Annotated in this window: 103 protein-coding genes and 1 tRNA gene (1 of these 104 running past the window's edge); 45 read left to right on the top strand and 59 right to left on the bottom strand. The window is 46.4% G+C overall.

All coding sequences use genetic code 11. The features are described from left to right. The 9 genes from D9Y29_RS23530 to asnS form a co-directional block, all read right to left on the bottom strand. Positions 1-1,240, bottom strand: the 5' portion of a protein-coding gene (locus D9Y29_RS23530) for a PspC domain-containing protein (RefSeq protein WP_127132686.1). The gene continues 893 nt to the left of window position 1, outside the view; only the first 1,240 of its 2,133 coding nucleotides appear in the window; the start codon lies at positions 1,238-1,240; its stop codon lies off the left edge, out of view. Between the two features lie 26 nt (positions 1,241-1,266). After that, positions 1,267-1,656 carry a PadR family transcriptional regulator gene (locus D9Y29_RS23525; protein ID WP_127132685.1) on the bottom strand — a complete coding sequence of 130 codons (390 nt, stop codon included), beginning with the start codon at positions 1,654-1,656 and terminating at the stop codon, positions 1,267-1,269. 44 nt (positions 1,657-1,700) lie between these two features. Further along, the gene (locus D9Y29_RS23520; protein WP_127132684.1) at positions 1,701-1,919 is read right to left on the bottom strand and encodes a hypothetical protein; all 219 of its coding nucleotides are present in this window, start codon (positions 1,917-1,919) and stop codon (positions 1,701-1,703) included. 299 nt (positions 1,920-2,218) lie between these two features. Then, positions 2,219-3,634 (bottom strand): COG3014 family protein, encoded by a 1,416-nt coding sequence (locus D9Y29_RS23515; RefSeq protein ID WP_241238024.1) that lies wholly within the window; start codon positions 3,632-3,634, stop codon positions 2,219-2,221. 23 nt (positions 3,635-3,657) lie between these two features. After that, positions 3,658-4,248 carry a penicillin-binding protein activator LpoB gene (locus D9Y29_RS23510; RefSeq protein ID WP_127132683.1) on the bottom strand — a complete coding sequence of 197 codons (591 nt, stop codon included), beginning with the start codon at positions 4,246-4,248 and terminating at the stop codon, positions 3,658-3,660. A 60-nt stretch (positions 4,249-4,308) separates the two neighbouring features. Next, positions 4,309-4,725: a hypothetical protein gene (locus tag D9Y29_RS23505; protein WP_127132682.1), complete on the bottom strand. Its 417-nt coding sequence runs from the start codon at positions 4,723-4,725 to the stop codon at positions 4,309-4,311. 150 nt (positions 4,726-4,875) lie between these two features. Next, a complete protein-coding gene (locus D9Y29_RS23500; protein WP_127132681.1) occupies positions 4,876-5,820 on the bottom strand; it encodes an isopenicillin N synthase family dioxygenase in 945 nt (314 codons plus the stop codon). A 522-nt stretch (positions 5,821-6,342) separates the two neighbouring features. Continuing rightward, positions 6,343-6,888, bottom strand: coding sequence for an ExbD/TolR family protein (locus tag D9Y29_RS23495; protein WP_127132680.1), 546 nt, complete (start codon positions 6,886-6,888; stop codon positions 6,343-6,345). 259 nt (positions 6,889-7,147) lie between these two features. Next, positions 7,148-8,584 carry an asparagine--tRNA ligase gene (asnS, locus tag D9Y29_RS23490; RefSeq protein ID WP_127132679.1) on the bottom strand — a complete coding sequence of 479 codons (1,437 nt, stop codon included), beginning with the start codon at positions 8,582-8,584 and terminating at the stop codon, positions 7,148-7,150. A gap of 208 nt (positions 8,585-8,792) precedes the next feature. On the opposite strand from asnS, the gene feoB reads away from it, so the two are divergent. Next, positions 8,793-10,925 (top strand): ferrous iron transport protein B, encoded by a 2,133-nt coding sequence (gene feoB / locus D9Y29_RS23485; RefSeq protein WP_127132678.1) that lies wholly within the window; start codon positions 8,793-8,795, stop codon positions 10,923-10,925. Between the two features lie 195 nt (positions 10,926-11,120). Here feoB and D9Y29_RS23480 read toward each other — a convergent pair whose 3' ends face one another. Continuing rightward, a complete protein-coding gene (locus tag D9Y29_RS23480; protein WP_127132677.1) occupies positions 11,121-12,269 on the bottom strand; it encodes a hypothetical protein in 1,149 nt (382 codons plus the stop codon). 157 nt (positions 12,270-12,426) lie between these two features. Here D9Y29_RS23480 and D9Y29_RS23475 point away from each other — a divergent pair, with 157 nt between their 5' ends. Further along, positions 12,427-12,966 (top strand): hypothetical protein, encoded by a 540-nt coding sequence (locus D9Y29_RS23475; RefSeq protein ID WP_127132676.1) that lies wholly within the window; start codon positions 12,427-12,429, stop codon positions 12,964-12,966. Here the strand turns inward: D9Y29_RS23475 and D9Y29_RS23470 are convergent. The 6 genes from D9Y29_RS23470 to D9Y29_RS23445 all read right to left on the bottom strand — a co-directional run bounded on the left by D9Y29_RS23470 (position 12,963) and on the right by D9Y29_RS23445 (position 17,829). After that, positions 12,963-14,126 (bottom strand): methionine aminotransferase, encoded by a 1,164-nt coding sequence (locus D9Y29_RS23470; protein ID WP_127132675.1) that lies wholly within the window; start codon positions 14,124-14,126, stop codon positions 12,963-12,965. The two genes, D9Y29_RS23475 and D9Y29_RS23470, sit on opposite strands and share 4 nt — an antisense overlap. A 157-nt stretch (positions 14,127-14,283) precedes the next feature. Then, the gene (locus D9Y29_RS23465; protein WP_127132674.1) at positions 14,284-14,637 is read right to left on the bottom strand and encodes an MmcQ/YjbR family DNA-binding protein; all 354 of its coding nucleotides are present in this window, start codon (positions 14,635-14,637) and stop codon (positions 14,284-14,286) included. Positions 14,638-14,646: 9 nt separating this feature from the next. Next, positions 14,647-15,033 carry a RidA family protein gene (locus D9Y29_RS23460; protein WP_206513859.1) on the bottom strand — a complete coding sequence of 129 codons (387 nt, stop codon included), beginning with the start codon at positions 15,031-15,033 and terminating at the stop codon, positions 14,647-14,649. A gap of 2 nt (positions 15,034-15,035) precedes the next feature. Next, a complete protein-coding gene (locus D9Y29_RS23455) occupies positions 15,036-15,752 on the bottom strand; it encodes a 3'-5' exonuclease (RefSeq protein ID WP_127132672.1) in 717 nt (238 codons plus the stop codon). Between the two features lies 1 nt (position 15,753). Further along, positions 15,754-16,836, bottom strand: coding sequence for a mannose-1-phosphate guanylyltransferase (locus D9Y29_RS23450; RefSeq protein WP_127132671.1), 1,083 nt, complete (start codon positions 16,834-16,836; stop codon positions 15,754-15,756). Positions 16,837-16,854: 18 nt separating this feature from the next. Beyond that, the gene (locus D9Y29_RS23445) at positions 16,855-17,829 is read right to left on the bottom strand and encodes a KpsF/GutQ family sugar-phosphate isomerase (RefSeq protein ID WP_206513858.1); all 975 of its coding nucleotides are present in this window, start codon (positions 17,827-17,829) and stop codon (positions 16,855-16,857) included. Between the two features lie 371 nt (positions 17,830-18,200). Here D9Y29_RS23445 and recQ point away from each other — a divergent pair, with 371 nt between their 5' ends. Then, positions 18,201-20,498 carry a DNA helicase RecQ gene (recQ, locus tag D9Y29_RS23440; protein WP_127132670.1) on the top strand — a complete coding sequence of 766 codons (2,298 nt, stop codon included), beginning with the start codon at positions 18,201-18,203 and terminating at the stop codon, positions 20,496-20,498. 163 nt (positions 20,499-20,661) lie between these two features. Continuing rightward, positions 20,662-20,734 (top strand) — tRNA-Phe (locus D9Y29_RS23435). Positions 20,735-20,803: 69 nt separating this feature from the next. Here the strand turns inward: D9Y29_RS23435 and D9Y29_RS23430 are convergent. Continuing rightward, positions 20,804-22,090 (bottom strand): hypothetical protein, encoded by a 1,287-nt coding sequence (locus D9Y29_RS23430; protein WP_127132669.1) that lies wholly within the window; start codon positions 22,088-22,090, stop codon positions 20,804-20,806. 264 nt (positions 22,091-22,354) lie between these two features. Here D9Y29_RS23430 and D9Y29_RS23425 point away from each other — a divergent pair, with 264 nt between their 5' ends. The 4 genes from D9Y29_RS23425 to D9Y29_RS23410 are packed head-to-tail and all read left to right on the top strand — an operon-like array spanning position 22,355 to position 25,558. Continuing rightward, positions 22,355-22,849 (top strand): GNAT family N-acetyltransferase, encoded by a 495-nt coding sequence (locus D9Y29_RS23425; RefSeq protein WP_127132668.1) that lies wholly within the window; start codon positions 22,355-22,357, stop codon positions 22,847-22,849. After that, positions 22,834-23,361, top strand: a complete 528-nt coding sequence (locus D9Y29_RS23420; protein ID WP_127132667.1) for an SAM-dependent methyltransferase — start codon at positions 22,834-22,836, stop codon at positions 23,359-23,361. The genes D9Y29_RS23425 and D9Y29_RS23420 overlap by 16 nt, the downstream gene beginning before the upstream one ends. A gap of 44 nt (positions 23,362-23,405) precedes the next feature. Then, positions 23,406-24,623 (top strand): NAD(P)/FAD-dependent oxidoreductase, encoded by a 1,218-nt coding sequence (locus tag D9Y29_RS23415; protein ID WP_127132666.1) that lies wholly within the window; start codon positions 23,406-23,408, stop codon positions 24,621-24,623. 35 nt (positions 24,624-24,658) lie between these two features. Next, a complete protein-coding gene (locus tag D9Y29_RS23410; RefSeq protein ID WP_127132665.1) occupies positions 24,659-25,558 on the top strand; it encodes a CHC2 zinc finger domain-containing protein in 900 nt (299 codons plus the stop codon). A 1-nt stretch (position 25,559) separates the two neighbouring features. On the opposite strand, the gene D9Y29_RS23405 is transcribed toward D9Y29_RS23410, so the two are convergent. From D9Y29_RS23405 to D9Y29_RS23390, 4 genes are all read right to left on the bottom strand, one after another. Next, on the bottom strand, positions 25,560-26,096 hold the full coding sequence (locus tag D9Y29_RS23405; RefSeq protein WP_127132664.1) for an NUDIX hydrolase: 537 nt from the start codon (positions 26,094-26,096) through the stop codon (positions 25,560-25,562). A 16-nt stretch (positions 26,097-26,112) separates the two neighbouring features. Then, positions 26,113-26,799 (bottom strand): hypothetical protein, encoded by a 687-nt coding sequence (locus D9Y29_RS23400; RefSeq protein WP_127132663.1) that lies wholly within the window; start codon positions 26,797-26,799, stop codon positions 26,113-26,115. Between the two features lie 86 nt (positions 26,800-26,885). After that, on the bottom strand, positions 26,886-27,155 hold the full coding sequence (locus tag D9Y29_RS23395) for a hypothetical protein (RefSeq protein WP_127132662.1): 270 nt from the start codon (positions 27,153-27,155) through the stop codon (positions 26,886-26,888). A gap of 155 nt (positions 27,156-27,310) precedes the next feature. Beyond that, on the bottom strand, positions 27,311-27,841 hold the full coding sequence (locus D9Y29_RS23390; protein WP_127132661.1) for a GNAT family N-acetyltransferase: 531 nt from the start codon (positions 27,839-27,841) through the stop codon (positions 27,311-27,313). Between the two features lie 122 nt (positions 27,842-27,963). Between D9Y29_RS23390 and D9Y29_RS23385 the strand changes: the two genes are divergently transcribed. Continuing rightward, entirely contained in the window at positions 27,964-29,634 is a 1,671-nt protein-coding gene (locus D9Y29_RS23385) for a M28 family metallopeptidase (protein ID WP_127132660.1), read from the top strand. 205 nt (positions 29,635-29,839) lie between these two features. On the opposite strand, the gene D9Y29_RS23380 is transcribed toward D9Y29_RS23385, so the two are convergent. The 4 genes from D9Y29_RS23380 to D9Y29_RS23365 all read right to left on the bottom strand — a co-directional run bounded on the left by D9Y29_RS23380 (position 29,840) and on the right by D9Y29_RS23365 (position 33,680). Continuing rightward, positions 29,840-30,457, bottom strand: coding sequence for a hypothetical protein (locus tag D9Y29_RS23380; protein WP_127132659.1), 618 nt, complete (start codon positions 30,455-30,457; stop codon positions 29,840-29,842). A 284-nt stretch (positions 30,458-30,741) separates the two neighbouring features. Then, positions 30,742-31,239 (bottom strand): regulatory protein RecX, encoded by a 498-nt coding sequence (locus D9Y29_RS23375; RefSeq protein WP_127132658.1) that lies wholly within the window; start codon positions 31,237-31,239, stop codon positions 30,742-30,744. A 3-nt stretch (positions 31,240-31,242) separates the two neighbouring features. After that, positions 31,243-32,346 (bottom strand): trypsin-like peptidase domain-containing protein, encoded by a 1,104-nt coding sequence (locus D9Y29_RS23370; RefSeq protein WP_127132657.1) that lies wholly within the window; start codon positions 32,344-32,346, stop codon positions 31,243-31,245. A gap of 20 nt (positions 32,347-32,366) precedes the next feature. After that, positions 32,367-33,680, bottom strand: a complete 1,314-nt coding sequence (locus tag D9Y29_RS23365; protein WP_127132656.1) for a type III secretion system chaperone family protein — start codon at positions 33,678-33,680, stop codon at positions 32,367-32,369. A 245-nt stretch (positions 33,681-33,925) separates the two neighbouring features. Here D9Y29_RS23365 and dnaN point away from each other — a divergent pair, with 245 nt between their 5' ends. The 3 genes from dnaN (at position 33,926) to kdsB (ending at position 36,900) form a co-directional block, all read left to right on the top strand. Continuing rightward, on the top strand, positions 33,926-35,041 hold the full coding sequence (gene dnaN / locus D9Y29_RS23360; protein WP_127132655.1) for a DNA polymerase III subunit beta: 1,116 nt from the start codon (positions 33,926-33,928) through the stop codon (positions 35,039-35,041). A 226-nt stretch (positions 35,042-35,267) separates the two neighbouring features. Next, complete coding sequence (locus D9Y29_RS23355; RefSeq protein ID WP_127132654.1) at positions 35,268-36,086, top strand: sterol desaturase family protein; 819 nt, start codon at positions 35,268-35,270, stop codon at positions 36,084-36,086. A gap of 94 nt (positions 36,087-36,180) precedes the next feature. Next, the gene (gene kdsB / locus D9Y29_RS23350; RefSeq protein ID WP_241238023.1) at positions 36,181-36,900 is read left to right on the top strand and encodes a 3-deoxy-manno-octulosonate cytidylyltransferase; all 720 of its coding nucleotides are present in this window, start codon (positions 36,181-36,183) and stop codon (positions 36,898-36,900) included. 40 nt (positions 36,901-36,940) lie between these two features. Here the strand turns inward: kdsB and D9Y29_RS23345 are convergent, their stop codons facing one another. After that, entirely contained in the window at positions 36,941-38,395 is a 1,455-nt protein-coding gene (locus D9Y29_RS23345) for a rhomboid family intramembrane serine protease (protein ID WP_127132653.1), read from the bottom strand. Between the two features lie 97 nt (positions 38,396-38,492). On the opposite strand from D9Y29_RS23345, the gene D9Y29_RS23340 reads away from it, so the two are divergent. From D9Y29_RS23340 to corA, 3 genes are all read left to right on the top strand, one after another. Continuing rightward, a complete protein-coding gene (locus D9Y29_RS23340) occupies positions 38,493-39,404 on the top strand; it encodes an ROK family protein (protein WP_127132652.1) in 912 nt (303 codons plus the stop codon). A 722-nt stretch (positions 39,405-40,126) separates the two neighbouring features. Continuing rightward, positions 40,127-41,221: an iron-containing alcohol dehydrogenase family protein gene (locus D9Y29_RS23335; RefSeq protein WP_127132651.1), complete on the top strand. Its 1,095-nt coding sequence runs from the start codon at positions 40,127-40,129 to the stop codon at positions 41,219-41,221. A gap of 5 nt (positions 41,222-41,226) precedes the next feature. After that, a complete protein-coding gene (gene corA / locus D9Y29_RS23330; protein ID WP_127132650.1) occupies positions 41,227-42,324 on the top strand; it encodes a magnesium/cobalt transporter CorA in 1,098 nt (365 codons plus the stop codon). A gap of 9 nt (positions 42,325-42,333) precedes the next feature. Here corA and cydB read toward each other — a convergent pair whose 3' ends face one another. The 4 genes from cydB to D9Y29_RS23310 all read right to left on the bottom strand — a co-directional run bounded on the left by cydB (position 42,334) and on the right by D9Y29_RS23310 (position 47,586). Continuing rightward, entirely contained in the window at positions 42,334-43,368 is a 1,035-nt protein-coding gene (cydB, locus tag D9Y29_RS23325) for a cytochrome d ubiquinol oxidase subunit II (protein WP_127132649.1), read from the bottom strand. Between the two features lie 18 nt (positions 43,369-43,386). Next, positions 43,387-44,772, bottom strand: a complete 1,386-nt coding sequence (locus D9Y29_RS23320) for a cytochrome ubiquinol oxidase subunit I (RefSeq protein ID WP_127132648.1) — start codon at positions 44,770-44,772, stop codon at positions 43,387-43,389. A 59-nt stretch (positions 44,773-44,831) separates the two neighbouring features. Then, the gene (locus D9Y29_RS23315; protein ID WP_127132647.1) at positions 44,832-45,338 is read right to left on the bottom strand and encodes a DUF2480 family protein; all 507 of its coding nucleotides are present in this window, start codon (positions 45,336-45,338) and stop codon (positions 44,832-44,834) included. 106 nt (positions 45,339-45,444) lie between these two features. Beyond that, positions 45,445-47,586, bottom strand: a complete 2,142-nt coding sequence (locus D9Y29_RS23310) for a peptidylprolyl isomerase (RefSeq protein ID WP_127132646.1) — start codon at positions 47,584-47,586, stop codon at positions 45,445-45,447. 576 nt (positions 47,587-48,162) lie between these two features. Here D9Y29_RS23310 and nadA point away from each other — a divergent pair. Both nadA and D9Y29_RS23300 read left to right on the top strand, forming a co-directional pair. Then, entirely contained in the window at positions 48,163-49,173 is a 1,011-nt protein-coding gene (gene nadA / locus D9Y29_RS23305; protein ID WP_127132645.1) for a quinolinate synthase NadA, read from the top strand. Between the two features lie 265 nt (positions 49,174-49,438). Further along, on the top strand, positions 49,439-49,915 hold the full coding sequence (locus D9Y29_RS23300; RefSeq protein WP_127132644.1) for a GAF domain-containing protein: 477 nt from the start codon (positions 49,439-49,441) through the stop codon (positions 49,913-49,915). Between the two features lie 3 nt (positions 49,916-49,918). Here the strand turns inward: D9Y29_RS23300 and mnmG are convergent, their stop codons facing one another. Next, positions 49,919-51,781 (bottom strand): tRNA uridine-5-carboxymethylaminomethyl(34) synthesis enzyme MnmG, encoded by a 1,863-nt coding sequence (mnmG, locus tag D9Y29_RS23295; RefSeq protein WP_206513857.1) that lies wholly within the window; start codon positions 51,779-51,781, stop codon positions 49,919-49,921. A 1,059-nt stretch (positions 51,782-52,840) separates the two neighbouring features. Next, positions 52,841-53,209 (bottom strand): rRNA maturation RNase YbeY, encoded by a 369-nt coding sequence (gene ybeY / locus D9Y29_RS23290; RefSeq protein WP_241238022.1) that lies wholly within the window; start codon positions 53,207-53,209, stop codon positions 52,841-52,843. A gap of 227 nt (positions 53,210-53,436) precedes the next feature. Between ybeY and D9Y29_RS23285 the strand changes: the two genes are divergently transcribed. The 3 genes from D9Y29_RS23285 to D9Y29_RS23275 all read left to right on the top strand — a co-directional run bounded on the left by D9Y29_RS23285 (position 53,437) and on the right by D9Y29_RS23275 (position 55,681). Next, positions 53,437-53,664, top strand: a complete 228-nt coding sequence (locus D9Y29_RS23285; protein WP_127132643.1) for a FeoA family protein — start codon at positions 53,437-53,439, stop codon at positions 53,662-53,664. A gap of 15 nt (positions 53,665-53,679) precedes the next feature. Next, a complete protein-coding gene (nadD, locus tag D9Y29_RS23280; RefSeq protein WP_127132642.1) occupies positions 53,680-54,255 on the top strand; it encodes a nicotinate (nicotinamide) nucleotide adenylyltransferase in 576 nt (191 codons plus the stop codon). Between the two features lie 151 nt (positions 54,256-54,406). Further along, positions 54,407-55,681 (top strand): chromate transporter, encoded by a 1,275-nt coding sequence (locus D9Y29_RS23275; protein ID WP_127132641.1) that lies wholly within the window; start codon positions 54,407-54,409, stop codon positions 55,679-55,681. 67 nt (positions 55,682-55,748) lie between these two features. On the opposite strand, the gene D9Y29_RS23270 is transcribed toward D9Y29_RS23275, so the two are convergent. After that, positions 55,749-56,381 carry a response regulator gene (locus tag D9Y29_RS23270; RefSeq protein WP_127132640.1) on the bottom strand — a complete coding sequence of 211 codons (633 nt, stop codon included), beginning with the start codon at positions 56,379-56,381 and terminating at the stop codon, positions 55,749-55,751. A gap of 56 nt (positions 56,382-56,437) precedes the next feature. Then, on the bottom strand, positions 56,438-59,509 hold the full coding sequence (locus D9Y29_RS23265; protein WP_164735523.1) for a ligand-binding sensor domain-containing protein: 3,072 nt from the start codon (positions 59,507-59,509) through the stop codon (positions 56,438-56,440). A gap of 625 nt (positions 59,510-60,134) precedes the next feature. Between D9Y29_RS23265 and D9Y29_RS23260 the strand changes: the two genes are divergently transcribed. Both D9Y29_RS23260 and D9Y29_RS23255 read left to right on the top strand, forming a co-directional pair. Beyond that, positions 60,135-62,744 carry an MGH1-like glycoside hydrolase domain-containing protein gene (locus tag D9Y29_RS23260; protein ID WP_127132638.1) on the top strand — a complete coding sequence of 870 codons (2,610 nt, stop codon included), beginning with the start codon at positions 60,135-60,137 and terminating at the stop codon, positions 62,742-62,744. A gap of 22 nt (positions 62,745-62,766) precedes the next feature. Continuing rightward, positions 62,767-63,564, top strand: coding sequence for an amidohydrolase (locus D9Y29_RS23255; RefSeq protein WP_127132637.1), 798 nt, complete (start codon positions 62,767-62,769; stop codon positions 63,562-63,564). A gap of 132 nt (positions 63,565-63,696) precedes the next feature. On the opposite strand, the gene D9Y29_RS23250 is transcribed toward D9Y29_RS23255, so the two are convergent. The 3 genes from D9Y29_RS23250 to D9Y29_RS23240 are packed head-to-tail and all read right to left on the bottom strand — an operon-like array spanning position 63,697 to position 67,107. After that, entirely contained in the window at positions 63,697-65,265 is a 1,569-nt protein-coding gene (locus tag D9Y29_RS23250) for a S41 family peptidase (protein ID WP_127132636.1), read from the bottom strand. Between the two features lie 12 nt (positions 65,266-65,277). Next, a complete protein-coding gene (gene thiL / locus D9Y29_RS23245; protein WP_127132635.1) occupies positions 65,278-66,318 on the bottom strand; it encodes a thiamine-phosphate kinase in 1,041 nt (346 codons plus the stop codon). Between the two features lie 12 nt (positions 66,319-66,330). Continuing rightward, positions 66,331-67,107 carry an inositol monophosphatase family protein gene (locus D9Y29_RS23240; RefSeq protein WP_127132634.1) on the bottom strand — a complete coding sequence of 259 codons (777 nt, stop codon included), beginning with the start codon at positions 67,105-67,107 and terminating at the stop codon, positions 66,331-66,333. A gap of 49 nt (positions 67,108-67,156) precedes the next feature. Between D9Y29_RS23240 and D9Y29_RS23235 the strand changes: the two genes are divergently transcribed. Genes D9Y29_RS23235 through mtgA form a run of 5 tightly spaced genes read left to right on the top strand, consistent with a single transcriptional unit; the run spans position 67,157 to position 71,940 of the window. Beyond that, the gene (locus D9Y29_RS23235; protein ID WP_127132633.1) at positions 67,157-68,311 is read left to right on the top strand and encodes a glycosyltransferase family 2 protein; all 1,155 of its coding nucleotides are present in this window, start codon (positions 67,157-67,159) and stop codon (positions 68,309-68,311) included. A 42-nt stretch (positions 68,312-68,353) separates the two neighbouring features. Further along, positions 68,354-69,868, top strand: a complete 1,515-nt coding sequence (locus D9Y29_RS23230) for a GH3 family acyl-acid amido synthetase (protein ID WP_127132632.1) — start codon at positions 68,354-68,356, stop codon at positions 69,866-69,868. A gap of 47 nt (positions 69,869-69,915) precedes the next feature. Continuing rightward, entirely contained in the window at positions 69,916-70,569 is a 654-nt protein-coding gene (locus tag D9Y29_RS23225; protein ID WP_127132631.1) for a LysE family translocator, read from the top strand. 38 nt (positions 70,570-70,607) lie between these two features. Then, entirely contained in the window at positions 70,608-71,192 is a 585-nt protein-coding gene (locus D9Y29_RS23220) for a hypothetical protein (RefSeq protein WP_127132630.1), read from the top strand. A 43-nt stretch (positions 71,193-71,235) separates the two neighbouring features. Beyond that, on the top strand, positions 71,236-71,940 hold the full coding sequence (gene mtgA / locus D9Y29_RS23215) for a monofunctional biosynthetic peptidoglycan transglycosylase (RefSeq protein WP_127132629.1): 705 nt from the start codon (positions 71,236-71,238) through the stop codon (positions 71,938-71,940). A 7-nt stretch (positions 71,941-71,947) separates the two neighbouring features. Here mtgA and D9Y29_RS23210 read toward each other — a convergent pair whose 3' ends face one another. Genes D9Y29_RS23210 through D9Y29_RS27095 form a run of 3 tightly spaced genes read right to left on the bottom strand, consistent with a single transcriptional unit; the run spans position 71,948 to position 74,336 of the window. Further along, positions 71,948-73,630, bottom strand: coding sequence for an ArnT family glycosyltransferase (locus tag D9Y29_RS23210; RefSeq protein ID WP_127132628.1), 1,683 nt, complete (start codon positions 73,628-73,630; stop codon positions 71,948-71,950). A gap of 33 nt (positions 73,631-73,663) precedes the next feature. Beyond that, positions 73,664-74,203 (bottom strand): AAA family ATPase, encoded by a 540-nt coding sequence (locus tag D9Y29_RS23205; protein WP_127132627.1) that lies wholly within the window; start codon positions 74,201-74,203, stop codon positions 73,664-73,666. 1 nt (position 74,204) lies between these two features. Beyond that, a complete protein-coding gene (locus tag D9Y29_RS27095; protein WP_127132706.1) occupies positions 74,205-74,336 on the bottom strand; it encodes a nicotinamide mononucleotide transporter in 132 nt (43 codons plus the stop codon). A gap of 144 nt (positions 74,337-74,480) precedes the next feature. Between D9Y29_RS27095 and D9Y29_RS23195 the strand changes: the two genes are divergently transcribed. Further along, positions 74,481-75,284 (top strand): SDR family NAD(P)-dependent oxidoreductase, encoded by an 804-nt coding sequence (locus tag D9Y29_RS23195; RefSeq protein WP_127132626.1) that lies wholly within the window; start codon positions 74,481-74,483, stop codon positions 75,282-75,284. A 17-nt stretch (positions 75,285-75,301) separates the two neighbouring features. Here D9Y29_RS23195 and D9Y29_RS23190 read toward each other — a convergent pair whose 3' ends face one another. From D9Y29_RS23190 to D9Y29_RS23180, 3 genes are all read right to left on the bottom strand, one after another. Continuing rightward, positions 75,302-75,829 (bottom strand): SRPBCC family protein, encoded by a 528-nt coding sequence (locus D9Y29_RS23190; RefSeq protein ID WP_127132625.1) that lies wholly within the window; start codon positions 75,827-75,829, stop codon positions 75,302-75,304. Between the two features lie 122 nt (positions 75,830-75,951). Continuing rightward, the gene (locus D9Y29_RS23185; RefSeq protein ID WP_127132624.1) at positions 75,952-76,551 is read right to left on the bottom strand and encodes a NifU family protein; all 600 of its coding nucleotides are present in this window, start codon (positions 76,549-76,551) and stop codon (positions 75,952-75,954) included. 89 nt (positions 76,552-76,640) lie between these two features. Continuing rightward, on the bottom strand, positions 76,641-77,042 hold the full coding sequence (locus D9Y29_RS23180; protein ID WP_127132623.1) for a MerC domain-containing protein: 402 nt from the start codon (positions 77,040-77,042) through the stop codon (positions 76,641-76,643). A 137-nt stretch (positions 77,043-77,179) separates the two neighbouring features. On the opposite strand from D9Y29_RS23180, the gene D9Y29_RS23175 reads away from it, so the two are divergent. Both D9Y29_RS23175 and D9Y29_RS23170 read left to right on the top strand, forming a co-directional pair. Further along, positions 77,180-77,836, top strand: coding sequence for an SCO family protein (locus tag D9Y29_RS23175; RefSeq protein ID WP_127132622.1), 657 nt, complete (start codon positions 77,180-77,182; stop codon positions 77,834-77,836). A 31-nt stretch (positions 77,837-77,867) separates the two neighbouring features. After that, positions 77,868-78,302 carry a Fur family transcriptional regulator gene (locus tag D9Y29_RS23170; RefSeq protein WP_164735522.1) on the top strand — a complete coding sequence of 145 codons (435 nt, stop codon included), beginning with the start codon at positions 77,868-77,870 and terminating at the stop codon, positions 78,300-78,302. A 256-nt stretch (positions 78,303-78,558) separates the two neighbouring features. On the opposite strand, the gene D9Y29_RS23165 is transcribed toward D9Y29_RS23170, so the two are convergent. Both D9Y29_RS23165 and D9Y29_RS23160 read right to left on the bottom strand, forming a co-directional pair. Then, positions 78,559-80,280, bottom strand: coding sequence for a M3 family oligoendopeptidase (locus D9Y29_RS23165; RefSeq protein ID WP_127132621.1), 1,722 nt, complete (start codon positions 80,278-80,280; stop codon positions 78,559-78,561). Positions 80,281-80,360: 80 nt separating this feature from the next. Then, a complete protein-coding gene (locus D9Y29_RS23160) occupies positions 80,361-81,041 on the bottom strand; it encodes a DUF5606 family protein (protein WP_127132620.1) in 681 nt (226 codons plus the stop codon). 141 nt (positions 81,042-81,182) lie between these two features. Here D9Y29_RS23160 and D9Y29_RS23155 point away from each other — a divergent pair, with 141 nt between their 5' ends. Continuing rightward, on the top strand, positions 81,183-81,581 hold the full coding sequence (locus D9Y29_RS23155) for a hypothetical protein (RefSeq protein ID WP_127132619.1): 399 nt from the start codon (positions 81,183-81,185) through the stop codon (positions 81,579-81,581). A gap of 122 nt (positions 81,582-81,703) precedes the next feature. Here D9Y29_RS23155 and D9Y29_RS23150 read toward each other — a convergent pair whose 3' ends face one another. Further along, a complete protein-coding gene (locus D9Y29_RS23150) occupies positions 81,704-82,459 on the bottom strand; it encodes a LytR/AlgR family response regulator transcription factor (RefSeq protein ID WP_127132618.1) in 756 nt (251 codons plus the stop codon). A 1-nt stretch (position 82,460) separates the two neighbouring features. Beyond that, positions 82,461-83,504, bottom strand: coding sequence for a sensor histidine kinase (locus tag D9Y29_RS23145; protein ID WP_241238021.1), 1,044 nt, complete (start codon positions 83,502-83,504; stop codon positions 82,461-82,463). 128 nt (positions 83,505-83,632) lie between these two features. Between D9Y29_RS23145 and D9Y29_RS23140 the strand changes: the two genes are divergently transcribed. Beyond that, on the top strand, positions 83,633-84,064 hold the full coding sequence (locus tag D9Y29_RS23140; protein WP_127132617.1) for a DUF1761 domain-containing protein: 432 nt from the start codon (positions 83,633-83,635) through the stop codon (positions 84,062-84,064). A gap of 70 nt (positions 84,065-84,134) precedes the next feature. On the opposite strand, the gene D9Y29_RS23135 is transcribed toward D9Y29_RS23140, so the two are convergent. Together D9Y29_RS23135 and D9Y29_RS23130 are read right to left on the bottom strand one after the other, a co-directional pair. Further along, complete coding sequence (locus D9Y29_RS23135; RefSeq protein WP_127132616.1) at positions 84,135-84,791, bottom strand: DUF1579 domain-containing protein; 657 nt, start codon at positions 84,789-84,791, stop codon at positions 84,135-84,137. 101 nt (positions 84,792-84,892) lie between these two features. Beyond that, positions 84,893-85,555 (bottom strand): DsbA family protein, encoded by a 663-nt coding sequence (locus D9Y29_RS23130; protein ID WP_127132615.1) that lies wholly within the window; start codon positions 85,553-85,555, stop codon positions 84,893-84,895. A 549-nt stretch (positions 85,556-86,104) separates the two neighbouring features. Here D9Y29_RS23130 and D9Y29_RS23125 point away from each other — a divergent pair. From D9Y29_RS23125 to D9Y29_RS23115, 3 genes are read left to right on the top strand one after another with little or no spacing between them, the layout of a single operon-like run. Next, positions 86,105-87,757, top strand: coding sequence for a hypothetical protein (locus D9Y29_RS23125; RefSeq protein WP_127132614.1), 1,653 nt, complete (start codon positions 86,105-86,107; stop codon positions 87,755-87,757). Between the two features lie 21 nt (positions 87,758-87,778). After that, positions 87,779-89,011 (top strand): hypothetical protein, encoded by a 1,233-nt coding sequence (locus tag D9Y29_RS23120; protein WP_127132613.1) that lies wholly within the window; start codon positions 87,779-87,781, stop codon positions 89,009-89,011. After that, positions 89,011-90,606, top strand: a complete 1,596-nt coding sequence (locus D9Y29_RS23115) for a T9SS type A sorting domain-containing protein (RefSeq protein WP_241238026.1) — start codon at positions 89,011-89,013, stop codon at positions 90,604-90,606. Before D9Y29_RS23120 ends, D9Y29_RS23115 begins: the two co-directional genes overlap by 1 nt. Positions 90,607-90,695: 89 nt before the next feature. Here D9Y29_RS23115 and D9Y29_RS23110 read toward each other — a convergent pair whose 3' ends face one another. The 5 genes from D9Y29_RS23110 to D9Y29_RS23090 form a co-directional block, all read right to left on the bottom strand. After that, the gene (locus D9Y29_RS23110) at positions 90,696-90,887 is read right to left on the bottom strand and encodes a YtxH domain-containing protein (RefSeq protein WP_127132611.1); all 192 of its coding nucleotides are present in this window, start codon (positions 90,885-90,887) and stop codon (positions 90,696-90,698) included. Positions 90,888-91,142: 255 nt separating this feature from the next. Then, the gene (locus D9Y29_RS23105) at positions 91,143-93,620 is read right to left on the bottom strand and encodes an RHS repeat domain-containing protein (RefSeq protein ID WP_127132610.1); all 2,478 of its coding nucleotides are present in this window, start codon (positions 93,618-93,620) and stop codon (positions 91,143-91,145) included. Positions 93,621-93,831: 211 nt separating this feature from the next. Then, positions 93,832-96,675, bottom strand: coding sequence for a DNA polymerase I (gene polA / locus D9Y29_RS23100; RefSeq protein WP_127132609.1), 2,844 nt, complete (start codon positions 96,673-96,675; stop codon positions 93,832-93,834). Positions 96,676-96,901: 226 nt separating this feature from the next. Next, complete coding sequence (uvrB, locus tag D9Y29_RS23095; protein WP_127132608.1) at positions 96,902-98,947, bottom strand: excinuclease ABC subunit UvrB; 2,046 nt, start codon at positions 98,945-98,947, stop codon at positions 96,902-96,904. Between the two features lie 73 nt (positions 98,948-99,020). Next, positions 99,021-99,476 carry a methylglyoxal synthase gene (locus tag D9Y29_RS23090; protein ID WP_127132607.1) on the bottom strand — a complete coding sequence of 152 codons (456 nt, stop codon included), beginning with the start codon at positions 99,474-99,476 and terminating at the stop codon, positions 99,021-99,023. Positions 99,477-99,617: 141 nt separating this feature from the next. Here D9Y29_RS23090 and D9Y29_RS23085 point away from each other — a divergent pair, with 141 nt between their 5' ends. Together D9Y29_RS23085 and D9Y29_RS23080 are read left to right on the top strand one after the other, a co-directional pair. Beyond that, positions 99,618-100,253, top strand: a complete 636-nt coding sequence (locus tag D9Y29_RS23085; protein WP_127132606.1) for a T9SS type A sorting domain-containing protein — start codon at positions 99,618-99,620, stop codon at positions 100,251-100,253. A gap of 372 nt (positions 100,254-100,625) precedes the next feature. Then, on the top strand, positions 100,626-101,108 hold the full coding sequence (locus tag D9Y29_RS23080) for a hypothetical protein (protein WP_127132605.1): 483 nt from the start codon (positions 100,626-100,628) through the stop codon (positions 101,106-101,108). Positions 101,109-101,223: 115 nt separating this feature from the next. On the opposite strand, the gene recA is transcribed toward D9Y29_RS23080, so the two are convergent. Continuing rightward, positions 101,224-102,264, bottom strand: a complete 1,041-nt coding sequence (gene recA, locus D9Y29_RS23075; protein WP_127132604.1) for a recombinase RecA — start codon at positions 102,262-102,264, stop codon at positions 101,224-101,226. A gap of 453 nt (positions 102,265-102,717) precedes the next feature. Between recA and D9Y29_RS23070 the strand changes: the two genes are divergently transcribed. Then, complete coding sequence (locus D9Y29_RS23070; RefSeq protein ID WP_127132603.1) at positions 102,718-103,584, top strand: OmpA/MotB family protein; 867 nt, start codon at positions 102,718-102,720, stop codon at positions 103,582-103,584. Positions 103,585-103,697: 113 nt separating this feature from the next. On the opposite strand, the gene D9Y29_RS23065 is transcribed toward D9Y29_RS23070, so the two are convergent. Then, positions 103,698-104,378: an alpha/beta fold hydrolase gene (locus D9Y29_RS23065; protein WP_127132602.1), complete on the bottom strand. Its 681-nt coding sequence runs from the start codon at positions 104,376-104,378 to the stop codon at positions 103,698-103,700. Positions 104,379-104,401: 23 nt separating this feature from the next. Continuing rightward, positions 104,402-105,994 (bottom strand): Na+/H+ antiporter, encoded by a 1,593-nt coding sequence (locus D9Y29_RS23060; RefSeq protein ID WP_127132601.1) that lies wholly within the window; start codon positions 105,992-105,994, stop codon positions 104,402-104,404. 194 nt (positions 105,995-106,188) lie between these two features. Between D9Y29_RS23060 and D9Y29_RS23055 the strand changes: the two genes are divergently transcribed. Together D9Y29_RS23055 and D9Y29_RS23050 are read left to right on the top strand one after the other, a co-directional pair. Continuing rightward, complete coding sequence (locus tag D9Y29_RS23055) at positions 106,189-106,410, top strand: hypothetical protein (RefSeq protein WP_127132600.1); 222 nt, start codon at positions 106,189-106,191, stop codon at positions 106,408-106,410. Between the two features lie 122 nt (positions 106,411-106,532). Next, entirely contained in the window at positions 106,533-106,997 is a 465-nt protein-coding gene (locus D9Y29_RS23050) for an META domain-containing protein (protein ID WP_127132599.1), read from the top strand. Positions 106,998-107,001: 4 nt separating this feature from the next. Here D9Y29_RS23050 and D9Y29_RS26965 read toward each other — a convergent pair whose 3' ends face one another. Beyond that, positions 107,002-109,263: a helix-turn-helix domain-containing protein gene (locus D9Y29_RS26965; RefSeq protein WP_127132598.1), complete on the bottom strand. Its 2,262-nt coding sequence runs from the start codon at positions 109,261-109,263 to the stop codon at positions 107,002-107,004. Positions 109,264-109,603: 340 nt separating this feature from the next. Here D9Y29_RS26965 and D9Y29_RS23040 point away from each other — a divergent pair, with 340 nt between their 5' ends. Both D9Y29_RS23040 and D9Y29_RS23035 read left to right on the top strand, forming a co-directional pair. Next, on the top strand, positions 109,604-111,970 hold the full coding sequence (locus D9Y29_RS23040; RefSeq protein WP_127132597.1) for an ATP-dependent helicase: 2,367 nt from the start codon (positions 109,604-109,606) through the stop codon (positions 111,968-111,970). A gap of 194 nt (positions 111,971-112,164) precedes the next feature. Next, a complete protein-coding gene (locus tag D9Y29_RS23035; protein WP_127132596.1) occupies positions 112,165-112,755 on the top strand; it encodes a transposase in 591 nt (196 codons plus the stop codon). Here the strand turns inward: D9Y29_RS23035 and D9Y29_RS23030 are convergent, their stop codons facing one another. Continuing rightward, the gene (locus D9Y29_RS23030) at positions 112,756-113,115 is read right to left on the bottom strand and encodes an arsenate reductase family protein (RefSeq protein ID WP_127132595.1); all 360 of its coding nucleotides are present in this window, start codon (positions 113,113-113,115) and stop codon (positions 112,756-112,758) included. Between the two features lie 98 nt (positions 113,116-113,213). On the opposite strand from D9Y29_RS23030, the gene D9Y29_RS23025 reads away from it, so the two are divergent. Genes D9Y29_RS23025 through D9Y29_RS23015 form a run of 3 tightly spaced genes read left to right on the top strand, consistent with a single transcriptional unit; the run spans position 113,214 to position 115,297 of the window. Then, on the top strand, positions 113,214-113,729 hold the full coding sequence (locus tag D9Y29_RS23025) for an RNA polymerase sigma factor (protein ID WP_277601141.1): 516 nt from the start codon (positions 113,214-113,216) through the stop codon (positions 113,727-113,729). Further along, entirely contained in the window at positions 113,716-114,372 is a 657-nt protein-coding gene (locus tag D9Y29_RS23020; protein ID WP_127132593.1) for a hypothetical protein, read from the top strand. Before D9Y29_RS23025 ends, D9Y29_RS23020 begins: the two co-directional genes overlap by 14 nt. 52 nt (positions 114,373-114,424) lie before the next feature. Next, complete coding sequence (locus tag D9Y29_RS23015) at positions 114,425-115,297, top strand: sugar phosphate isomerase/epimerase family protein (protein WP_127132592.1); 873 nt, start codon at positions 114,425-114,427, stop codon at positions 115,295-115,297. Positions 115,298-115,343: the final 46 nt, after the last annotated feature.

Genomic DNA, 115,343 nt, shown 5'->3' with positions numbered 1-115,343 from the left:
CAACAATAGGAATACCGAGGAAAAGGATGAGCGACAACCAGGCCAGCACTTCCTGTTTGAATCCTTCCAGGATGAATGCTTTCAATGGGAAAATATTGAAGCCTCCGAAGAGCACCCACATCATTGCAACGAAGAGGGCAACAGCAATACCACCGGCAATCAGCATGAAGAGCGCTTTGAAGATCACGCCGATGGCATGTCCCAGGCCGGAGCCCTGTACTCTTGAACTTGCTTCTCCTGTATATGTTTTGAATTGTTCTCCAGCCTCTTTTCCGAACTCCTGTGCTTTGCTTCCGAATTGCTGGGCGGATTGTTTTACTTCCTGCCCCCATTTTTCAGCTTTCTGTTGAAAGCCTTTCAGATCTTCTTTTACTGTATCGGCAATGGAATTGATATCTACTCTTTCTCCACGCATTTCCAGTTTCTCGGATGCTGTAACGGCCACCGGTACTGCTATCCAGAGGATCACATAAGTGATGAAGAGGGTCCAGCCGAGAGAGCCTGTGATAAATTTAGGTCCCCAGAAGCCCCAATCGTTCCAGAAGAAATCAAAAGGACCGGATACCAGCGCCAGGATCAGCGGGAGAGCGAATATCAGTCGGGGGATCCAGGTGTCGATATGGAAATAGGCTGCCAGGCCACCTGCTACACCGGCAATCACTTTATCATCACTGCTTCTGTATAAGCGTTTGGTGATATTGGTCTGCACTGACTTTCCGGGGACCACGATCCAGAGGATGATGTACACCCAGAACAATGGCGCCATCAGAATCACGAAAATGATGCGGAGGATCACGGGATCGATGCCGAGATAATTGGCAAGACCAGAGCAAACACCACCGAGAATCTTATCATCCGTATTGCGATAGAGACGGCCGCGGCCGGTGGCATACTGTTGTGATCCGGCACTCTGAGTGGATTGTTGCTGTGATTGCTTAGACTCTTCGCCAGTTGTTTCCTGGCCGGGGCTACCGCCCTCGTCTTCAAAATCTTCGGGCCGGCCAATGCTGGCGATCACATTATTCACGTCCTGATCGGTAATGCAAACAACACCTTTCTTCAGTCTTTCGGAGAACAGCTCAGCGATGCGGCTTTCGATATCATTGATAATTTCATCACGTCCTTCCTCCCGGGCGAAGTAGCTGCGCAAACTATCTATGTATTGCTTCAGCAGATCGAAGGCGGTTTCCTCGATGGGGATCACCCTGCCCTGGAAATTTATATTGATGACCTTTTTCATTGTTCAGCTATTTGACGGTTGAAGTGTTAGTTGGAATTGTTGGGATCAGGTTCAATGGCATTAGCTCCTGCGGATGAAGTAAGAGAATCCTTTTTGCTGGCCAGTGTGTTGACGGCATTGGCCAGCTCATTCCAGGTGGCTTGCAGCTCCATATAAAACTCATCGCCTTTTGGAGTGAGGGAAAAATATTTGCGCGGAGGCCCCGAATTGCTTTCCACCCAGCGGTAAGTGAGCATGTCTGCGTTTTTCAAACGGGTTAGCAAGGGGTAGAGCGTTCCCTCAAGGATCTGCAGGTTGGCGCCCCGCATCTCGTCTACAATATCACTCGGGTAAGCTTCACCCCGCCTGATAATGGAGAGAATGCAGAACTCCAAAATCCCTTTGCGCATCTGGCTCTGTGTATTCTCGATATTCATACTTGATCTTTTTTGCCCCGAAGGGCTGGCTATACTTGAATGCTTTATCTGTAAAGAGCAAAAGTAACGGGAGTAATCTCATCTTCCCAGCCAGAAATTCTTTCTACGGCTGAAACTGTTTTGATGTCTTTTTCTGCTGGTTCGTTTTCTTCGATAACTTCTTCGGTTGCGGCGGCAGGGCCGGAGATTGTTTGTTGATCATCCATGCCGGCGGTCAGCAGAGAAGTCAATAATAAAACAACCAGTGCAACTTTTACTAACATATGCTTTGGAATGGTCAATATTTGGTGAGATCGATCATTCACAACACAAACATACGTCTAATTTTAGTACTATGCAACACATAGTACCTTCTTTTTACAGGTAATTTTCATAGGAGAGTAATAAGTTTTGCCTGAAATGCAGTCTGGTACTGAATTTACATTTTACAGAAGGGTCGGGATAATTTTGTTCGAAATCAATGGATGGTCTGAAAATGGGGCTGAGCGGTAACAGCGGAGGCCTGGGAAATGCAGAAAAAGGCTGATTGATCCCGGAATCGAATTTCAAATCATAGCCAGTTCTATCTCAGCGTAACAATATTCTGAACTTTTTGCCCGCCAGTGCCCTCCACCACTAAATTGATATTTTGGCTGGCGGCGCCATTAGCGGTAAACTGCAGTTGATTTGTTCCCTTTTGAAGTGGGATCCTTGAATAATAGATAGTATGGGGGAGACTTTGCCAGTTACGTGTATCGGCTTTTTCTGTTGCGAAACTGAAAGCCTGGATCGCCAGGGCGATGGCTTCCTTCGTGTCTTTATTCTTATCATCGCTCTTGGGACGTGCTGCCAATTCCGCCAGTTTCTTCACAACAAGCCGCGCAAGTGCAGTGCTCATTTCTTTTAAAAATCTTTCGCGAAGCGTTGTAAAAGCGAGGGTATTGATATTTTGTGCCTGCTCCAGTGAATATTTTTGATTGTTGAGTGTAACGGTAGCGCTCCTGTAATACATGGGTTGTTCAACATATCGCGGGAAGGCAACACGAAAAGAGCGAAGATCAGCGAGACGAAGGTCTGCGCTATTGATATTGTAAGCGCTGAAGTTAAAAGGAATATTGAAGGAGCCGGAGGGATCTACGAATGCGAAGTTGCCGAGGCCATCTTTGGTGAGTGCGAAGAAAAAGTTCTGTTCCTCTTTTACCGGCGCCAATCCATTTTCCCAGAAGAGCACCAGTTCACCGCCGGGTGGATCAGGGTATTTCTGATAGCTGGTGTTCATCAGCCTTTCATAACGTCCCAGTTCATCCGAAAATCCCATTTTGTCGGCAGCGCGGAGCAGGTCCTGCTTCAGTTGCTGCGGAATTGGCACTCCGTAATAGCTGTTGTTGTTCTTCAGATAGAGGTCAACAGAGTTTCGATAAGCGATGAAGGCATTGTTCCAGTCCTCATTCTGCTGGTAGACGATTCCCTGCATCATGAGGGAGAAGGCATCATCATTGTATTTGTTATCGCTTTTGGTTTTGTCCTGCAGCTCGTAGTTGGATAGGCTGATCCTTCTGGCTTCCACCAGGGCTTCGCCGGGCTTGCCGAGGTAGAGATAGTTGAGTGCTTTGTAATAATGCAACATGAATTTTTCGAAAGCCTCTCCCTTATAGGTCTGCATCATGGGATTGAGCAGTGTTCCCAAAGCCACGTCGGACGCGGATGTGCGTACATCTTCCATGAAGATATCGGCTTCGTTGAAATACCTGTTGCTGGAGTCGTACTGTTTCAAGAGGTGCGCCATCTTACCTTTCTCGAACAGGTAGAGCAGCCGGTTGCGATTTGCCCGCAGGATCTTTGTTTTCTCCAGGGTAGCTTCAGCAGCTGTATAATTGTTGTTGCGCATAGCCGCATAGTAATCGGCGATGCGTTGATTGTAAGTAACGCAGGAAAATAAAAAGAGCATCAGCGGAATCAAAGCCAATGCTCTCCTGTTATTATAAGGTAATTGCTGCATGAACAGGCTCCGGATTTTCTACTTTAGTTCTTCACGTGTTTGGCAATCTTCTTATCACCAATCCAAACTACTTCATTGGTCTCGATATTAGTGAGCTCGAGATTCACCTGGTAGTAAACCACTTTGTTCCTTTTCTGAGAGTCAACGATGGAGTTGATGGAGCCCTGGAGGATATAGTCTGCGCCCTGTTCCATTCCGAATTTCTTCATGGAAGAGGTGGATGCGTTTGTTTGCTGGTCTGCTTTTTCAGCGCGGAGCTCTTCTCTTTTCTTTCCACCCTGCACCAGTCTGACACGACCGGATTGAATGAATGACTGCTCTACATCTTTCACAAAAGTTTCCGCTTCGATATGTTCGTGGCTTTTGTTGGTAACGAACCCTACGATCACAACGGGTTTTTGCCCTTTATGCGCTTCCAGGTGATCGGCAACCCATTTGTTGTTGAGAATGGTTTGTGTCATTTCTTCAGCAACGAGCCTGGAATCTGTATTGTTCCAGCGGCCGCTGAGGTCAACCTGCTCATTGGGGTCGATGCGGGTTACTTTGTGGGCACAGGATACAGTAATAACACTTACAGCAGCGAAAGCTGTAAAAGCCAACAGAACTTTCTTCATATTGATATTATTTATACAAAAGGATTTGTGATGAGTACTACGTTTGTGCGGTGCTGAAAGTTACCACCACCAGGATGCAAGGCCAACGGCTGTTGCGAGCGGGAGTGTATTCCAGAAATAATTATTCCAGTTACTGCGGTAACCATGACGGTAATAACCGGGGTAGTAATTATTGTAATTGTAATAGCCTCCGTAGCCGTAGTAAAAGTCGTTATTCCAGCGGGCCCTCTCCATTCTCAGTTCCCTGCGGAAGGCTTTACGTGCTTCCCTGGCTTCGCGTTTATCTGCCAGGAAGTCGATTGCCTTATAGGTTTCCTGCGGAGTAGTGCCATGCCATGTATTGATGGAATCGGCCATGCGCATATAGCGCTGCTGGCTCTCCATGTATCTTGGATTCTGGTCAGGAGCGAGATGCTGCGCTTCAGCCGTTAAAGCCAGCGCTACAAAGGCGAAAAGTGGGAGTAATACTTTTTTCATAGCCTTTCTTTTTAGTTAATTGAACAATACAAAGCTAGTTCGAAATCCGTTAACCGGCAGTTAAATCAGCCCAGCTGTTTGAGTTTCAACCAAATGGGTATTTTATTTCTAACCTATTCATTACTAAGACAACAAGATACCGGTTTACCCCTATTTTTTCAATCCTATTTCACGAAGTCTTTCATCCAGGTACTCTCCGGCCGTTGCGTCCGGGTATGCCTTGGGGTGAGAGGCATCCACACAACTATCGAGCGCCGCCAGGCTCATTTCACTTTTTGGATGCAGGAAAAATGGAATGGAAAAACGGGATGTATGCCATTTGTCGCGCGGCGGATTCACCACACGATGGGTGGTTGATTTTAGTTTGTTATTGGTGAGCCTTTGAAGCATATCGCCCACATTTACTACAATCTGTTCTGGCAAACTGGTAACACCCACCCATTCATTTTGCTTGGTGAGGATCTGTAACCCGTCTGCGGAGGCGCCTACCAGTAAGGTGATCAAATTGATGTCTTCATGCTGCTCCGCCCTGATAGCAGATTTCGGCTCCTGCGTGATGGGCGGGTAATGAATGGCGCGAAGGATCGAATTACCATTATGGATATGCGTATCGAAATAATTTTCATCCAGGCCCAGGTATATAGCGATGGCCCGCAGCAATGCCTTGCCGGATTTTTCAAAAGCCCTGTAAGCCTTCTCGAACGTGGCATTGAACTCAGACACCTCATTTACTTTTACATTATCAGGATACTCTGACTTCACAGGATCATTGTCTTCAACGATCTGTCCATATTGAAAAAATTCTTTCAGATCAGGCGCCTCGCTTCCCTTTGCATGTTCTTTGCCAAAAGAAGTATAGCCGCGCTGACCCGCCAATCCGGGTACCTCATATTTCTTTTTTGCATCCAACGGCAATGAAAAGAATTGCTGCACATATTTATAAAGATCAGAAATCAGGTTGTCAGGGATACCGTGGTTCTTCACCGCTACAAAGCCAACATCTTCGTATGCTTTACCTAACTGGTTCACGAAGGATCTTTTTAATTCAGGATCGCCGGAGGTGAAGTCGGCGAGATTTACTACCGGTATTGCCATAAAATAATATTATGTGGGTGGATGATGCACTTGAGAAATCAGGTGCGGGAGAACAAGTTACGAAAAAATAAGATGTTTTTGGGCGGCCGCCGGGGGATATGAAAACGAGGGCTGAAGAAACAAACCAGCGCGGGAGGATTTTTGATGAGCTGTTTGTTGGTTGGGTTGAGCTGTTGAGTTGAGCCGGGCTTTTTCGCTTATGTTTCTTAGGCCCTGTTTTCATATCCCTCCGGCGGCCAATCCAGAAAAAGTGCAGCAGATTTAATTGTATGCTTGTTGGGCGCACGATTTCTCAGTGCATCGGAGGGAGGGAGAGGGGGAACAGGTGCATCTGTGAAAGTAATGGGAGGAAGGAGTTTATTTTTTTGGAGAGGGCCTGGCGTTGGTATCATAGGATAGCGCAGGAGCAGCACAATCAGGATATCAACACTTCCGGTTATTGATCCTGGTTAGTAACTGCCCCTGCGCAGAATTCATGGCTATACTTTATTTATGCTGAGTGTGTGAAAACATTTAAAGAGGTTAGGGTAGGTTGATAAGTTTTTCGATTATTTCCTTTTCGATGGGATCTATGTCCATGAGAGCATAGGTTTTTACTTCATTGATCATTACTTCGTCGAGAATGCCTACCACATCACGGTAAGCCGATTCATCGAGAGGTTTGATCATGAGGATCAAGTCCTTGCTGCCATTGGATTGTTGGCTATTGAGATTTGATTTTTTCTGGCGGATCACTTGTCCGAAACCGTTAGCAATATCGAAATTGGTGGTTCCGTAAGCTTTAGTTTGAATGGCATCTTCGAGTTTGCCGTGGTAGTAGAATACTTTGTTATGGTCCAGTAAGATGGCTGTGAGTGAGCCGCTCTCCGGCGAATAGGAGTGAGGACCATCGGCAGGCATGTGCAGTTTGGAAGCTACGGGCTCGGACATGCTGGTGGAGAAAATGAAAAAGGTGATCAGCAGGAAGCCAAGATCTACCATGGGCGTGAGGTCTACGCGGGTGGATCCTTTTTTACTACGGCGAACACCGGCACCGCCAGGGTTCGTCGCCATGTTTATTTCGGCCATATGCAGGAGTTTTGAATGAGATACGGGACGATGATTTTTCCATAAGTTTTTTCTATTGCGTATATATCGGAGAGTGGCAGCCGCTCGCCTCCCGGCGAGTGGCTTCTATTTGTTCGCCTCCGGCGAACACCGCGTCGCCGGGAGGCGACAAAATACCGGTCACTCGCCGGAGGCGAGCGACTGCTCCCCGATACTTCATCAGGCAAACAAAAAAGCTGCACCGGTTGGGTGCAGCTTTGCATTATTCTTCTTTTTACAATTAAAATTCAGCGTTCTTCGGCGTGCGGGGGAATGCAATCACATCGCGGATATTAGTCATGCCGGTAACAAAGAGTACCAGCCGCTCAAAACCAAGTCCGAAGCCGGCGTGAGGCACAGTGCCGTAGCGGCGTGTGTCAAGGTACCAGCTCAGTTCTTCAGCGGGAACATGCATGTCTTCCATTCTTTTTGTGAGAACATCAAGGCGCTCTTCACGCTGAGAACCACCAACGATCTCACCGATGCCGGGAGCGAGGATGTCCATCGCAGCTACGGTTTTGCCATCATCGTTCACACGCATGTAGAAGGCTTTGATGTCTTTCGGATAGTTGGTAACTATCACTGGTTTCTTGAAATGCTTCTCTACCAGGTAACGCTCATGCTCACTCTGCATATCGATCCCCCATTTTACTTCATACTGGAATTTCTTTTTCTTGTATGCAGGAGATTGCAGGAGGATATCGATGGCTTCGGTGTAGGTAACGCGCTCGAACTGGTTGTTCACTACAAAGTCGAGTTTTTCCATCAGTCCCATTTCACTTCGCTTGTCTTGCGGAAGCGATTTCTCTTCATCGGCCAGGCGTTGCGCGAGGAACTCGATGTCTTCACGGTTATGGTCAAGCGCATATTTGATGATGTAGCGGATGAACTCTTCCGCGAGGTTCATATTGTCTTCCAGGTCACAGAAGGCCATTTCGGGTTCGATCATCCAGAACTCTGCCAGGTGACGGGCAGTGTTGGAGTTTTCGGCCCTGAAAGTGGGGCCGAAAGTATAGATCTCACCGAAGGCGGTGGCGCCGAGCTCGCCTTCGAGCTGTCCGCTCACCGTGAGGTTGGTGCTTTTGCCGAAGAAATCTTCTTTGAAATCGATGGTCCCATCCTCGTTGCGGGGAGGGTTGTCGAAGGGCAGGGTGGTAACGCGGAACATTTCACCGGCGCCTTCTGCATCGCTGGCTGTGATGATGGGCGTGTGCATGTACACGAATCCTTTCTCATGGAAGAATTTGTGAATGGCAAAGGCCAGGGTATGACGAACGCGGAATACTGCGCCGAATGTGTTGGTCCTGAAACGCAGATGCGCTTTTTCGCGGAGGAATTCCAGGCTGTGCTTTTTCGGCTGGATCGGGTAGGCTTCTGCGTCACTATCGCCCAGGATCCCGAGGGTTTTGGCTTTCAGTTCAAGCTTTTGCCCTTTTCCCAGTGAAGGCACAACTTCGCCTGTTACTTTGATAGACGCGGAAGTGGTGATCCTTTTGAGGGTGGCTTCGTCCAGCATGCCCAGCTCCACAACAACCTGCAGATTATTATTGGTAGAGCCGTCATTCAGGGCAATAAATTGATTGTTGCGAAATCCACGCACCCAACCCATGACTGTTACTTCCTGGCCCGTAGCATCGGTAGCCAGCAGATCTTTGATCTTGACTCTTTTGTTGAACATAATTCTGCAGATTTAATCAATAAAAAGCCTGCTTCTTGCAGGCGGGTAGCAAAGATAACCAGCAGGACGCAAAACCAAAGCGGAAGAATGGTGTTTTACTGTCTGATCCGGTTATTGCTGGCATTAAAGCTTCATGATTTTACTCAAATCGTAAATCAGGGGCGGATGATTTCGGTAAATTTGCTGTTTTGCACCATACCCAGAGGTCTTGAAAGCAACAATAAATATCGCATTAGTAGGTAACCCCAATAGCGGCAAAAGCTCCCTGTTCAATGTTCTGACAGGCCTGAACCAGAAAGTGGGCAATTTTCCCGGCGTTACTGTTGACAAGAAAACAGGAAACAGTTCCATTTCTCCTGAATTTTCAGCTACCATCATCGATCTTCCCGGAACGTACAGCCTGTACCCCCGGCGCGAAGATGAATGGGTAGCCTACCGTGTGCTGATGCAACAGGATAAGCAGGTAGCCGCCCCCGATATGGTAGTGCTGGTGGCAGACGCCAGCAACCTAAAGCGTAACCTGCTTTTTGCATCGCAGATCATCGACCTGAAAATCCCCGTAGTGATAGGCCTCTCCATGATGGACCTGGCCAAGAGCAAGGGCATTAAAATAGATGTGCCGGAACTGGAGCGCGAGCTCGGTGTTCCTGTTATCCCCATCAATCCCCGGAAGAACAAGGGAATCCCGCAACTGAAGAAAGCCATCGAACAAACAGCTCAACACCTGTATAAAACACCTGTCCGGGATTTCATCAACAATGAAGGACTGGCCCTCGAAGCGGTGAGCGGCGTGAAAGAACTGATCCCCGGAATGAGCGATTACAAAGCCATCCATTACCTGATCAATCACGAATCCTTCCTGCTGGACAATCACCTGCAGGAAAAGATCGAAGCCATCGAAGTAAAAAATCAATTCAATCATACCAAAACGCAGGCAGAAGAAATTTTGCAGCGTTACCAGCGTATCGGTACTATCATGAAGCAGGCGGTGACTGAACCTTCACCGCTGGAAAAAACCCTCCTCACGGAAAAGCTGGATGATATCCTGCTCCACAGACGCTGGGGTTATGTGATCCTGCTGGCTGTGCTGTTCCTGCTTTTCCAGAGCGTGTTCTGGCTGGCCGGGTATCCGATGGACTGGATCGATCAGGGCTTTGCCGCGCTCACCGGCTGGATGAGCGGATGGATGCCCGCCACCTGGTGGAGCGATCTCATCATCAATGGCCTGCTGGCAGGTATCGGTGGTATCGTGATCTTCATCCCGCAGATCATGATCCTTTTCGGTCTGATCACTTTGATTGAAGATACCGGTTACATGGCGCGAATCAGCTTTCTCACAGATAAGCTCATGCGTAAAGTTGGCCTCAACGGAAAAAGTGTAATGCCCATGATCAGCGGTTTCGCCTGTGCCGTTCCCGCCATCATGAGTGCACGCAATATCGAGAACAAGAAAGAAAGATTACTTACCATTCTGGTTACACCACTGATGAGCTGCAGCGCTCGCCTTCCGGTGTACACCATTCTTATTGCTCTCGTCATTCCCGGTAAACTGTATTTCGGTTTCCTCAGCTTGCAGGGACTGGTGATGATGGCGCTTTATCTTCTGGGCCTGGTGATGGCGCTGGTAGTATCCTGGGTTGCCAAATGGTTCATCAATATCAAAGAGAAAAGCTTCTTCATCCTTGAATTGCCTACCTATCGCGCACCCCGCTGGAAAAATGCACTGGTAACCATGGTGAGCAAAGCAAAGATCTTCGTGTTCGAAGCGGGCAGGGTGATCCTGGTGATCTCGCTCATCCTCTGGGCGCTCAGTTCATACGGACCAGGAGAAAAGATGGCCGCAGTTGAACAGGAATACAGCACGCTGATTGAACAGAACCAATCCGACTCCCTGAAAGTTGCAGAACTGGAGCAGCAGAAAAGTTCAGCGCTGCTGGCCAATTCATATGCCGGTATCCTGGGTCATGCCATCGAGCCGACCATCAGACCTTTGGGATTTGACTGGAAGATCGGTATCGCGCTTATTACATCTTTTGCAGCACGTGAAGCTTTTGTTGGAACGATGGCCACCCTTTACAGTGTGGAAGGCGGCGATGACGCAGATCAGGCCACGCTGGCTGAAAAACTCAATGCAGCCAAAAGAGCCGACGGAACAAAAGTATACACACTGGCAACAGGACTATCCCTGATGGTGTTCTATGTTTTTGCGATGCAATGTATGAGTACGCTCGCCATCGTAAAGCGCGAAACCAAAAGCTGGAAATGGCCGCTGATCCAATTGGCATACATGACCGCCCTGGCTTATTTCATGAGCCTGCTGGTTTTCCAACTCTTCAGATAGCTATAAGAGACTAGGGCTGCCTAAAAAGGTCAGACGCTGAATGTCGGGGAGCATCTTAGAATTTCGGGGAGCCCACTCGCTCGCCTCTGGCGAGTGAGTTTTGTTTAGTCGCCTCTGGCGACGCGGTGTTCGCCGGAGGCGAACAAATACAAGTCACTCGCCGGGAGGCAAGCGACTGCCAGCTCTCTGACCTTTTTAGTCAGCCCCGGATAATGCTCTTTCCAGTTTTCGCCTCAGTTCAGGGAACATCTTCCTGGCCAATGCATCCATCACTTCTGTTTTGGATGGGCCACGATCGAAGCTGCGGACCTTGATCAGCTTCAGTTCTTCATCGCTGAGCGCTCTTTTATCGCCGGTATAGCTGATGGAAGTTTCCGTCCAGCTTACGTTATCGGTGGCGCTTCCCATATCGATTATCTTACCATTGTAAGTGCTCCTGAGCGTATAGCCGATTGTACCGCGCGCACTCACTGAACGGGTAGTAGTGGAGATGATGGCTTTTACAAAAATATATACAGGCTTACCCGTTGAATCTTTTCCTGCCAAAATATTTTTAGACACTTCTCTCTTCTCGGAAGAAGGGATACTTGTTGTGGTGTTGATATAATCCCATTTAGCACTGAGCTCCCATTCGGGCCTTATATAATCATTGCTCACTTCAATGTCTGTGAAGAAACGCGCGGGGTAATGAGTGGCTGACCTGCCGCCAAGTTCCCTCACCAGTTGCTCCTGGAAGTATTCGGCCCTGTAACGAAGGCCGGGGTCCCAGTCGCGGAAGAATGTTGGATAATTCTCCTGCACCGGCAACACCACTACATTCACGATACTATTCTCCCAGGCTTCCTGGCTGAGCCGATTCGCATCTTTATAACCGTTCACGTAGCTGCTGGCCCTGCGGAAAAGATCGTAAGCCAGCAGGCTGCTTTGCCTGTCGTCTTTTTCAAAATTGTCCATGGCCTGCTGCCAGTAAAATTCTGCGGCATCTTCGCGGGTAGCCTCCAGTTCGCCCAGGTAGTTTTTCGGTTGTACGAACCTGGTAGCATTGGGGATGGCCTGCGTAGCAGTGTAAATAGTCTGAAGGGCATTCAGTTCTTTCAGTAATTTATCCCAGCGTGAGGGATCGGCGCTGTTGCGATACACAGAAGCCGCTTCTTCGTGGCGGTTCACTGCCTGGTTGAAGAAGTAAGTGAGATCATGCTGCGCTTTGGCATTGTCTGGCCTTTTGATCAGTTCATTGATAGCGGCAAACAGGGGTTTGTCTTCCGATACCGGCGCACGAAACTTCGTACTGCCGCAGCCGGCCAGCACAGTAGTAAAGAAGATGAGGGTAAAGATCCGGTTCATATCAGGGTTATATTATTGTATTGTGACTGGAAATATGTTCCGGGGCTTGTTATTGGATTCTTAAATCCGGCAGCCCAACCAGGCTTTAACACCTTCCAGATAAATTCATGCCCAAATGACCCGGCAAATTAATAGATTCCGTAACTAAACAGATATTATGAAACGAATCCTTTTTGCTGTAGTCCTGATTTTGGGCGGTATTCTGCATGCCGATGCAAAAAACGACGCGGTAAGAGACAGTATTGCTCCCGACCCAAAAGATGTAGGCTCCATGAACGGGATCCTCACCGCTCTCTACGATGTGATTTCCGGACCGGCAGGCCAAAAGAGGAACTGGGACAGGATTCGGACGCTCTTCATTCCGGAAGCCCGGCTGATACCCACCGGTAAAAGGGCAGACGGCAGTTCCGGCCGTAAAGTGATGAGCCTGGAAGATTATATCAATGCCAGCGGGCCTGTGCTGGAAAAAATGGGCTTCTTTGAAACCGAGATCCATCGAACAGTTGAAGAGTTCGGAGCGGTGGTGCATGTGTTCAGCACTTATGAGTCCCGTAAAACAAAGGATGATGAAAAACCTTTCATGCGCGGCATCAACAGCATTCAATTATGGAATGATGGAACACGCTGGTGGGTGGTAACCATCTTCTGGCAGAACGAGACCCCGCAATTGCCGATCCCTGCAAAATACCTGGATTAGATCTTGCTCAGTCTTTCCGCTGCCTGCGCCAGCGTGGACTCTTTCTTCGCGAAGCAGAAGCGGACCACTTTATCGTCTTTGCCTGACCGGTAGAAAGCCGAAACCGGAATAGTAGCGATCCCGAATTCTTTGGTGATACGGATAGCGAAATCCTTATCGCCTTCATCGCTGATTCGGTTGTACTGGTAGCACTGGAAATAACTTCCGTAACTGGGCAGTGGCGTGAATCTCGTTTTCGACATCAGTTCCTGGAAATAATCACGCTTCTGCTGCATTTCCGGGGCCAGCGACAAATAAGACTCCCTGCTTTGCAGAAAAGCGGCTAATGCTACCTGTGAGGGTGTATGAACGGAGAAGCAATTGAACTGGTGAACTTTCCTGAATTCTTTGGTTAGAGCAGCAGGCGCTACACAATAGCCCATTTTCCAACCGGTGCAGTGATACACTTTCCCGAAAGAAAAACAGACAAAGCTGCGCGCCAGCAGGTCCGGGTAACGGAGCATGCTCTGGTGCGGGATATTATCGAAAATGAGATGCTCGTACACTTCATCCGAAAGGATGAGGATATTGGTGTCCTGCACTATTTCGCGGAGCGCTTCGATATCATCTTCCCTCAAAACAGATCCTGTGGGGTTATGCGGTGTATTCAGCATGATCATGCGTGTACGCGGTGTGATCTTCTTTTTAACTTCCTCCCAGTTGATGCGGTAATCGGGGAATTGAAGATCTATCAACACAGGAATCGCGCCGTTGATGGTCACGTTCGGAATATAGCTATCGTAGGCCGGTTCAAAAATGATCACTTCATCGCCGGGTTGTAGTACGGTAGTGAGTGCGGTGTAAATAGCATATGTGCCTCCGGGTGTGATGGTGATCTCTGTATCAGGATTGACGCTGGTATTATATAGAAAAGATATTTTTTCTGCGATGGCTTCGCGGAGCGGCATCCAGCCGGGAGCAGGTGCGTATTGGTTGAAGCCGTCTTTCATGGCGGTGTTCACCAGACTTGTAAGCGTTTCGCTCATGGGGAAGTCGGGGAATCCCTGTCCGAGATTCACGGCATTGTGCTGAGTGGCCAGGCCGCTCATCACAGTGAATATAGTAGTACCAACATCAGGTAATTTGGAATCGATGGCGAGAGGGTTGTTCACAGTGATCATTTGGACAAATTTAATAATCGGAGAGCACTCGCTCGCCTCCCGGCGAGTGAGTTTTGTTTGGCGGCCTCCGGCGACCCTTCGCCAGAGGCGAAGAAATATAAGTCACTCGCCGGAGGCGAGCGACTGGCAGCACCCTGCTCTCACTTGTAACGCTAAGTTACTTCCGCAATTCCGCTTTCACTTTGGCAGGCAGGCTATCCACCACCAGTTCATAACTATGATCGATCCACTCTTTCAGAAGTTTTCCTGAAACCGATCCATCTACTGTTACAGTATTCCAGTGTTTCTTATTCATATGGTATCCCGGCTGTACTGCATCATATCTTTCTCTGAGCTCGATGGCCAGGTCCGGATCGCATTTCACGTTAAAGCTAAGCGGGTCACTGTCGAGACCCGTCAGCAGGAATACTTTCCCCGCTATTTTGAACACGAGCGTATCAGGCCCGAAGGGCAGTGTTTCTTCCACTGCCGGTTTGGACAGGCAGTAGGCTCTGAGGGATTCAATATTCATACAGCGAATTTATGGAATGATGGCGCTCACTTCGATCTCCACCATAAATTCCGGGTCGATGAGTGCGCTTATTTCGATCATGCTCAGGCAGGGCTTGATGTCTTTGAAAAACTCAGCATGGCCGCGACCATATTCTTCCCAGCGTTTGATATCTGTTACAAACATGCGGCATCTAACTACATCTTTGAGGGTAGCGCCAGCCTGGATGAGCACTTTTTCGATTTTCTGGTAGGCGAATTTCGTTTGTTCGTAGGGGTTATTAACGCCTACGGTATTGCCATTATCGTCCACGGCAACGGTTCCGGTAACTTCAATGAAATTACCTACGCGCACGGCGCGGCTGTAGCCTACAATGTCTTCCCATTTGGCTCCCGAAGAATAATTGGTTCTTTGCATAATCAGTCTTTGATTTCTATATTGTCGGGCAGGATCATGGCCTCATTGTGGAGGCGGAGATAAACCTGGGTGGCGGTGACCACATCTTTCTGACAATACGTAGCGATACGTTGGATATCTTTCTGACGCCAGTAAACATCGCCCACCATTTTGCCATCGATATCATCCTTTGGAGTGGGGATACCGAGTGTATGTGCTAACAAATTGAGTGAAGTATAGTTCTTGAAATCCCCGAATTTCCAGAGTTCCATTGTATCCAGGTGCGATACTTCCCAGGGTTTTTTCCCTGCGGTATTGAGGATAGGGGGGATGATCATGCCATTGATGATCATTCTGCGACAGAGATAGGGGAAGTCGAATTCTTTTCCGTTGTGGGCGCAGAGATATTTGTTACTGTCCATCGCCCAGCGTTTGAGCATTTCGCAGAATCGGAGCAGGAGGAGTTTTTCATCGTCCCCGAAAAATGATTTCAGGATCAGTTTCTTTCCCTCGCTATTGCCCTGGATGAGGCCGACGCTGATACAAACGATCTTTCCGAACTCAGCATAAATGGCCGATTTGCCGTAAATAGATTCCACTGTTTCATCTTCTTTCCCCCGCAGCAGGAAGGCGCTTTTGGAAGCCCACAGTTCCTTCCATGTTTCCGGTACTTCATCATAAGTGGCGTACTGCGAAACAGTTTCGATATCGAGGAAAAGAATATTGTTGAGAGGGATCATATTACAGGTATTTATCGCCCTTGTTTCTTTTTACTTCGGCAACGTATTCTTTAATCTCCTGCTCCTTTTCTTTTTTGCAGATGAGCAGTACGTCATCGGTGTCTACAACAATGAAGTCTTCCATGCCCTGCAGCAAAACCAGTTTGTCTTTCTGCGCATGCACCATATTGTTATGAGAATCGAAGACCATCACTTCGTTACCGGCAACGGCATTGCCGAGATAATCTTTTTCAAGATTCTCGTAAGCGCTGTTCCAGGTGCCGAGATCGCTCCAGCCAAAGGAAGCCGGGATCAGGTATACATTATCCGCTTTTTCCATGATGCCGAAGTCTATACTGATATTGGTGCAGAGCGGATAGATCTCCAGCAATGCAACATGTTCATCGGGTGTGTTGAAGCGGGTCTTTTCAGCCAGGAACACTTCATACATTTCGGGAAGGTGTTTCTCGAAAGCTGAGATTATATTCTTTACCTGCCAAACGAAGATGCCGGCATTCCAGAGAAACTCGCCGCTGGCCATAAAGGCTTTTGCCAGTTCCAGGTTGGGCTTTTCGGTAAAGGTTTTCACCTTGTACACATTGTCTGATACTTCGTGTTGTTCGTACTGGATATAGCCATACCCTGTATTGGGATAGGTTGGCTTGATACCGAGAGTGATCAGCGCATTGTGTTTGTTCACAAAGCTGAGGGCTTCCAGGCAAACTTTGTTGAAAGCGATATTATCGAGGATCAGATGGTCGGCAGGCGCCACTATCATGGTGGCATTGGGGTCCAGCTGATGTAATTTGAAAGAGATATAGGCAACACAGGGAGCTGTATTCTTTCGTGAAGGTTCGCCGAGTATATTCTGCAGTGGGAGGTCTGGCAACTGATACTTTACAATGTTCACATATTCTGCGGAGGTGACCACATAAATATTTTCCTGCGGAATGAAAGCAGCAAATCTCTCGAAGGTAGACTGGATAAGTGTTTTGCCGGTACCGAGAATATCGAGGAACTGTTTCGGGTAGTTACTGCGGCTCATAGGCCAGAAGCGGCTTCCAATTCCACCCGCCATGATCACTACGTAATGGTGTTTGTTCATTGTGAAAAGTTGTACTCGCTAAATCAGGCCCTCTCTCACGAGGTCATGTAAATGAATAATTCCCAGGTATTGGTTTTCGGAGGATACTACCAGCTGGGTAATATCGTATTGCCGGAGCAGGTCCAGCGCTTCGATGGCCAGTGCATCCGGGGCGATCGTTTTCGGATGAACGGTCATGATCTCACTTGCAGTTACGTTATCCAATGATACGCTTTTTTCCAGCATTCTGCGAAGGTCTCCATCAGTGATGATACCCAGCAGTTGTTGCTGATCATTGGTAACTGCCGTTACGCCGAGCCGCTTACGGCTGATCTCCACAATCACTTGCTTGAGTGTGGCATTGGCCAGCACTTCCGGCTTTTCATTCTGTGTATACAGATCGGCCACCCGCAGGTAAAGTTTCTTACCAAGTGTTCCACCGGGATGGAACCTGGCAAAATCATCGGAGCCGAATCCTTTCAGTTCCATCAATACCACAGCCATCGCATCTCCCATCACCAACTGTGCAGTGGTGCTGGAGGTTGGGGCAAGGTTATTGGGACAGGCTTCCTGCGAAACGGTAGTATTGAGAACGATGCTGGAGTTTTTGGCGAGAAAGGAATGCATATTCCCGACCATGCCAATGATGGTATTCCCGAAGTTTCGGATCAAAGGTATCAGCACTTTGATCTCGGGGCTTTCGCCGCTTTTGCTGATCACCATCACAACATCCTGCTGTTGTACCATTCCCAGATCGCCGTGAATGGCGTCTGCAGCGTGTAAAAAGATGGCTGGAGTGCCTGTGGAGTTCAGGGTGGCCACAATCTTTTGAGCGATGATGGCGGATTTCCCTATCCCGCTGATTACCAACCTTCCTTTTGTATGCTGGATGGCCTGAACAGCTTTTTCAAACTGATCGTCGATCATCGGCTTCAATGCGTTGATTGCATCGGCCTCCTGCTGAATGGTTTTCAGCGCAACTGATTTAATATCAATAGAAGACACAGCGTTCATAGTTCAATTAGGCGCAAACCTACGGAAATATAGTGTGAATTTAAGTAAATGCAATACCGGATGAATTGTTGCAACAATACTGTTAAATCATTTGAATAACCATTAATTTGAAGTAAATTCGCAACCCTTAATTAAAACCAGTCCATCTAACCGGGACTTTACCTGAACCAAACTAACAACCACCTTTAACGGGGTTAGCCACATGAGACCAGGTTCTATTGCGCGGCGAGAGCGTGAGAAAGGTCCTTTTCCTATTCAACACCTGAGATTGGTGAATAAATCTATTGATCAAAGTTCGACCACAACAATAATATATAACTGATAGTAGCAGGTATTGTTGAAACAATTTGTGTGAAGGAAATATTACGAGCATGGCAACAACGACCAAAAAAACGTCCACAGCCAAAACGGCTAAAGGAACAAAAACCGCAACCGGACCATCCACTAACGGCTCTGCAAAAAATGTAGCTCCCACCAGCGCAGCTCTCCATGAAGCATTACAGGAACATTTCGGGTTCGATGCATTCAAAGGCAACCAGGAAGCCATCATTAAAAGTTTACTCAGCGGAAAAGATACATTCGTAATTAAACCCACCGGAGGTGGTAAGAGTTTGTGTTACCAGCTTCCGGCCATCATCAGCCCGGGTGTGGCCATCATTGTAAGCCCCCTCATCGCCCTGATGAAAAACCAGGTAGACCTGGTCCGCAGCTATAGCAGTAAAGACGATGTAGCCCACTTCCTCAACTCCACCTTAAGTAAGAAAGAGATCCGCACCGTTCAGGACGACCTCCAGAGCGGCCGCACCAAAATGTTATACGTAGCGCCCGAAACGCTTACCAAACAGGAGAACCTCGAATTCTTCGCCGACCTCAAACTTTCTTTCTTCGCAGTGGACGAAGCACACTGTATCTCCGAGTGGGGTCACGACTTCCGCCCGGAATACCGCCGCCTCCGCGAAATGATGACGCAGATCAATCCGGACATTCCCGTTATCGCTCTCACGGCCACGGCTACCCCGAAAGTGAAAAGCGATATCATCCAGAACCTCGGGCTCCAGGAACCCAATGTGTTCATCTCCTCCTTCAACAGGCCCAATCTCTACTACGAGATCCAGCCAAAGATCAAAAAAGACCAGACCCTCAAAAACATCGTGCGCTTCATTGTGCAGATGAAAGACAAGAGCGGTATCATCTATACACTCAATCGCAAGACCACCGAAGAGCTGGCAGACATGCTGGTGGCCAACGGGATCAAAGCGGTTGCTTACCATGCAGGCCTCGATGCCAAGCTTCGCGCAGAACGCCAGGATATGTTCCTGAATGAAGATGTGCAGGTGATCGTTGCCACTATCGCATTCGGAATGGGTATCGATAAACCTGATATCCGCTTCGTGATCCACTACAATATCCCCAAGAGCATCGAGAACTACTACCAGGAAACAGGCCGTGCAGGCCGCGATGGCCTCGAAGGAAAATGTATCCTCTACTATTCCCATAAAGACGTTGCCAAACTCGAACACCTGATGCGCGACAAGCCCCTCAGTGAACGCGAAGTTGGCGCCCAACTCATCAACGAAACGGTAGCTTACGCCGAGAGTGGCGTTTGTCGCCGTAAAGTTCTCATGAGCTATTTCGGTGAAGACTATACTACAAAGAACTGTGGGGAGTGCGACAACTGCCTGCACCCGAAAGAACAGGTAGAAGCGAAAGACAATGCGGTGAAAGTATTGAAAGTGATCAAAGCCCTCGATGAACGTTTCGCAACAGACTATACCGTGAATATTCTGATCGGAAGGCTTACGCCCAATATCACGATGTTCCGTCATGAAGGCATTGCCGAGTTCGGAATCGGAAAGGATGAACCCGATCATTACTGGGGTTCGCTTATCAGGCAGATGTTACTCGGTGGATTGCTCAGCAAAGAGATAGAAGACTACGGAGTACTGAAGATCACCAAAGCGGGAGAGGCATTCCTGAAGAAACCAAAATCTTTCCCCATTGTTCTCAATAACCTTTACGAAGAAGCAAACGCAGACGATGAAGAAGGTGGCGCCGAAACAGCAGTTGGTACTGCAGTTGATGAGAAGTTGTTCGAGATGCTGAAAGAGCTTCGTCAAAAAGAAGCGAAGAAGAAACAACTTCCTCCTTTCGTGATCTTCCTCGAAACTTCATTGCAGGATATGGCAACATTGTACCCTACCAACACACAGGAACTGGAAAAATGTTCCGGTGTGAGCAAAGGAAAAGCCATGCGTTATGGTAAGCCCTTCATTGAAATGGTGGCGAAGTACGTGGAGGAAAACAATATCGAACGCCCGGATGATTTCGTGATGAAGAGCGTGGTGAACAAGAGCGGCAATAAAGTTTATATCATTCAACAGACAGATAAGAGGATCCCGCTGGAAACCATCGCCAGGAACAAAGGTTGGAGAATGGACGAGATGCTGGAAGAAATGGAGACCATCGCAGCGAGCGGAACCAAACTGAACCTGGATTACGCCATCAATGAGATGCTGGATGAACACGAGCAGGAAGATATCCTGGAATACTTCAAAGGGTGTGAAACTTCTTCTTTGCAGGTGGCGCAGCAGGAGTTGTCTGATGGCAATTTCAACTGGGAACAGCTGAAGATCATGCGCATCAAATTCCTTGCGCAATATGGGATGTAGGCCCCAACGGCCCTCATCGCGGTGTTGCGGGAAAAAGGAAAGAAATAATTCAATTATTTTCAGGTTATTAAAATGAATCCCCCTATTTTTGCAGCCCCGAACGGGTAATTCAAAGGAGCAGAAAGAATAGGGGGATGATTGTTAACTTTGGATTTGAAATAATGGTGCGGTAGCTCAGTCGGTAGAGCAAAGGACTGAAAATCCTTGTGTCGGCGGTTCGATCCCGCCCCACACCACAGAAAAAGCGATTACGAAAACGTAGTCGCTTTTTTGTTTTATCCAACAGGGTTTTTAACCCTGCGTTTCTATTTTAGCTTCATCGTTCCCGCCAGTTTCCTAAACTCCGCCAAATTTTTATCCAGTTCATTCCTTGCCAGGCCAAGCAAATGAAATGTCTTTTTCCCATCGGTTATCAGCAAATAATATAATACCACATTAGTAGTATTGATCTGCCCGTGCAGCTCAGCCTGGTAAGCATCAAAACCGTTGATCTTTTGTGAACTCACGTTTTTCTTTAGAGGATTGATGATAGCATATTGGCTGACCATCAAATTATCTGTCAGGGTAGAAATTTCTGCTAAAGTACCCGTCACGTTTTCCGGCACCCTGGAAATCAGGACAAACGGGTATTGATCAAGCGTCGGGTATTGAACACCGGTATAGAAATACGCATATACCTCTTTGTTAGTATTGTATCCGTGATAGGAAAGTCTTGATTCCTTTGTATCCAGAACAAACCCGGCTGCTGCTTCCGGGTTCATCTCCCGTGCTTTTGCATACCAGATGTTTTTGAGCATCTCTACTATTTCCATTTCCGCTTTCTTATCGGTCCCGGCAGTAACGGTGATAATCCTGGTGCAGAAAGAATAATCTCCAAAAACCAACATATGTGTGATCGTATTCGGAGAAGCCTGCATCGATAAATGAAAACCGGAATACCCTTGCACAATAAGGGTGCGGGTGGAAAGCACTTTTGCTCCTTTGGACTCATAGAACCCTTTGATCCTCGTCCAATCGAAATCGAAATAATTATCTCCAACTGAATCAGAAATATCGATTGCATTTAGTTTGTCCTTTCTCAGCATCCCTTGTTTACTGGAAGGCGCAAAACCTGAGGGAATAGCCAGGAACACTCTTGTTCCCGGAATGTTTATATGCCTGGAGGTTCTGGCAGTTCCAATTTTTTCAGGAAAATCAACAGTCTGCCTTGCAACTGCAAACAGGGGAAAGAACCAGAGAGTGAGTAAGATCAATTTGAAGCTCTTTTTCATAAATGGATGGGGTTTGCATTGATTTGGAAAAGGCATTTGTTTCAACACAGCTTCAACGGACGTGTCTGAAAAATATTGGTTGATATACCTGGCGAATTTCCCTTTGTAAACGTCAAGCTCCGCTACATTACCTTGCAGTTTCTTATTATTTGTCTCAAAACTGATCAGTTCCAGCATGGATAATCGCACATAATCGAAGTAATTCTTATCCAGGGTTCGTTCCCGATGCAGGAATTCGAGGGAATTACTGACAAACACTTTGTTCTTCTTCAATATACCTCCAAACAACAGGTTGATGCCTTTTGCTATAGATTTAATCATAGATGAATTTCAAAACCGTGAGTTAGCCAGAAAATGGCACGCAAATTATTGAAAAATACAACCATTACAATCCTGCAAAACAAAAGCCAGTAGTGATGTCCAGAGCCCGTTCGTTGTAATCGCCGATATCATGCCTGAAGGTAAAATGAGCCAACCTGGCTACTAAAATTATGCATCCCTCTCGAATTCCACTTATAAAATTCCGGCTCCCAATGTGAACTTTTTCCCGGATTTTCCATTAGCATTAATTCAACCTGCCATAAAATGAAAACCAGCTCCTGGGATATTACAATTCTTCCTTATGCACCAGCATACAGGAAAGGCTGTGTGGATGCGTTTGCCAGCAACACTCCCAAATATTTCACCACAGACGAGGTCAGGCAATTTGATGAATGGCTCGATTACCTCGAAGGCTCCAAAGAACTCTACCCCGATGAAGAAAACCGCTATTACGTGGCCCTTCTGCAAAATGAAGTGATTGCCTGCGGAGGCTTTGGCTATAATCCTGCAACCAACCAGGCCACATTAGCCTGGGGACTTGTACACAGCAGTTATCACAGGAAAGGAATCGGAAGCGCTTTACTTTATCATCGACTGAACAGGATCGCAACGCTATACCCCACGGCAGTACTGTGGTTGGATACTACCCAGCATTCTTATCCGTTCTTCGAACGGCACGGTTTTGTTATTGAAAAGATTACAAAGGATTCCTATGCCCCGGGCATGGATCGATATGATATGAAATGGCAAAAGAAATAATCAATCCAGCTGTCAATCGTTTCGAATGGGCGGCCGCACTCATCGCACCCGAAGCTGATGATCAGATCCTGGAAATTGGATGTGGTGCAGGTTTGCTGGCAGAGCTGATCACAGCATCACTCGTCAAAGGCAAACTGACGGCTATCGACAGCTCGGTTTCGATGGTTCGCAAAGCAGAAAAAAGAAACCAGGCAGCCATCAGCAACGGCAAACTTTCCCTGCAGACCAAATCCTTTGCAGACGCCAGTTTCCGCCAGCCTTTCAATAAGATCCTTGCCTTCAATGTGAATTTCTTCTGGAAGAATACATCAGACGAGCTAGCCCTCATCCGAAAACTGCTGACCCCCGATGGCAAACTATTCGTGTTCTATCAAACACCCTCCGGTATCGATCTTCAATTGATGAAGAAGATCGAAAACATGCTTACCAGCAATGGTTTCAAAATCTACCGTAGCCATGTGGAAATCAAAGAGCCCATACGTTCCTTCGCCCTGATCGCTTTTGTTGGATAGTAACCCTGGTACCCTTTTTTAGTGAGATTTGTAAAACCATACCTATGGTCACTTCGGAAAAGGACCTCCATTTCGGAAATCCGCTCTGGGCGGATCATCCTTCCAAACAATTGCCTATTGATGTGGCCAGGAAAGATATCCGTACGGACGTGGCTATCATCGGCGCAGGCATCAGTGGAGCCATGATGGCTGAAGAACTTGCCAGCGCAGGCTTCAAAGTTGTTGTTCTCGATAAACGATTTCCCGGGCATGGATCCACCATGGCCACTACCGCACTTTTGCAGTTCGAAATTGATCAGCCATTAACCCGCCTTATCCCTCAAATAGGTTTCGATAATGCAGCACGTGCCTGGCGCAGATCTAAATTATGCCTGGAAGGATTGGCCGTGCGAATCAAAATGTTGGGCATTCGTTGCGGCCTCAGGCTTCAGCAGAGCCTTTATCTTAACGGCAATGTGCTGAATGCTGCTGCACTTTCCAAAGAACTTGAGTTTCGCAACCAGATCGGTCTTCAAACAGAACTCATCAAAAGAAAAATGCTCCTTGATGAATACGGACTGCATGCTGCCGCCGCACTCAGATCATATCACAATTATACGGCGCATCCTTATCACCTAAGCAATGGATTTCTATTGGAAGCGCTGAAAAAAGGTGCACATATCTATTCTCCGGTAACTGTTCGTGATCTCACAACCAGTCCGCGTCGCGTGTACCTGGAAACCAGTTATGGATTTACCGTCACTGCACGATACGCCATCTTCACCACAGGCTATGAAGTGCCGGAACAACTGATGGACCAGCGTTTCAGCATTTATTCAACCTGGGCAATTGCCACTATGAAGCAAGCACCTTCACTGGTAAAGGGTCTTCCTGTTATCTGGCAGGCCTCGGATCCATATCTCTACCTCCGCACAACCCCGGATAATCGTATCATCTGCGGCGGAGAAGATGAAGAATTCAGTGATGAAGAACAACGCAACGCTCTCAATAAGGAAAAGATTCCCGTGCTTCAAAAAAAATTATCCAAACTCCTTCCCGGAATTGATATTCGCGCGGATTATGCCTGGAGCGGCGCTTTTGGCGTAACGCCCACAGGACTTCCCCTGATCGGGGTAATGCCGGGGTTATACAATTGCTTTGCAGTGATGGCCTTTGGAGGCAATGGCATTACCTGGAGCCGGCTGGGTGCAGAGATAATCCGCAATTTCATTTCAGGGAAGAAAGAGCCTGATGAAGACCTGTTCCGGTTTCAGAAAAAATAGAATAATGGAATATTGATTCCGTAACTTGGCCTGGCATGAACTTCGAGCAGGCAATAACGATAGCCATTACCGATGTGCTGGATAAACTCGGTCATCTTCCTACCAAAAAAACCACAAAGGACCATTGGTATCTTTCCCCGTTCCGGTCAGAAAAAACAGCCAGTTTCACGGTGAACCTTAAGCGCAATGTCTGGTACGATTTCGGCTCCGGACAGGGTGGAGGCATCATCAGGTTCACCAAAGCATGGCTTGAAAGCCAGGGCCAGCCTCATTCCTATTCTGATGCACTAAAATGGCTGGGCGGTCTATCCGGTATCCTGCCTACGGTTAACCCTTATTTCCAGGCGGCAGAGCAGGAAGAAACAAATCGCATTGAACTGGTAGCCACCTCAAAGCTCCGCTCGAAAATGCTGATCGATTATCTCGAAGAAAGGGGTATCCCCCTTGAGCTGGCTCAGTTATACCTTCGGGAAATAAAATTGCTGGACCATGAAACGGGAAATTCTATCCGCTCCATTGGGTTTAAGAACAACGCAGGCGGATACGAAAACCGCACCCGTTCCTTCAAAGGTTGTATAGGTCACAAAGCTATCACCACACTAAGAGGTAAAACACCGGAAGCAGAAGGAGTACACCTCTTCGAAGGCTTTATGGATTTCTTATCCTTGCTGGTGATCGAAGACAAACCCAGGCTTAACGACAATGTGATTGTACTGAACTCGGCCAGCATGCTCAAACAAGCACTGCCAATGCTGTTGAAGCTACAATATAAATTTGTGTATACCTGGTTCGATAATGATGGCACAGGTCATAAAGCCACAGAAGGCCTGAGAAAATTCTGTATAGAACATCCCCACTTACAGCATACAGCCATGAATAGTTCTTACGCAGATTATGAAGATGTGAACGACTGGCTGGTGCACCTGATCTCATAGTTCATTTCAGGGTTTTCTTCACCAGCCTCAGGATAGAAGGGGTATCATTATATTCTTCCACTTTTTCCAGGGGTATCCATCTCACGGCATTCGCTTCCGGATTGGAGGGAAGCTCATCAGCAGTTTTGTCCGCTTGAAAGAGAAACCGGATATCGTAATGTATATGTTCGGGAACTCCATTTCTTTCGGGGATCACATGATGGTCTACATCAAAAACGGCCGCAGAGAGCGGGTGTACATCTATTCCTGTTTCTTCAAAAGCTTCTTTGGCGGCAACTGCCATCACGTTGGGATCTCCATCGCAATGTCCGCCGGGCTGAAACCATTTGTCCAGTTTTTTATGATGCAGCATTAAAGTATGCGTGCCCTCTTTATTCAGGATCCATGCAGAACCGGTAACATGACCAATCAGCAGGCCACGTTCAAAACAGTCAGGGTGTTGACGGATGAAGTTGATCGTATCCTGCAGCATTTCATTTTCCAGTTGGTCATCTGTTCGATACGCCATCAATAGCTCCAGGAGATTATTTCGGATCATGTATTGAATTTGAAAATTATTCTATCAGTTTCTGCTCAGGAGTAAGGTCCTCCTGTTTCAATTTTTCACGCCTGATGAAAACCTGGTTGATCACAGCCCGCACTTCATACAGGTTGGCTGTTTCTGGCTTTCTGCGTACTGCTGCATACTCGAATATGGTAAGGTATTCAGATAATTCCCGGAGATCAGGGTAGCTGAGCTCATTATTGAATATGGCTGCAATACGATTCAATATTATCAGGGAAACCAGTGTCATTAAAGCGAGGATCCAATTGAAGAAAAACATCATCAGGGATGCAACAATTAAAAACGCAAATAATGTACGCAGCCATCCTTTCATTTCCAGCAACTGGGTCTTAATGCCCATATCTTGCCTGAGTTGTTTCATTTTTCTCCATCTTATCTTTCGTGGAAATAATTCTTCCAGGGAAGAAGAAGGAGTTATGCTGTTCTTATCGACCTTAAGTGAATCGGCAATGCATTGCCTCAATTTGTAGAAAGCTTGCTGACTGGTACATTCCGGTGAATGCCTGTTGGCGAATTTATTTTCTATCAGGTTATAGAAATCTCCCAGTGTTTCCAGTTGAGAAAGTTCCTCCTGTGTGAACTGGTGCCCGAAAGACCGTATGCCGGCCATCACACATTCCTCTACCGCTTCATCATCCAGATAAGCAAGTTTTCCTTCAAATTCAGGTAGTTTCATGGAAAAGGTTTATTTCTTCAAAAATAAACAAAAAGGGTGCATGGAAATCCATGCACCCTTCCGGGAAACACTGTCTTCACAAATTCTTACGCCGCCATTTTATTGTAGAGTTCCTGCCCGATCGCTGCTTCCACCAGTGGAGGCATTGCCATTACAGCATTTCCGCTGTCTATGGCCGCCAGGCGGTTCTTTTTGGAGTCCCATCCGAAAATATAAACGGGGCTACCGTTGATGCTTACACGATACCTTGCTTCGGTATTGTGCGTCTCGTACATCGTTGCTTTCACGGTTACAGGCTGGCCTTCAAACACGATATCAAATGTTTGTGTACTTGTTTTTACTTTCCTGTTTTTCATATAAACCTCCTTTTATAGATCAATGAATACAGGTAAGTATTTTCAATAGTCGTGCCGGGACATGCCAGTTTTATTGCCTGACAGTCCATTTTAATTTCATCTTAATGATCGGGTTAAAATGATGCTAAAACGAATTTAATGCTCAACAACAGCTATTAATAATAACGCTCGTACACGCTTGCGCGGATATTTCCTGCGATGGCTTTTGCTTCCATCTCATCTGTGATAGCAGGGTTGCTCATCAGCAACATTGGGAGAGCGGCTTCTCCTTTTCTATAAGGCGGTTGATGGTAATCGATATCAACAATTATAAACCCGAGTCTTTCATAAAAGCCGATCCTTCGCTGGCTAATTTTGTCGTGCGCACGCTCCACTTCAAGGATCACTCTTCCATGGCCCGCTGCCAACACAGATTGCATCACTTTCTGCCCATATTTTTTTCCTCTTTGTGAAGGATCGATAGCCAGGTGCTCCACGTAATACCAACTGTTGAGTTTCCATCCGGTCACGAATCCTATTGATGCTCCTTCGTCCAATATTACACTCAGTTGCATAGCTGGCTCCTGCAGTAATTGCAGGAACTGATGCCAGTCTCTTCTTTCTTCCACAGGAAAAGTTGACTCGTACAAACTGCGGATGAAAGGAAGCCGGGGATGCTCCGGTCTTGTGATCACATGCAGTTCCATAGCTGATGATTTGATTTACAAAAGTATCAATTACCGGCCTCATGTTGACCAGAGCTTCTTCAAAGGGCCGCCGGTATTGAATTTTACTGTACCTTTTAGCCCGAAAACAAAAACTACAAGCTATGCGTTCCTATTTTGTACCGCTTTCGCTGGCTGCCGCCACTTTCCTGGCTGTTGGCTGCGGCGAAAACAAGCCTGTGCTGAAAGATGAAGACGGTTTGGCCGCATTCAGTGCAGACAGCCTCGGCAAAAACATCGAAGTGCTGGCCTCCGACAGTTTCCTCGGCCGCATGCCTTTCACAAAAGGCGAAGAACTGACCATCGATTTCCTTCAGAAAAAATTTGCTGCCGTTGGCCTCGAGCCCGGCAATGGCGACAGCTACCTGCAGGATGTACCATTGGTGAACATCAAAACCACTACTGCACCAGACATGCAGGTGAATACACCCAAAGGAAATTTTAAGCTCAAAGGCCTCGAAGACTATGTGATCTGGACCAACAAAACAGAAAGCGTTTCGCTCAACAACTCCGATCTCGTTTTCGCAGGGTACGGAGTGGTGGCGCCGGAATACAACTGGAACGATTATGAAGGGATCGATGTAAAAGGAAAAGTTGTATTGGTGCTGGTAAATGATCCAGGATATAACAGTGGGGATTCTACGCTGTTCAAGGGTAAGACGATGACCTATTATGGTCGCTGGACCTATAAATTCGAAGAAGCTGCTCGTCAGGGTGCGCGTGGATGCCTGATCATCCACAACACGGAAGCGGCCAGCTATCCATTTGCTGTTGTACAGAACAACTGGAACGGATCCCGTCTTCGCCTCGATCCCCGCGGCAAGGACGAGCAGCATGCAGATGTGATCGGCTGGATCTCCGGACCTGCCGCCAACAAACTCCTCACTGCTACCGGTTATGATTCCACGCTGCTGGCTAAAGCTGATCAGCGCGGCTTCAAAGCTGTTCCGCTCAACGAACAACTCACTACCAGCATTTCTGTTCAGGCTGACTACAACAAATCGCATAACGTGATCGGTAAGATCACCGGCGCCAAACGTCCGAACGAATACATCATCTATACTGCACACTGGGACCACCTGGGTGTAGGTAAAGCCGATGAGAAAGGGGACTCCATTTATAACGGAGCGATGGACAATGCAAGCGCCACTGCTGGTCTCATCGAAATCGCGCGTGCATTCAAAAGCCTGCCAACGCCCCCCGAGCGCACCATCATTCTGCTGGCCGTTACTGCTGAAGAGCAGGGACTGTTGGGGTCTGAGTACTATGCACAGAATCCCGTCTATCCCGTTGCACAAACAGTTGCCAATATCAATATGGATGTGCTGAATCCATTTGGCAAAACTGCTGATATCATTGTGGTAGGCCGCGGTCAAAGTGATCTGGAAGACTATCTCCAGGAAGCCTCAACAAAAGCGGGCCGTCATATTTCTTATGAAACCCATCCTGAAGCCGGTTACTACTATCGCTCAGACCATTTCAATTTTGCGAAAGTGGGCATCCCTGCATTGTATACTGAACGTGGAATAGATGTAGTTGGAAAAGGAAAAGAATACGGTGAACAACTGGATAAAGAATACAATGAACAACGCTACCATCGTCCGGCAGATAATTATGATGCCGCTACCTGGACTATGGAAGGAGCCATCGATGACCTGCAACTGCTGTTCCAGGTTGGAAAACGACTGGCTTTCGAGACCAGGATGCCGGAATGGAAGAAAGGCTCCGAATTCAAAGCCATTCGTGATAAATCATTGGCTCAGCCTGCACAATAAGCTGGAATACATTTTATAAGGGGCTGACTAAAATGCTACCATCTTAGAATTTCGGGGAGCCCAGTCGCTCGCCTCCCGGCGAGCGAGTTTTGTTTAGTCGCCTCTGGCGACGCGGTGTTCGCCGGAGGCGAACAAATACAAGTCACTCGCCGGGAGGCGAGCGACTGCCAGCTCTCTGCCGTTTTTAGTCAGCCCCTCTTACTTACTATTCTTCTGATCTCAAATATTTCTTCATCGTATCATCGATGGTCTTGTGCCAGTTGATGGCGATCTCTTCATAAGTGGTCCGGGCTAGTTCATTCTGCATCATTTGCTCAGCAGTCATTTGGAGGAACTTCCGGCAGCTGAGGTCCCATTCGTTGAGTAAGAAATTCGCAAATGGATTCACCAGTTCCTGTAATTCGGTTTTGCCTTCGGGCTTTTGCTGGTTCAGGAATTTTTGCGCCAGCACGATCATATAAAGTTCCCAGCCAATCAGCAGGCAAAAGAGATATTGGTATTGTTTCGATTTGTCTTCTATCTTTTGTGCATGCATCACGTTAATGAGCTGGTGCATCCAGTTCTTCACGACGGGCTCACTGTCTGTTAAACATCCGAACATCGAGACTTCCTTCTTATCGGTCTCAAAATCCAATCCGGGTTTAGCTACCTCATCCAGCAGCCAGGCGGCGATATTCTCAGCATGTTCCTCAAATACGTCCAACTGGTGCCGCAACTCGTGCAATTCATGTTCTTCAGCAACTTCAAACGGACGAAAAAAAACATGAATGGCCCACCAGGTAAACCCACACCCGAAATAATATTTATACTCTTTATCTGTCATAATCATTCCTTACCCTGAAATTAAGCAATAAAAAAGTCTTTGGCAGGCCGGTATCTGTTACAATACTTGCGCTGCCAAAAGACTGGATGATGCAGAAGCGCAGGTATTAGCAACGCTCTGTCATCATGCTGGTTGTTGTAAGGATTAAAGCTGCTATCTAAATATGCCTTTGCAGGCAATCAGCTTACATGATTAAAAAGGTACGGGAAAACGATGATAGTGGGGAAACGGCCACGAAGGTAGACAGATTATTGATCCAAAGCAATACCATCTTGTGGTAAATATTACTCTTTTTCAGAGTTCGTCTGGCGAAGTCTTGAAACAGCAGCCCTCACCAATTCCATCTCGAATCCTTTCTGTATAAGGTAATCCGTGGTTTTACCCATCTTCACAAAATGGTTCACGCCTTCTCCTTTTACACTATTCCATTTTACAGAAGCGAGCTTCTCCAGGGTTTTCAGATAATCATCTTCATCTATCTCCTTCATGGCCTTTCTGATGCAGTATTCGCTGACATGTTTTTGCTTGAGCTCGTACCTGATCTTTACCCGGCCCCATTGCTTCATGCGAAATTTGCCGCCCGCAAACATAGTGGCATAGCGTTCTTCATTGAGGTAGTTCTCTTCAATAAGCAGGCTCAGCAATTCTTCCACATCTGTTTTGCGAAGGCCAAATGAATAGAGTTTCTCCTTCACTTCCGTGTGAGAACGTTCCTGGTACCCGCAGTAGTGGCGGGCTTTCTGTAATGCCTGTTCTTTACTTAATTGTTTTTGATATGCCATGGATCAGACTTCCTCCAGCCTGTCAACACATCCGTACGTGGACTTCAGCAGATCATCGTAATGGTCTGCGTTCTTGAAGAGTGTACTGAATGTTTGTGACCCTGTATCTTTCGTAATATCGAGATCATAGATTACACAGCTCAGTACAATGTTCTGGCTTACGCAACTGAGCACCAGTCCATTCATTTTGTAGTTCTCCTGTAAGAGATATTGATAAAGCGGTTTGATCCTGGTTGCGTCGGGTGGTAACTGACAGAGGTAAGCGTCGCCGGTGATGAAATAGTTTTCAGGATTATAAGTGATCTTGATCCTGGCGCTTCCTTCCTTCACTTCCCAGCGATTGGCGCCTGAACGGGAAAGTTTGATATCCTTACCCAGCTCACGCAGGATGTCTTCGATGGTCTTTGCAACGCCTACCACTTCCATTTCCTTTTCCGGCAGTTCCGGCAATTTCACTTCTGTTCCGCAGGAAGGGCAATATTTGGCTGCTTCGATATTATCCGGCAGCACCAGGAACTCGCAGCTTGGGCAACGGGTGGAAGGTGTGCCTTTATGCGGCGCATACAATTGAAGCGCGGTGCGCAGATAATTCACAGGCAGCGCGAAGCCCAGGTTGTCGCCACCGCGGATGATGAATGAGTTCACACCAATTACTTCTCCTTCTTCGTTCACCAACGGGCCGCCGCTGTTTCCGGGATTGATGGCCGCATCGATCTGGATGAATTTCAGGCCATCGCGGATACGGTCCACTTTGGAGATCACACCTTGCGTAGCAGTATAGTTCAATCCATAAGGGTGTCCGATAGCGATCACATTATCGCCATCTTTCAAAGATTCATACCGGCCCAGTGGCAGCTCGGGCAGCTCAATCCCTTGTGGCGCCTGCAGGAATGCGAGATCATGCTTGCGGTCTGTATACCATACACGGCTAAGCGCTTTTTCAAAGGTTTTGCCTGCGATGGTTACTTCTGGATTGTTGTCTACAACGTGATCATTGGTAATGATGAGATCGAACTCTTTCAGATAGAAACCGGTTCCGGTCCCGTTCTGCGTGGCGATCTGTATGATGGAAGGTTGAAATTTTTCTATTACCTGTTGTGTTGGCATAGCGATGTTGGTTAATGGGTCTAAGCTTCAAAATTCAATGCTGCTACTTCTGTGCTGAAACTCTGATTAAAATTCACCAGGTTATCATACTTCAAACTATGAAGTTTGAAAGCCAGGTGCGGATATTTGGGTTTCCATTCCTCCATTATCTTTTCGATTGCTTCCTGAATGGCGTCTGACTCGAAGGATTTATCGTTCACATCATAATACTTCGTGTTGAAACCAAGCGCAGCAAAGTAATCCGCGTAGTTCACCTGCATAAAGATTCGGAACAGGTCAGCCCATGGTTTGGGAAGGCTATAGGAATACTGGCAGAAGGCAAGGGGATATTCCATTACTTTATTGGCTACAAACGCATGTCCGTTCTCGTTATAGAAGGGCATGTTCTGGGCAGCTGCATTGATGGCGTCTGTGACAACTTCATACTTCTGCGGGCTCACGATAGCAAAAGTGTGACGGCTGCGGAAGAGGTAGGGGAATACTTCTTCTTTGGGCTTGGTCAGCAGTTTCTCGTAAGCTTCGCGCATGAGCTGGTTGCGCTCGATGGTTTGCCGCTCGTCTTTCCTGTAATAGATGTCCACCAGTTTTTCCAGTTCATTCTGCAATTGTCCTTCAGGCGAGATCAGGTAATCTATGCGGAAGGCCAGGGTGAGCAGGAGATAGGCGATGCCTCCGGAATATTTGTCTGCATCCAGCGTTTTGATATAGTCCAGTGTTTCGCTGATCCATTGCTGGAAGTAAGTGTATTTCACTTCTTTTTCAGTGAGTGGGATCTCTATTACATGGTCTGTGTCCATTGTTTGCAGGGCAGTGAACTCCTGCACCAGGAGATCGTCCTGTTTATCCGCTTTGGTGGCCAGTTCTTTCAACCCGTAATAGAGTTTGTTGGGGTTGGCAGTTTTGATATCGCTGTCGAAGCGCATACAGATCCTGTCCTGGTCCAGCGCGTAGCGGCTATAATAAAGGTTGAAATTCATTTCCAGCAGCCGGCGCATTACGGGAACGCTGGACTGTGGCATTTTGGCGAGTGTGATCTCGGCCTGGAGGCGGTGGTCATTGAATTCGCCGCGCACCACTTTTGAGCCCTGGAACACCTGGAACCGGCCTTCCTGGCCGTTGCGCTCCAGCACTACGTTCTGCTCATTTTCATCCCGCAGGTAGTCGAAGAAGGCTTCGATACATTGATGATACTCCTGGTTCTTGAAAAGATTGTCCGCTTCCGTCCAGCGGCCCACTTTGGTCACAGACTTGTTATTGTCTGAATAACGGCCAAAAGTGATCGCCGGGTCATCCTTCTTCTTTTTACCCCATCCAAATAATTTATCAAATACCATACGTAATTATATAATGTTTTTTCCAAATGCCCTGTTACAGGAGCCGGAATGAGGGCATGAAGTTATTCAATTTAACGGCTTTTGCAACTCCATTCCGGCAGTTCGGCGGGATATACCACCAACGTGGTATACTACGCCGGGGCCTACCTGGAGGTTGCTAACAATTCCCGTCCGGGAACTGTTCAAAAAAAGCGTTACAAGGTATCATTCATAATTCTATATTTGCTCAAATCTTAAACTATTATATGAAGTTTATAGTTTCTTCTTCGGCTTTGTTGAAACAGTTGCAACAGATCAGTGGTGTAATCAACGCCAATACCGTTTTGCCCATCCTGGAAGATTTCCTCTTTGAGGTGGATAAGAACAAACTGACTGTAGTGGCTACCGATCTGGAAACCGTGATGAAGATCCAGATGGATGTGGAAGCCAAAGACGCCGGTCGTGTTTGTATCCCCGCCAAGATCCTGATGGACTCCCTGAAAAACATCCCAGACCAACCGCTCACTTTCAATATCGATAAGAATTTCGGCGTTGAGCTCACCAGCGACAACGGTAAGTACAAGGTGATGGGTGAAAACCCCGATAACTTCCCGAAAGAACCGGTAGCCGATGATACCACTTCTTTCACCATGACTTCCTCAGCCCTGGTAACCGCCATCAACAAAACACTGTTCGCCGTGAGCAACGACGATCTGCGTCCAGCCATGACCGGTGTTTATTTTGAAATGGACAAGAAAGGTCTTCAGTTTGTAGCCACAGACGCCCACCGCCTGGTACGTTACAAAAGAACAGAGGTAGCCTGTCCGAAAGCAGACTCACTCATCGTTCCTAAAAAACCGCTCAACCTTCTGAAGTCTGCTATGCCGGATAACGATGATGAGCTCGTGATCAACTATAACAGCAATCACCTTTTCGTGAAGCACGGCACAACACAAATGAGCTGTCGACTCATCGACGCGCGCTTCCCTGACTACCGTGTGGTGATCCCTGCGGACAATCCGTACAAACTCACTATCAATAAAGCTGATTTCCAGGGCGCTCTCCGTCGGGTAAGTATCTTCAGTAACAAGAGCACCAACCAGGTGGTACTGAATATAAGCGGAAGCGAGCTGCAACTGGCCGCACAGGACGTTGACTTCAGTTTCGAAGGAACCGAGCGAATGAAGTGTCAATACAATGGTGAAGACCTTCAGATCGCATTCAATGGTAAGTTCCTCATTGAAATGTTGAACGCTGCTGAAAGCGATGATGTAGTGATCGAACTGAGCACTCCTACAAAAGCTGGTATCATCAAGCCAACCGAACAGGAAGAGAACGAAGAGATGCTGATGCTGGTTATGCCGTTGATGCTGAATAGCTAAGCAACTCTTTCTCAAAATACTGAAGGCGCCCTGGTGGCGCCTTTTCTTTTGCAGTTGTCAATCGCTCGCCTCTGGCGAGTGATTTATATTTGTTCGCCTCCCGGCGAACACCGCGTCGCCTCCGGCGACTAAACAAAAGTCACTCGCCGGAGGCGAGCGACAGGCGGCACCCTGCGTTTTTCTGTTTCAGCCATTAATCGTACATTACTGTTCAAGTTTTAGCCATATGGAATCCTTTGTGCAATTCTGGGAACACATCGCGCCATGGCAACGCATGGCTATCCTCATGGGCGGAATGATCTTGTTCTGGTTGATCGAGGGCGCTTACCCGCTGTTCAAATTCTCATTCAAAAGATACAAGCATGCCGGTGTGAACCTCGTGTTCCTCACCACCACCGTTGTTCTGAATATCCTGCTCGGCGCTATCACCATCATGGTTTGCGCCTGGGTTACCAAAAACAATTTCGGATTGCTCAACTGGTTGGGCTGGCCGGTTTGGGCCACCATCATTCTCGCAATCTTCCTCATGGATTTCTTTTCACAATACCTCCCTCACTATGCGATGCATAAAGTGAAATGGATGTGGAAATTCCATATGATCCACCATAGCGATACAAAAGTGGACGTTACCACCGGTACCCGCCACCACCCCGGTGAATGGATGTTCCGCGAAGGCACTACCATCATCGGCGCACTCTTACTCGGCCTGCCCATCTGGTTGTATTTCCTGTACCGCAGTGTGTCCGCCATCTTTACCCATTTCAATCACGCGAATATCCGCGTTCCGAAGTGGCTTGACAAACCCATCAGTTGGATCTTCGTTTCGCCCAATATGCATAAAGTGCATCACCACTACAAAAGGCCTTACACAGATACGAACTACGCCAATATCTTCTCTCTCTGGGACCGCCTCTTCGGCACTTTCGCATATGTTGATCCGCGTGAACTGAAATATGGACTGGATGTACTCGAAGACGCCACGGACGAAGACCTCAAATACCAATTGGGTCTGCCTTTCAATAAAAATGTAAAAACGGATTACTGATAACCAGGCTCTGGTCTGTATATTCCTGAAGCCCTGACCTAATATTAGGTCAAGGCTTTACCTTTGTAGCACTTCTCTTAAAAGAAGTTTATTTATGGCAAGAATGATCGCAATGATACCTGCCCGCTATGCCGCTACCCGGTTTCCCGCTAAGCTGATGCAGACCCTGGGCAACAAAACAGTTATCCGGCACACTTACGATAATACCGTTGCCACCGGCCTTTTTGATGAAGTAGTGGTGGTTACCGACAGTGATATTATCTATGATGAGATCGTCTCCAACGGAGGCAAGGCAAAGATGAGCACCCGCGAGCACCAGAGTGGCAGCGATCGCATAGCCGAAGCCGTTACCGATATGGATGTGGATATCGTACTGAATGTTCAGGGCGATACCCCTTTCGTTCAAAAGAAACCATTGGAAAAACTGCTGCATTGTTTTAATGATCCTACAGTTCAGGTTGCCTCCATGATGCAGGTGCTTACCAAAAAAGAAGAGATTGAAGATCCAAACTTCGTGAAAGTGGCTGTGGACCGCAATATGAATTCGCTGATGTTCAGTCGTAGCGTTCTTCCTTATCCACGGGATACCGAGGCGCCTGTTACCTATTATGAGCATATCGGCGTATACGCTTTCCGCAAACAGGCACTGCTGGATTTCACCAACTGGCCCATGACCCCACTGGAAGCAGCCGAGAAGATCGAATGCCTTCGATATCTCGAATATGGTATACCGTTACGAATGATTGTTGTGGATTATATGGGGATCGAGATCGATACACCCGCTGACCTGGAAAAAGCTAGTAAGCTGTTCTGATCAGTTAACATAATAAGAAAGGCTCTTTACGGAGCTTTTTTTATTCTCCTTTATTGATCCTGGCAATGATTGCCTCAATTGCTCTGCCGTAACTATTCAGTTGGTTGTTGTATTCATTCGAATCTTCTTTCATGGCCTTTCGCAGCAGCTTAAAGTATTTCACCCGAAGGTCCGCGTATTCCTTATAAAGATCTCTTACCGCTTGCAGTTCCGGCGGCAGTTTCAGCGCATCCAGTTTTGCGATCTCTTTCTGGTATATCTCCCAGGCCGGAATGGTTTCTTCGCCCAGGTATTTGATTACTTTGAGATCTCCTGCCTTCTCCATATCCTTGTAAAAATTCAGGCCCTGCTTTTCATACTTCGAAGCGTGCTGCACTATTCTTTGAAAATCCGTCCCTACATTATCCAGCGCCCGGTATCCGCTCATTATGATAAGAATACCGATCAACACTGATCCAATGATTGACAAGAAGACCGGCTGTTTCGATTTCCTGATCAGCAGGAAGAACAGGTAACCCAATGCTATTCCTGTTAACAAACCTCCGATATGCGCGGCATAATCTACGCCCGGCCTAAAGCCTGCGATCAGGTTGATCACCACTATCGTTCCAATATTTGGCAGGATGGTATTACGGACATTCTTTTCAATCAGGTTGGTGCTTAATAACGCCAACATCAGACCGAACAATCCAAAAATAGCCCCGGAGGCGCCCGCCGATACAACAAACGGGTTCCAGATAATACTCGCAATACTTCCACCTACACCTGTAACAATAAATGCCGAAAGAAATCTCCACTTTCCGATCAATGGCTCCAGCAATGTTCCGATCATATACAAACTCACCATATTCACCAGCAGGTGAATAACACCTATATGCTCAAACATACAGGTGAAGAGCCGCCACCATTCACCATCCACAATGGTCAGGAACCTGGCATTGGCGCCCCATTTGATCAGCGCATCGATACCCGGACTGAATAAAGAAACGCCGTCCATCACCATCAGGAGGAACAGCACCACACAGATCCCGATCAGAGAAGCGGTAACGCCAAATTCACCTTTTGGCATGTACCATTTTCTATTCGAAGAAGGATTTCGGAATTTGGGTGAAAGTTGATCCAGTATATCATCATCGCCGCTAGCTTTCACTTCGGCTATGCGTGCCTGTAATTGCTCGCGTTCTCCGGCGCTCATTCTTACGCGCGATTCTTCAAACAGACTGAGGAATCTTTCAACATACTGCTGGTTCCTTTTGGTTGCAATCACAGCTCCGTTACTGCGGCTCTCCAGGTATGCGCCGCCGTTATTAAGCCAGAGCGTGAACGTTTCTCCCCAGGAATTTGCCCTCACTGAAAGGGGAATTCCGGCAATCAATCCATGGTCAGAAATAAAATGAATTTCCCATCCGAGATCTGTTACAGTTTTTGCAGCAACTAACAAATATTCGTCAGTATTTATTCCCGGCAGTTCTATAAATGTTTTCCACGAAGCCATATAAAAATTGTTATCGCGTAAACCAAAATTGTTTCATTTTTTCTGATTGTGCAATTGACGCTGCTATTTTAATTACATTTAATGATACAAATTTTTCATGAACGATCCGCTTTGGGGCATAGATCTCGGAGGCACGAAGATAGAAGGGGTGATCCTGCCATCCATTGAAGAAGCAACGCCGCTTTTGCGACTGCGCATCGATACTGAAAGAAGCAAAGGTTACAAACATATCCTGCAGCAGATCAGTTCCCTGGTTCATCAAATGCAGGCACAGAGCGGATTACAGCCAACACGAATTGGATTTGGAACACCCGGTGTACTGGACCCCGTGTTGCAAACAATGAAGAATTGTAACAGTACTGCACTCAATGGACAACCGCTAAAAAAAGATCTTGAAGAACTATTGAACGTTCCGGTTGTTCTTGCCAATGATGCCAATTGTTTTGCACTGGCAGAAACCCATTGGGGTGTTGTGAAAGAAAAAGTCTCCGGCGCCGCCGTTGTTTTTGGGATCATCCTGGGAACTGGAGTTGGAGGCGGAATTGTGGTGAATGGCAAATTGTGGAATGGCCGTCACGGAATCGCCGGAGAATGGGGCCACAATTTTCTCGATGAAAGCGGAGGCAAATGTTATTGTGGAAAGACCGGTTGTGTGGAAACTATTCTCTCGGGCCCGGCACTGGAAAGATTTTATGAATCGATATCCGGCACGAAGGCCAACCTGAAAGAAATAACTCAGTATTACCTCTCGCAGCAAAATGATGCTGCTAAGCAAACCATAGAAAGATTAGCCTGGTTCTTCGGAAAAGCCGTTTCGGTTGTAACAAACCTGTTAGACCCTGATATTATTGTAGTGGGTGGGGGAGTTGGCAATATCGATGTTTTATATACATCCGGTATGCAATCACTTCAACATCATATTTTCAATAACAGGCTCGATACCCTGGTCCTGAAACCAGCGCTGGGCGATAGTGCAGGTGTTTTCGGAGCTGCTGCACTGGTGAGTTGAATCGCTTCCGTCAAACCCGTTCCTTGAAAAGGAGTTATTCACACGTGCATACTAAACTGATTATCTCAGGAGTTTACAGGTGGCTCTTTGAAATGACAGGGCACTGTTATGCCCGTTTGTATAAATTATATCCAAAATTAATGTGAAAGATAACCGCAGTTTTCCCGCTTTTTGCAGGAATAAATGTGATTAGGGTTTTGGTTACGTTACCGTGTCGCAAATTCTTGCGCATTTCTGTCGATTTGTGCAATTTTTTTTCAATTGCTGATTCACGGTATACATATAAAAATTACCTTTACCCCTACTTCGGTCGGAAATCTCCATTCTTTACATGTTTTTTGATATATAGATTTTTTTATCCATGAAAAACCACTGCGCCTGATCATGACCGTTTTATTTGATTTGTGCTAAATCGTTTTATCAGCCCAATACCGATCCCGTGCAAAACAACAGGCCAATGTTTTTTCCAACATCCTTATCGTTGAACAATTAGTCTCTCTTACCCAAGCTGCATCAAGAACCCGGGTTCCAGATCAACTGGTATGGAATTTATGTGGATTCCATCACCGCAGCAGGGAATTAAAATAGCTGGTACACCACATACAGCGATTGGTTAGGGTTCTTATAACAAAACGCAGCTCCATGCTGCGTTTTTTTGTTTATTTATTCCCCATAACTTCGCAATACTTTCAAACTTATTTTTAACCTACTGAATATTAGATATGAAGTTCAGAAATTTCAGAATGGTGAGCTATGTGGTTTATGGCCGTGGCAGCTTCGATCAACTGGATGAGATCCTCGCACCACAAAGAAAAGGCGATGCTCCCATGATCTTTTTAGTGGACCATTATTTCCAGAACGGAGGCAGCGTTGGTAACGGTAAATCCCTCACAGACCGCATACCCCTGCGCGGAAAAGACAAGATCATTTTTGCCGATGTAACGTATGAGCCCAAAACAACACAGGTTGACAAACTCGCCAATGAACTGAAAAACGAGTTCGGTACTGTCAGTGGTATCATTGGTATCGGCGGTGGCTCCGTAATGGACCTCGCCAAAGCCGTATCCCTCATGATGAACAATCCCGGCTCTTCTGCCGACTACCAGGGATGGGACCTCGTGAAACTCCCCGGCGTTTACAAAGCAGGTATCCCCACCCTCAGCGGAACCGGCGCAGAAGTTTCCAGAACAACAGTTCTTACCGGACCAACCCGCAAACTGGGCATGAACTCCGACTTCACTCCATTCGACCAGATCGTTCTGGACCCCGAACTCTGCGCCAATGCGCCGGCCAACCAGCGATTCTACACTGGAATGGATTGCTATATCCACTGCATCGAAAGCCTGCAGGGAACTTATCTCAATGAATTCAGCAAATCATACGGCGAAAAAGCACTCGAGCTCTGCCGCGACGTATTCGTTCGCAAGAATGCCTGGGATGATGAATGCGACGATAAACTGATGATGGCTTCCTATGCCGGCGGTATGAGTATTGCTTACTCACAGGTTGGGGTAGCCCATGCCGTTAGTTATGGTCTCAGCTACCTGCTTGGCACCAAACATGGAATCGGCAACTGCATTGTGATGAACCACCTGGAAGATTACTATCCTGAAGCAGTAGTTGAATTCAAACAAATGGTGGAAAAGAATAAGATCGATATTCCGGTTGGCATCTGTAAAGATTTGTCTGACGAACAATTCGACACCATGATCAATGTTTCCCTCGGCATGAAACCACTCTGGGAAAATGCATTGGGCAAAGACTGGGAATCCATCATGACCCGCGAAAAACTCAGAGCGCTTTACGAAAAACTCTAACAAAAATGAGCCCGCAAAAGTATCTCCGTTATTTCGGTCTGAATAACCTGTTCGGTACGCAACGAACAAAGGAGATACTTTCTGTTAACCCTACAGTGCTGCCACATCGCGAAGAAGCGGCGCATGTGGAAGTGACCGTGTATGATTATGATTCAGCCAATATCCAGGTCCATCATTTCGAAAATGCATCGCCTTGCGGGAAATTCAGGAATGATGGACGGATCGCCTGGATTGATATTGCCGGTTTGAGAAAATCCGATGTTGAAACCATCTGCAATACGTATGATATCCACCCCCTGTTGATCGAAGACATTCTCAGTATCAACCAGCGTCCGAAAATGGATGAGGTAGAGGGTGTTCTCTTTTGCCTGCTGAATATGCTGTTCTTCAATGAGCAGAAAAAAACGGTGGAAACAGAACAGATCAGCATTGCATTGGGAAAGGATTTTGTGATCCTTTTCCAGGAAGATGCACACAGGGACGTTTTCGATCTGCTCCGCACAAGGCTCAATATGTCTAACAGTAAAGTGCGCCAGCGTACAGCCGATTATCTGCTGTACTCCATGTTGGACCAGGTAGTAGACAACTATTTTATTGTTATGGAGCGCCTCGGTGAGCAGATCGAAATGGTGGAAGAAGAAGTGATCAGGCAGAGTAATACCAAATCACTCGCCCGCATCAACCAGCTCCGCAAAGAACTGATCGTGCTCAAACGCAATCTCGCCCCCGTACGCGATCTCATCAGCGGCATCATCCGCAGTGAAAGCGATCTACTGGATGATCGTACCACCAAATATTTCAAAGACGTTTACGATCATATCATGCAGGCATATGATCTCAGCGAGAACTACCGGGATATAGTTACCGGCATGCAGGACCTTTACATCAATAATGTTAACCTCAAACTGAATGAGGTGATGAAGGTAATGGCCATTGTTACCTGTTTACTCGCGCCCGCTACCGTGATCGGCGGCATCTTTGGAATGAACTTCGAAGTGATCCCCTATGCACACCATAAATGGGGGTTCTATTTTGCAGTTGGCTGTATGTTCATCATTCCCGTCTGGATGCTTTGGGTGTTCAGAAGAAGAGGGTGGTTTTAGTTTCGCTGCTCAATAACTCATCTCGTCTAATTTTACTTTTCCTTTAAAAGTGTAAAACACGAAACTGGTGTAAATGGCCACCAGTGGGGTTCCTATCAATGCAATGATCAAAAGTATTTTCATGGTTTTCGGAGAAGACGCTGCATTGGCGATAGTGATACTATTCTGCGGATCGGAAGTGGAATACAGTAAAAATGGAAACACTTCCAGGGCCACCATGATCAGTAATAATGCAATTGTAACGGAACTGCTGATAAATGCATACCGGTACTTCCCCTTTTTGATCTGCCTTGGAATATTGGCGATGGCCAGCACCATCAGGATCGGGATGAGGAAACCCAACGGTGTATCCCGGAAGAAATCACTGAGATGTGGTATATATAATAAGGTGTAGAGCGTGGTGATCACGAAACTCAGTACAAAGAAAATGATGAAATTATTGGCCAGGATATGCAGTTTCGCAAATAAGCGGTTCTCTGTTTTCATGGTCAGGTAAATGGCGCCATGCATCATGAATAACGCCAGGGTAGTGATGGCCACGAGTATTGAAAAAGGATTGAAGAAAGAAAGCCAGTTGCCATCGAATTCCTTTTCCGCATTGAGCGGAATACCATATGCCACATTGCCGAGCATGAGGCCAAGCGACAACGCAATCACGATACTCGCAAATGAATACACGATATCCCAGGTCTTGCGCCACCAGCCCATCGGCTCTTTGCTCCGGAACTCAATAGCCACGGCCCTCCAGATGATTCCCACCAAAAAGATCATGAAAGGCACATAGAATGCGGAAAAGATGGCCGCGTAAGCAACCGGAAATCCCGCAAACAATGCGCCGCCGCCAATCACCAGCCAGACTTCGTTCCCGTCCCAAACCGGACCGATGGCATTGAGCGCGATCCGCCGGCTCTGTTCTTTTTTCAAAAAGAGATGGAGTGCGCCGGCGCCCAGGTCAAATCCGTCGAGGATCGCATAACCACTGATCACACCGCCAAAAACGAGGAACCACCAGATATTATAGTCGATGCCGAGAAATGTGTCCATAGTTAATAAGATTGTGGTTTATGATTCGTGGTCCATGATAGGGTTATCACGTTTGCTGCCTTCATCAATATGTTCTTTGGTGCCGTAGTCCACCGGCCCGTGCTGGATCTTACGGTTGAGCAGGTAAATGAAAAGAAGGAATAAGATAAAGTACACACCCAGGAAAAGGATCAGTGAAAACAGCACCTGGTTGGCAGTGACTGATTTCGAAAGGGCGTCGGAGGTTTTCAGCAATCCATATACCACCCAGGGCTGACGGCCCATTTCAGCCGCGAACCATCCGGCCTGATTAGCGATCTGAGGTAACAGTACCGCCCATACGAAGGCCCAGAGCAGCCATCGTTTATGGAATAATTTTTTTCGCCACCAGTAAAAGCAGGCCAGGAGCGTCATTCCGATCATGAGCATACCGCATGCCACCATGAGATGATAGAATTGAAAGATGGCATTCACTTGTGTTGGCCGCTCATTTTCGGGAAATGCATTGAGGCCTTTTACCGGTTCTGTAAAATTCCCGTGTAACAGAAAACTCAGTCCGCCGGGAATGCTGATCCCACTTACTTCCTGTGTTTCGTTGTTCACTTTTCCAATCAGGTACATATCGGCTTTGGCGGAACTATCATAATGTCCTTCCAGCGCGGCAAGCTTGGCGGGTTGGTTGCGGGCAACACCCTCTGCGCTCTTATGACCAGCCAGCAACTGGAGTAACCCTGAAACCGTTGCCACCACCAGTGCGATTTTGAAAGATCGTTTGGCGATATCGAGATGTCTTTTCTTCAAAATATACCAGGCATTCACGCTCAGTACAAGGAAAGCGCCGGCGAGAAAACATCCGATCCACACATGGACAAGTCTTTCAACGCTGCTTGGGTTGAATACCATCGCCCAGAAATCAGTGATCTCCGCGCGGGCATTCAATCCTTCGCCCACTATATGGTAACCTGCAGGTGTTTGTTGCCAGGAATTGGCCACTACAATCCAGACTGCAGAGAACATTGAACCAAGGAAGACCATGATACAGGAGAAGAAATGCACTTTCGGCCCTACACGGTTCCAGCCGAAGATGAGGATGCCGAGAAATCCTGATTCCAGTGCGAAAGCAAAGATGCCTTCCGCGGCAAGTGCGCTTCCGAAAATATCGCCTACATATTTCGAGTAGGTGGCCCAGTTAGTACCGAACTCAAATTCCATGATGATGCCGGTGGCTACACCCAGGCCAAAGATCAATGCAAAGATCTTGATCCAGAACCGCGCGATCTGTTCATATTTTTTGTCGCCTGTTTTCAGATACATTCCTTCATAGATCACCAAAAGCAGGCCCAGCCCGATACTCAGGGGAGGATAGATGTAATGGAAAGCGATGGTGAAAGCAAATTGTACGCGCGCTAAAATTTCTACGTCCATATCGAAAGCAGTTTAATACGTGCACAAAAAAGCCGATGCGGATGGCATCGGCTTTACTATCATTTATTCTTGAAGATAGGAACAGTACTGCAGGGCTCGCCATACATGATGCTCTTGGCCACAGGCCGCAGAAGCATGGTAATGGTGAGATAGGCCGCTTCACCGATGGTTTTGTCTCCACATCCTTTTACAACGATACGTTTATCGGCGAATTCGGCAGCAGGTATTGCTGCTATCCTTTGAACCAGGAATTGTTGGGTGGCGGAGGTGGCGTCTCCGAATACAACACCGGCTGCTACCGGTGTGAGGTAAGTGGCCACCAGCATGTAGGCCCACATGGGAATGATAGCATCCGCAGAACAGGTTACAGCTACCAGTTTACCCTGGTAAACGCTCCAGTCTGTTTCCTGCAGGGCGGTCCTGAAATCCTTCTCCTTAAGGATCATGCCCATGAACAGGTGGTCCTTCAAATCGAATACTACAATGGGTTCCTTCGGAAAATAATCTTCCAGGTCCAATGTGATCAGGCCGCTTTGCGCTATTTTATTGATGATCTCTTCACTCATGCCGGGTAATTTCACTTGTATAACAAAGGTAAGGATGAAATAGTTGCCAAAAAAAGCGGCTCCTTTTTAGGGAGCCGCCTGTATTTTTCAAAACCGTTTCTATCAGTTAGAAGAAGTTGATACGGTAGTCTTTGATATCTGCTGATTTCTTCATGGCTTCGATCACACGCATGCCAACCATTCTCTGCTGCTGGTTCATCATCGTCTGCATTTGCTTCACATCGAAGTTGGGGTTCGGTTGTGCGCCGAGGTTATCTATTTTCAGATAGAAAACCCCGATCTCACCAACAACAGGAGTAGACACCGCTGTCTGGAACTTCTTACAGAAGGCAGCCCCGATCAGTTTCGGCTCGTTACCAACATTTGGAACGAAAGGACTTGCGTAAGAGATGCTGTCTGCTTTCAAGACAGGCTGGTTAACTGCTTTGCTGATTCCATCGAGCGTATTGGCGCCGCCAACTTTCTTAACGATCTCGTCTGCTTTCTTTTTGTTGCGGATCTTGTATTCAACCAGTGGTCTTGCGCGGTCTACAGACATGTTGCCTTTTTCATAAGCAGCTACAAGAACGGGAACGATGAATTTATCACCGATCTGATAGTAACGCTCAGCAACCTGTCCAACTTTTGCAGTTCTGAACATCCAGGTCACCAGTTCGCGATTATCGCCCAGTCCGGGGATGCCGCTTTCGAGAGGCTTGATGTCCATTGCAGGATATTTGTTCAGGTTCTGTTTTTTGGCATTCTCATCGAAAGATTTTTTGTCTTTGCTGTCTAGTGCAAACTGAGCGGCCGCAGTTGATGCGCCATTCACTGTTTCAGCGCTGGCGATGATGGGGTGGCTGAGATAGGCAATTTTGAAACCGGTGCCGATATTTTTCTGGTTGAGCACTTCTATATAATGGTATCCGCTGTAAGAAGAGTTTTCCACTTTTACAGTTTTTTTGTCGCCTGCATTTCCGTAGAAAGCAACTTCCGCGAATTCCCTGCTGAGTTGTCCGAATTTGTTGGATTCAAATGTGTACTCGCCTTGTGTTTCTTTGCTGCCCATATCGTCAGAGTACTTCACCACCATGCTATCGAAGCTGGCGCCATTGCGGATGGCAGTAGTGATGCTATCTATCAGGAATTTGGCGGCGCTGTCTGTTCTTACCTGTCCGGCCTGGGGATCCGCGATCTTAACAAGGATATGTCTCACCTTTACAGTATCAGGGATTGCCCTGCGTCCGATCATTTTGGCGATGGTGTAATTGCTGCCATCGAGATAGGGTCCAAACACCTGTCCTTCGCCGAGTTGCTTGATGGAATCTGCATTGGACACTTTCATATTGCTGCCGAGTACATATCCATTAAAATAAGGAAGCTCGCTGTTATTGCGGAGCAGGAAAGATTCTACGTCTTTCTCAGGAATTGCAGCAAATTCATTCTTCACGCTGGCAACTCCCTCATAGGAAACAGCGCTGTCGGCTGCGGTAGGGGCAGCATCGAACATAACATATTCTATACCTCTTGCTTCTTCCTGCTGGTAGGCTTCTTTATTTTCGTTTACATATTGTCTTACATCTTCATCGGTAACCCTGATAGCAGAATCGCCAACAGAAGAGTAAGGAATGTTCACGTACGAGATATTGGAAACCTGGCTGTTCTCTGTATTCATTTTTTCCACCAGCCATTTTGGAGTGTAAGCACTGTTACTGATCAGTGAAACAAATTTCTCTTTCATTCTGGCTTTTTCCAGAGCGGGGAGGAACTCTCCGTAGAAGCTGTTAAATTGCGGAGTGTTCTTTTTAAGTTGGTTGATGGTTTGATAGGCAGTGTTTGCATCATAAGCACCGGTCTTTGGATCGGTGAATTGCTGACGCAGCATTTGTGGGGGATTTTCACCGTAAAGGATATCACCACGCTCGTCTTTTCCGATTTCGGCGAAGCCGATTTTTTCAAATTCATTTCCGAGGATAGCGTCTTCCACGTATTCATTCCAGAGGCTTTCACGGATCTGACCACGGAGACGTTCGTCAACAGAATAGTTCTGCGCCTGGTAGTTTTGTTCCGCAGCTTTGTAGCGGGCATCAAATTCATACGCATCTATCTTCTTACCATTCACTTTACCTATAACGTCTGAGGAACCGCCGAACATACCGCCTCCTCTTCCCTGGAAGGCATCCTGTACAATAAAGGCGATAAGGGCTAACGCAATCGCAGCGATGATGATCCACGCGGCTTTGTCGCGGATAGTTTGAATGACTGACATAGTGATATAAGTCCGTACGGTTTTTGAAACGGATGGCAAAAATAAGGGAAATACATTTATGAACAAACTGTGGAAAAAACCGTAAATGCGGCATCACCAGCGGGTTTGATCTAATTCACATTCCGGCGGAGCCGGCGAAAATTTTTGAAAATTGAAGATTTGTGAAACAGGCCGTGAAAACAGTTCCCCCAGCGCTTCGTTAATAACCACTATTTCATGTGGATAACCCCGGTTTTTGCACATCCCCATCCGGGGATTCCTGGCGGATAAGTTTCGAAGGGCCGGCGATAATTCCGGGAGGTGTAAATAAACCCCGAGTTATTCCACACCAACTAACAGAAAAATGTGATATTCAGAACGATGTTTTTATCCGGGGCCTATTTTAGTCCACAGAAGTGGAAAAAGATGAAAAATGCAGAACAGACCGAGCTTCCTGACTGTTAATGAATTGTGGATAACTGTGGATAAAGGCGTTGTTGTAACTTTACCAAAATTTTGCGCTCAGGATTTATCCACGAATCCACAGCCGTAATAGTAATAGGTTTTTATAAAAATAATTAATTAATATAGAATACTATGGCAGATATCAACATTGGCGTTGCAAAGGAAAAAGTTGAAACGAAAGGATTTTTGGACCTGGAAGTGGATCCGCAACTGGATCTTTTTAACGAGATCGAAAAATTGAAAAAAGAGAAAAACGCCATTGTTCTCGCGCACTACTACCAGGAAGCGGATATCCAGGATGTGGCGGACTATATCGGGGATAGCCTTGGCCTGGCGCAAAAAGCGGAAAAGACAGATGCAGACATCATCGTTTTTGCAGGCGTGCATTTCATGGCGGAGACTGCAAAGATCCTCAACCCGCACAAGAAAGTGCTGCTGCCAGATCTGAAAGCAGGTTGCTCACTTGCTGACAGTGCACCACCAGCTGCTTTCAAGAAATTCAAAGAGCAACACCCCGATCACCTGGTGATCTCATACATCAACTGCACGGCAGACATCAAGGCGCTTAGCGATATCATCTGCACTTCCTCCAACGCAAAACAAATCGTGGAAAGCCTGCCGCCTGATCAGAAAATCATTTTTGCACCTGACAAAAATCTTGGTTCGTACCTGGTTAAGAAGACAGGTCGCGATATGGTGCTGTGGGATGGAGCCTGTATGGTGCATGAGATCTTCAGCCTGGAAAAGATCATGAAACTGAAAGTACGTCACCCGGAAGCTAAGATCATTGCGCATCCTGAGTGTGAAGAGCATGTGCTAAAAGTGGCGGACTATATCGGATCTACCACGGGGCTGCTGAAGTTTTCACAGGATGATCCGGCTAAAGAGTTCATCGTTGTTACGGAAACAGGTATCCTGCACCAGATGCAGAAATCGTCTCCTGATAAGACTTTCATTCCCGCGCCACCGGATAACGGCTGTGCCTGCAATGATTGTCCGCACATGAAGTTGAATACATTAGAGAAATTGTATCTGTGTATGAAATATGAGCTTCCTGAGATCAAAATGGATGAAGTTCTTCGCCAGGCAGCTCGTAAACCGATCGACAGGATGCTTGAAATCAGCGCCAGGTACGGGTTGTAGACCGTTTCTGTTCGAAAGTTGTGGATAAGCCCGTTTATGTTTTTGAATTTTCGGGATTAACCTAAAGTATGTGGATAGGTCCCCGGGGAATTTTGAGGACTGTTTCAGGAAGTCAAAGTAGTGAATTGGGTACTTGGACATTTGTGAATATGATCGTGGAAATTTGAGCTGTTTTTGTCGTTTTTTGTTTGATGACGAAAAATGTGTTAATAAGTCTATTAAATTTGTAGACTTTATTGATGATTGATCTTTTAATTTTATTTCGATGGCGGAAGATTTGCACATTGCAACGGGGTCAAAGCAAGAGCAATATTTATCTCTTGTTCCACAGGTAAAAGCTTTGCTGGAAGGTGAAGAAGATCTTATCGCAAACCTGGCGAATATTGCCGGTGCGTTAAAAGAGCAGTTTGGATGGTTATGGGTTGGATTCTATATCGTACGTGACGAAGAGTTGGTGCTCGGTCCGTTTCAGGGACCAATTGCGTGTACACGTATCCGTTATGGAAAAGGAGTTTGTGGAACTGCGTGGAAAGAAGCTACAACGTTGATAGTTCCTGATGTGGAAGAATTTCCAGGACATATTGCCTGCAGTAGTTTATCAAGGTCTGAAATTGTTATTCCGATCATTCGCGATAAAAAAGTAAAGGCCGTACTGGATGTTGACAGTACAGCCCTGAACGAATTCAACTCAGTAGACCAGCTTTATCTGGAAGAGATTTTGTCGCTGATCAACTGGCCATAAAATTTATCTTCCCATATACACCATCAGGATTTGCACATCACTTGGATTTACTCCGCTGATGCGACTTGCTTGTCCTAATGTTCTTGGTTTTATTTTCTTGAATTTTTGTAATGCTTCGTTGCTCAGTGCTGCTACACGGTCATAGTCGAAATTGTCCGGGATCATGAGGTCTTCCAGTGAGCTCATCTTTTTTACGATCTCTTTTTCTTTCTCGATATAAACATCGTATTTGATCTGGATCTCTGCCTGCTCAATGATTTCAGAAGAAAACCCTTTTAACGGAGCTAGTGAGGGAAGTTCTTCGATCATTTCTTTCAACCCGATATTTGGCCGTAGCAATAACTGGATGGATTTGTTTTTGTGCGGCATCGGGGCCGAATTGTATTTTGCCAGGAAACTGTCGGCTTCCAAAGGATCAACTGATATTTCCTTCATCAGTTGTTTGATCTTTTCAGTGCCATTTCTTTTTGCGATCACTGCATCCATTCTTTCCTGGGATGCGAGACCCATACGATAACTGAGTTCAGTTAACCGGAGATCAGCATTGTCCTGACGAAGCAATGTTCTGAATTCTGCACGGGATGTAAACATGCGATAAGGTTCTTCTGTTCCTTTACTGATAAGATCATCGATCAATACGCCAATGTAAGCATCGCTTCTTTTGAGGATGAGTGGATCCAGTTCCCTTGTTTTTTGGTGTGCGTTGATTCCCGCCATTAAACCCTGACAAGCAGCTTCTTCATACCCAGTAGTTCCGTTAATCTGTCCGGCAAAAAATAGATTACCGATGAGTTTGGTTTCGAGGGAGTGAGTAAGCTGGGTAGGGGGGAAGTAATCATATTCGATAGCATATCCGGGTCTGAAGATCCTTACATTCTCAAATCCTGCTACTTGTTTCAATGCTTCATACTGTACTTCTTCGGGAAGGGATGTTGAGAAGCCATTCACATAGATTTCAACTGTGTTCCAGCCTTCGGGTTCTACAAACAACTGGTGTCTTTCCCTTTCGGCAAAGCGGTTGATCTTGTCTTCGATACTTGGACAGTACCTGGGGCCTGTTCCTTCGATCCTTCCGGTGTACATGGGGGACCTGTCGAATCCAGTTTTGAGAAGATCATGTACTTTCTGATTTGTGTAAGTTATCCAGCAACTGATCTGTCTGTTGGGTTTAGGTGTATTGGTGTAGGAGAATCCTGTGATCTCATCATCTCCTTTTTGTTCTTCCATTTTTGAGTAATCGAGGGACCTGCCATCAACCCGGGGTGGTGTTCCGGTTTTCAAGCGATCACTTTCAAAGCCCAGTTCCACGAGCTGTTCGGTGATACCTGTTGCGGCTTTTTCTGCTACCCTGCCTCCTCCAAATTGCTTTTCTCCAATATGGATGATGCCATTCAGAAAGGTTCCACTGGTAACAACGACTGCCTTAGAATTGATGGAATGACCAAGACCTGTAACCACACCTGCTGCTCTTCCATCCTTGATAATGATGGATTTGACCATATCCTGGTAGAAATCTACATTTTTTGTTTGTTCCAGTCTCTCTCTCCAGGTAGCAGCGAAAAGCATTCTGTCGTTCTGTGTTCTGGGGCTCCACATAGCAGGACCTTTGGATCTATTCAGCATCCGGAACTGGATCATGCTTAGATCTGTGACTATACCTGAGTATCCTCCAAGGGCATCGATCTCCCGAACGATTTGTCCTTTTGCAATGCCTCCCATTGCGGGGTTACAGCTCATCTGGGCTATCACCTGCATATTCATGGTGATCAGTAGGACCTTTGATCCCAGGTTTGCAGCAGCAGCTGCGGCTTCACATCCTGCATGTCCTGCACCAACCACAATAACATCATAATTAGGAAATATCATGGTGCAAAATTAAATGAATGAAATGGAAGTGGGAATAAAGTGTTCCACGTGGAAACATTTTATGATGTTATGAATTTAGAATGGTAGGGAGTGAGTCACTGGATAATCCAATTATTGCGATGTTTAATTTGCTAATAAGCAAAAAGAGGTTTTTGATATTCCCTTTGGAGACCAATGGGTGAAGTTGTTTTCTAAGGAGACGATAGGAGTATTATTAAAACCAGGTTTTGGCTTATGAAATTTCTCTTTATCTAATTATTTCAATTTGTTAATCTAATCTTCTCCAGGCTTTGTTTTCCTTTGAGGAAGATTTGAAGATTGTGTGGTTAGCTTATGTCATATAAAGATGCTGGGTATTATATTAGAGTGATAATTATTAGAATAGATCCTCGATTTATTCATTTGCTTGGTTATGGGTATAAACAGGCCAAGTTACCTTTTAGCGCATCTCTTTTTGACCAAAGGGCTCCCAGTTAGGTTAATCGTGTATGTGTTTATAGACATTGGTTGTCAAAATTTAAGGTAAGATTCATAGGAGGTAGTAAGGTTGATTATAGAAACCGGGGGTAGGAGATGGAATTCTATAGTTAGGGCTTTGGTTTTATTTTGAGTGCTTAAGATGAAAAGGGATTTGTTTCTTCATAAGTTCTCCGTTCCACGTGGAACGGTTCATTGTGAAAACAGCTTTGGTAATCAAATTCTTTCCGGGTTAAGTGTAGTCTAATATATAAAAAAGAGGTAAAGAGGTGAGATCTGTTCCAGGAGCTAAAGGAAAGTTTGATTTAAATGGGTGGTAAGTTGAATCTTTGAGCAAGGCAGATTGACCTTATAACCTCATATTGCCCTAATCAATCCTTAGTGTTGAATCCGCCTTTCTTTCCTCGATTATACAATTTCTGCAAGTATTGAACTGGGTGAAACAGGTATCAGGTTTCAGAAAGATAATTCCATTAAGAAGCTATAGTGATAGGAGTAGAAGACAGCTATGTAACTGAGTTTGGTCTGGGATTGATCCAGTGGTAGTTTGATAAGTGGATTTGTTGGGAAGATTTAAATACCTTACTTGTCGAAGTAAAGCTTCAGATATTTGTCTTCCATCTTCCGCATCAGAATCTCTTCAGCCTCAGTTTTGTCTTTATACCCGCACAAATGGAGTGCCCCATGAAAGATTACCCGGTGTAATTCCTCTTTAAATGAGGCATTGAAATTCTGAGCATTATCTTTCACGCGGTCAACGCTGATATAAATCTCTCCGGAAATCAGGCCGGGTTCAACAGAAAGATCGAAAGTGATGATGTCTGTGTAATAGTTATGCTTGAGATATTGCTTATTTATCTGCAGGAGATAGGAATCGGAACAGAATACAAAACTCAGATCAGCCAGCTTCTTCTTTTCCCTTTTGAAGATGTTGATTATGAAATCTTTCAATTGCGTCCGGTTTGTAAGGGACACTTTTTCAGCGAAATGGAAAGACACACTGGCCGGTAGTTTTATCATCATTTTTCGAAATTCGTAAAGTTTATTAAGGAATACAAAGCTACATTTGTTCATGATTCGCATGCCAATCCAAGGCATATTAAAAAGAGGAGAAGATTAGCGATTTTACTGAACCTGAAGGATCTCCTCGTGGTTATGAATATGATTAAATACTAAAGATGAAAAGACTTTCAGAGCTGGATTCAGGACGCAAGGCAAGAATACTTTCATTCGAAAACAATGATCTTTTCCTGAAACTGATGGAAATGGGTTGCGTGCCTGGGGAACTTGTAAGAATAGATCAGATCGCTCCCCTGGGAGATCCCATCTCTATCAGTGTTGCCGGTTATAGTTTAAGTTTACGTTTGAACGAAGCAGAGAATATCTTTGTGGAAGAGCTTTCCTAATCACATTTCACTTCCATGAAAATCGGTTTATATTTCGGTTCATTTAATCCAATTCATCACGGACATCTTATCATTGCTAATTATATGGTTCAGGAAACTGACCTGGACCAGGTCTGGTTTGTTGTTTCTCCGCAGAATCCTTTGAAACCTTCCAACGGTCTGCTTAATGAATACCACCGCCTTTTCCTGGTTCAGACAGCTATCAAATCTGAACCAAAGCTCAAGGTCTCCGATATTGAATTCCGTTTGCCCAAACCCTCTTACACGGTCACAACACTGGCTTATCTCCAGGAAAAATATCCCACTCACCAATTTGCCCTGATCATGGGTAGCGATAGTTTCCAGAACCTCGAACGCTGGAAAAACTACGAATATATCCTTCAGCATTACCCGATTTTTGTGTATAAAAGGCCTGGTCACGAAGTGAAAAACAATTTCGGAACAGGTAATATCACTTTCATGAAAGCTCCATTATTGGAAATTTCGGCTACGCATATCCGTAAGAATATCAGGGAGGGAAAATCTATTCGCTACCTCGTACCAGACAATGTGATGGAAGAAATTGAGAGGAACAATTATTACAGGAGCTGAAACGGTAAGCCCCCACCAGTTCTTCTTAGCGAGAGATTAGAAAATTTAAACTAACTTATACCACGTACAATTACCAGGTAAAACCGTCGTCAAAGTTCTGTGCACCTATTTTGATCAATGTAATTGTACATAAAACCGAACCAAGGCCTGCATGGTAATGCTTCGACATATTCCCTTTCTCAGGGCTGTATTTCTGCATAGTATTTCCGCTTTTGGCGGTCCCCAGGGACATTTTGGAATGGTGATGAAAACCTTTGTTCACCAACGTCATGATGTTACGGAGAAAGAAGTGCTCGATTATAATTCTTTCTGTCAACTGCTTCCCGGCGCTTCTTCCACTCAGGTACTCACTCTTATCGGATACAAACGTGGAGGTATTCCACTGGCTATCCTCACACTTTTTATCTGGATCTTCCCGGCCTGCTTCCTGATGGGAGCATTCTCTTTTGTGCTGGAGTATTTTGATAAAACCGCAGCCAGCAATACCTTCTTCCGTTTCATTCAACCAATGGCGGTAGGATTTCTGGCATTCGCCGCCACAAAGAGTTTCAAGCTTGCTATCAATAATACAATTACTCGTGTGATCCTTACTGTTAGTACAGTGATCACTTTCTTTCTTTTTAAAACTCCCTGGGTATTTCCAATACTCATCGTTGCAGGTGGCCTCGCTACCAATCTTAGTGATAAACGCATTCCGCAGAAAGGACAACCACCCAAGGAAATCCGCTGGGCCAATATCTGGCTCTTCGCTTTCCTGTTTCTTTCGGCTGGTATCCTTTCAGAAATGGCCAGGAAAAATGACTGGCCCAATCGCCGGCCTCTCAACCTTTTTGAGAACACTTACCGTTTCGGAAGTCTCGTCTTTGGCGGCGGACAGGTACTGATCCCTATGATGTACGAACAGTTTGTGGAAAGGCCGAAATCCGAAATGGTGATCCGTAAGAACCAGGAGAAAAAAGGAAATGTGATCAGCATCGAACGCGATGATTTCTATACCGGTGCAGGTATCGTACGCGCTATGCCAGGACCGGTTTTTTCCATCTCCAGTTTTATGGGTGGAACAGCGATGAAAGATCGAGGCGCCGGCTGGCAGATCCTGGGTTGTATAATAGGTTCCGTAGCCATTTTCCTGCCAAGCGCGCTTCTCGTATTATTCTTTTTTCCTATATGGCATAACCTGCAACGTTATGCTGTTGTTTTCCGCGCCATTGAAGGTATCAATGCCGTAGTAGTGGGAATAATGGTGGCATCTACTGCTTACATGATGAAAGACATAAGTATCACAGAATTAAAAACAGTCAGTTTGCTTAATATCGGAGTGATACTCGGCACATGGGCCATTCTCACTTTCACGAAATTGCCTTCGCCTGTAATTGTGTTGGTCTGTTTATTGGTGGGTTGGTTGACAGGAACAATATGGCCTTAACAAGATTCTATAAAATCAATGAAACCCGCTACCATAGGGAATTTTAAAAGATTAATGGTGTTTACTTTTACACAATCCTGTCTTTAAAGGCTTTTGCTACGGCTTCACTTTTCGAGTTTACGTGTAATTTTTCGTAGATCTTTTTAATATGGCTGCGTACTGTATCGATGGAAATATAGATCTCAGCTGCGATCATTTTATAACTGTATCCGTTTACAAGTAATTGTAATACCTGCTTTTCTCTTTCAGACAAAGAATAATCACTACCCTGATCACTGTGCATTTCTGAAAACATGCGCAACACCTGTGTTGCGATGGATGAGCTCATGGGAGCGCCACCAGTATGGGCTTCCTGGATATATTCGAGTAATTTGGCAGGAGGGGTTTTTTTCAAGAGATATCCGTTGGCTCCATTCTTCACTGCTTCGAACACATTTTTATTATCATCGAAAACTGTAAGCATCAGGATCTTCACATTGCTGTTTTGCTGACGCACCAGTTTCAAACCCTGGATTCCATTGATGCCTGGCATGTCTATATCCATAAGGATCACATCGGGTTGCAAACCTGCAACTTCTTCAACAACTTTATTACAATTATTGAATGCGCCGATCACTTCAAAGCCTTCTGATCCATTGAGGAGCATGGTGAGCCCTTCGCGGAGCGGAGGATTATCTTCATACAGGACCACTTTGATCATGAGCTGGGTGTTTTATGCAAAATTAGTGAAGTAATGGACGGAAATCAATCACATGATTATGTCAAAGGGACTTCCAGTAAAACGGTAGAACCTTTGTGTGGACTGGATTTCACCAATAATTTTCCATTCAGGGATTGAGCTCTTTTCCGCATGTTGTTGAGGCCGTTGCCATTGTCTGCCGTTTCCGCGTTGAATCCGATACCATCATCCTGTACCAGTAAGTGCAGTGTATGCTGATCCGCCCTCAATTCTATTTTTGCATTTTTGCATTGTGAATATTTGGCCAGGTTATTCACAGCTTCCTTGAAAACGAGAAAGAGGTCCCTTCGTTCTTCCATATTGAGTTTGAGATTGGCCACTTCATCGTCTACCCGGAAACTGAATTCAATATTGCGGGCTTCCAGAACTCCGGTTGCAAACTCACGCATGCGGGCGGTGATGCGTTGCATACTATCGTTCATCGGGTTAATGCTCCAGACGATATCATCCATGGCTTCCATCATCCGGCTGCTATTGTCACTGATCTTGTTAAGATACTCCGCTGTTTTGCCGGCATCTTTATTCACTTTCATCCTGGCCATCTCACTGAGAATGTTGATGGTGCTGAGAGTTGAGCCCATATCATCGTGAAGGTCCCTGGCGATGCGGGTCCTGACCCTTTCCATTTCCAGCAAGCGGTTGAGCCGGAATCGGTGTACCATGTAAATAATTCCTGCCATTAATAAAACCAATAATGAAATAAACCACCAGGTCCGATAAAATGGCGGCTCCACCTGGATCCTGAGTGTGGTGATGGTTGGTGAATCAACACCATCTGCGTTCCGGCACATCACTTTGAAGGTGTAGGAACCAGGCGGCAGAAGAGCGTAGTTGGCGTATAATCCAAGGTCAGCGCGGATCCAGTTCGGGTCCAGGCCTTCCAGCATGTAGAAATAAGTGGTTTTGTCGCGCTGCAGGTAACTCAGCGTTGCAAACTCGATGGTGATGCTGTTCTGGTTGTGCTGCAACTGTACCTTATCAAGATTCATTATCGAATCCGGCGGGAGATAAGTATTGAACAATTTGAAATCAGTAATACTCACTTCTAACGGAGTGGCACGTACGTAAAGATTACGTGGATTGAACTGCACTATATCATGAGCATTACCGAAAAGCAGGTCGCCACTGTGTTTCACCAGGCTGGCATTGGTAGGAAAATCACCATTGATCAGGCCATCGCGTTGTGTGAAAAGTGTGAACGATTTTCTTTTCGGATGATACCGGCCAAGCCCGTTCATCAGTCCAATCCATAAGTGGCCGTCATTGTCAAGTTCCATACAACTGGTAGATCCCGATGGCAGACCCTGATCAGTCCCAATGATCCTGATACTATCTGTATAGGGATTGAGTTGATTGAGAACGCCGGTTGAAACAAACCAGCAGCTGTCTGAATATTGAACAATATCTTTTACTACGTTGGAGTGTAAAGATTTGCCTGGACCGCCATTTGTGTGATAATGCCCAGGCAAGCGGCCGGTACTTCCATTGAATTTGTACAATCCTTTGTTATGGGAACAAACCCAGATATTGCCTTCCTTATCGGGAACGATCTTATAAATGATAGTTCCGATATTCTGCTTCACATCAAAACCTTTCAGGAATTCTGGTCCGTAACCCGCTGTGGGCGTCCATTTCACTAAATGACCGTATTGGCTGCCCAACCAGATATTTCCATTTTTATCGGAAATGATCTGACGGATCGTTTTTTCCTGAATGCCCGGCACCTGATAGTAAGCTGACCGTTTAGACTCCTGATCATAAATGATCACCCAGCCCCCCTGACATCCGAACCAAATTTTCCGGTGAACGGTATCTTCAAAAATGCACCATTGTTGTTTGAGCATGACCATATCCGGAAGTCCTTTCAAAACCTGGTTGGGAATGGGATTCATGTTCGCATCCCAGGTAAGAGTGCCAAGTCCCCAGCTTCCTGCGTAAACTGTTCCATCTAAAGATTCGATGATGGCATTGATGGCGAGTTCTTTTTCTTCTATTTTTCCATTAATCCACACATACTTCGATGTGTTGAAAAACTGACGTTCAGGATTGAAAACAAAAACCCCGTTATCAGTTGCCAACCAGAGACTTTGTTCGCGGTCTTCATAAAAACTGTAGATCCTGTCGAACTTTATACCGAAGTCATCGATATGGTCATCGCGTACAAACTGGAATTTTTGTTGAGAGGGATCGAATTCATGGAGGGTCATATGGCCGTAAGCCCAGATGGTGCCATTCGATTGCTCGATGAAATGATGTAATTCCCCATACAGCCCGTTCCTGTTTTGTAATCCGTTGCCATAGGGGAGGAAGCTGTCATTGTTCAGATCGAAACAAAAAGTCTGTTCACGGGTTGCTGGCCAGGTAGTGATCCAGCACCTTCTTTTAGAATCGATGAACAGCGCTGTGATGGGTTCATGGAATTGTTTTTCCATGAGTACCGTGTGGCCGTGAGGGTTATGGTCACGGTAGAACATTTCCCTTGTGGAAGGCCGGTAGATGACCAGGCCGGAATCGCATCCGATCCAGTAATCTCCATTAAGCGGGTCTTCAATGATAGTATTTGCTTGCCAACTAACAGGAACGCGTATGCGTGAACTATCCAGGGCAAACGTATTGGATACCGGATCATAGGGCAGGATCCCATATTTGGTGATATTCATAAAAACCGCTCCTGTACTGGATTTGAACATTTTGTACTCGGACCTTGGCGGAATTTCACCTTCAGTTTTGATCACTGCTTTTTTATAGCGGAAGGTTTTCGGATTAAAGAGGCCTGCTTCGTTACCGGGCCTCAGCCAAAGCAGGCGACTGGTATCTTCAAATATCTGGAAGATCCCGGAGGATGGAACATAGCGGTCATTCGAAGAACCAGAACGGTACATTACGGTTTTCCGTCCGTCATAACGCTGAAGACCATGCGCGGTTCCAAACCACATGAATCCTTTTTTATCCTGGTAAATACAATAAACCTGGTTGGAAGCGAGCCCGTCTTTCAGACTGAGCCTGTTAAAAATATATTTCCTGTGCTGAGCCGAAGCGGATACAGCAAACAGCAAAAAAACGCAGATATATACAATCGAACGGGGCAATTCTTGCAGTTGGATCCCTGTTTTTGGCGATCTGTTCAAAAGTACTCAATGATAATTTTTTCCCACTGTTTTAGGAAGTAAAACCACATAAATATGTGGTACCAGTTAGTGGTAAGCCCTTCGAAATTCGCTGATAAATGGAAAATATGTGAGGGGAAATGGGATGATCATGATAACGGGTACCTGTATACTAACAGTTGTTGACGGGAAATCTCACATCATTATGCTATTGCAGGATTTTGCAGGAGTTTGCATTTTTGCAATGGATTTAAAGCTACAGATTATTGTTCGATCACAATATAAACAGTTTAGTTTGGAGCCTTTACAAGCAACAGGTCCAGGCCTTATTTGAGAAAATAGCTATAACAGGCAAGCGAGGTTTTATGTGTGAATGAATTTGTGCGATACCAGGGTGCCGGTGAGGGTGTCCGGCACTCTGATTTTTTTACCAGTTTAGTCTCCGTGGTTCCTCTGTAAATAGTAGTAATAGGAATAGTTTAGTTTGGGCAAATGGCCTTCCGTAAAACGGAAGGCTTTTTTGCTTTCCGGTAATCCCTTAATTTCATGGTACACTTAGTGTTGACTATCGATTGCCTGCATTTTGTTTATATTAAGATTTTCTGTTATGACAGCTGAACACCAACGATTATCAGTCAACGCCACTAAAAAAATACCACTCGAACAGTGGGGCCCATATCTCAGCGAGCGCCAATGGGGCACTGTACGGGAAGACTATAGCCTCAACAATGACGCATGGAACTATTTTCCATTCGATCATTCTCATAGCCGCGCTTATCTCTGGGGTGAAGACGGGCTGGGCGGCATTTCCGATTTCTTTCAAAATCTATGCTTTGCTGTTGCGCTCTGGAACGGAAAAGATAAAATCCTGAAAGAACGGCTGTTTGGACTGGGCAATTACCAGGGCAATCACGGCGAAGATGTAAAAGAATTGTACTACCATCTCGATAATGTACCTACACATTATTATATGGAGTACCTGTATAAATATCCACAGCAAGCGTTCCCTTACGAACAACTGATTGAAGAAAACAAACGCCGCTCCAAACTGGAACCGGAATACGAGATCCTTGACACGGGCGTTTTCAATAATAACCAGTATTTCGATGTGCATATCACCTATGCAAAAGAGAACGCCAAAGATATTTGTATAAAAATAGAAATCACTAATCGCTATCACGAGCCTGCAGATATCACGGTACTGCCGATGTTGTGGTTCTACAACCGCTGGCAATCCGATGAATCGGAAAAGAAACCAACCATTACGAGGAGGGACAAAAATTCCGTGAAAGCGAACCACTCAAGGCTTGGCGCATATTATTTTTATTTTCAGCCACCAGCGGATGGGCTCATGACGGAGAACGAAACCAATTTTCAGAAAGTGGCGGCCCTTCCCAATACCAGCATCTTCACAAAAGATGCATTCCATGATGCAGTGATCAAAGGAGAAAACCTGGAAGTCCTGCAAAACAAGAAAACAGGAACGCGCTTTGCGCCTGTGTACAAATACCAGATCGAAGGTCATGGCTCGCGGATTATTTATTGCAGACTAAGTCATAAAATGCTGGAAAGTCCGTTCGGACCTGGCTTTACCGATATCTTCCGTTACCGGAAAGAAGAAGCCGATACATTTTATAATACTGTATTGTCTGCTAACACCAATCCACATACGAGAAATATCCAACGCCAGGCACTGTCCGGATTATTATGGAATAAACAGTTCTATCATTTCGATGTTGAAAAATGGCTGACCAGCTCTGATGGCATTACACCGGTTAATCCGGCCAAACTCACCGGAAGGAATCACGACTGGAAGCATCTCAAAAACCAGGACATCATCGCAATGCCGGACAAATGGGAGTATCCCTGGTATGCCGCATGGGACCTGGCTTTCCAGTGTATACCCATGGCCATGATCGATCCTACTTTTGCGAAGCACCAGCTTACGCTGATCATGCGCGAATGGTATATGAAACCAGACGGCCAGATACCTGCATACGAATGGAACTTCAGTGATGTGAACCCACCCGTGCAGGCATGGGCCGCACTTGAGGTGTATAGAATAGAAAAAGAGAAAACGGGAAAAGGCGATATCACTTTTCTCAAACGGGCCTTCCAGAAACTGATAGTCAATTTCACCTGGTGGATCAACCGGAAGGATCCCAATGGGAACAATATGTTCGAAGGGGGATTTCTTGGCCTGGATAATATCGGGGTCTTCAATCGCAGCAGTGTGATCCCCGGCGCCTTGCAGTTGGAACAGGCCGATGGCACCAGTTGGATGGGCATGTATGCACTGAACATGATGGACATGGCCCTGGAAATTGCCATGAAGGATGATGCATTTGAAGATACAGCTACACGTTTCTTTGAACATTTCGTGCTGATCGCAGAGGCGCTGAACATACAGGGCATGTGGAACGCAGAAGACGGTTTCTATTATGATACTTTGTCGCTGGCAGGCTCGTCGCCACTGCATTTGCGAGTTCATTCCATTGTTGGTCTCACTTCGCTTTTTGCAGTTTCCATTATTGAAAAGAAAAACCTTGACAAACTCGCCGATTTCAAGAAAAGGATTTCCTGGTTTGAAAACTACCGGTTGAAAAACGGAAGGTTCTGGCCCAATGAAGAAAAGAAAGAAGGAGATCAGATACTGCTGTCACTGGTGCCCCGTGATAAACTGGTATTGCTCCTTCAGCGTTTACTGGATGAGGCACAATTCCTCTCTGATGGCGGCATCCGCGCGCTCAGCAAATATCATAAGGACCATCCCTACAAAATACAGATCGAGAATATTGATTACCATATTCAATATGATCCCGGCGATTCCACTTCTGATTTTTACGGAGGAAATTCCAATTGGCGCGGCCCGGTGTGGATGCCGATCAATTATATCATCATTTCCAGCATCCGTCGCTTCGGTAGTTTTTATGGCGATGACCTGATGGTGGAATTCCCAACGGGTTCCGGCCAACAAATGAATCTCAACCAGGTTGCGGATGCACTTGCAGCCAGGCTGGTGGGATTATTTGAAAAAGATGAAGAAGGCAACCGGCCGCTTTACGGTAAATACAACTGGTTCTACCAGCAACCGCACAATGAGAAGCTGGTTTTGTTCTATGAATATTTTCATGGCGACAATGGCACGGGACTCGGCGCTTCGCACCAGGCCGGCTGGACGGCATTAGTGGCTTCACTGATCCGGGAACTGTCATAAGCTGCAACTTAAAAATCAATACATGTCTGATCTAATCATATCATTGATCCAGTCTGATCTTCATTGGGAAGACAAGAATGCCAACCTGGCCATGTTCGAAGAGAAGATCAATGCGATCAAAGAAAGAACACATATCGTATTATTGCCTGAAATGTTCAGCACCGGTTTCAGCATGAAACCTGAAGAACTCGCTGAAACTATGCATGGGCCTACCGTTGAGTGGATGAAACGTGTATCCGCTTCACGCAAAGTGATCCTGACCGGCAGCCTGATGATTGAAGAAGAAGGCAATTACCACAACCGCCTGGTCTGGATGTTGCCGAATGGTCAACTGGGCTTTTATGATAAAAGACATTTGTTCGCATATGCGAACGAGCATGAGCATTACGCACCGGGCAACAAAAGATTGATTGCGGCGGTGAACGGCTGGAAGGTTAATCTCATGGTTTGCTATGATCTGCGATTTCCTGTTTGGGCGCGCCAGTCGCCGGATACAGAAGATGGATCGCCGGAATATGATCTGCTGGTTTATGTTGCCAACTGGCCTGAGCGCAGGAACCATGCCTGGAAAACTTTACTGCAGGCAAGGGCCATCGAAAACCAATGTTTCGTTGCAGGCGTGAACAGGGTAGGAAAAGACGGAAATGAAATCTATCACAGCGGGGATAGTATGGTGGTGGACCCAATGGGCGCCATCATGGAAACAATTGTGCATGATCAGGGAATTATTACGGTTACACTTAAACGTGATACATTGACTGATGTGAGAACGAAATTGCCCTTTTTGCAAGATGGGGACGAGTTCAATTTGTTGACTTGATTCAGATATAAGGGTTGTGATGCGGAAGCGTGTTGTTCGCCGGAGGCGAAGAAATATAAGTCACTCGCCGGGAGGCGAGCGACAGCCAACACTCCGCAATAACTTCTAAAGTGCCTGGTCTTTTGGCAGTAATTACTTCCCGCCTTTCATGTCATCCATCACCTTTTCCATCCGGATCCTATCCCTGATGAGCCTGAAAACCACGCCCAACTTGGGATCTACACCACGCCTGATAAAATAGCTGTTGTATCCCACTTCAATATCGGGCATGATGCCCCGGCCTTGTTTCACCAAACTGCTATCCATTACCAAACGGAATCTTGGCAAACGGAAACGGATATGTGTATTCGGCAATGTTACATCCGGGATCATCCAGGCAGTATTGCCATAGGCGCCGCCGCCGGTTTCTTCTCCCACAACTGTTACATTGGATTGGCCTTGTATAGCTTTCGCAAAAAGCGTTGTTGCGGAAAATGAATTTCCTCCTGTAAGAATATATACCTGGCCATCGTAATGAAACCGGCTTTTTGGTTTGTAGTAGTGACGCTCGAAAAAACCAAAATGGAAATTTCCATCATCCGCCTTATGGGTCACTAACAAGGTCCATAACCAATATAGCGGCTGCAATTCGATATACTTTCCATACTGGCTGCTTCGTTTATTGGTATACAAACTATCAGCCAGCTTGAATTTTTTCTTCGAGATATATTTAGTGAGCAAAGTGGAGTTACTTGCATCGCCTCCGCCATTATTACGAACATCCACCACCAGGTATTTGATCTGTCTTCTCTTCATTTCCCGGAAACTACGACGGAAGAATCCCCTCAGGCGGCTGCTCATGGAGAAAGTATTAAGGGTCATGTAGGCCGACTTCAAAGTAGTATCGATCTGCAGGTTCCTGTTGGCATTAAGGGTAACGGTTTTGGGAACATCCTTCGGAGGCTTGGGTCCGGGTGTTCCCGGGGCCGGAAGCCGCCTGGATGTATCTGCTACAGGTTTTTCTTTTCGCTTAGCCGTTGGTGGTGGGTCAAAAGCCGCCATCATGGCGGATTGTGGCAATCCATTACTATCTATATAATCTATCTTCACCTTTTCAGGAACTCCAAATATTGCCCGGTAAAGGTTACCAAATGAATTGCGGTTGCTCATCATCTGGTATTTTCCGGTGATGATATTGCCATCGCTTTGCAGGTAATTGGTTAAAGTATCGATGATCCTGGCTACATCACGGCCATCAATAGCCGTAATCACGGTCCCTCTTTTTAAAAGAGAATCTTTTCGATTAAGTGTAGCCGTTACAGCCATGGAATCCGGCCCCCATACCTTAACGGTGAAGGGGAACATGCGGAGCCGGGCAGTATCCAGCCAGGCAGTGTATTTTTTTGAATACCGCATGGAAGTGTGGCCGCAGCGGATTTTAGATGTGATGGTAGACAGCAGGTTCCGGAATTCTGGTTCGGTCATGGAGTTCGTCAGTTGGCGGAAACCATTATCGAAGTACATGTCCATACTGTCTTTGGGAGTGAACCAATACAAACTGGGATGGTTTTCTTCCAGGATATCCCTGAACAGTGTAAAATCCTTTTGCAATTTGTCCGGTGCAAACTTTCTGTCAGGATCAAACGCTTTCCTGGAAGAGGAGCAACTGGCAAACAGGAGCGCAGTTATTCCCAGCAACAAAACAACCATCCGGTTCAGCATACGGGTCAACTTTTATTGCCGGCCTTTGAACGCATTCCAGCCCTGGGCTGTGATATCGTGTGTATGGCCACCTTTGGTGATGATCTTGGCGCCTTCTTCGGGTTCTGTCATATAACCGATAACGCTGATCTGTTCATTAAGAACGAGTTTGTCGTATTCTGATTGTGGAAGCGTGAAGAGGAGCTCATAATCTTCACCACCGCTTAGTGCGCAGGCCGTGGGATCGATCTCGAACTTGAAGGCAGCGCGCTTCATATCTTCCGAAATGGGGATCTTGTCTTCATACAATCTAACACCCAGGCCACTTTGCTGGGAAATATGGAGGATCTCCGAACTGAGCCCGTCACTTATATCGATCATGGAAGTGGGCGTGATCTCGCTTTGTTCCAGGAATTCGATGATATCCTTGCGTGCTTCAGGTTTCAGCAGTCGGCCAATAACGTAGGATTCATTTTCCAGGTCGGGTTGAACGCCCGGGTGTTCCTGGAAGATGCGTTTTTCCCTTTCGAGGAAAAGGAGTCCAACATAGGCTGCGCCGAGGTCTCCGCTGCAGCAGATAAGGTCGCCTTTCTGAGCGGTACTTCTTTTTACGAATTTGCCGGGTGTTACCTCACCGATAGCAGTAACCGAAATGATGAAACCTTTCTGGGAGGAGCAGGTATCACCACCCACGAGGTCTACACCATATTTATCGCAGGCTGCATAAATGCCTTCGTACAGTTCATCCAGCGCCTGTACGCTGATTCGGTTGCTGAGGCCCAGGCTCACAGTGATCTGAGTGGGAATGGCATTCATAGCATAAATATCACTGAGGTTCACCACTACGGCTTTGTAGCCGAGGTGTTTGAGAGGAGTATACATCAGATCGAAGTGTACGCCTTCGATCAACATGTCGGTAGTAACTACGGTCTGTTTGCCGAAATGGTCAATCACCGCGGCGTCATCGCCCACCCCCAATACAGTGGAAGCATTATGGACCTCGATGTTTTTGGTGAGGTGCCGGATGAGACCGAATTCTCCCAGGTCGGCTATTTCAATACGTTCTTCGCTCATGGTAATTTCTTTTTAGATCTGATCGTTGATCCATTTCAGCAGTTCGTCGTGGATCTTTCCATTGGTTGCTACAATCTGCGGCTGGTGCGGGCTGTAGTGGGCTCCGGTAAAGTCGGTAACCTTTCCGCCGGCTTCTTCCACAATGAGGAATCCGGCGGCGCTGTCCCATGCCTGTAATTTGTGTTCATAGAATCCATCGAACCTTCCTGCGGCTACCCAGCAGAGGTCCATGGCTGCGGAGCCCAGACGGCGAACGGGAATACCGGCGCGGATGAATCTTCCGAATGCTTCCAGTGGCCCATTGGGCTGGTTCAGGTAAGTATAGGGGAAACCGGTCACCAGGCAGGATTTCAGTACTTCTGATTCTGTGCTCACAGCAATCTGCTGGCTGTTGAGCATCGCTCCCATACCGGCTTCGGCAAAATAGAACTCTTTCAGGAATGGATTGAAAACGGCGCCCATGATCATTTTACCATTCTGCTCCAGCCCGATGGATACGCAGCAAATGGGAATGCCGTGTGCATAATTGATGGTGCCATCGATAGGATCGATGATCCATTTGTATTCACTGTCCATCACAATCTCTCCCGTTTCTTCGCTGAGGATGAAATGATCGGGAAAGGATTCCCGGATACTTTCCAGGATGGCTTTTTCAGAAGCGTGATCGGCCTCTGTAACCAGGTTGTTGATCCCTTCTTTATGACTTATTTGCAGGTTTTTGCTGTTGAAGTAATGTTGCAGCACTGCAGCCCCCGCTTCGGTGGCATTCAGTAAGGTTTCTTTTAACATGCGGCAAAGATAAGTTGTTGTTCAGGATTCTGGCTATTTTCGTGCCATCATGCGCTTGTCTGTAATCATCGTCAATTACAATGTGAAGTACTTCCTGGAGCAGTGTTTATGCTCTGTAATGAAAGCCATTGCCGCATTGGGTGAAGCAGCCGCCGAAGTGATTGTGGTGGATAACCAGAGCACAGATGGCAGCGTGGAATACCTTCGTCCTAAATTCCCTTCTGTATTCTTCATCGAAAACCGCGGGAACAGTGGTTTTGGCCGCGCCAATAACCAGGCTGTTCAAATGAGCAAAGGAGAGTTCATACTTTTTCTGAATCCCGATACCATTGTGGAAGAGAACAGTTTTACCGGATGCCTGGCTGAAATGCAGCGGCAGCCGGATCTGGGAGCGATGGGAATAAGGATGGTGGATGGTGGCGGAAAATATTTACCCGAGAGCAAGAGGGGGTTTCCCACACCCTGGGTGTCTTTCTGTAAGTTAAGTGGGTTGACCAAACTATTCCCGGCTTCGCGGATGTTTGCCCGTTATTACCTGGGACATTTGCAGGAGAAGGAAAGCAATGAAGTGGATGTACTGGCCGGGGCCTGTATGTTGGTGAGGAGAAAAGCGATTGAACTAACCGGTGGGTTTGATGAACGGTTCTTCATGTATGCCGAAGATATCGATCTCAGTTTCCGGATTAAAAAGGCCGGGTTCCGTAATTTTTATTTCACCGGCACGACTATTATACATTTTAAAGGAGAAAGTACGTTAAAGGACGCGCGGTATGTTCGTCACTTTTATGAGGCAATGATCCTTTACGTTAGGAAGCATTATAAAGGTATCGGCGCCTGGTCCTATGTGCAGTTGCTGAAAGCCATGATCGCCATCAGGTCTGTTTTACAATCCAGTCCAGCAGTTCCAAAAGGATTGAGTAAGGACCAAAGTATTGCAGTGACGGGTGATCCCGATACGGTGAAAAGGATTGTACGTGGACTGGGCGAACAGCAGGTGACCAACCAACCGCAGCAGGCCGACGTATTGATCTGTTGTGAAGGAGCTGATTTTACCTTCCGTGAACTCATCGGAAAGATAGAGGAGCTGGCTCCGGGAAAAAGGGCTTTCGTGCATGGAAGCGGCACGGAATGCGCTGTTGGCAGTGCTTCCAAAGACAGGCAGGGCGAGGTGATTCTCCTCAAATTGCCACCTGAATCCATTTAATACCTTAATTTTGAATTTGCCTGATCAAACAGGCATAACCGAATGGCGCTAATTGATATCTCCTTACCCCAATCGATTGCCAAAGCACTGAGATTGCCGGCACGTTCGCCCAAAAGGCAACAGATCAGGGTATTAAAGAAACTGTTGAAGAAGGCCCGATTCACTGAGTTCGGGCAGACATACCGGTTTGACGAACTTTTGTTGAGCAAACATGCGGGAAAAAAATTCCAGCAGCATGTTCCCGTATATGATTACAGCAAGATCTATGCACATTGGTGGCATAAAGCCCTCGAAGGAAAGCCGGATGTATGCTGGCCCGGAAAAATAAAATTCTTCGCACTCAGCTCAGGGACCTCCGAAGCTGCCAGCAAATATATACCCATTACGAATGACCTCATGCGGGGTAACAAAATCGTAATGATCAAACAATTGCTTTCCCTTCGCACTTATCATGATATTTCAGTCAGAAGTATCGGAAAAGGATGGTTGATGCTTGGAGGGAGTACCGACCTGCAGAAAGGGCCTACCTATTATGCAGGCGACCTCAGCGGTATCACAGCCAAGAAAGTGCCTTTCTGGTTTTCCCCTTTTTACAAACCAGGGAAAAAGATCGCCAGAACAAAAGACTGGGACCTGAAGATCGAAGCCATTGTTGAGAACGCACCCAACTGGGATATCGGTTTCGTGGTGGGCGTGCCCGCCTGGATCCAGATGTGTATGGAGAAGATCATCGAAAGATATAATCTTAAAACCATTCACGATATCTGGCCCAACCTCGCATTCTTCGTTCACGGAGGCGTTAGCTTTGAACCCTATAAAAAAGGTTTTGAAAAACTGGTTGGAAAACCACTTACCTATATCGAGACCTATCTGGCATCAGAAGGTTTTGTTGCTTACCAGGACAGGCAGTTTGCCAAAGGCATGCGACTGTCTTTGAACGATCATATCTTTTTTGAATTCATTCCTTTCAACGACGAGAACTTCGATGCAGAAGGAAACGTAGTGGAGAATCCGAAAACACTGATGATCCACGAAGTGGAAGAAGGAAAAGATTATGCCATCCTCCTCAGCACCGCCGCAGGCGCCTGGCGTTACCTCATTGGCGATACCGTTCGTTTTGTGGATAAGGAGAGATGCGAGATCATCATCACCGGCCGCACCAAACATTTCCTCAGTCTTGTTGGCGAACACCTGAGCGTAGACAATATGAACAAGGCTGTTAAACTCGTAAGTGATGAACTGAATATTCATATCCCCGAATATACCGTGGCCGGAGTTCCGCACGGATTGTTCTTTGCCCATCAATGGTACGTTGCCTGCGATGACCAGGTAGACGCAGAAGTCCTCAGGCATATGATCGATTGCAAACTCAAAGAGCTCAATGACGACTATGCGGTTGAAAGAGGCAGCGCATTGAAAGATGTTTTCCTCACCATCCTTCCCGAATCCAGGTTCATGGAATTCATGCACAGCAAAGGGAAAGTTGGCGGACAGCATAAGTTCCCCCGTGTAATGAAAGGGAAAATGCTGGACGACTGGAAAGCGTTTGTTCAATAATATATGTAAATTGTCACTTTAAAACTTATTCCCTTTTATAATTACGCATGTGGCAGGCCATTATCAGTGGAGTAACGCTAGGATGTATTCTTGCCTTATCGGTGGGGCCTGTGATCTTTACCATCATCAAGCAAAGCCTGGTGAACGGACATACCGGCGGTTTCAGTTTTGTGGCGGGAGTATGGCTCAGTGATATTGTAATGGTGGTGGTGGCCAATGCATTTTCGCAACTGGTTGCCGAGATCACAGAATACACAACCGTGATCGCTTATTGCGGCGCCGCCTTCCTGCTACTGATGGGCATATATTATCTCTTCTTCAAAAAAGTATCCCTGAGAACTGATGCTGACGGACAATCACTCCGGTTCAGCAAACGCGAAATGATGAAGATCTTTTCCAGCGGATTCCTGATCAATACCCTCAACCCGAGCGTGCTCCTGTTCTGGATCACAACGGCTACGGCTTTTGCCGCCAAATACACTTTCAATGAACGCATACTGCTGTTCTCGGTTTGTATCGCATTCAATATTGTAGCCGATGCAGCAAAAGTATTATTGGCCGGTCGCCTGGGCGCAAAACTCACCATCAACAATATTTCCATTATCAATAAGGTAACAGGTGTGATCCTTGTGGCATTCGGTTTTGCGTTGTTGTATACTGCGATATTTGTGAAAGACACTTCAGTCTTAACAAATCATTAGATCAAACACAGTTTCGGCTGTACTAACTTGTTGTCTGCATGAAACCAACCATACTCGCCTTATTTTTATGCACGCTCGCAATCACTGCGTTTTCGCAGGAATCAGATTTTATCATACTCAAGAAAAAGAATAATCGAACCGTAAAGACCTATGCGGAAGGAAGTTTCCTTTCAGCCCGTTTGAACAATGGTTTTGATGTACATGGCTATATCACGGCCATCAGGAATGATTCCATTTATTTACGTCATCAGGAAACGAGGATGTTCGGTACAGAGTTCGGCAGTAAACTGGATACATTTGTTTATGCTGTGGCTTTCGACTATCACCAGATCATCCGTTACAATATAAAGGATAGCGATCTTTATGGAAGACCTACCGGATTTTCTGTGCTAAGTGTTCCGGGGCTTATGCTGGTTGGTGGTGCTGGCTTCCTCATCCTTGAAACAGTGAATACCTTATACAGAAAAGAATCCTTCTCAGACAATAACAGGTTACTCACCATGGGCATTGCGGCCGGAGTGGCCGCTGCCGGCTACTTCTGGGGCAAGGCAAATGCCAATAGAGAGAATAAAAAGAACAAATTGAATGTGGTGTATGTAAAGGCCGGTTCGATACTCAAATAGTCCGGACTGAATTATTATCTTGCAGCCCAAAGCTGCAAAAAGGATGGCAATAAAAACCCGCGGTCTAGGTCTGAAAGTTTTACGGTTCCTCAAACGGTTGTTTATCTTCCTTTTCGTTTTCCAATTGTTTTACATCTTCCTGTTGAAGTGGGTGGACCCGCCCATTACGCTTACACAACTCGGAAGCTGGATCACAGGAAATGGTTTGAAGAGAGATATGATCGATGCAAAGGAGATGAGTCCCTATGCGAAACTCGCCGTGATCTCATCTGAAGACCAGCTCTATCCTGACCATAGTGGCTTCGATTGGAAACATATCGAAAAAGCGATGGAATACAACAAGCGCAAACCCGGCCGGGTGCGCGGCGCCAGCACCATCAGTCAGCAGGTTGCCAAGAACGTTTTCCTCTGGCAGGGCAGAAGCTGGATCAGAAAAGGACTTGAAGTGTATTTCACTTTCATGATCGAAACCATCTGGGGCAAAAAGCGGATACTGGAAATGTATCTCAATATTGCAGAAATGGGCCCTGGTATTTTCGGCATCGAAGCGGCTGCACAGAATTATTTTAAGAAGCCCGCCAAACAACTTACACGCCAGGAAGCAGCCATGATCGCTGCCTGTCTTCCCAATCCGAAAAAATACACAGTAAAACCGCTGAGTAGTTTTGTGGCCAACAAGTACCCCTGGGTGATGAGGCAAATGAATAATCTTCAAAACGATCCGGACATTCAAACCCTTATCCAATAATGGATAATCATTTTATTGTAAACCCGAAACTGGTAGAGTTCAGGGTATAGACCTCCGGTATGGAACTGCTGATACCCAGTTTTGCATCGTATCTGCCGGGGGGCAAACTAACGGGGATATTTATGCTAAGCTGTTGTTTTACCTCGTCCACGTCTTTCAAAGAAAAAGGAACAGCCAGATTATAAGGCAGATGATTGTCTGTAATAAAGCTTACTACCAAACCTGCCTGGCCATTTTGCAGCTGTTTATAAAAAGCCAGGTAATGTTCCGGGGATTGAATGCTGAAAGTTCCGGTGAACATTCCATTCTGCAGACGGGGTTTTACGGTAGCAGTGAGCATCACACGGCTAAAGGCAAAGAATTTTTCTGAAACGAAACTGATCAGCGAATCCGTATGGGGGATCGGCCGATCGAAATTGGCATTCAGCCTGGGATGTGTTCTCGAGATCACCATTACTTTCTTTCCCATGAATGAATCTTCCACCGGCCAGAAATTGAAATTGTTCCGCCGGTAATCCACCCCATTCAAAGAATAAGCCGGCTGTTGCGCGTAAAACCAGAATTTGGAAGCACGTTGATAAGAATTGATGAATACCACCGGTAATCCTGCTGCACGTTCTTCCACCGCTTTCACCCAGGTTTTGTTACCATGTACTTCATCCGCTTTGTGGGACCTGCCGGTAGAAGGAATGAAGGAGAGCAGGTAGATGCGTACCAGCAGGACCAATCCTAAAGTAAGTGGCACCATTTTGATCAGCCATTTCTTTTGGGCATATCCACCATTGTTGAGATACTGGTGGCTCAACACCATCAAAGGAATGAAAGCAGGCAAGGTCCAATTGGCTTCTACTCTTCCCTTAAAAGTCATCAGCAGGAAAAATGCGTATATCCCTGCCAGTGAGAATTTCATGGCCCGTTCAGAAGGCGAAACCGGTTTGAATTGAAGCGCTGCCCAGAGCAGGAGCCAGCCCATCAACGGACCCGTCAAAGCAATTTGCCCCAGCAGGTACTCTACAGTATAACTGATCTTGTATTCGCTGGCATTTCGTTCAAACAAATGGTACTGAACAGATGGAAATCCATGTGTGAATTGCCAGTAAATATGCGGCATGAAGAGCAGGAGCGTCACTAACCCCGCCAGGTATGTCTGGTATCTTTTGAAAAGAGTTAGGTCTGAGAGAAGGGTAAAAAAGATGATGAGCACACCGTGGTACTTGCTGTACAACATCAGCGCCATGCCAGCTCCAAGCAATAAGGTATTGGTGATATTGAGCTGTTCCCGGAATCGTTTGTACAATAAAAAGAACAATGCTATCGTAAAGATGAGTGGTGCATCGGGGGCCGCTATGATGCCACCGATTTGCGCAACGGCAATAGTGGCAGCCACTGCATAAAAAAGATAATCATTTTGTTTGGGGAGCAATTGCCTCGTAATGTAGATCGTGGCGGTATTGAGTAATACAGCGAAAAGCCTTACACCCAGAGCGTTTCCGAAGAGTCCATAACCCAGCCTGATCAGGATTGCGATCATGGGGGGATGATCGAAATATCCCCAGTCAGGAAACCGGGAATAGACCCAGTAGTACGCTTCATCATCTATCAATTCAGTAAAGCCGGCCTGAATAATATTTATGGTGAGCCATCCCAGGAAAAACAGTAAGCTATGGTGCTTCCGAACAAAGGTCAGCATAAACACCTACAACAACCGTGATTCCGGAGATGTTTATGAAGTAAGTAAATTTTTTACTGCTTTTTGAGCACGCCGGAAACGCTCTTCGTAATCTCCGGAAATATCCACCCAGGGAACGGCCTGGTTGATCATGATGTCCTTGTAAATATGATAGAGTTGTTGACGCGACAACAGGTCGGGGTATTCTCGTAATTCATCTTTCACCCAGGGCAGATCTATATTACAGAGAAGGTAGAGATCGTACCGGCGGGTAACGATATTGTCCAGGATCCACTGATGGCATTTCTGATAAACGAACTCGCACCAGACCTTCATCACATACAGGTCTGTATCGATGAAAAGCGGACTGTTGGGTGCATAGTTTTGCGGAAACGCAGCGGCATGTTTGTCTTCCAGCACCACCTGGCCTTTAGCGATGGTGAGCAGATCATCATAATGATATTCCGTTCCATGCTCCAATAAATATTCACGTGCATATTCAGGAACCCAATCGGTACCGAAATGATCCGCCAGTTGCTGGCAGAGTGTGCTTTTGCCTGTTGATTCAGGTCCTATGATCACTATCTTTTTCATGCTACCGCGCTGCTCTTTTTTTCCATTCGATCAATCCTCCGGTGGCCAGTATCAGCAGTATGAAATAATACACGCTGGTGAACACCAGATTTTTTACAAAGTAAAGGGGAATTGAGGCAATATTGGTGGCAATCCACCAGCATGTTCATCAGCCCTGTAGGATACACCCAGATATTCTCGATCCTGGAGAACCAGACACTGGCAATGCCCACCCGTTTTTTGTGAAATGACCTTTTGTTGAAAAGGATTTCAGATATTAGTCTTTCAAATCGATATCATGGCTTTCTATGAAAATAAAGTAGTCTGGATCACCGGCGCTTCCTCCGGGATAGGAGAAGCGCTCACCAATGAACTGGTGCAGCGCGGAGCCCGTGTGATCGTTTCTTCCCGACGCGAGGAAGAACTGAAGCGCGTTCAACAATCCTGTGGCCAACCCGGAAAAGTACGCACCGTTGTTCTCGACCTGGAAAAGGCAGAAACGCTGGAACTGGCTACCAGCAATGCTTTGGAAGCATTTGGGCAAGTAGATATCATGGTCCACAACGGAGGCATCAGTCAGCGATCCAAAGTGATCGATACTTTGCCGGAAGTACAGCGCAAAGTAATGGAAGTGGACTATTTCAGTTATATCGAACTCACCCGTTTACTGTTGCCGCATTTCCGGCAAAGACAAACCGGGCACTTTGTAGTGATCAGCAGCGTGATGGGAAAGATCGGCACGCCGATGCGTTCCGCTTATGCCGCAGCAAAACATGCACTGCATGGCTTCTTCGATTGCTTACGGGCAGAAGTATGGGGATTCAATTGCAAGGTTACCATCATAACCCCCGGGTATATACGAACAAACGTAAGCAGGAATGCTGTTACGGCCACTGGTGAAAAATTGAACAACCTGGGAAAGAATATCGGTAATGGCTACCCGCCAGACAAAACGGCGAAACAAATATTGAAAGCTGTTGAAAAGGGGAAATATGAAAAATACGTGGGGAAACCTTTTTCACAGGAGCGATTGGCAATCCTGCTGATGCGGTTCGTTCCTTCTGTTGCCATCGGCATTTTCAAAAAAGCGATGCCTGAATGATCTTAAATAGCTTGAATTTATTTTTCGCAAAGCTCTTTCAGGTTCAGCAATCCCTGTTCAAATTGTTTCTGTAAGGTCTTGTTGAGAATAGGGCCCATCAATCTACCCATTGGATAAGCCAGTTCACCATTGTTCTGCCAGGTGATCTTGGTTTCAGAGTTACCCCATTCTTCAAATTGCCAGTTATCATTAGCGCTGGACTTCCAGGGTTTGATGAATTGGAGATCGAAGTGAACATGTTTGGAATCGATATCGCGTAAGGTAAGCGAGCCTTCTCCGATTTTTTTGCCCTTCCAGGCGTAACGATGGCCTTTTGTTTTTGGTGTGCCGGTGATTTCCTGGCTGCTTTCAGGCTCCGATTTTTGCCAGGGATTCCATTTTGCGTAGTAATGAAGATCTGCAACCTTGTCCATCACCTCCATAACCGGTTTGCTTATGATGATATTCTTTTCGATATTGTAAGCAGATGGCAGAAATGCTGCCAGCAACAAAGCTGCTACTATCAGCAGGACAATTACCAGAAGGATAGAATAAATAACAACCATAGCGGGTAATTTAACTAATATACGGTTAAAGTGAGCAAAAGTCAAGCCATCGCCTGCAAAATCAAGAGCACAAAAAAAGCCGCTCTGGCAGGAACGGCTTTCAAAAATATCTGATCTAAAGATTATTCAGCTTCTGCAACAACCTCTTTCACTTCAGGGATCATTCTTTTCATCATGCCTTCTATTCCCGCTTTCAGGGTGATCATGGAAGAAGGACAACCACTGCAACTTCCCTGTAACATCAGGTTCACTACTCCCTCTTCATAGCTTTTGAACTGGATAGCGCCTCCGTCCATTTCAACGGCAGGTTTCACGTAGTTCTCCAGCAGCTCCTTGATACGTTTTACCACATCGTCATCGTCAGCGGCAACCAGGTTGCTGCTTTCAGGTTTGATGGCGGCTACTTCGTCCTCATTGATCACTGGCTTGCTGTTGTCTTCCAGGTATTCTTTCAGGAACTGACGGATCGTAGGGATCACATCACTCCATTCGGTATCGGTCGTTTTAGTCAGCGTAACGAAATTGCTGGCGATAAAAACGGCCCTGATAAAAGGGAATCCAAACAATTCTACAGCAAGAGGAGAGGGTTTTGCGCTCTCTACATCAGGAAAATCAATGCTTTTACCCGGGTATAACAGCTTATTGGCCACGAATTTCATCGTTTCCGGGTTAGGAGTCATTTCGGTATAAATGCTGATGACAGGATTTCCTGTTTTAATCATAATTCACGTGTTTATGCTGCAAAAATAACAAAGACCGGCCAGCAATTGTTTTTTAATTCTGGAATTAGATTGGCAAGGAAGGAAAATGGCTAAACGGGAGTTGAGTGATCGCAATCATCCGCATGTGCATGGTTGTGCACCCGGCAAAAGCGATAATTTAGTAAATGCGCCGCAATGATGAAGATCACGGCAAAAGGCAGGATCCAGAACTGGAAATCATGCCATACCTGTTTGGCAATCAATAAAATGATACCGGCTGCAAATAGCGCCCAGGGCATCAGGCTATGATGATGCTTCTTGTATCCATGCCATAAGGAATAAGATCCTATGGCAAAAGCCAGGAAGATCATGAAGTACTCGAAAGGTTCGTTTTCGATGATATTGATCCCGAATATGGGCAGACTTGTTAATAATAATGGTAAAATGGCGCAGTGAATTGCGCAAGCCAAAGATGTGGCTACTCCCCAGGCATCCCAGTTAATCCTGTTCATCCTGCAAAGATACGGGAGGGAAAGAATGTTCTGCAACTTTGTTGCAAATAATTTGTCAAAACTGGAAAAATGATGGTTATGGGTTGATCCCGGCGTAAATTTGCAGGCAGTAACATCACCGCTAACCAATTGTAGAAATGAAGAAGAAGAAATTGTTTTTTTACCTGGGTTTTTTTGTATTGCTGACTGTTGGTTTTTATTACGGGCTCACGAAGGTAATACCCGGGTACGGAAAAGTGAAACTCCCTGTGCTTAGTTATGTGCAGCCATTTCACTTCGAGAACCAGGATGGAAAACCAGTAGACGAAAGAGTGATCCAGGGAAAGGTATATGTGGCGGAATTCTTTTTCACAACCTGTAAGAGTATCTGTCCGATCATGAACAGGAACCTGCTTCCAATCTATGAAGAATTCAAGAATGAACCTGGCTTTATGATCCTTTCTCACACAAGCGATCCGGAAACGGACAGCGCTGCAAGATTAAAGGTATATGCTCAAGACTCTCTGAATGTGAACACAGACAGATGGATGTTTGTTACAGGAAGAAAAGACAGCCTCTACAATGCAGCCCGTAACAGCTATCTGCTGGATGATCCGAAGAACAATATCGTAAGCATAGACCAGCAATTCCTGCACACGCAGTTCTTTGCTCTGGTTGACAAATCAGGCCGCGTGCGCAAGATCTATGATGGACTGAAGAAAGATGAGTTGGAGCAAATGAAGAAAGATATTCGCGATCTGCTGGCAGAACCTGTAAAACAGGAACGTTTCAAGAACAATATGTTCGGCAATTAATGCATTGCCGGCTATCAATATTGGAGATACCATGAACACAAGTAAACAAATCGAAAGCCAGATTGGGCATATTCTCAAGCATAATCAGTTAAGCGTAACCGATAGTCGCAGGAGGATACTCGAACTTTTTCTACAAGCCAATGGCGCATTGGCGCATGGTGATATTGAAAAGAAAACCGGAGAGAAATTCGACAGGGTAACGGTGTACCGTACACTACAAGTGTTCATGGAAAAGGGTATCATTCACACTATCCCAACCCCTGATAACGCTGTGCTCTATGCGCTCTGCAAAGACGATTGTACAGAAGGCCATCATCACGATAATCACGTTCACTTTGTTTGTAATAATTGTGGCAACACCATTTGCCTGGAGCATGTTATAATCCCTGAAGTGAAGCTCCCCAAAGGATTTCAGCCCGCAGAATTCCAGATGATCGTTTCAGGAGTTTGCAACGAATGTCATTGATGGCATGTGAAATATCAACCTAACGTTCTAGTATAGATTGAGAATCAATAGCTGTTTTAAACGCGTAGGTTTTAGCCAAAAATTAAAGCCCCGATGTGGAAACAACGGGACTTTTGGTTAAGGCTCTGATTAGTAGCTATTTTATGATGTCAGATGAATTTCTTCATCCTATCAGTTGTAGATTTTGAATAACAAAGATAATTGTTAGCGTGAATAAATTGTATACCACTAACTGGGTATTTTTTTCGCTCAACAATTAACGTAATTCTTGAATCTCTTTCTTAACAAATTCCATAAGTTTTTGAATATGATCAGGCGAAAAATTGAACACAAGCCCAGCCGCCTGATACAACTCAGGAAGCGTTCTTGTTCCTCCTAAACTGAGCGCTTTCATATAGTTGTCTAAAGCCGCCTCCTTGTTTTCACGGAACTGCATCCAAAGACCTATCGCTCCGAGTTGGGCAATACCATACTCAATATAGTACAATGGTACTTCAAAAAGATGCAACTGGCGCTGCCATCCATAAGTTCTGTAAGTTTCCAATCCGGAGAAATCAATTTCATCAGAAGAGAACTCCTTCAGGATTTCCATCCATTTTTCCGCCCTTTCTTCCTGTGTATGATTAGGGTTTTCATAAACCCAATGCTGAAATTTATCGATTGTGGCAATCCATGGGAAAATGGTGATCACTCTTTCCAGTTGATGCTCTTTTGCCCTTAACAAATCCTCTTTTTTATCAAAGAACACATCCCAGCTATCCATCGAGAACAACTCCATGCTCATGCTGGCCACTTCCGCAATTTCCATCGGGTACTCCTTGAATGCGCTCAACCTGAGCGGATGCGCCAGAAAAGAGTGAATAGCGTGACCTCCTTCATGAACCATTGTTGTAACATCGTGCATCTGTCCGGCAGCATTCATGAAAATAAATGGCGCACCACTTTCTGCTAATGGACAATTGTAACCACCAGGCGCTTTTCCTTTTCTGCTCTCCAGGTCAAAATGCTTCAATTCTTCCATTTTTCGCAGACAATCGGCAAAAAATGGCCTTAATTTTTCAAAAACTGCCACTGATTTGTCCAAAAGCTCTTTCCCTGATTTGAAAGGACTGAGGGGAGTAATACCAGCAGGTTCAGCTTCTGTATCCCAGGGGCGAAGACTATCCAGACCCAGTTTCTCTTTTTTCTTCTTATTGATTGCATTTACCAGGGGCAGCACATGTTGTTTCACCGCTTCATGAAACTGGAAACAGTCTTCTTTGGTATAATCAAAACGGCCTAATTCTTTGAATTTATAGTCGCGATAGTTCGAAAAACCGGCATTTTTAGCCAATTTATCGCGTTTTTGAACCAAAGTGCTGAAAAGCTCATTGAGCGAATCTTTGTCTTCCAGCCTTCTTTTCTGAATAGCATGGTAAACCTGTTCGCGGAGATTTCTGTCTGGGTTCTCCAGGAATTTGGCAGCCTGTTGTAAAGTGTATTCCTGTCCATTTACAGAAACGGTCATTTTTCCTGAAATAACTCCGAATTGTTGCTGTAAAACGCCCAATTCTGATTGAATTGGGATGTTTTCTTCACGAAACAGGTCGATGCTCTTTTTCACACCGCGGAGATAAGTGAAGTATTCTTTCTGGTCCAGTTCCTTCGTGAAAGGATTATCAATGAGCTTTCGGTTGAGGAGATCCGCGTAAGGTTGAATTTTGGGCTGGATCTCCGTTACGAAGAAAACAAATGCTTCTTCGAGGGATTTGTTTTCAGTGTCGCAGGTCATTTTGATCTGGCGCCAGCAGGCATCTTCACTGATCACGGCTTCCAGTTCGCTCATATCCTGGAGCCATTGTTCCATATCTGAGGAGGAGTTGATGGGCCTTTCCAGTAATTCTTTGAAATAAGGCTCCAGCACATCCCATGTTGTAACTTCAAAATCAGCCGGCAGGTAATGGCGGGGTAATTTGTGTATATCGGCACTGTAATGCATAGGAATTAATTATTGTACTAAAACTACAAACTCCGGAAGAATAAGTTTCCCGGAGTTTGCGTGCTTTTGAGCTATTAACATTATTTTTTTGTCTTTTTCTCTGCTTTTTCTTCTTTTTCAGCGGCAGGAGCGGCTTTTTTCTTTGGAGCAGCTTTGGGCTTTTCTTCTCCTTCTGCATCTTCTTTCTTGGCTTTTGGAGCAGCTTTTTTCTTTGGCTTCTCTTCTTCGCCTTCTTCAGCAGCAGCCTTCTTTTTGGCGGCTTTGGGTTTTTCTTCATTTTCAGCGGCAGGCGCTTCTTCTTTCTTTGCAGCTTTTTTTGCTGGTTTTTCAGCAGCTACTTCTTCTGCGGGCGCATCTTCAGCCACTTCATCTTCAAATTCCCTGAGTTTGATCTCAACATCAGCGGCTTTGAGGATGGAGAACCATTTCACGATCTTTTTCATATCGCTGGCGTATACGCGCTCGAAGTCGAGATCGGGGAATACTTTCTCAAAATATTTTTTAACTGCGCCATTGTCTTTTCCGTCAGGCAGTTTATCGCTGCTGGCGTCCATGGCAGTGAATACATCTACCAGGTTCACATTGTCGCGCACGGTATAAATTTCAATGCTTTCCAGATGGGAAAAATTGTGGATCCGGCTGGAAACAAACTTGGTGGATTTGTCTTCCAGTGACCGTACGATGGCCCCGTCATTTTTGCTGCTTACTAATTCAAACAATCCGGGTAACCCTGTTACCGATACGATTTTTCCATATTCCATATTCAATCCATGTTTTTTAAAAGGATATGCAAGATAATCCGATTTGACGATGCGGCAAAAATTATACCCGGCGCAGGTTTACCCCCTGTGCCGGCATCCAATTAAACGGTTATTATCTATTCAAACAAATTATATTTCCCGATGAAAAGAATCATCCTGCTGCTGGCAGTGGTAATGCTGACCGGCACAATAGCCGTAAATGCCCAGGGCGGAGGCATGCAACGCCGCTCCGTAGAAGAAAATGTAAAAATGGTAATGGAAAAACTGGCCGACCTGAAGCTGGACAAAGACCAGACGGCAAAGACAGACACCACTTTCACACATTATTTCAAGGACCGCGACAAGATGTTTGAAGAGATGAGGAGAAGCAATGGCGACCGCTCACAGATGCGCGAAAAGATGCTCAGTCTTGCCAACGATCGCGATGAGAAGCTTAAGAAGATCTTCTCTGAAGCACAGTACAAGAAATGGAAAGAAGAGATCGAGCCTTCCATGAGGCCTCAGCGTGGTGGCCCGGGCGGCGGCAGACAACGTCCTTAAAAAATTCCCTGCGGCATAGCTCATGTTGTGCCGCGGAGACCAGCCCTTCGTTTTTGATCCGTACTCCTATATATTATGTAGCTACCGGAAATCATATTTGAGTTTCCGGTTATTCATTTCCGTTATTGCCCCATCCAGGCTTTGAATGCACTCACATTTTCCTGGCTGATGATCACTTCTTCATGCAGGGGCGGCTCCACTTCCAATAACAGTTTACTTTTCGGATAGGATTTGATCTTCTTGATTGCGCTCATGTTCAGGAGGTATTTCCTGTTTACCCGATAGAACATAGCCGGGTCCAGTTGGTTTTCTATATCACTGAGGGATTGATCAAGGATGAATTTTTGCGCCTTATTGTCTACCATGCACACCAGTTTATGGGCTGCATAGAAATAGGCGATGTCTTCCGTGCGGATACTTTGGTAATCAGTTCCGCGCTTGACGAGGAACCTTTTTTTAAAGCTGCCGACGGGATTGGTGGAAGGCCAGTTAACGAGGTTTTGGTAATTGGCCGCGAAATATTGTTTCACTTTGTCATATTTCTTGAGCGCAGATTCAAGTTTTTCCTGTTTAACCGGCTTTAGCAGGTAGTCAATACTGTTATGTTCGAAAGCTTCCTGCCAGTATTCATCATAAGCTGTCACAAAAATGACGGGACAATTGATGCTCACCTTTTCGAATACGCGGAAGCTGAGGCCATCTGTGAGCTCGATATCCATGAAGATCAGTTCCGGAACGGGATTTTGATGCAGCCAGCTAACAGTGTCCTTTACACTGGGCAGCACGGCCGCCACCTGAACATTGGGGTCGATGGAAGCCAGTGATTTTATCAGCTTTTCTGCTGCAGGTTTTTCGTCTTCAACAATGATAACTGTCATATCAGGTGATTTTGAGGACCGGCAACCGCACTACAAAATGTTCTTCTTCTTCGGTGATGATAATGTCGCGGCTGGTGGTCAGTTTATATCTATCCTGCAGATTGGCCAGGCCAATTCTTGATGAGGGTTTCCGCAGTACTTTCTTCCGGATGGGATTCCTGACTATTAGCCATCCATGTTGTAATTGTACTTCCACCATCAGGGGCAGGGAAACTGAAAACTCATTGTGTTTGATGGCGTTCTCAGCCAGTACCTGCAATGAGATGGGCGGGATCAAAAACTGGTCGTACAAATCTTCTGCAATATCGACTTTCAGTTGCACGGCATCTTCGAACCGGATTTGCAGGAGGTAAAAATAGTCATTCAGAAAATTCAATTCTTCGCGCAGCAATACTAATTCTCTTTTTTTACTCTGCAGGATATACCGGTAAACATCTGCAAGGTTATCATTGAACTGCCGGGCCTTTTGCGGCTTTTCTTCGATGAGGTGCGACAATGTATTGAGTGAATTGAAAATAAAATGCGGATCGATCTGGTTGCGGAGGGCTTCCAGCTCAGCTTCCGCCTTGGCTTGTTCCAGTTGTGCATTTTTCACCATTTCGCTTTCGGATTCCTTCACCAGGAATACGGTTTCGTATACGTGCATGATGAACAATACAGAGATCATGATGATGAGCGTGCTTTCGTTTATCACATCCCATTTCACTTTTCCATCCTGGAACAACTGGAACCAGGTTATGAGCAGCAGCACGCTTACGGGAATGGTGAAGAAAGATGCGGCCAGCACCAGTACGATCACTTTGCGCAGCGGGTGATTGAACCAGTTGAAATAGCTGCGCAGGGTAAAAAGAAGATAACGGTTGCCTTCCCATATCAGTAATGATAAACCGATTGTATAGAGATAGCTCAGTTTGATCTTCCAGTGTGGAAATGATGCATGGTCCACCAGGTTGGTCAATAGTGGGATGAGAATACCGATGAATGGAACCAATACCAGCCTGAAACCAATATCGTTCACTCTCATGGAGCCTGGTGATTTCGTCACCGCGCTGTTTGTTTTCGTCGCCTCTTTTTCCACCCCGGTTCTATTTGAATTGTTATGCGAAAATTAGTGCAATAGATTCGAAGTTGTAAAGACCATGCAGGAATTTTTTACCTACAAAAATTTGAAAGATGGAAGTGTATTCTGTGAATTGGCTGGCGGTACTTGTTGCCGGAATTTCTGCGCTGGTGATCGGAGGTATCTGGTACTCCCCGGCATTATTTGGTCGTGCATGGATGAAAGAAAATGACATGACTATGGAGGAAGTCCGCAAAAGCAACAAGGGTAAGATCTTTGGATGGAGCCTGCTGCTTTCGCTGGTAGTGGCTTCCAACCTGGGAATGTTGCTGGCCAATCCGGTGACGAAACTGGAAGGTGATCTGCAGGCCACAGGTCTGATTGAAGGAGCTATCGCTGGATTCTTTACAGGCATCGGCGTGTTTGCTTTTATAGCAGTGATCGGTTTGTTTGAGCACAAAACATTCAGGCATATCCTGATCAATGGCGGCTATTGTGTGTTGGCAGCATTGCTGATGGGCGCCATTATCGGGGCCTGGAGATAATATCAAGTCCTGGTTGAAAAACAAAGGCAGGCTGTAATGGCCTGCCTTCTCTTTTTATACTTTTTCAAGGCTATCTCTTCACGGATTTGATCTCGAACATTTTCATTTCCTGTCCACCTGCAGGTGTATTGTACATTTCCATCGTGTTGTGTTTGTCATCTGTGAGTGTGATCACCTGGCGCATCGTACAGTCCTTACCGGTAGTAGGATCAGGCATTGTGCCGGAGAGGGTAATGGATTTGGTGGCAGGATCGTAAGAGCCTTCCATATACATCACGCCGGTACCACCATTATCAACCCAGCTGTTTACGAACTTCTTTTTCAGGTTATCATATCCAAGGATGCTGATGCCTTCGAAGGGTTCGCCCATCATTGTACCAGTGTAAGTGGATTGTTGGTAACGACCTCCGAGGATCATCTTATTCACGGAAACGGATTTGCTGACAGAAGGTGGTTTGCCTGGCTCCATCCACATGGTCATTTCGTTATCCCATGTGCCATTTTGTGAAGCCAGCATTTTGTGCATATCACCTGGCGTTTTCATTTCCATCCACATCTTCATCATGGCGGCGCTGTCCATGGGTGGTGGGGCTGCGTCCGTAGCAGGTGCCGCAGCAGTAGCGGTAGTATCAGTTTTTGCAGCGTCTGTTTTGTTCTCGTTGGCGTTGTTACAGGCTACGATAGCAAACAGGGAGAGGGTGCATAAGGCCGAAGCTATCTTTTTCATATTGCAAATAATTTTCAAGTAATTTAACGAAAATAGCTTCCCGACCCAAGAGCCGCGGGGATTTTAATGGGATGAACAGGGTAATGAGGGGGATAAAAAGATCAGTGATGCCCGTTCACCTGGTTCACCTCCTTCAAAACGTTCTCAATTCTTTGTTGCATGGTATCGTAATCCGAATAGCCGCGGGAAAGAAGGTAGAATTTTGTTTCTGCCACCTGCATCAGCACTGCCGGGAACCCTGTAACCTGTAATTGCTTGCAAAGCTGGAACTCGTAATATGCTTTTTGTTTATAGTCTTCACTATGCAGTTTGGAATAGAATTCCTCCGCTGGGATCTGGTATTTTTCCAGCAAATGACGATAAGCTTCATCATCGGTGAGATCGCGGCCCTCAAAATTGAGGCTATACTGCAGGTCGGAGGCGAACGCTACCTGCAGTTCCGGAAAATATTCCTTGAAGATACACATAGCGATAGCTGACTTTTCGGAATTGGGGAACCAGTCGCTTTCATCCGGATTGAAGATATGCCAAAGGAAATCCTGGCCGAATTTAATGCCCGTTCTCTCTTCCACCACTTTGTAGGCTTCTGAAATATAGCCGGCGGTTACTCCTATATGCCTTGGCTGTTCGGGGAGGATCATTCCCCCGGAGAGTACTTCGAAATGGATCTTGTCTTTATAAGTAGCTGCCAGTTTGCTGATCACGGGACTGAATCCGTAGCACCAGCCGCAATAGGCATCATAACAATAATAGATGGTAAACATCCTGCAAAAATACAACCCGCTCCGGGATTTAATAAACCGGTCTGTTGAAACGAACCGGCGCGGGAGGATCTTATTGGGCTTTTGGTTGGTGGGATGGGGCGGTGGAGGTGAGCCGGGCTTTTTCGCTTACGTTTCAAAGGACCAGGTTTCTTAATCCCTTCGCTAATGCGTCCGCCTCTGTGCAGCTCATTGGTGGAAGGGGTAAGAAAATGATGAAATGATTGCTGCGTGTTTAATGAGGCGGTGTAACGGAGCTATATAGACGTATGCAATGATTAAGAGATTTGGTTTAATCTGGTTCAGGTGGTTGAGGGTGGGCGAAAAATCCAGTTGAGGTTTTTGGTGGAATTCCAATGAAAAATCAACGGTGATGCGTAGATGAAATTCCGCAGTTTGAACTGGTTCGGGTATTTGTCATGGAAAGATATTGACATATTTAAACACTTCGGAAAAACTCGATTATATAGCGCCCAAAATTTTCATAACAGCATCTTTTTTTCGTAATGTTATAGGGTTAATCTATTTCCATTTCCAGAAATGCAATCGACTATGAAGCCAAAATCTACCCTCTGGCAACGGGCGCTACTGCTGGTGGCGCTCGCAGGTTGTTCAACCCTCGTGCAAGCGCAGTTAAAGATCGGGGACAATCCCACATCCATTCAGAAATCCAGTATCCTCGAGCTTGAAAGCTCCCGCCAGGGCTTGCTGCTGCCAAGACTTTCGGATACGGCAGCCATCAACTTGCTCACTCCTCCAAATGGCATGATCATTTTTCTTAACACAGATCAAAGCCTTCGGTTACGCAGTAACGGTAGCTGGGTAAAGATCGCAGACCTCAGCACTGCTACTTCCAACTGGTCGCTTACCGGTAATACGGGCACCAATCCTGCTACCAACTTTATCGGGACCATCGATGGGCAACCGTTAGTGATCCGGACCAGTAATGCAGAACGGTTACGTATAGACGCTGCAGGCAATGTAGGTATCGGACAGGCAAATCCCACCGCCAAACTGAATGTGGACGGAACAGTGAAACTGGAAAACCTGCCTGTGAGTACCACAGATCTGGACGTGCTGGTGATTGCGGCTGATGGTTCAGTTTCAAAGCGGACCATTGCAAGTACTACTTTCGAGAACGCTATCCGCGCTATCAATGGCATTCAGCGCCAGGAACTTTCGATCACTGCTGCTCCCAGTCTTGCTACAGACACCGTACAGATCGAGAACAGAGAGGCAGATAGTACCATCGCAGTATATCTGCCGGTGCAGAACGGATCAGCAGGGGCTACAAAGCCTTATGGTTTTCTAACTTTCCCCGACTGGCAAAAGATCCAGAGCGCTATTCAAACCATTACGATTGGCGCAGTGGCAACAGTGCCTAACGTGAACGGCGCCACGCTTGATAGTACCGGCGCTGGTACGAGGGTGTTGGTATTGCATCCCGCGGATGCAACCAATCCGGGTATCGTTACGGCCGGTGCGCAAACATTTGGCGGCGATAAGACCTTCAACAATGATGTAACCGTCAATGGAACTGCCACACTGAACAATCTTACTACAAACGCCAGCTCTGATACTGTGCTGGTCAGCAACAATGGTGTGATCCAGAAAAGAGTGGTGAGCGCGTCCGCTTTCGGAAATGCGATACGAAGTATCAATGACAACCGGGATTCGGCACAAAACATTGCGTTCAGGGACCTCGGAACGGACCTTACTGTTTCTACGAACGGAACAGACAGTGTTTACCTGAATGTGCCCAGCGCCAGCGCCACAGCAAGAGGTGTGGTAACTACGGGAACGCAGACCATCGCGGGCACCAAAACATTCCAGGACACAGCAAAAGCCGCAACAGCGCTGATTGTAGGCAGCAGCGGTAATGCCAACTCCACCACACAGCTAACAGGCTCCTTATCATTGGGCATTCGAACAGTTAATGCAAGCGGCTCACTTACCGGGACCGACAACACGGTATTGGCCAATACCACTACTGGCGCCATTACGCTTACTCTCCCCGCTCCAACCGGACTAACAGGAAGAGTGTATACGATCAAAAAGATTGGTTCTGGAGGTATCGATAATGCACTCACCATTACGCCTACTTCTGCTACCATCGATGGCGGATCGAATTACATCATTTACAACGACTGGACCTTTGTTACACTCCAGACAGATGGAACCAACTGGTTTATCATCAAAAAGTAATTGACCGGTAAAGCTGATCCTATGTTACAGAAGAGGTATGTAATAACATGGGCTTTTCTCCTGTGCTGGTGTTGTACGTTAATGGCCCAGCAGTTGAAGCTGGGAAGCAATCCATCTGAACTGATGAAGTCAGCCCTGCTGGAATTGAGCTCAGCAAACCAGGGATTGCTTTTTCCCCGGCTCAGCGATACAATATCCATCAACAATTCAAGTCCACCAGATGGAATGGTGATCTATTTCATTCCCACGAAACAGCTGATGTTAAGGGCAAATGGCGTATGGTTGCCACTGGTTGCCGGAGCCGTAACCTCACCCAGCGCCTGGAACATCAATGGCAATACCAATGGAGCATTGCGGATACTTGGCACCCGTGATAATTTCGATCTTCCTTTCTATACCAATAATGCAGAACGGATGCGGATCTCCGGTGCCGGCAATGTGGCTATCGGAGCTACCAGCTTCGACGGAACCAATCCCGAGAAACTCCTGGTGAATGCTGGTTCCACCAGTTCCGTGAATGCTATCTATGCAAAAGGTAGCATCAACAGCTATTTCCAGATCAATATCCAGAACCAGGGCAATGGGGCAAAATCCAGTACAGATATCGTTGCAACTGCCAATAACGGCACCGAGACCACGAACTTTGTGAATATGGGGATCAACGGATCGGGCTGGCAGCAAAGCTCGCAAAGTCCCATTAGTACTGGGCTGGCGAATGATTGTTATTTGCTGGGCGCGGGTCAGGACCTGTACATTGCCAATAACAATGCCACCAGAAGTACGATATTCCTGACTGGCGGAACGCTTGCCGCCAACGAAGCGATGCGAATCACTGCTGCCGGAAATATTGCTATAGGCACTACTTCCACCACTGCAAAAGCAGATATTAATGGAACTTATAAATTGGGAGCAAAGGGTACAATCAATAAGAACCAGATCAGCTTCGCCAGCACAATTCCTGCAAACACATCCATTGGCGGAGCAACCCTCGTGATACTTGGCCTGGTTTATACACCGGCATTCCTGGATCTTACTTTCAATATTCCTACAGCCAATGCTCCAACTTCCACCCAGGCAACTGTTGCCGTGAGCTTTGGTGCAGACCTTCCCGCAAGTGTTTCAGTAGCCTTTGCAAGAGTTCAATTGAACACAGGCGTCTACCAGGTGAAGATGCGATTACTGAATGGCGGAACAACAACTGCAGGAACATTTGCAACAGCTGTACCCGTCTATTTTACCATCACAGAATTTTGATGAAGATCATCTTCAGTCATATCATGTATATTCTCCTGATCTGCTGCTTCAATGAGATCGAGGCGCAGAGCGGGTTCTACGTGCCCCATAATTCCCGGATCTTCTTTGTTGGCGACACTGCCACCATTTTTTCCAATGTACTCAATGCCGGCAAGCTTGGCCTGGGAAAGAATGCTGTGTTGAATTTCAAAGGGAAGCATTGGCAGAACGAAGCCGGCGCTTTCATCACGGATGAAAGCAATGGTGGGGATGGAGTGGACGGAACAGGAGGATTGCTTCGATTCAACAGCGATTTCGAATCACAATCACTCTTTGGAGCATACAATGCTGCAAGCAGGTTAGGGCCTGCGTTCGCAAGGATCGAGCTGGCAAACCGGTTTGGGTTGCAACTGACAGGCAGCAGTACCAAAGTGCTGAGCGAAATGAAATTCTCCACTGGACTCGTCTTTCTTGGGAACAATATTTTTTCAATAGGCAATAATAATCCGGGTATCATTGAAGGATATGATTCGGCGCGATACTTTGTTACCGGCAATCATCCTGGAAATGGTTTACTGATCCGCGAAAATATTTCCATCAACGATGGCATGGTTGTGTTTCCGATCGGCACTAAGCCTCATGCCTATACGCCGGGGGCCATTCATAGCACTGTTACAGCAGGCGATGATTATTATATGGGTGTTTTCGATAGTGTGAAAGCGCAGGTAACTTCAGGCGAAAACCTGCAGGATTCGTCGGTGAACAAAACCTGGGAGCTGGGAAAGCTTAACCGGCCTGACGAAGATGAAGTGTATGTTTACCTTCAGCACCTGGTGGGGGACGAAGGAAGCGTTTTTGCCGCCAGGCGAAGCTCCGCTTATATTTCGCATTACAATGGATCGGCCTGGGACAGCACTGCGCAACAAGCTGTGCCGGTTGCCGGTTTTCTCACGAGGGGAATGCCGCTCGCAAATGGCGGTGTGAATAACAGGCAGGTAAATGGCCTGATCGGCCGCTCATCTTTCTACACCAAATTCACAGGAATCAACAGACCCCTGCCGGTAGAAACGAAAGCCTTCCTGAATGCTTATCGAACAGACTGGCGATGGGTAAAGGTTTACTGGACCACCAAACCTGAAATAGACCAGGATTATTTTGTGGTGCAGCGCAGGCTGAGCACTGAAGCTGCGTTCCATAATATCGATACGGTCAAATCCCGGGCGCCCAATGGTAATAGCATCAATCCGCTCAACTACTCCATGATGGACGAAAATACGCATACTGGTCTCAGTTATTATCGTTTGCTGTTGGTTAATATTCGTAACGAGCAGGCCTATTCGAATATGGTGGCGGTGAAGGGGAAGCCCGGAGGCTATCAGCTCCTGATCTGGCCAAACCCAACCACCGGTCGCTTTGTTGTAGGCATTAGTGGTGCAGCAGTTGTGAAGAATATTATAGTATGGGATATTATGGGAAGAAGGGTGAGAGAAGAGAAAGTGGGGGAAAGAAGCATTATCGAAATGCAGTTGTTCATACCGGGCACGTACATGATCTCCTTTATGGGAGCGAGCGGAGAGATATTGGAAACGAAGAAACTATTGGTGCAGCCGTATTGATAGAACAGAAAAAATAAAAAACAGACAACCTTACGGGGTTACCTGTTTCAAAATAGGATGAGAATATATATCGGGTGTGATTAGTTTAATTAACCCACTTCCATTTCTCCGCTGAGGTGATTTTTGCGAATACTTTTTTTCACTTTTCCTGCCAGGTCATTAGCGCCATCCCTTATCTTTTTCCTTGTTTCTTTTCCTTTATCCGGGGCAAATAACAGTCCACATACGGCACCTACAGCGGCTGCAGCCATCATTCCAATAACAACATGTTTTGTTTTCATAACCTAATATTTTATCAGTGAAAAAATAGTTGTCTGCAGTAAGTTAGCCAATTTTTATGCCAAACCAGAACAGGCGGGTATTAAAAAGCTATGAAACCCTTGTGCAGGCTGGTTTTCAACTTCTCCTGCAGTTGTGTCAGGAACTGTGTAATTGATTGATGAAATACTACCACAAAATGATGAATTGCGGGTAAAAAGAACCGCCGGAACTGTGAGTGCCGGCGGCTGAATATCATTTGAATTAATTGTATTTATTTAAGATCTCGATGGTCTTCCTCCACCGCCTCCATTTCTTTCGCCACCTCCACTATTTGAGCGGCCGCTTCCCTGTGAGCGGCTGCCGCCACTTCCACTGCTTTCGCGTCTTTCCACTCTTCTTTCAACCGGAGCGTGCTGACGGGCGGGTGGCGAATAAGTTCTGCCACGGCTGCTGCTGTTGTTGCGTTCGGTTGTTCTTCCTGAGCTTCCGTTGTTAGGGCGCTCATAGGTCCTGGTGGGCCTTGTTGCTTCGCGGTTGCTGCCATTATTGGAAGGATTGTTATTGGGCCTTTCGTATACCCTTCTCACGGGCTCACGTGTGCTGCCTGGATTGGTTACACGACCGGGAGTGCCTGTCCGGTTTTCATTATTGCCGGAACTGCCGGGTGTATAATTCCTTTCGGGCCTGCCGGGACTGGATGTGCGACCGGGATTGTAAGTCCGGTCAGGACGATTGTTGATATCCCTGTTCCTGGTGGTAGGATAATCGGTCCGGTTGTTCCGGTTGTAATTAAAATCCCGTCCACCGCGGTTATTATTAGTGTTATTGTAGCGGGGATTATCTCCACGATTGTAATCGCGTCCCGGCCTGTTGATATTATTGTAATTGGGGTTGCTGGCGTAATCTCTGCGGTTGTTGTAACGATAGGTTGGCGCATAGCGCTGGTTATCGCGGGTTACCACATCACGGCGATAATTGTATACGTTCACGGTACGATTGGCGCGAACGATCACATTGCTCCTGCTACTGTAGTAACGGTTGTTGTAATAACCATATGGCCTTCCATGATAAACGGGTCTGTAACAATAAGGCGCCCTGTAATAGCGGGGACCCCACCATCCGCCGGACCAGTAGTTCCAGGGGTTGTAGCTGCCGAAACCAATACTGGCATGGAACCAACCTGAGCTAAAGTTGAAACCAAAGCCCCATCCGAACCAGGGATTGTACCTAACCCTGTAGCCCCAGGTGCAGGGGCGGGGGTAATAATAATGACCATGCCATGGGCGGTAATAATATCCGGTGCCATACACGATGGTAGGACCATAAATGAATGCATTGAGATAGCCGGGAGTGTAACCCATGTACACATAATCCGGAGCTACATCATAGATATATACGTATTTGAGATTATACACTGGATAACGGGCAGGGATAAGCGCTACTGAATATGGTCTTTCCACCGCCACTACCCATGGACCGTTTGCGTAACGTGATTGGAACCAAACGCCATTATCCACTGAATAATATCTTCCCTGCCACCTTAGTACGGAAGCTGGCGTATTCACGGCATAGGCGAGGTCTGTACCATCGATGTCTTCGAATTGAGGATCTCCATCGTAGTCTACTTCAGCGCGGGCCTTATCGCGTTCCACTCTGGCTGTTTGCGGAACTTCAGCTTCACGAAGTGCATTCTGTGCTGCATCTGTTCCGGCAACACTGGCCAGTACATTGTCTTTTGGAGAACCTTCAGAGATCTTTGCGAAATCGGCGGGCAGGTTATCGGCAGGAACATAACTCCAGGCGCCATTCAGTATTTTACTTTGAAACCAGCGGCCTGAGATCAGCACAAAGTACTGTTGACTGCTAATGTCCATGAAAATATCATCATCCGAGTTGGAAACGTAGAGCAGGCTGGTGCCTTCAACGGGAGAGAGATTGGCCTCACCTTTCGACTGGATCAGTTCCGCAGGCTCGGTGCTTACGATGATCTTGTAAATCGTGTTCTCATCTTTTTCCATCCCATTGTCTTCATTCTCGTCTTTGTTTGCTTCCTGCACTGCCTGTTCGATCTTGCGGAGATTGGATCCTACATTGGTGGTAAGCGAATAGGGCCCGTTCACGGTAGGAGCGGAGTACCAATGTTTGCCACCATAGAGATAGATCTTTCCGTCTTTGTTCTTCACGATAGTGAAAGGAGTGTTCACAACTGCTTCCACGCCCCAGTTTTCATTCTTTTTGAATTGCGGGTTGCCATCGATGGACACCAATACAGAAGGTGTATTGGTATAGATCACTTTGGGAGCTTTGTTATTGATTTCAGCGCTAAGCTGCTTTTGCTGTGTGTTCAATTGCAACGACTGCTGCAGTTGATCATAACGGAAAGAAATGTCGAGCGAAGGGATCTGCTTTTCGATCTGTTGTTTGATATCGTCCAACTGTACTTCGCTAACATCTTCAGGTAATTTCAGGGAGCTGATGCGGGCCGATGTAATATTGACCTTGTTGTTGTTGGTTTCGGTAGTGGCTTTGATCCAGGCCATTCCGAAAACGGGTTCTGATTTTCCGCTGGCGATTACCGAAACGGCAGCCCTGGCTTTGAGTGTATTGTCGGAGAATGATTCCGGCTGCCACTCATAAAGTTTGAGGTTGGCGTCCTGCGCTTGAATGGCCCTGGGCCAACTGGTTTGAGCTGTGGCGGGTTGCACCAGGGCAACTACTCCAAGAGCGCAAAGGAATGTATAAAGGAGCTTCATACCGGGGAAATTTAGGTTTTGGGAAATACCGTACTCATATTAGACCGGTCATATGGCAATTGTTTAATGCTTAAACGTCATAAACATGTTAAAACAACCGTCTGAAATGAATGCGATTTATCACTAAATCTAATCAAATTAGACGCCGGAGACTGTTAGGGGCTTGTAAATTCAAGCCCCTGATATTGTAAAGGAAAGTTAAGTATTGAATTTAGTGCGCTTCCAGCCAGTTCTTTCCTCCTCCGATCTCCGCGAGTACGGGCACTTCATTGGGCAGTGAAAGTGCTGAGCTCATACAATCCAGGATCAGAGGTTTAATGGTATCCACTTCTTCCAGAACGGCATCGAAGACCAATTCGTCATGCACCTGCAGGATCATCTTCGATTTGAATTTATTCTTTTTGAATTCGTGGTGCAGTTTGATCATCGCCAGTTTGATCATGTCCGCGGCAGTTCCCTGGATGGGCGAGTTGATAGCGTTACGTTCTGCAAATCCTCTCACGGTGAAGTTGGAGGAGTTGATATCGCGGAGCCAGCGTTTTCTTCCCATCAGCGTTTGCACGTAGCCGGTTTCACGGGCAAAGTTGATGGTATCATCCATGTATTTCTGGATATTGGCGAATTGTTTTTTGTAATTATCGATAATCTCTTTGGCTTCTGTTCTGCTGATACCGAGATTATCCGCAAGTCCGAATGCGCCCTGGCCGTAAATGATACCGAAATTCACGCTCTTTGCTTTGTAGCGCATTTCTTTGGTAACATCGGCTTCGTCTACGCCATACACTTTTGCGGCGGTGGCGGTATGGATATCCTTGCCGAGCTTAAAGGCTTCGCACATGGCGGGGTCTCCGCTGATGGCGGCCACGATGCGCAGTTCGATCTGGGAATAGTCGGCAGAGAGCAGGGTATGGCCATTATCGCGGGGAATAAAAGCCTTGCGGATCTCCTTGCCCCTGTCTGTTCGAACAGGGATGTTCTGCAGGTTGGGATTATTGCTGCTGAGACGGCCGGTAACGGCTACTGCCTGTGCATAGGATGTATGCACACGGCCCGTTTTGCGGTTGATCATCTGCGGTAGAGCATCCACATAGGTGGAGCGCAGCTTGGTGAGTTCGCGGTAGGCGAGGATGTCTTCCACGATCTTATTCTGGCCGGCGAGCTTCAACAGTACGTCTTCACCTGTTGCGTATTGACCGGTCTTGGTCTTTTTGGCTTTCGGATCCAGTTGCAGTTTGTCGAAAAGTACTTCTCCTAACTGTTTGGGAGAACCGAGATTGAATTTCACGCCAGCCTGCCGGAATACATTTTCTTCTGCCTGTTTGGCTTCTGCCTCCAGTTGCGAGGAATATTCCTTCAGGAAGTCAACATCTATACGGACTCCCTCGAATTCCATATCGGTAAGCACTTTCACGAGTGGGTTCTCCACTTCGCTGAATACTTTTTCCACTTCTTTGGCCTTGAGCAAAGGAGCGAAAACCTGTTTCAGTTGGAGGGTAACATCAGCGTCTTCTGCGGCATAGTCTGTGATCTTAGATAATTCCACGTCGCGCATATTGCCCTGGGTCTTGCCTTTTTTGCCGATAAGTTCATCGATATGAATGGGCTCATAGCCGAGGTATTGCACGCTGAGCACATCCATGCTGCGTTTGCCATCCGGTTCGATCACGTAATGGGCGAGCATGGTGTCGAAAATATTTCCTTTCAGCTCATAGCCGTACCATTTCAGTACGAGCATATCATATTTAAGGTTCTGGCCGAGCCAGGTTATTTTGGTGTTATCGAAAAGCGGAGCGAATTTTTGCAAAAGTTTTTTCGTTTGTTCCTGATCGAGAGAACAGGGAACATAATAGGCTTCACCTGTTTTGTAGGAAAAGCTCATGCCTACCAGTTCGGCGTCATTGGCATCGAGATTGGTGGTTTCGGTATCGAAGCAGATCTCGGGCTGTTCCATCAGTTCTTTGATCAATGTATCGATGGCTGCATCTTCCGTGATGGCGCGGTACTGGTGTGCAGTATTATGAATGGTTTTGCCGGCATGCAGTGCTTCTGTGCTGGGTGCGCGGTCTTCATCGGTAGACCCCTCCTCTTTTTTCCCTTTGGTTTTTGCTGCGGGCGTATCGATGGCATTACCGAAAAGATCGGTTTGAACGCCTTGTGGTGCAGCGCCGGGAATTACATTGAAGCTTTCTCCAAGAATACGTTTACCGATGGTTTTGAATTCGAGCTCAGTGAAAATTTCTGCCAGCAACTCTTTGTTGATCTCCTTTACTTTGAAATCTTCTGCGTGGAATTCAACCGGCACGTCAGTAATGATGGTGGCGAGTTTTTTGGAAAGGATGGCTGAGTTGGCCCCATTACGCACTTTTTCCCCAAGTGCACCTTTTATTTTATCTGCGTTTTCGAGTACGTTCTCAAGTGTACCGTATTCTGCCAGCAGTTTGGCGGCGGTTTTCTCTCCAACTCCGGGGATGCCGGGGATATTATCTACTGCATCGCCCATGAGGCCGAGGATATCGATCACCTGGTGCACTTCTTTGATATTCCATTTTTCGCAAACTTCCTTAGCGCCGAGGATTTCAGCATCTCCGCCCTGGTAGCCGGGTTTGTAAATCTTGATATTGCCGTCAACGAGCTGACCATAATCTTTATCCGGTGTTACCATAAACACTTCATATCCTGCTTTGGCGGCTTGTTTGCTGAGGGTTCCGATCACATCGTCTGCTTCGTAGCCATCAAATTCAATCACAGGAATGTTGAATCCACGGATGATCTTTTTAATATCGGGAAGTGCAGCCTTGAGGTCTTCCGGTGCATCCTGCCTGTTGGCTTTGTATTCTGTGAAATCAGTATGTCTTTCCGTGGGTGCCGATGTATCAAAGCAAACGGCCATATGAGTTGGCTTCTGATTGTTCAGCAGATCCAGTAATGTATTGGTGAAGCCGAACTGTGCATTGGTGTTCCTGCCTTTGGAAGTGATCCTTGGATTACGGATCAATGCATAGTAAGCACGAAATACAAGCGCCAGTGCGTCGAGAAGGAATACTTTTTGACTCATGCCGCTAAGTTAACAACAAAGGTGATCCGATTGCTCAGGAATTTAGTAAGCTTTTTGAACTGGCATTGGAAGGTTGCTGAGGGTGAAATGCGATATGGAGTTGCAATGTTTACTCAGGGAGCAGTCGCTCGCCTCCCGGCGAGTGACTTTTATTTAGTCGCCTCTGGCGACGCAATGTTCGCCGGAGGTGAGCGAGTGGGCACAGCGAAACTAAATGCAACAAACTTTACTGCTTCATCTCTTCCAGTTGTTTTTGCAGCGCGAACATTTCGTCACGCAATCTCGCAGCTTCCATGAAGTCCAGGTCCCTCGCCGCTTTTTCCATTTCTTTTTTCACCTTACCAACGGCTTTTTCTATCTGCGGAATGGTTTTGTATTCCACCTGTTCTTCAGCTGCTGCTGGGATTCTTACAATATCTTCTCCAGGCATGATCCGCAGTGGACTGTCCGGGTCATAACCCTTGATGTCGAGCACAGAGGTTTGTGCAATCACTTGTTCTTTGGACTTGGTGACGGTTCTTGGAGTAATATTATGTTCGAGGTTGTACGCGACCTGTTTTTCCCTTCTACGTGATGTTTCATCCATGGTACGTTGCATACTCTCAGTGATCTTGTCTGCGTAAAAGATCACGAGGCCATCCACGTTACGTGCTGCTCGACCTGCAGTTTGAGTGAGTGATCGTTCATTACGGAGGAAACCTTCTTTGTCTGCATCGAGAATAGCTACCAGTGATACTTCCGGAAGGTCGAGGCCTTCACGGAGAAGGTTTACGCCAACGAGTACATCGATCTCGCCAAGCCTGAGCTGGCGAAGGATCTCCACGCGCTCCAGCGTGTCAACTTCACTGTGAATATATTTTGATTTGATATTGATGCGATGCAGGTATTTGTCCATTTCCTCCGCCATGCGTTTGGTGAGGGTGGTTACCAGTACGCGGTCTCCTTTTTTCACGCGTTTATCGATCTCGTCAAGTAAGTCATCGATCTGATTTACACTTGGGCGAACCTCAATGGGGGGGTCAAGCAATCCTGTAGGCCGCACGATCTGTTCAGCCACTACACCACCAGTTTTTTCGAGTTCGTATTCACCTGGTGTGGCAGATACGTACACCACCTGGTTGGTGAGTGATTCAAATTCGTGGAAATTAAGCGGCCGGTTATCGAGTGCGGAGGGTAGACGGAAGCCGTAATCAACCAGCACCAGTTTTCGGCTGCGGTCGCCGCCATACATTCCGCTTACCTGCGGAATGGTTTGGTGACTTTCATCGATGATCATAAGATAATCATCCGGGAAATAATCGAGCAGGCAGAAAGGGCGGGTGCCCGGAATTCTTCTGTCGAAGAAACGCGAGTAGTTTTCCACGCCATTGCAATAACCGAGCTCACGGATCATTTCTACATCATAATTCACGCGTTCTCCAAGTCTTTGCGCTTCGATGAACTTGCCGGTCTTCTTGAAATATTCCACCTGTGAATTGGCTTCGTCCTGTATTTCGAAAAGGATCTGTTGAATGATGTCTTTGGGCGCGAGGTAAAGATTTGCGGGGAAGATGGCGGCGGTTTCTTTTCCTGCAATGCGTTTGCCGGTTTTGATGTCAAGCGTTTCGATGGTTTCGATCTCATCTCCGAAGAACGTGATGCGAAGGCCCTGATCGAGGTAAGGCAGGTTGATGTCTACGGTATCGCCTTTGACGCGGAAAGTGCCGCGTGTGAATTCCGTTTGTGTGCGATTGTACAATGCATTCACCAGCGCATGCAGGAAACCCTGTCGGGATATGGTTTGTCCGCGATTGATACGGATGATCCCACTTTCAAGTACTTGTGGGTTACCCATACCATAGATACAACTAACGGAAGCCACTACAATGATATCACGTCTTCCCGAAAGCAATTCAGAAGTGGCGTGTAGCCGGAGTTTGTCCAGTTCATCATTGATGCTGAGATCTTTTTCGATATAAGTATCAGACACGGGCATATAAGCCTCGGGTTGGTAATAATCGTAATAGCTCACGAAATAACCAACGGCATTATCGGGGAAAAATGTTTTAAACTCTCCGTACAGCTGGGCTACCAGTGTTTTGTTATGCGTCAGCACCAGGGTTGGACGTTGCACCTGCTGGATCACATTGGCCATGGTAAAGGTTTTACCACTACCGGTAACGCCGAGCAGCACCTGGTGTTTTTCTCCATTCTGTATGCCTTCTGTCAATTGACGGATGGCTTCCGGCTGGTCGCCCGCCGGAGGAAAGGGGGTGTGTAAATTGAATGCCATAAGTAAAATGGGTAACCGGCAAATTTACGGAGCATTTATCCGATTGCCGGAAGCTATAGAAACATTAACAAACTCAATCGATCTTTCGTTTAAGGTAGGTGGAATAATCCGGAATATTGAGCGTGTATTCAGTCTGCATCAGGGGCGATGTGAGCACAAAGTCAGCCGTGGCGCGGTCGCAGGCCATGATGCAGTTCCAGGCCATCGCGATGCGGAGCAGGGCTTTTACGTCGCTGTCATGAGGTTGTGCTTCCATGGGGTCCCAGAAGAAGATCAGTACATCGATCTCTCCGCCAGCAATCATTGCCCCGATCTGCTGGTCGCCGCCGAGCGGTCCGCTGAGCAGTTTCTTTACAGGCCTGTCGAGCTGGTCTTCCATCAATTTCCCGGTAGTTCCGGTGGCAATCAGTTCGTGTTTGGCCAATACCACTTTATTGAATTCAGCCCATTCTATGAGGTCTTTCTTCTTATTGTCATGGGCTACGAGAGCGATCCTTTTTCTAATGTTTAAGCGTCGGGTCTTGATCATGCCTAAAGGTACTGATAAGCGTCATTTTGAAGAAACTTTAACTGTTATGTAAAAATTTTGAAAGGTTTGGCTTCGTTTTCAACAGCCGCGGCACAGATATTGTGAAGAAGCTGTTCCCTGAAAATTCAAAGCTTGAAACCTATGGTCAAAAATCTGATGTTCTGTCTGTTCCTTGTATTGGGTGGTGTAGTTGCACTGCAGGGTCAGACTGTACCGGCATCAGATGAAAAGGTTGTATTAGCAGAGGGAGATGATTCTTCCGTTCAGGTGACCAACCTGGCTGCAATTGTAAAGGAGAGAACAAAAGTGTTGTTGAACTGGCGACTGGCCCGCAATGAGGGCGCATCATTTGTGGCAGTGGAAAGAAGTGTGAATGGCCGTGATTTTGAAATGGTCGCCTTATTAAAGCAACCGGCTTCGGGTGATTGGTATGAATGGGTAGATGATTCTCCGGGAAAGGGCCGTAATGCCTACCGGATCAAGCATGCGGGCAAAACTGGGGTAGACCAGTACTCGTTGATTGCTTCCACCCTGATAGCCGGAAATATTTCCTTCAAGTTTTATCCCAATCCCGTAGACAATATTCTTATCATCCGTTCCGAGCATGCTTCGGACGTGCAGATCATCGATGACCGGGGCGCAATCCGGCTCAGCCAAAGCGGTTTCCATGGATTACAGACCCTGAATGTGAGTTCCCTGGAAAGGGGGGTGTACATTTTACGCGTAAACAACCGGATTACAGGTACAATCAGCCAGGAAAAACTGCTTAAAAATTGATCTAAATCAATTCGGAGCACCTTTTTTAGGATTACCACAAAATGGTATTGCAGAAATGAAAATTCACCCTTATTTTTACCTCGGTTTTTCATAGGATATTGGATTTTAAAGCGGGGTTGAATGTCTATTCAGACCCCTTTTTTATTTCTCTGCTTTCTCTATTTTTGATCAATCATTTCCCCTCTCTAATACTGTGAAATATAGAACTACACCGCATTTGGCAGCTATCTCTTATGCATATGCGAGAAATGGATCGGTTCTGCGGATTTCTGGAAGATCGGGTTGCTGAATTGCTGTAAACTGGTTACGATCATATTCCCTTTAGCCTGGCGAGTGATGATGTTTTATCATTACATTCTAAAATTCAACAATATGAACAGGAGAAATTTTCTGTTTCAATCCGGAATGGTCGCTCCGGCGGTTTTACTGATGCCTGACCTGGTGGTGGGGGAATTACAGCAGGATGATACCGATATTGTTATTGTACAGGCTGGCGCGGGCCGTGTGCAATCATTGGTGGAACAGTTCCGTCGTTCAGGCAAGCGGTTGAAGGAATTGAGTGTAGTGCAACTAGCCTCTATCGGCTGGAATGGCAACCGGTTCCGGGTAAGTACCAAAAGCGGTTATTCATTCACGGTAAAGAAGCTGGTGATCAACAGTTCGTATATGGTAGACAGGGAGCGGGGGCTGGTATTGGTGCCATCTGCGCCGAAGACGATGGAGATCAGTTTTGAGGGGAGGGGTGAGAGCCGGACCATGCCTTATTTCTGGGCTGTGAAAGGAAAGAGCCTGCAGGAAGTACAGGTGGATAACTTCCTGAAACAGAATGTGGGGGGCTTCATGTGTGTAGCTTAGTTCTTCCTATATCTAATAGGTATAAAAAGAAAAACCAGCCAAAGAATTGGCCGGTCCTACTATTTACTAACCCATCATAAAACTATCTTTTGAATGCAGGGTTGATGGGATGCTTTTAGTTTGCGTCCTGCATTTCCTTAATTTTTTCGCGGATCTTTGTTTCGATCTCCATTGACAGCTCAGGATTATCGATGAGCAATTGTTTCACTGCATCGCGGCCCTGGCCGAGTTTATCGCTATTGTAGCTGAACCAGCTACCGCTTTTTTGTACAATTCCCAGTTCCACGCCCATATCCAGGATCTCCCCGGTTTTGGAGATGCCTTCTCCGAACACGATATCGAATTCTGCTGCGCGGAAAGGAGGAGCTACTTTATTTTTTACCACTTTCACTTTAACACGGTTACCGATTGCTTCATCTCCGTCTTTGATCTGAGCCATACGACGGATGTCGAGGCGGACAGATGCATAGAACTTCAGGGCATTACCACCGGTAGTTGTTTCGGGGTTACCGAACATCACACCGATCTTTTCACGAAGCTGGTTGATGAAGATGCAAATGGTATTGGTCTTATTGATAGTGGCGGTCAGTTTACGCAATGCCTGAGACATCAGGCGGGCCTGAAGACCCATTTTGCTGTCACCCATTTCGCCTTCCAGTTCACCTTTAGGCACCAGTGCTGCTACGGAGTCAATCACCACCACATCCAGCGCTCCGGAAAGGATCAGACGGTCTGCGATTTCGAGGGCTTGTTCACCATAGTCTGGCTGTGAGATCAGGAGATTGTCCACATCCACACCTAACTTGCGGGCGTAACCGCTGTCGAATGCGTGCTCTGCGTCAATGATGGCGCACATACCGCCTTTCTTCTGAGCTTCAGCGATGGCATGGATGGCGATGGTTGTTTTACCGGAAGATTCAGGTCCGTAGATCTCGATGATACGTCCCCTTGGGAAGCCGCCAATTCCAAGCGCTGTGTCCAGACCGATAGAACCGGTGGATACTACTTCATGAGGGTCCTGGGACTTTTCGTTCATCATCATTACACTGCCCTTTCCAAAATCCTTCTCGATCTTGTCCATGGTCAGTTTAAGCGCTTTCAGCTTTTCACTGTTGCCGCCGGTACCTGCTGCTTCTTTCTCTTTATCTTTTGACATAATGGGTGAGTTTTTAGTAGTTATTAGTAGTGATCGATTGCAATTCAAATGTAGGAGAAAAATCTGAATTGCGAACTAATTATTTTAGCAAAATGACACTAAATTTTTTGGAGGCGATATTTTCGTTGATCCTGAATATAATATTATGATCTGGTATTGCGTTTGTGCAGCAGAAAATCGTAGAGTACCAAACTGTACCACTTCATATGATGATCCCTTCTAATGGAACATGTAAATTATCAATACTACGTTGTGATGCTGTGGGTTCATTGATGAATTCAGCAATTAAAAAGACCTTAAAAAGCACACTTAACTAATTGTATAGTAACAATTTTCTTTCGTTCATTTACCTTTGGAACCCCAGTCAGGCACGATGCTTGCTAAACCTAAAATTCAACAGGCGATTGCAGTACTGCCCGGCCGGATGTTTATTTCTCATTCAAAACAATTAATATGAAGCCCAGACAAGTCTTATTAGTAGCGATGTCCCCTATCCTCCTTTACTCTTGCGTTAGTAAAAAGAAATTTGCCGCTGAGCAAGCGAAAGTAGCTGAGCTCACAGCAGCCAACACCAAACTCACAGGCGACCTCAAAGGTTGCGAAGACCTCAAAGCTGAAGCTGCCCGTAAAGCTGAAGCCCTCCAAAATGAGATCGCAGCTCTCAACAAACAAATCGATTACCTGAAAGAAAACAATACCACAGCCCTGAAACAACTGCAGGATCTCTCCGTGATCTCCAGCTCTCAGGCTGAAAGCATCCGCAAATCTCTCGACAATATGGGAGCGAAAGATGCATACATCCAAACCCTCCAGCAGCAAATGGCTAAGAAAGACAGCCTGAACATGCAACTGGTGATGAACCTGAAAGGTGCTATCGGCAACCTGGACGACAAAGACATCAACATCAAAGTTGACAAAGGTGTTGTATACATCGACATCTCCGATAAACTCCTCTTCAAAAGCGGAAGCTACGATGTTACCGATGCCGCTAAAACTGTACTGGGCAAAGTTGCTACCGTGCTGAGAAATCAACCTGATATCGAATTCATGGTTGAAGGCCACACTGACAACGTTCCTTTCTCCCGCGGAGTGCTTGTAGACAACTGGGACCTCTCTGTTAAACGTGCTACTTCCGTAGTTCGTGTTCTGCAGAAAGAGTACGGTCTGGAACCTGCAAAGATGACTGCTGCCGGCAGAGCTGAATATGTTCCCGTTGGTGGTAACGATACCGTTGAAGGAAAAGCTGCTAACCGCAGAACACGTATCGTGATCCTGCCTCAGCTGGACCAGTTCTTCCAACTGCTCGAAAAGAAACCTTAATAGCAGCAGATACTGAAAAATTTTACATATCCGGTGGTTTTGCAACTGCCTAATATTAGCAAAGGCTGTACTTCATGTGCAGCCTTTGCTATTTCTTCAGGTAAGTATCCGCGTTATCCGATCAGCATAACCAGCAGGTTCAGATCCACCTGCTCAAGCGGATGCGGCGTTCCGGGCAGCACACAAAGCCGCGCACTATTGGCGGGAAGAGCCCTGTACACAGCAATTGTTTCTTCCAGCGTTACCATCCGGTCTTTATCTCCCTGGACCAGCAGTATTTCTGTCTGCACCTGCGGGTAATCCTCTATAACCAAAGAGTTGCGGTTACCCAGGGCTGTTAGCATGGCGCCGGTTTTTGAAAGCACTTCTTTCCAGTCGTTTGGCGCATGCATCTGTTTCAATTGCTCCGCAAAGGCAGGCGCTTTTTCCAGGATCACATTTGCGTCAAAGCTGCGCTGCTGCTTGGCTGCAATGGCTTCATCCCAATGGAACTTCGTGGCCAGTGTTATCAGTTTGCTGATCCTGCCGGGATGATGCCGGGCAATATACATGCCCACATAACCACCCAGGCTGTAACCGAATACAATAGGGGATTGCAGTTGGTGTTCATCGAAAAAAGACAACACCTGTTTTGCAAAAAGTTCAATGGAGAAATCCTCACCGGGCATGGGCTCGCCGCCATGTCCGCTGAAATTGATAATATGGACCGAATAAGTTTTGCTCAGCGCATCTGCCAGCGGCTGCAATTGAGACGCAGCGCCGGTGGCGCCATGGAGTAATACGATTGACTTCATATGAAAGCGGTTAGATTTTGCCGTTATTTCCTTAGTCGTGCTTCTTCCAGGTCAAGCTCCTCCTCTTTTTTACGGATCAGTTCTTCGGGATATTGATTTTCGTGGCGCATTTTGTTCAGCTCAATCCTTCGTGCATGCACCAGTTCAATCAGCATATCCCGGTATTTTGGAAGGAACTCCGGGCGTTTTTTGAGCTCCTCTTCTTTTTCCAGTTTCCGGGCTGCGATCTCGGACATCCGTTTGTAGCGATCGCGCAGCCTGGTAAAAGCCTCGATGCCGTTGGCTTCTGAGGAATAATTGTGTTCGATATGGTCCAGCGCCACCGTAGCCAGGCGAAGACGGATCTCCTGTTCCTGCGCATGCTCATCTTCCGGCACTTCTATCTTCAGCCACTTGAGTACGAAAGGCAGGCTGAGACCCTGGATCACCAGCGTTACCAGGATCACAGAAAAAGTAATGAAGAGGACCAGGTTGCGATAGGGGAAGGCGGTGCCATCTGATAATGTAAGTGGTATCGATAATGCCGCTGCCAGCGAAACCACGCCCCTCATACCACTCCAGGCAACCAGGAAAACATTGTTGGGAGTGGGCCTCACCTCTTTAGTCCGGATCCTTTTACTGAGCATCCGCGGAACATAAGCGCCGGGATAAACCCAGAGGATCCGGATAATGATGGTAACCAAACTGATCACCACGGCATACTTGAAGGATTGCAACATAGAATTCTCTTCCAGTCCTTCCACAATTCCAGGCAACTGCAATCCAATCAAAATAAACACAACACCGTTCAGCAGGAATACAAGCGTATTCCAAACGCTTGTTGTCTGGATCCTTGTATTGTAAGAAAACACATCGTGCGATCTCCGGCTCATGAACAATCCGCCGCTCACCACTGCCAGTACTCCAGAATAATGGAAATGCTCCGCAGTAATGTACATCAGGAAAGGAGAGATCAAAGTGATGGCCGTATCGATACTTGCAGTGGTAGGAAGAAAGCGGTGAATAAGATATTCGATGAATGCGATCAGCAGTCCGATCACAATCCCCATCAGTGCAACCAGTATAAATTCTGTTCCTGCTTTCCACAATACGAACTGACCGGTAAGTATAGCCGCAAGTGCAAACCGGAAAACGATCAGCGATGATGAGTCGTTCACAAGGCTTTCCCCTTCCAGGATGGCGATGGCCCTCCGTGGCACTTTCATTCCCTGCAACACACTGGTGGCGGCAATTGCATCGGGTGGAGAAACGATGCCGCCCAGCAAAAAACCCATCGCAAGTGTGAATCCGGGGATCATGGCCTGTGCTGTGAAAGCGATGGCGGTGGATGTGAAGATCACCAGGCCGATCGATAACAAGCCGATTGGCCGCCGGTTGGCCCAGAAATCATTCCAGGAAGTATTCCATGCCGCCGAATATAATAATGGAGGAAGAAAAATGATGAAGACCACTTCCGGCTCCAGGTTCACTTCCGGAATGCCGGGCACCAGGCTGATCAGCAATCCCGCAATTACCAGGAAAATAGGATAGGAAACGCGCAGCTTCTGGCTCAACATGCTCAACATCGACACCACAAAAAGCAGTGACAGGATCAACAAAACATTATTCTGCAGCATGACTACAAGATAGAGAAATCGCAGGGAAGAAATTCAACAATCCTGTAGAATGATCACAACAAACGGGCTGTCATCCCAATTTCAACTAATATAAAGTAGTGGCCCTAATCATCTCTTTATAAACTTATTTGCCAAAACCAGGAAGGGCTTGCCACCAACTGGCAAAGCTTTTGAACCTATCCCTTAAAACGAGTATGAAACAATTATTGATAACAGCTTTACTGGCTGGAGGGATTGTTGCCTGTAACAATGCCGGTAACCCGGATTCGGATATGCGCGACAGTGCCGCCATTGAAGAAAGAAGAATGGATACCAGTCTGAACAGACCGGGAGATTCGCTCATGAATGATAGCCTGCGAATGGATAATACCAATCGTCCGATCGGAAGTGCTGATTCCATTCGTCAGAAATATTAAGCGTAGGAGTTAAAGCATCATAAACCTCCGTTGTAAACTCTCAACGGTAAAGGAACCGTCTCGGAGCAGGCGGTTTTTTTATTTACTGGCAACGAAATTGAAAGTAGTATCAAAAAGAAACCATGAGAACTCTGATCATTGCTGTGGCAGCGCTGCTTGTAGCTGGTACTGCCCCCGCGCTCACAAATTACCACTGGTACGTGGGAAAACCACGCGATTCCTACAAACCAGATACTTCCCTCAATGGACTTTGGTATTTACAACCTGCATTGCCTTCAGACACTGCTACCGGTACATTCCCTTCGTTGCATTTTAATCTGAAGACTAAAAAATTCAGCGGTAATACCGGATGCAATACCATGTCGGGGTCATTCACTTTAACAGACAGTTCATTTCAATTCAACGACAATATGCAGATCGGAAAAAAGGTATGTACGGGTTTCAATGAAGCGGCTTTTCTGAAAAGCCTGTTCATGGCTAACAGGTATACAGTTGAAGGGCCGGTGATGACGCTCTGGTTCGATCAAACAAAGTTGAGCCGCTGGACCAGGAAGCCATATAAGCGCCCTGCTATCAAAAAAGCTTAAGGTTTTAGGCTGTTTCCCTGCTTTTGTTCAGCCACTCACGGTGCTGAACAACCGCCCTGATCTCTCCAAAGCTGAAATGATCCCCCAGCTTCTCCCTGATTGCTGTGGCTGTATAACCCTCTGCAGGAGCAGATTCCAGGAGGTCCAATATTTCTTTGACCTTATCCGGATCCACAAGTTGCGTTACTGCAATATCCCCGGAGGCAATAAAAGATATGAGATGTGATTCAATGGTCCCGTTGGCAAGATTGCGCAGACTGGCAATTTCTGGGATGGTCTTTCCTTCCCGGAAAAGTTTTAAAGAGATCCGATTGGTTTCTCCTTTGACTGGTTTGTTCGATTTCTTTTCTGCTTTCGCTTCAGCGGTTTCTTCTTCCGCGGCTTTTGTGCGATGCGCTTTTTGCAGCTCTTCCACTTCCTGAAGCAGGTCGCCGGCCTTGCGGCCCTGCGTCAAACCTCCTGCGATATGGATGGCCAGTTCCAGTTCCTGCTTTTTTCTTTCAGGTAACAAACAAAGCTCATTGAGCTCCCGCACATATTTTTTGATGCGTTGCTTGATGCGGACTTCTTCAGCATGGTTGCGAATGGATTCTATCAGTTGGTCCAGCGGCTGTAAGAAGTATTCGCTGGCGGCTACAATTCTTTGCCTCAGGAATTGGAAATTATCCTGCTCTGCCATGGGAAGCAATTGTTCCAGTTGCCGCATGAACCTGCCGGCCATATCCTGGTGTTGCAATACAGTGCGGGTTATGTTTTGGCCCCAGTTGACAGCGGCATTCAGGTCTGCGAGCTGACGGTTGGTGTATTCATCATAATGGTCTTTGAAGGTCTCGGCCATTTTGGTGAAATCGAAACTTTTAACCAGTGACCGCGCTATGAACAATTTTTGTTCTTCCTCCAAAAGTTGGTGAAGCAACTCTTCCGGTTGTTCAGAACGGGTAAATTCAATGGTGCGCGATTCTGTCTGGATGCAATGTGGTTGGATCCGTGAAAAAAGGATCAGTCCTTCCAGCGAAGTCAACCGGCTGAGCGCAACATACACCTGGCCCGGTGCAAAGGAGGAGCCGGCATCGATGATGGCTTTTTCAAAAGTGAGGCCCTGGCTTTTGTGAATGGTAATGGCCCAGGCCAGCCGTACCGGGAACTGCGAGTAACTGCCCAGCTCTTCTTCTTCGATATTATCTTCTTCCCGGTTGTACTGGTAACGGATATTTTTCCAGGTTTCTTTTTCCAGTTCCATCTCATAGGCTTCGCCGGGAAAAGTAACGAAGATCTTTTCTCCTGCAATCCTGCTGATCACCGCAATCTTACCATTATAATAACGGCGGCTTTCGCCTTTGTCATTCTTGATGAACATGATCTGTGCGCCTTCCTTGAGCTGCAGCATTCTTTCTGCGGGAAGTGCTTTCTCATTGAAATCTTTGGTGATCATACCTTCGAACTCGTATGCATCACCCGGGAGCTTATTGAGTTGCTGTTGGTTGATGGCATCGGCCCTGGAATTATGTGTAGTAAGAATGATGTAATTCTCGCCCGGTTCTTGCTGGTAACCCGGACGGTAATGCTGGTGAAGTCTGTCGAGGTCCTGACTGGTAACGGTATTATTGCGAATATTATTCAGTATCCCGATGAAATCGGCTTCGTGCTGCCGATAGATCTTTTTGAGCTCCAGGTAAACCGGCGGGTGCTGGTGTAATACATGAGCATCAAAAAAGAAAGGGCTCTTATAATGTTCTTTGAGAATATCCCATTCTTCATTGCTCACTACCGGGGGAAGCTGAAAGAGATCACCAATATATAATAATTGTACCCCCCCGAAAGATTGATCAGGCTTGCGACGAACATGCCGGAGAATAAGATCGATCTCGTCCAGCAGGTCTGCTCGAAGCATACTCACTTCATCGATGACCAGCAGTTCCAGTTCACGCAGCAACTCCTTTTTGTCCCTGCTTAGTTTCAGGTTCTTCAATAATGTATTCGGATTATTGAATTGCTGATGGCTGTTCCATCCTGCCAGCGGAGAAGGAATGAAAGCGCCGAATGGAAGCTGGAAAAAAGAGTGCATGGTTACACCGCCCGCATTGATGGCGGCTACTCCTGTAGGGGCGATAATGGCCATTCTCTTATTGGTGTTCTCGCGGATATAACGCAGGAAGGTGGTTTTGCCGGTTCCTGCTTTGCCGGTAAGAAAAAGATGCCGGTTAGTCTGATTCACGAACCGGGCGGCGAGGTAAAAGAGATGGTTGGAAGTATCGGGGGACGACATATCTTTTCCACTTTCCGGCAAGATAAGTACAAATTGGTGAACAAAGTGAGATTAATTGCGTGTATACAACACCGTTATCATCAGAAAAAAACACCTTTAGAAAAAAACTTCAACTGCCGCACTTTTTCTGCCGCACCTCCAACCCCTCAGGCAAAGTGATGTGAGAAATGACGGCCTTGCAAACGTAAGCGAAACAGCCTGGCTCATCTACCGCCGTCCCATCTCTCCATACCATTGCCCAAATATGTCCTCCCGCGCCGGTACGTTTCACAGCCGCATTTCCACATCACTTTGCCGGCCATCTCTTTGCCGCCTCCTTTGTCCTTCGTAAATTGCACCCATGATTGACTACCTGAAAGGATTGAATGACAAGCAGCGCGAAGCTGTTCTCCATATAAACGGCCCCCTGATGATCGTTGCAGGCGCGGGAAGCGGTAAAACCAAAGTGTTGACTACCCGTATTGCGCACCTCATGGCCAGTGGCGTAGATGCTTTCAATATCCTGGCGCTGACCTTTACCAACAAGGCTGCCAAAGAAATGAAAGAACGTATCGAGCATATTCTCGGTAACTCCGATGCCCGTAATCTTTATATCGGTACTTTCCACTCCGTATTCGCCAGGATCCTCCGCAGTGAAGCCCATCGGCTTGGTTATCCCAATAACTTTACTATCTATGATACCGATGATGCCAAAAGTGTTGTGAAAGCAGTGATCAATGAAATGAACCTGGACGATAAGACCTACAAGCCCTCCAATATTTACAACCGTATCTCTTCCGCCAAGAACGCACTGGTAGGGCCCATCGAATATGCCAATGATTATGGATTGCAACAGGAAGACCTTCGTTCCAACCGTCCGGCTACTGCCCAGATCTATGACGCCTACGTGAAGCGTTGCTTCAAGAACGGCGCGATGGATTTCGATGACCTGTTGTTGAAATTCTATGAACTGCTCAAGCATTTCCCCGAAGCGTTGAGCAAGTACCAGCACAAGTTCAAATATATTCTGATCGATGAGTACCAGGATACCAACCCTGCACAGTATGAAGTGATCAAACTGCTCGGCGCCATGCACGAGAATGTCTGCGTGGTGGGTGATGATGCACAAAGTATCTATGGTTTCCGTGGCGCTACCATCGAGAACATTTTACAGTTCCAGAAAGATTATGAAGATGCGCATGTGGTGAAACTGGAACAGAACTATCGCAGTACACAGTCCATTCTGAATGCTGCGAATGAAGTGATCAAGAACAATAAAGGACAGATCCCGAAAGATCTCTGGACGGAAAACAGCGAAGGCGAGAAGATCCGCCTTGTCCGTACCATGACCGATAATGATGAAGGCAAGTTTGTTGCAGACACCATCCAGGAACAAAAGCTGCGCAATCATTACAGCAATAAGGATTTCGCGATCCTCTACCGCACCAACTCACAGAGCCGTGCATTTGAAGAAGCGTTGCGCAGGATGGGCATCGCTTACACCATGTATGGCGGCACCAGCTTCTATTCACGTAAAGAGATCAAGGATTTTGTGGCCTACTTGCGTGTGATCGTGAACCCGAAAGATGAAGAAGCGCTGAAACGTATCATCAACTATCCTGCAAGAGGCATCGGCAAAACCACTATCGACCGTGCTTTGCTGGTGGCCAACAACCAGGATATTTCCATGTGGGAAGTGCTGGAACAGGCGCAGATTTTCGGTTTCAAGAGCAATACCCTGGAAGCGATCGATGGTTTTGTGACCATGATCAAAAGCTTCGCCAGCATGCTCAAAAACCAGAACGCTTCCGATGTGGCGGTGCATGTAGGTAAGCAAACCAATCTCGTTAAAGAACTTTTCAACGATAAAAGTACAGAAGGCGTTGCCCGCTACGAAAATATCCAGGAGTTGCTCAACTCAATCAAAGAGTGGGTGGAGAGCCCCGACGTTGATGAAACAGGTGAAGTAACAGATAAAGGTCTTGGCGCTTATCTGCAACAGATCACCCTGCTCACCGATGCAGACGATAAAGATCCAAATGCCGATACAGTAAAGCTGATGACCATTCACGCAGCAAAAGGACTGGAGTTCTCCTGTGTGTTTGCCGTGGGACTGGAAGAAATGCTCTTCCCCAATGCCATGAGCATTAACAGCAAGGAAGAACTGGAAGAAGAAAGACGATTGTTCTATGTAGTTGTAACCCGCGCCAAAGCAAGGCTCTGGGTCACTTATGCCAATACACGTTATCGTTTCGGTCAGCTCGTGCAAAACGAACCAAGCCGCTTCATCGATGAATTGCCTGATCAGTATATGGACCGCAGTTTTGCAGGAGGCGGCGCGCGCAACCAGGGCAGTGGTTGGGGAAGTGGCGGCAACAGCGCCTATGATCGTATGCATCGCGGTGGCGGTGGATGGGGCAGTGGCAACTCAGCCAAAGACGCAGAAAAATTATATGGCCCTCCTCCGTCAAAAAAGCCAGCTGTACCTTCTTATGTAACACCAAAACCCGCAACATCCAAAGTAGTGGAACATAAGCCAAGTGAAGATTTTGTTCCCAGCGATATCTCTGCACTGGCGGAAGGAAATAAAGTGGAGCACCAGAAATTCGGATTTGGCCAGGTGATCAAGATCGAAGGATCTGCACACAATCCTGTTGCTACGATCAAATTTGATCAGAACGGAGAAAAGAAGATCATGTTGAATTATGCAAAACTGAGGATCCTCTAAAATCAAATGCTAAAAAGTTCATCATACAGCCCGGTTGTTTTCCACAACCGGGTTTTTTTATGAAAGCTGATTTTACAGTATGATGATAAAAATATCCGATATTTAAGACCTTCATTTTGCTGCACAGCCTTTAGAATCGTAACTTTAAAGATGACCCCTGGACCAGTTACTATGTGCTAAAAAAAGTAATGGTCATGAGTGAAAAAAAGGAACAAAAAGCTGATTCGCAGGCTTGTTCATATATTACCTTCAATGTTGTTGATTGGGTGGATATTTTCGTTCGTCCTGTTTACAAGCAGATCATCGTTGACGAGCTGAATTGTTGTATCGTATCCAAGGGGCTGATCGTATATGCCTGGTGCCTGATGAGCAATCATCTTCACTTACTGGCCAGGAATAGCGACCCTGGCGGACTGACGCGCATCGAAAGGGATTTCAAAAGAGTAACTACCAATAAGATCCTTGAAGCGCTGGAAGATGAAACCGATCTCCGCAAGGATTGGATGCTCAGTCGATTTGAACAATGCAGTCACAATCTCAAACGCATCGAGAAGTTCCAGGTCTGGCAAACCTGCGTTAATCCTTCCTTTATAGATTTCAAAGAAGTGTTCAAGCTCAAGGAAAAAGTATTGCATATCCATGAGAATCCTGTGCGCGACGGCATTGTAGACAAACCGGAGAGCTATAAATTTAGTTCCGCGCGGGATTATGCCGGAGAGAAAGGCCTGGTGCGGACAACTGTGATCGATTTCAGGGAATTACTGAAACAAATGATCAGGACCTGATCATAATTGCTCCACCGCTTCTTTGAGCGCCGCCAGATTTTTCTTATCGTTCCCCACAAATATCTTTTTCCCGATAATGGCTACCGGCCGTTTAAGGAAAGTATATTCTTCCAGGATCAGGTCCCGGTATTCTTTCTCGGTCAGGCTTTTGTCTTTCAAGCCCAATTCTTTGTATTTCAGGGCGCGGCGGCTGAAGAGCGATTCATAAGAGCCGCTGAGCGCTTTCATTTCATCGATCTGTGCCGGGGTGATCTTTTCTGTCTTGATATCCTGTATTTCAAACCCTTTCAGGCCAACTTTAGTGTCTTTTATGATGGCCTGACAAGTAGTGCAGGTGCTTAGATGGTAGAATTTTTTCATCATTTCGGATTAGAGCCGCAAAAATAGGGGGAGCGCTGTAATATTTTTATAGCATGATGCGACCTATTTGGTATCTTTTCGCCAAAACCAATTAAAGTTTGCACCCGAAGCCAAACCCGGATGAGTTTTTAACATTGGTAAACCAGCACAAGGGCATGTTACATAAAGTCTGTAACCTGTATTGTGCCACGGATTACGACAAACAGGACCTGTTCCAGGAGATCGTTATTCAGTTGTGGCGGGCTTATCCCCGTTTTCGCGGCGACTCCAAGTTCAGCACCTGGTTATACCGGATTGCCCTGAACACCGCAATCTCCGATCTCAGAAAACAAAAGAACCTTATCAAAAGCGTAGAACCTGATCTGCTTCCTACAGAGATCCAGGATATTCAGTACAACAAAGACAAAGAAGAAAAACTCGCACAGCTTTACAAAGCCATTCATCAGCTTCCTGAAATTGAAAGGGGTATTGTAATGCTGTACCTGGACGACAAGAGTTATGAAGAAATGGAAGAAATCCTCGGTATCAATCAGAATAACCTTCGTGTGAAAATGAACCGTATCAAAGAAAAATTACGTAAACTCACTAAAGCTGTAGAACATGGAGTTGGATAGCCTTAAAGAAATCTGGAAAGACCAGGACAAAGGCATGGACCGATACCCGGATAGTAACTCAGAGATCCTGTCCATGTTAGGGAAGAAGTCGCAGAGCCCGGTAGCCAAGATCCGTCGCAACCTGCTCTGGGAGCTCATCTCTATAGTGGTGATCTATGTTGCCTTCATCGCGTATTATGCTTTCTCGAGGCGCGGTCAGTACTGGGAGATCGCAGTGATGCTGGGCCTGGTTGGTATCGGGTTTGTTTTTTACTACTATCATAAGAACAAATTACTTAAATCCATGCAGCGGGTAGACGTTGAAGTGAAATCGAACCTGCAGACACAGCTATCTACCCTGGAAAAATATGTTCGATTTTATTTTATCGCAGGCACATTGCTCACTCCATTACTGTACTACCTGACAGGTCTCATCATACTTTATAAAAGCAAATCTCATCAGTTTTCAGCAGACGTGCTGTCAGACAGGGTTCAACCAATGCTTAATACTGTTCAGGACCATCAGTACTTCACCGAGTTCCTGATCGGGGGTGCGGTGGTGACCTTCCTGATCTACTTCGCCAACAAATGGTATATCAGAAAACTGTACGGTCAGCATATCAGCCACCTGCGTGAATTGCTGCGCCAGATGGACGAAGTCTGATCCACTTTTCTTCGGAATATCTTTGTATCTTGATTGCCTAATCACGTATGACATGAACACACGCAGGCAATTCCTGAAACAATCATCCATTTTCACTGCTGCCATGTTTGTTATGCCGGAAGATGCTTTTTCGCTGGCCCGCAAACGTTATGGTGTGCAATTGTATACTCTTCGTAAAGAACTCGACGCAAACCCTGCCGAAACCATCATCTCCGTTGCCAAACTCGGTTATACCGATGTGGAAACCTACGGATACAATAATGGAAAATGGTTCGGATTCACAGTTGACGAATTCAGGAAATTACTCAAAGCCAATAAGCTCACATCCACATCAGGCCATACTTTCGGAGGACAATTCTTCCTCACAGATACGAATTGGGAAGAAAAATGGAAACAGGCGGTACGGGATTCCAAAGCCATCGGCCAGGAATTCATTGTAGTTCCTTATCTCGACAATAATCATCGCAGTATCGATACCTACAAAAAACTGGCGCCATTACTCAACAAAGCAGGAGAAATGGCAAAGCAGGGCGGTCTGAAACTCGCGTACCATAACCACGATTTTGAATTTGCAGTGCAGGATGGTCAAACAGGCTTCGATATACTTACCGCCAATACCGATCCGGCGCTTGTGAGCTTTGAACTGGATATCTACTGGGCTACAAAAGCCGGTCACAATGCCATCGATCTTTTCAATAAATATCCCGGAAGATTCACGATGTGGCATGTAAAGGATATGGACAATACGCCTGAGAAGAAATTCACGGAAGTGGGAAATGGAGTGATTGATTTTACTTCGATATTCAAGCAGGCAAAACTGAGTGGAATGAAGTACTGGTTTGTGGAGCAGGATATTTGTCCAGGTTCACCATTGGATAGTATTAAAACCAGTATAACGAATTTGCGGGAGCGGATTTTGAAATAATATCAGCGTGTTGCAGTCGCTCGCCTCCCGGCGAGTGACCTGTATT

The organism is Pseudoflavitalea rhizosphaerae (genome assembly GCF_003991355.1).
Lineage (GTDB): Bacteria > Bacteroidota > Bacteroidia > Chitinophagales > Chitinophagaceae > Pseudobacter > Pseudobacter rhizosphaerae.
The sequence above is the reverse complement of the archived record's forward strand: the minus strand, read 5'-3'. Positions and strand labels throughout refer to the sequence as shown.

Excerpts from the sequence above, each read along its gene's own strand:
- D9Y29_RS23525 (WP_127132685.1), bottom strand. The coding sequence starts at position 1,656 with ATGAATATCGAGAATACACAGAGCCAGATGCGCAAAGGGATTTTGGAG.
- D9Y29_RS23520 (WP_127132684.1), bottom strand. The coding sequence starts at position 1,919 with ATGTTAGTAAAAGTTGCACTGGTTGTTTTATTATTGACTTCTCTGCTG.
- D9Y29_RS23515 (WP_241238024.1), bottom strand. The coding sequence starts at position 3,634 with ATGCAGCAATTACCTTATAATAACAGGAGAGCATTGGCTTTGATTCCG.
- D9Y29_RS23510 (WP_127132683.1), bottom strand. The coding sequence starts at position 4,248 with ATGAAGAAAGTTCTGTTGGCTTTTACAGCTTTCGCTGCTGTAAGTGTT.
- D9Y29_RS23505 (WP_127132682.1), bottom strand. The coding sequence starts at position 4,725 with ATGAAAAAAGTATTACTCCCACTTTTCGCCTTTGTAGCGCTGGCTTTA.
- D9Y29_RS23500 (WP_127132681.1), bottom strand. The coding sequence starts at position 5,820 with ATGGCAATACCGGTAGTAAATCTCGCCGACTTCACCTCCGGCGATCCT.
- D9Y29_RS23495 (WP_127132680.1), bottom strand. The coding sequence starts at position 6,888 with ATGGCCGAAATAAACATGGCGACGAACCCTGGCGGTGCCGGTGTTCGC.
- asnS (WP_127132679.1), bottom strand. The coding sequence starts at position 8,584 with ATGTTCAACAAAAGAGTCAAGATCAAAGATCTGCTGGCTACCGATGCT.
- D9Y29_RS23480 (WP_127132677.1), bottom strand. The coding sequence starts at position 12,269 with ATGAACCGGATCTTTACCCTCATCTTCTTTACTACTGTGCTGGCCGGC.
- D9Y29_RS23475 (WP_127132676.1), top strand. The coding sequence starts at position 12,427 with ATGAAACGAATCCTTTTTGCTGTAGTCCTGATTTTGGGCGGTATTCTG.
- D9Y29_RS23470 (WP_127132675.1), bottom strand. The coding sequence starts at position 14,126 with ATGATCACTGTGAACAACCCTCTCGCCATCGATTCCAAATTACCTGAT.
- D9Y29_RS23465 (WP_127132674.1), bottom strand. The coding sequence starts at position 14,637 with ATGAATATTGAATCCCTCAGAGCCTACTGCCTGTCCAAACCGGCAGTG.
- D9Y29_RS23460 (WP_206513859.1), bottom strand. The coding sequence starts at position 15,033 with ATGCAAAGAACCAATTATTCTTCGGGAGCCAAATGGGAAGACATTGTA.
- D9Y29_RS23455 (WP_127132672.1), bottom strand. The coding sequence starts at position 15,752 with ATGATCCCTCTCAACAATATTCTTTTCCTCGATATCGAAACTGTTTCG.
- D9Y29_RS23450 (WP_127132671.1), bottom strand. The coding sequence starts at position 16,836 with ATGAACAAACACCATTACGTAGTGATCATGGCGGGTGGAATTGGAAGC.
- D9Y29_RS23445 (WP_206513858.1), bottom strand. The coding sequence starts at position 17,829 with ATGAACGCTGTGTCTTCTATTGATATTAAATCAGTTGCGCTGAAAACC.
- recQ (WP_127132670.1), top strand. The coding sequence starts at position 18,201 with ATGGCAACAACGACCAAAAAAACGTCCACAGCCAAAACGGCTAAAGGA.
- D9Y29_RS23430 (WP_127132669.1), bottom strand. The coding sequence starts at position 22,090 with ATGATTAAATCTATAGCAAAAGGCATCAACCTGTTGTTTGGAGGTATA.
- D9Y29_RS23425 (WP_127132668.1), top strand. The coding sequence starts at position 22,355 with ATGAAAACCAGCTCCTGGGATATTACAATTCTTCCTTATGCACCAGCA.
- D9Y29_RS23420 (WP_127132667.1), top strand. The coding sequence starts at position 22,834 with ATGGCAAAAGAAATAATCAATCCAGCTGTCAATCGTTTCGAATGGGCG.
- D9Y29_RS23415 (WP_127132666.1), top strand. The coding sequence starts at position 23,406 with ATGGTCACTTCGGAAAAGGACCTCCATTTCGGAAATCCGCTCTGGGCG.
- D9Y29_RS23410 (WP_127132665.1), top strand. The coding sequence starts at position 24,659 with ATGAACTTCGAGCAGGCAATAACGATAGCCATTACCGATGTGCTGGAT.
- D9Y29_RS23405 (WP_127132664.1), bottom strand. The coding sequence starts at position 26,096 with ATGATCCGAAATAATCTCCTGGAGCTATTGATGGCGTATCGAACAGAT.
- D9Y29_RS23400 (WP_127132663.1), bottom strand. The coding sequence starts at position 26,799 with ATGAAACTACCTGAATTTGAAGGAAAACTTGCTTATCTGGATGATGAA.
- D9Y29_RS23395 (WP_127132662.1), bottom strand. The coding sequence starts at position 27,155 with ATGAAAAACAGGAAAGTAAAAACAAGTACACAAACATTTGATATCGTG.
- D9Y29_RS23390 (WP_127132661.1), bottom strand. The coding sequence starts at position 27,841 with ATGGAACTGCATGTGATCACAAGACCGGAGCATCCCCGGCTTCCTTTC.
- D9Y29_RS23385 (WP_127132660.1), top strand. The coding sequence starts at position 27,964 with ATGCGTTCCTATTTTGTACCGCTTTCGCTGGCTGCCGCCACTTTCCTG.
- D9Y29_RS23380 (WP_127132659.1), bottom strand. The coding sequence starts at position 30,457 with ATGACAGATAAAGAGTATAAATATTATTTCGGGTGTGGGTTTACCTGG.
- D9Y29_RS23375 (WP_127132658.1), bottom strand. The coding sequence starts at position 31,239 with ATGGCATATCAAAAACAATTAAGTAAAGAACAGGCATTACAGAAAGCC.
- D9Y29_RS23370 (WP_127132657.1), bottom strand. The coding sequence starts at position 32,346 with ATGCCAACACAACAGGTAATAGAAAAATTTCAACCTTCCATCATACAG.
- D9Y29_RS23365 (WP_127132656.1), bottom strand. The coding sequence starts at position 33,680 with ATGGTATTTGATAAATTATTTGGATGGGGTAAAAAGAAGAAGGATGAC.
- dnaN (WP_127132655.1), top strand. The coding sequence starts at position 33,926 with ATGAAGTTTATAGTTTCTTCTTCGGCTTTGTTGAAACAGTTGCAACAG.
- D9Y29_RS23355 (WP_127132654.1), top strand. The coding sequence starts at position 35,268 with ATGGAATCCTTTGTGCAATTCTGGGAACACATCGCGCCATGGCAACGC.
- kdsB (WP_241238023.1), top strand. The coding sequence starts at position 36,181 with ATGGCAAGAATGATCGCAATGATACCTGCCCGCTATGCCGCTACCCGG.
- D9Y29_RS23345 (WP_127132653.1), bottom strand. The coding sequence starts at position 38,395 with ATGGCTTCGTGGAAAACATTTATAGAACTGCCGGGAATAAATACTGAC.
- D9Y29_RS23340 (WP_127132652.1), top strand. The coding sequence starts at position 38,493 with ATGAACGATCCGCTTTGGGGCATAGATCTCGGAGGCACGAAGATAGAA.
- D9Y29_RS23335 (WP_127132651.1), top strand. The coding sequence starts at position 40,127 with ATGAAGTTCAGAAATTTCAGAATGGTGAGCTATGTGGTTTATGGCCGT.
- corA (WP_127132650.1), top strand. The coding sequence starts at position 41,227 with ATGAGCCCGCAAAAGTATCTCCGTTATTTCGGTCTGAATAACCTGTTC.
- cydB (WP_127132649.1), bottom strand. The coding sequence starts at position 43,368 with ATGGACACATTTCTCGGCATCGACTATAATATCTGGTGGTTCCTCGTT.
- D9Y29_RS23320 (WP_127132648.1), bottom strand. The coding sequence starts at position 44,772 with ATGGACGTAGAAATTTTAGCGCGCGTACAATTTGCTTTCACCATCGCT.
- D9Y29_RS23315 (WP_127132647.1), bottom strand. The coding sequence starts at position 45,338 with ATGAGTGAAGAGATCATCAATAAAATAGCGCAAAGCGGCCTGATCACA.
- D9Y29_RS23310 (WP_127132646.1), bottom strand. The coding sequence starts at position 47,586 with ATGTCAGTCATTCAAACTATCCGCGACAAAGCCGCGTGGATCATCATC.
- nadA (WP_127132645.1), top strand. The coding sequence starts at position 48,163 with ATGGCAGATATCAACATTGGCGTTGCAAAGGAAAAAGTTGAAACGAAA.
- D9Y29_RS23300 (WP_127132644.1), top strand. The coding sequence starts at position 49,439 with ATGGCGGAAGATTTGCACATTGCAACGGGGTCAAAGCAAGAGCAATAT.
- mnmG (WP_206513857.1), bottom strand. The coding sequence starts at position 51,781 with ATGATATTTCCTAATTATGATGTTATTGTGGTTGGTGCAGGACATGCA.
- D9Y29_RS23285 (WP_127132643.1), top strand. The coding sequence starts at position 53,437 with ATGAAAAGACTTTCAGAGCTGGATTCAGGACGCAAGGCAAGAATACTT.
- nadD (WP_127132642.1), top strand. The coding sequence starts at position 53,680 with ATGAAAATCGGTTTATATTTCGGTTCATTTAATCCAATTCATCACGGA.
- D9Y29_RS23275 (WP_127132641.1), top strand. The coding sequence starts at position 54,407 with ATGGTAATGCTTCGACATATTCCCTTTCTCAGGGCTGTATTTCTGCAT.
- D9Y29_RS23270 (WP_127132640.1), bottom strand. The coding sequence starts at position 56,381 with ATGATCAAAGTGGTCCTGTATGAAGATAATCCTCCGCTCCGCGAAGGG.
- D9Y29_RS23260 (WP_127132638.1), top strand. The coding sequence starts at position 60,135 with ATGACAGCTGAACACCAACGATTATCAGTCAACGCCACTAAAAAAATA.
- D9Y29_RS23255 (WP_127132637.1), top strand. The coding sequence starts at position 62,767 with ATGTCTGATCTAATCATATCATTGATCCAGTCTGATCTTCATTGGGAA.
- D9Y29_RS23250 (WP_127132636.1), bottom strand. The coding sequence starts at position 65,265 with ATGCTGAACCGGATGGTTGTTTTGTTGCTGGGAATAACTGCGCTCCTG.
- thiL (WP_127132635.1), bottom strand. The coding sequence starts at position 66,318 with ATGAGCGAAGAACGTATTGAAATAGCCGACCTGGGAGAATTCGGTCTC.
- D9Y29_RS23240 (WP_127132634.1), bottom strand. The coding sequence starts at position 67,107 with ATGTTAAAAGAAACCTTACTGAATGCCACCGAAGCGGGGGCTGCAGTG.
- D9Y29_RS23235 (WP_127132633.1), top strand. The coding sequence starts at position 67,157 with ATGCGCTTGTCTGTAATCATCGTCAATTACAATGTGAAGTACTTCCTG.
- D9Y29_RS23230 (WP_127132632.1), top strand. The coding sequence starts at position 68,354 with ATGGCGCTAATTGATATCTCCTTACCCCAATCGATTGCCAAAGCACTG.
- D9Y29_RS23225 (WP_127132631.1), top strand. The coding sequence starts at position 69,916 with ATGTGGCAGGCCATTATCAGTGGAGTAACGCTAGGATGTATTCTTGCC.
- D9Y29_RS23220 (WP_127132630.1), top strand. The coding sequence starts at position 70,608 with ATGAAACCAACCATACTCGCCTTATTTTTATGCACGCTCGCAATCACT.
- mtgA (WP_127132629.1), top strand. The coding sequence starts at position 71,236 with ATGGCAATAAAAACCCGCGGTCTAGGTCTGAAAGTTTTACGGTTCCTC.
- D9Y29_RS23210 (WP_127132628.1), bottom strand. The coding sequence starts at position 73,630 with ATGCTGACCTTTGTTCGGAAGCACCATAGCTTACTGTTTTTCCTGGGA.
- D9Y29_RS23205 (WP_127132627.1), bottom strand. The coding sequence starts at position 74,203 with ATGAAAAAGATAGTGATCATAGGACCTGAATCAACAGGCAAAAGCACA.
- D9Y29_RS23195 (WP_127132626.1), top strand. The coding sequence starts at position 74,481 with ATGGCTTTCTATGAAAATAAAGTAGTCTGGATCACCGGCGCTTCCTCC.
- D9Y29_RS23190 (WP_127132625.1), bottom strand. The coding sequence starts at position 75,829 with ATGGTTGTTATTTATTCTATCCTTCTGGTAATTGTCCTGCTGATAGTA.
- D9Y29_RS23185 (WP_127132624.1), bottom strand. The coding sequence starts at position 76,551 with ATGATTAAAACAGGAAATCCTGTCATCAGCATTTATACCGAAATGACT.
- D9Y29_RS23180 (WP_127132623.1), bottom strand. The coding sequence starts at position 77,042 with ATGAACAGGATTAACTGGGATGCCTGGGGAGTAGCCACATCTTTGGCT.
- D9Y29_RS23175 (WP_127132622.1), top strand. The coding sequence starts at position 77,180 with ATGAAGAAGAAGAAATTGTTTTTTTACCTGGGTTTTTTTGTATTGCTG.
- D9Y29_RS23170 (WP_164735522.1), top strand. The coding sequence starts at position 77,868 with ATGAACACAAGTAAACAAATCGAAAGCCAGATTGGGCATATTCTCAAG.
- D9Y29_RS23165 (WP_127132621.1), bottom strand. The coding sequence starts at position 80,280 with ATGCATTACAGTGCCGATATACACAAATTACCCCGCCATTACCTGCCG.
- D9Y29_RS23160 (WP_127132620.1), bottom strand. The coding sequence starts at position 81,041 with ATGGAATATGGAAAAATCGTATCGGTAACAGGGTTACCCGGATTGTTT.
- D9Y29_RS23155 (WP_127132619.1), top strand. The coding sequence starts at position 81,183 with ATGAAAAGAATCATCCTGCTGCTGGCAGTGGTAATGCTGACCGGCACA.
- D9Y29_RS23150 (WP_127132618.1), bottom strand. The coding sequence starts at position 82,459 with ATGACAGTTATCATTGTTGAAGACGAAAAACCTGCAGCAGAAAAGCTG.
- D9Y29_RS23140 (WP_127132617.1), top strand. The coding sequence starts at position 83,633 with ATGGAAGTGTATTCTGTGAATTGGCTGGCGGTACTTGTTGCCGGAATT.
- D9Y29_RS23135 (WP_127132616.1), bottom strand. The coding sequence starts at position 84,791 with ATGAAAAAGATAGCTTCGGCCTTATGCACCCTCTCCCTGTTTGCTATC.
- D9Y29_RS23130 (WP_127132615.1), bottom strand. The coding sequence starts at position 85,555 with ATGTTTACCATCTATTATTGTTATGATGCCTATTGCGGCTGGTGCTAC.
- D9Y29_RS23125 (WP_127132614.1), top strand. The coding sequence starts at position 86,105 with ATGAAGCCAAAATCTACCCTCTGGCAACGGGCGCTACTGCTGGTGGCG.
- D9Y29_RS23120 (WP_127132613.1), top strand. The coding sequence starts at position 87,779 with ATGTTACAGAAGAGGTATGTAATAACATGGGCTTTTCTCCTGTGCTGG.
- D9Y29_RS23115 (WP_241238026.1), top strand. The coding sequence starts at position 89,011 with ATGAAGATCATCTTCAGTCATATCATGTATATTCTCCTGATCTGCTGC.
- D9Y29_RS23110 (WP_127132611.1), bottom strand. The coding sequence starts at position 90,887 with ATGAAAACAAAACATGTTGTTATTGGAATGATGGCTGCAGCCGCTGTA.
- D9Y29_RS23105 (WP_127132610.1), bottom strand. The coding sequence starts at position 93,620 with ATGAAGCTCCTTTATACATTCCTTTGCGCTCTTGGAGTAGTTGCCCTG.
- polA (WP_127132609.1), bottom strand. The coding sequence starts at position 96,675 with ATGAGTCAAAAAGTATTCCTTCTCGACGCACTGGCGCTTGTATTTCGT.
- uvrB (WP_127132608.1), bottom strand. The coding sequence starts at position 98,947 with ATGGCATTCAATTTACACACCCCCTTTCCTCCGGCGGGCGACCAGCCG.
- D9Y29_RS23090 (WP_127132607.1), bottom strand. The coding sequence starts at position 99,476 with ATGATCAAGACCCGACGCTTAAACATTAGAAAAAGGATCGCTCTCGTA.
- D9Y29_RS23085 (WP_127132606.1), top strand. The coding sequence starts at position 99,618 with ATGGTCAAAAATCTGATGTTCTGTCTGTTCCTTGTATTGGGTGGTGTA.
- D9Y29_RS23080 (WP_127132605.1), top strand. The coding sequence starts at position 100,626 with ATGAACAGGAGAAATTTTCTGTTTCAATCCGGAATGGTCGCTCCGGCG.
- recA (WP_127132604.1), bottom strand. The coding sequence starts at position 102,264 with ATGTCAAAAGATAAAGAGAAAGAAGCAGCAGGTACCGGCGGCAACAGT.
- D9Y29_RS23070 (WP_127132603.1), top strand. The coding sequence starts at position 102,718 with ATGAAGCCCAGACAAGTCTTATTAGTAGCGATGTCCCCTATCCTCCTT.
- D9Y29_RS23065 (WP_127132602.1), bottom strand. The coding sequence starts at position 104,378 with ATGAAGTCAATCGTATTACTCCATGGCGCCACCGGCGCTGCGTCTCAA.
- D9Y29_RS23060 (WP_127132601.1), bottom strand. The coding sequence starts at position 105,994 with ATGCTGCAGAATAATGTTTTGTTGATCCTGTCACTGCTTTTTGTGGTG.
- D9Y29_RS23055 (WP_127132600.1), top strand. The coding sequence starts at position 106,189 with ATGAAACAATTATTGATAACAGCTTTACTGGCTGGAGGGATTGTTGCC.
- D9Y29_RS23050 (WP_127132599.1), top strand. The coding sequence starts at position 106,533 with ATGAGAACTCTGATCATTGCTGTGGCAGCGCTGCTTGTAGCTGGTACT.
- D9Y29_RS26965 (WP_127132598.1), bottom strand. The coding sequence starts at position 109,263 with ATGTCGTCCCCCGATACTTCCAACCATCTCTTTTACCTCGCCGCCCGG.
- D9Y29_RS23040 (WP_127132597.1), top strand. The coding sequence starts at position 109,604 with ATGATTGACTACCTGAAAGGATTGAATGACAAGCAGCGCGAAGCTGTT.
- D9Y29_RS23035 (WP_127132596.1), top strand. The coding sequence starts at position 112,165 with ATGAGTGAAAAAAAGGAACAAAAAGCTGATTCGCAGGCTTGTTCATAT.
- D9Y29_RS23030 (WP_127132595.1), bottom strand. The coding sequence starts at position 113,115 with ATGAAAAAATTCTACCATCTAAGCACCTGCACTACTTGTCAGGCCATC.
- D9Y29_RS23020 (WP_127132593.1), top strand. The coding sequence starts at position 113,716 with ATGGAGTTGGATAGCCTTAAAGAAATCTGGAAAGACCAGGACAAAGGC.
- D9Y29_RS23015 (WP_127132592.1), top strand. The coding sequence starts at position 114,425 with ATGAACACACGCAGGCAATTCCTGAAACAATCATCCATTTTCACTGCT.